The organism is Chelatococcus reniformis, from assembly GCF_014640075.1.
Taxonomy (GTDB): Bacteria; Pseudomonadota; Alphaproteobacteria; order Rhizobiales; family Beijerinckiaceae; genus Camelimonas; species Camelimonas reniformis.
This window is the reverse complement of the sequence record NZ_BMGG01000003.1, coordinates 67,866-180,434: the sequence shown is the minus strand read 5'-3', so window position 1 is coordinate 180,434 and position 112,569 is coordinate 67,866. Positions and strand designations below refer to the sequence as shown.

General features: G+C 68.4%; 101 protein-coding genes and 2 pseudogenes (1 of these 103 cut by a window edge). 40 read left to right on the top strand and 63 right to left on the bottom strand.

Annotation, left to right across the window (positions count from 1 at the left end; translation table 11 throughout):
• Window positions 1–1,141 carry the 3' portion of an ABC transporter substrate-binding protein gene (locus IEW34_RS08985; protein ID WP_188608836.1) on the top strand. 68 nt of this gene lie to the left of the window's left edge, so 1,141 of the gene's 1,209 nt are visible here — the last part of the coding sequence; the start codon falls outside the window, past its left edge; its stop codon occupies window positions 1,139–1,141.
• A 46-nt stretch (window positions 1,142–1,187) separates the two neighbouring features.
• Here IEW34_RS08985 and IEW34_RS08980 read toward each other — a convergent pair whose 3' ends face one another.
• The 4 genes from IEW34_RS08980 to IEW34_RS08965 form a co-directional block, all read right to left on the bottom strand.
• Complete coding sequence (locus IEW34_RS08980) at window positions 1,188–1,850, bottom strand: peroxiredoxin (protein WP_188608835.1); 663 nt, start codon at window positions 1,848–1,850, stop codon at window positions 1,188–1,190.
• Between the two features lie 138 nt (window positions 1,851–1,988).
• Complete coding sequence (locus IEW34_RS08975; RefSeq protein ID WP_188609226.1) at window positions 1,989–2,951, bottom strand: glycine reductase; 963 nt, start codon at window positions 2,949–2,951, stop codon at window positions 1,989–1,991.
• A gap of 48 nt (window positions 2,952–2,999) precedes the next feature.
• A complete protein-coding gene (locus tag IEW34_RS08970) occupies window positions 3,000–3,905 on the bottom strand; it encodes a S1C family serine protease (RefSeq protein ID WP_188608834.1) in 906 nt (301 codons plus the stop codon).
• Between the two features lie 261 nt (window positions 3,906–4,166).
• The gene (locus IEW34_RS08965; protein ID WP_188608833.1) at window positions 4,167–5,273 is read right to left on the bottom strand and encodes an NADH:flavin oxidoreductase/NADH oxidase; all 1,107 of its coding nucleotides are present in this window, start codon (window positions 5,271–5,273) and stop codon (window positions 4,167–4,169) included.
• 275 nt (window positions 5,274–5,548) lie between these two features.
• Here IEW34_RS08965 and yghU point away from each other — a divergent pair, with 275 nt between their 5' ends.
• Window positions 5,549–6,424 carry a glutathione-dependent disulfide-bond oxidoreductase gene (yghU, locus tag IEW34_RS08960; protein ID WP_188608832.1) on the top strand — a complete coding sequence of 292 codons (876 nt, stop codon included), beginning with the start codon at window positions 5,549–5,551 and terminating at the stop codon, window positions 6,422–6,424.
• Window positions 6,425–6,493: 69 nt separating this feature from the next.
• Here the strand turns inward: yghU and IEW34_RS08955 are convergent, their stop codons facing one another.
• The 3 genes from IEW34_RS08955 to IEW34_RS08945 form a co-directional block, all read right to left on the bottom strand.
• Complete coding sequence (locus tag IEW34_RS08955; RefSeq protein WP_188608831.1) at window positions 6,494–7,909, bottom strand: MFS transporter; 1,416 nt, start codon at window positions 7,907–7,909, stop codon at window positions 6,494–6,496.
• A gap of 109 nt (window positions 7,910–8,018) precedes the next feature.
• The gene (locus IEW34_RS08950) at window positions 8,019–8,732 is read right to left on the bottom strand and encodes an RES family NAD+ phosphorylase (RefSeq protein WP_188608830.1); all 714 of its coding nucleotides are present in this window, start codon (window positions 8,730–8,732) and stop codon (window positions 8,019–8,021) included.
• Entirely contained in the window at window positions 8,729–9,139 is a 411-nt protein-coding gene (locus IEW34_RS08945; RefSeq protein ID WP_188608829.1) for an MbcA/ParS/Xre antitoxin family protein, read from the bottom strand. The genes IEW34_RS08950 and IEW34_RS08945 overlap by 4 nt, the downstream gene beginning before the upstream one ends.
• Window positions 9,140–9,220: 81 nt before the next feature.
• On the opposite strand from IEW34_RS08945, the pseudogene IEW34_RS08940 reads away from it, so the two are divergent.
• A pseudogene (locus tag IEW34_RS08940) lies at window positions 9,221–9,970 on the top strand (FAD-dependent monooxygenase); the annotation flags it as partial.
• Between the two features lie 290 nt (window positions 9,971–10,260).
• Here the strand turns inward: IEW34_RS08940 and IEW34_RS08935 are convergent.
• The gene (locus IEW34_RS08935) at window positions 10,261–11,073 is read right to left on the bottom strand and encodes an SDR family NAD(P)-dependent oxidoreductase (RefSeq protein WP_188608827.1); all 813 of its coding nucleotides are present in this window, start codon (window positions 11,071–11,073) and stop codon (window positions 10,261–10,263) included.
• Between the two features lie 51 nt (window positions 11,074–11,124).
• Here IEW34_RS08935 and IEW34_RS08930 point away from each other — a divergent pair, with 51 nt between their 5' ends.
• Window positions 11,125–11,499: a winged helix-turn-helix transcriptional regulator gene (locus IEW34_RS08930; protein WP_188608826.1), complete on the top strand. Its 375-nt coding sequence runs from the start codon at window positions 11,125–11,127 to the stop codon at window positions 11,497–11,499.
• 325 nt (window positions 11,500–11,824) lie between these two features.
• Here IEW34_RS08930 and IEW34_RS08925 read toward each other — a convergent pair whose 3' ends face one another.
• Complete coding sequence (locus IEW34_RS08925) at window positions 11,825–13,429, bottom strand: AMP-binding protein (RefSeq protein WP_188608825.1); 1,605 nt, start codon at window positions 13,427–13,429, stop codon at window positions 11,825–11,827.
• 19 nt (window positions 13,430–13,448) lie between these two features.
• Window positions 13,449–14,654, bottom strand: a complete 1,206-nt coding sequence (locus IEW34_RS08920) for an ABC transporter substrate-binding protein (RefSeq protein ID WP_188608824.1) — start codon at window positions 14,652–14,654, stop codon at window positions 13,449–13,451.
• Window positions 14,655–14,877: 223 nt separating this feature from the next.
• On the opposite strand from IEW34_RS08920, the gene IEW34_RS08915 reads away from it, so the two are divergent.
• Window positions 14,878–15,312 (top strand): cytidine deaminase, encoded by a 435-nt coding sequence (locus IEW34_RS08915; protein ID WP_188608823.1) that lies wholly within the window; start codon window positions 14,878–14,880, stop codon window positions 15,310–15,312.
• Between the two features lie 192 nt (window positions 15,313–15,504).
• Here IEW34_RS08915 and IEW34_RS08910 read toward each other — a convergent pair whose 3' ends face one another.
• The 4 genes from IEW34_RS08910 to IEW34_RS08895 all read right to left on the bottom strand — a co-directional run bounded on the left by IEW34_RS08910 (window position 15,505) and on the right by IEW34_RS08895 (window position 20,844).
• Window positions 15,505–16,728 carry an ABC transporter substrate-binding protein gene (locus IEW34_RS08910; RefSeq protein ID WP_188608822.1) on the bottom strand — a complete coding sequence of 408 codons (1,224 nt, stop codon included), beginning with the start codon at window positions 16,726–16,728 and terminating at the stop codon, window positions 15,505–15,507.
• Window positions 16,729–17,083: 355 nt separating this feature from the next.
• Window positions 17,084–17,644 carry a GNAT family N-acetyltransferase gene (locus IEW34_RS08905; RefSeq protein ID WP_188608821.1) on the bottom strand — a complete coding sequence of 187 codons (561 nt, stop codon included), beginning with the start codon at window positions 17,642–17,644 and terminating at the stop codon, window positions 17,084–17,086.
• 32 nt (window positions 17,645–17,676) lie between these two features.
• Complete coding sequence (locus IEW34_RS08900) at window positions 17,677–20,034, bottom strand: Orn/Lys/Arg family decarboxylase (protein WP_188608820.1); 2,358 nt, start codon at window positions 20,032–20,034, stop codon at window positions 17,677–17,679.
• Window positions 20,035–20,163: 129 nt separating this feature from the next.
• Window positions 20,164–20,844, bottom strand: a complete 681-nt coding sequence (locus tag IEW34_RS08895) for a gamma-glutamylcyclotransferase (protein WP_244641885.1) — start codon at window positions 20,842–20,844, stop codon at window positions 20,164–20,166.
• Window positions 20,845–21,315: 471 nt separating this feature from the next.
• Here IEW34_RS08895 and IEW34_RS08890 point away from each other — a divergent pair, with 471 nt between their 5' ends.
• Window positions 21,316–22,626, top strand: coding sequence for a DUF2778 domain-containing protein (locus tag IEW34_RS08890; RefSeq protein WP_244641884.1), 1,311 nt, complete (start codon window positions 21,316–21,318; stop codon window positions 22,624–22,626).
• Window positions 22,627–22,967: 341 nt separating this feature from the next.
• Here the strand turns inward: IEW34_RS08890 and IEW34_RS08885 are convergent, their stop codons facing one another.
• The 10 genes from IEW34_RS08885 to IEW34_RS08840 all read right to left on the bottom strand — a co-directional run bounded on the left by IEW34_RS08885 (window position 22,968) and on the right by IEW34_RS08840 (window position 32,513).
• Window positions 22,968–24,116, bottom strand: a complete 1,149-nt coding sequence (locus IEW34_RS08885; protein ID WP_188609223.1) for an ABC transporter substrate-binding protein — start codon at window positions 24,114–24,116, stop codon at window positions 22,968–22,970.
• 238 nt (window positions 24,117–24,354) lie between these two features.
• Entirely contained in the window at window positions 24,355–25,203 is an 849-nt protein-coding gene (locus tag IEW34_RS08880; RefSeq protein ID WP_188608819.1) for an alpha/beta fold hydrolase, read from the bottom strand.
• Between the two features lie 9 nt (window positions 25,204–25,212).
• Complete coding sequence (locus IEW34_RS08875) at window positions 25,213–26,547, bottom strand: MmgE/PrpD family protein (RefSeq protein WP_188608818.1); 1,335 nt, start codon at window positions 26,545–26,547, stop codon at window positions 25,213–25,215.
• Window positions 26,548–26,619: 72 nt separating this feature from the next.
• Window positions 26,620–27,381 carry an SDR family NAD(P)-dependent oxidoreductase gene (locus IEW34_RS08870; protein ID WP_188608817.1) on the bottom strand — a complete coding sequence of 254 codons (762 nt, stop codon included), beginning with the start codon at window positions 27,379–27,381 and terminating at the stop codon, window positions 26,620–26,622.
• Window positions 27,382–27,401: 20 nt separating this feature from the next.
• A complete protein-coding gene (locus IEW34_RS30900) occupies window positions 27,402–28,598 on the bottom strand; it encodes an acyl-CoA dehydrogenase family protein (protein WP_188608816.1) in 1,197 nt (398 codons plus the stop codon).
• Window positions 28,595–29,371 (bottom strand): IclR family transcriptional regulator, encoded by a 777-nt coding sequence (locus IEW34_RS08860; protein WP_188608815.1) that lies wholly within the window; start codon window positions 29,369–29,371, stop codon window positions 28,595–28,597. Before IEW34_RS08860 ends, IEW34_RS30900 begins: the two co-directional genes overlap by 4 nt.
• 1 nt (window position 29,372) lies before the next feature.
• The gene (locus tag IEW34_RS08855; protein ID WP_188608814.1) at window positions 29,373–30,284 is read right to left on the bottom strand and encodes an HpcH/HpaI aldolase/citrate lyase family protein; all 912 of its coding nucleotides are present in this window, start codon (window positions 30,282–30,284) and stop codon (window positions 29,373–29,375) included.
• Window positions 30,285–30,301: 17 nt separating this feature from the next.
• The gene (locus IEW34_RS08850) at window positions 30,302–31,525 is read right to left on the bottom strand and encodes a CaiB/BaiF CoA transferase family protein (protein ID WP_188608813.1); all 1,224 of its coding nucleotides are present in this window, start codon (window positions 31,523–31,525) and stop codon (window positions 30,302–30,304) included.
• A gap of 5 nt (window positions 31,526–31,530) precedes the next feature.
• On the bottom strand, window positions 31,531–32,016 hold the full coding sequence (locus IEW34_RS08845; protein WP_188608812.1) for a MaoC family dehydratase: 486 nt from the start codon (window positions 32,014–32,016) through the stop codon (window positions 31,531–31,533).
• Window positions 32,013–32,513 carry a MaoC family dehydratase gene (locus IEW34_RS08840; protein WP_188608811.1) on the bottom strand — a complete coding sequence of 167 codons (501 nt, stop codon included), beginning with the start codon at window positions 32,511–32,513 and terminating at the stop codon, window positions 32,013–32,015. The genes IEW34_RS08845 and IEW34_RS08840 overlap by 4 nt, the downstream gene beginning before the upstream one ends.
• A gap of 240 nt (window positions 32,514–32,753) precedes the next feature.
• Between IEW34_RS08840 and IEW34_RS08835 the strand changes: the two genes are divergently transcribed.
• The 3 genes from IEW34_RS08835 (at window position 32,754) to map (ending at window position 34,801) form a co-directional block, all read left to right on the top strand.
• Window positions 32,754–33,584: an MBL fold metallo-hydrolase gene (locus tag IEW34_RS08835; protein WP_188608810.1), complete on the top strand. Its 831-nt coding sequence runs from the start codon at window positions 32,754–32,756 to the stop codon at window positions 33,582–33,584.
• Window positions 33,556–33,819 carry a hypothetical protein gene (locus IEW34_RS08830; RefSeq protein ID WP_188608809.1) on the top strand — a complete coding sequence of 88 codons (264 nt, stop codon included), beginning with the start codon at window positions 33,556–33,558 and terminating at the stop codon, window positions 33,817–33,819. Before IEW34_RS08835 ends, IEW34_RS08830 begins: the two co-directional genes overlap by 29 nt.
• Before the next feature lie 229 nt (window positions 33,820–34,048).
• Window positions 34,049–34,801: a type I methionyl aminopeptidase gene (map, locus tag IEW34_RS08825; protein ID WP_188608808.1), complete on the top strand. Its 753-nt coding sequence runs from the start codon at window positions 34,049–34,051 to the stop codon at window positions 34,799–34,801.
• 318 nt (window positions 34,802–35,119) lie between these two features.
• On the opposite strand, the gene IEW34_RS08820 is transcribed toward map, so the two are convergent.
• Both IEW34_RS08820 and IEW34_RS08815 read right to left on the bottom strand, forming a co-directional pair.
• Window positions 35,120–36,727 carry an ABC-F family ATP-binding cassette domain-containing protein gene (locus IEW34_RS08820; RefSeq protein WP_188608807.1) on the bottom strand — a complete coding sequence of 536 codons (1,608 nt, stop codon included), beginning with the start codon at window positions 36,725–36,727 and terminating at the stop codon, window positions 35,120–35,122.
• A gap of 117 nt (window positions 36,728–36,844) precedes the next feature.
• Entirely contained in the window at window positions 36,845–38,458 is a 1,614-nt protein-coding gene (locus tag IEW34_RS08815) for an FAD-dependent monooxygenase (protein WP_188608806.1), read from the bottom strand.
• Between the two features lie 173 nt (window positions 38,459–38,631).
• On the opposite strand from IEW34_RS08815, the gene IEW34_RS08810 reads away from it, so the two are divergent.
• The 4 genes from IEW34_RS08810 (at window position 38,632) to IEW34_RS08795 (ending at window position 42,972) form a co-directional block, all read left to right on the top strand.
• On the top strand, window positions 38,632–39,309 hold the full coding sequence (locus IEW34_RS08810; protein ID WP_188608805.1) for a response regulator transcription factor: 678 nt from the start codon (window positions 38,632–38,634) through the stop codon (window positions 39,307–39,309).
• The gene (locus IEW34_RS08805; protein WP_188608804.1) at window positions 39,306–40,673 is read left to right on the top strand and encodes a sensor histidine kinase; all 1,368 of its coding nucleotides are present in this window, start codon (window positions 39,306–39,308) and stop codon (window positions 40,671–40,673) included. The genes IEW34_RS08810 and IEW34_RS08805 overlap by 4 nt, the downstream gene beginning before the upstream one ends.
• A 132-nt stretch (window positions 40,674–40,805) precedes the next feature.
• Window positions 40,806–41,456: a class I SAM-dependent methyltransferase gene (locus IEW34_RS08800; RefSeq protein ID WP_244641883.1), complete on the top strand. Its 651-nt coding sequence runs from the start codon at window positions 40,806–40,808 to the stop codon at window positions 41,454–41,456.
• Between the two features lie 484 nt (window positions 41,457–41,940).
• A complete protein-coding gene (locus tag IEW34_RS08795) occupies window positions 41,941–42,972 on the top strand; it encodes a nucleotidyltransferase family protein (protein ID WP_244641882.1) in 1,032 nt (343 codons plus the stop codon).
• Between the two features lie 200 nt (window positions 42,973–43,172).
• Here IEW34_RS08795 and IEW34_RS08790 read toward each other — a convergent pair whose 3' ends face one another.
• From IEW34_RS08790 to IEW34_RS08760, 7 genes are all read right to left on the bottom strand, one after another.
• Window positions 43,173–43,940, bottom strand: a complete 768-nt coding sequence (locus IEW34_RS08790; RefSeq protein ID WP_188608803.1) for an SDR family oxidoreductase — start codon at window positions 43,938–43,940, stop codon at window positions 43,173–43,175.
• Between the two features lie 280 nt (window positions 43,941–44,220).
• Window positions 44,221–45,777, bottom strand: coding sequence for an acyl-CoA synthetase (locus IEW34_RS08785; RefSeq protein ID WP_188608802.1), 1,557 nt, complete (start codon window positions 45,775–45,777; stop codon window positions 44,221–44,223).
• Between the two features lie 192 nt (window positions 45,778–45,969).
• On the bottom strand, window positions 45,970–46,797 hold the full coding sequence (locus tag IEW34_RS08780) for an SDR family NAD(P)-dependent oxidoreductase (RefSeq protein ID WP_188608801.1): 828 nt from the start codon (window positions 46,795–46,797) through the stop codon (window positions 45,970–45,972).
• Between the two features lie 103 nt (window positions 46,798–46,900).
• Window positions 46,901–47,317 (bottom strand): MaoC family dehydratase, encoded by a 417-nt coding sequence (locus tag IEW34_RS08775; RefSeq protein ID WP_188608800.1) that lies wholly within the window; start codon window positions 47,315–47,317, stop codon window positions 46,901–46,903.
• A gap of 6 nt (window positions 47,318–47,323) precedes the next feature.
• A complete protein-coding gene (locus IEW34_RS08770; protein ID WP_188608799.1) occupies window positions 47,324–47,767 on the bottom strand; it encodes a MaoC family dehydratase N-terminal domain-containing protein in 444 nt (147 codons plus the stop codon).
• Between the two features lie 4 nt (window positions 47,768–47,771).
• A complete protein-coding gene (locus tag IEW34_RS08765; RefSeq protein ID WP_188608798.1) occupies window positions 47,772–48,956 on the bottom strand; it encodes a lipid-transfer protein in 1,185 nt (394 codons plus the stop codon).
• 38 nt (window positions 48,957–48,994) lie between these two features.
• Window positions 48,995–50,164, bottom strand: a complete 1,170-nt coding sequence (locus IEW34_RS08760) for an acyl-CoA dehydrogenase family protein (protein WP_373288194.1) — start codon at window positions 50,162–50,164, stop codon at window positions 48,995–48,997.
• Window positions 50,165–50,279: 115 nt separating this feature from the next.
• Between IEW34_RS08760 and IEW34_RS08755 the strand changes: the two genes are divergently transcribed.
• From IEW34_RS08755 to IEW34_RS08740, 4 genes are all read left to right on the top strand, one after another.
• Window positions 50,280–50,927 carry a TetR/AcrR family transcriptional regulator gene (locus tag IEW34_RS08755; RefSeq protein ID WP_188608797.1) on the top strand — a complete coding sequence of 216 codons (648 nt, stop codon included), beginning with the start codon at window positions 50,280–50,282 and terminating at the stop codon, window positions 50,925–50,927.
• On the top strand, window positions 50,924–51,673 hold the full coding sequence (locus IEW34_RS08750; protein WP_188608796.1) for a haloacid dehalogenase type II: 750 nt from the start codon (window positions 50,924–50,926) through the stop codon (window positions 51,671–51,673). The genes IEW34_RS08755 and IEW34_RS08750 overlap by 4 nt, the downstream gene beginning before the upstream one ends.
• Window positions 51,674–51,795: 122 nt before the next feature.
• Window positions 51,796–52,410, top strand: coding sequence for a TetR/AcrR family transcriptional regulator (locus tag IEW34_RS08745; RefSeq protein WP_188608795.1), 615 nt, complete (start codon window positions 51,796–51,798; stop codon window positions 52,408–52,410).
• Window positions 52,411–52,425: 15 nt separating this feature from the next.
• Window positions 52,426–53,310, top strand: a complete 885-nt coding sequence (locus IEW34_RS08740) for a haloalkane dehalogenase (protein ID WP_188608794.1) — start codon at window positions 52,426–52,428, stop codon at window positions 53,308–53,310.
• 23 nt (window positions 53,311–53,333) lie between these two features.
• Here IEW34_RS08740 and IEW34_RS08735 read toward each other — a convergent pair whose 3' ends face one another.
• Complete coding sequence (locus tag IEW34_RS08735; protein ID WP_188608793.1) at window positions 53,334–54,101, bottom strand: helix-turn-helix domain-containing protein; 768 nt, start codon at window positions 54,099–54,101, stop codon at window positions 53,334–53,336.
• Between the two features lie 173 nt (window positions 54,102–54,274).
• Between IEW34_RS08735 and IEW34_RS08730 the strand changes: the two genes are divergently transcribed.
• The 4 genes from IEW34_RS08730 to IEW34_RS08715 all read left to right on the top strand — a co-directional run bounded on the left by IEW34_RS08730 (window position 54,275) and on the right by IEW34_RS08715 (window position 59,737).
• Window positions 54,275–56,611 carry a marine proteobacterial sortase target protein gene (locus tag IEW34_RS08730; protein ID WP_188608792.1) on the top strand — a complete coding sequence of 779 codons (2,337 nt, stop codon included), beginning with the start codon at window positions 54,275–54,277 and terminating at the stop codon, window positions 56,609–56,611.
• Window positions 56,608–57,222 carry a class GN sortase gene (locus IEW34_RS08725; protein WP_188608791.1) on the top strand — a complete coding sequence of 205 codons (615 nt, stop codon included), beginning with the start codon at window positions 56,608–56,610 and terminating at the stop codon, window positions 57,220–57,222. Before IEW34_RS08730 ends, IEW34_RS08725 begins: the two co-directional genes overlap by 4 nt.
• Window positions 57,223–57,331: 109 nt before the next feature.
• Window positions 57,332–57,631, top strand: a complete 300-nt coding sequence (locus IEW34_RS08720) for a ribbon-helix-helix domain-containing protein (RefSeq protein ID WP_244641881.1) — start codon at window positions 57,332–57,334, stop codon at window positions 57,629–57,631.
• A 93-nt stretch (window positions 57,632–57,724) separates the two neighbouring features.
• Window positions 57,725–59,737 (top strand): DNA/RNA non-specific endonuclease, encoded by a 2,013-nt coding sequence (locus IEW34_RS08715; protein ID WP_188608789.1) that lies wholly within the window; start codon window positions 57,725–57,727, stop codon window positions 59,735–59,737.
• A 64-nt stretch (window positions 59,738–59,801) separates the two neighbouring features.
• Here IEW34_RS08715 and IEW34_RS08710 read toward each other — a convergent pair whose 3' ends face one another.
• Window positions 59,802–60,737: an aldo/keto reductase family protein gene (locus IEW34_RS08710; RefSeq protein ID WP_188608788.1), complete on the bottom strand. Its 936-nt coding sequence runs from the start codon at window positions 60,735–60,737 to the stop codon at window positions 59,802–59,804.
• Between the two features lie 12 nt (window positions 60,738–60,749).
• On the bottom strand, window positions 60,750–61,577 hold the full coding sequence (locus tag IEW34_RS08705; RefSeq protein ID WP_188608787.1) for an SDR family NAD(P)-dependent oxidoreductase: 828 nt from the start codon (window positions 61,575–61,577) through the stop codon (window positions 60,750–60,752).
• Between the two features lie 459 nt (window positions 61,578–62,036).
• Between IEW34_RS08705 and IEW34_RS08700 the strand changes: the two genes are divergently transcribed.
• Complete coding sequence (locus IEW34_RS08700) at window positions 62,037–63,050, top strand: NAD(P)H-dependent flavin oxidoreductase (RefSeq protein ID WP_188608786.1); 1,014 nt, start codon at window positions 62,037–62,039, stop codon at window positions 63,048–63,050.
• 79 nt (window positions 63,051–63,129) lie between these two features.
• Here the strand turns inward: IEW34_RS08700 and IEW34_RS08695 are convergent, their stop codons facing one another.
• The 9 genes from IEW34_RS08695 to IEW34_RS08655 form a co-directional block, all read right to left on the bottom strand.
• Window positions 63,130–64,482 (bottom strand): carotenoid oxygenase family protein, encoded by a 1,353-nt coding sequence (locus IEW34_RS08695; RefSeq protein ID WP_188608785.1) that lies wholly within the window; start codon window positions 64,480–64,482, stop codon window positions 63,130–63,132.
• Window positions 64,483–64,684: 202 nt separating this feature from the next.
• The gene (locus IEW34_RS08690) at window positions 64,685–65,314 is read right to left on the bottom strand and encodes a TetR/AcrR family transcriptional regulator (protein ID WP_188608784.1); all 630 of its coding nucleotides are present in this window, start codon (window positions 65,312–65,314) and stop codon (window positions 64,685–64,687) included.
• A gap of 82 nt (window positions 65,315–65,396) precedes the next feature.
• The gene (locus IEW34_RS08685; protein WP_188608783.1) at window positions 65,397–66,185 is read right to left on the bottom strand and encodes an SDR family NAD(P)-dependent oxidoreductase; all 789 of its coding nucleotides are present in this window, start codon (window positions 66,183–66,185) and stop codon (window positions 65,397–65,399) included.
• A gap of 86 nt (window positions 66,186–66,271) precedes the next feature.
• On the bottom strand, window positions 66,272–66,676 hold the full coding sequence (locus tag IEW34_RS08680; protein ID WP_188608782.1) for a VOC family protein: 405 nt from the start codon (window positions 66,674–66,676) through the stop codon (window positions 66,272–66,274).
• Window positions 66,677–66,781: 105 nt separating this feature from the next.
• Window positions 66,782–67,489, bottom strand: a complete 708-nt coding sequence (locus tag IEW34_RS08675; RefSeq protein ID WP_188608781.1) for an ABC transporter ATP-binding protein — start codon at window positions 67,487–67,489, stop codon at window positions 66,782–66,784.
• Window positions 67,476–68,264: an ABC transporter ATP-binding protein gene (locus IEW34_RS08670; protein WP_188608780.1), complete on the bottom strand. Its 789-nt coding sequence runs from the start codon at window positions 68,262–68,264 to the stop codon at window positions 67,476–67,478. Before IEW34_RS08670 ends, IEW34_RS08675 begins: the two co-directional genes overlap by 14 nt.
• Complete coding sequence (locus tag IEW34_RS08665) at window positions 68,261–69,187, bottom strand: branched-chain amino acid ABC transporter permease (protein WP_188608779.1); 927 nt, start codon at window positions 69,185–69,187, stop codon at window positions 68,261–68,263. The genes IEW34_RS08670 and IEW34_RS08665 overlap by 4 nt, the downstream gene beginning before the upstream one ends.
• Window position 69,188: 1 nt before the next feature.
• Entirely contained in the window at window positions 69,189–70,043 is an 855-nt protein-coding gene (locus tag IEW34_RS08660; RefSeq protein ID WP_188608778.1) for a branched-chain amino acid ABC transporter permease, read from the bottom strand.
• Between the two features lie 83 nt (window positions 70,044–70,126).
• A complete protein-coding gene (locus IEW34_RS08655) occupies window positions 70,127–71,353 on the bottom strand; it encodes an ABC transporter substrate-binding protein (RefSeq protein WP_244641880.1) in 1,227 nt (408 codons plus the stop codon).
• A gap of 498 nt (window positions 71,354–71,851) precedes the next feature.
• Here IEW34_RS08655 and IEW34_RS08650 point away from each other — a divergent pair, with 498 nt between their 5' ends.
• The 5 genes from IEW34_RS08650 (at window position 71,852) to IEW34_RS08630 (ending at window position 76,789) form a co-directional block, all read left to right on the top strand.
• Window positions 71,852–73,138 carry an ABC transporter substrate-binding protein gene (locus tag IEW34_RS08650; RefSeq protein ID WP_188608777.1) on the top strand — a complete coding sequence of 429 codons (1,287 nt, stop codon included), beginning with the start codon at window positions 71,852–71,854 and terminating at the stop codon, window positions 73,136–73,138.
• A 143-nt stretch (window positions 73,139–73,281) separates the two neighbouring features.
• Window positions 73,282–74,172, top strand: a complete 891-nt coding sequence (locus IEW34_RS08645; RefSeq protein WP_188608776.1) for an ABC transporter permease subunit — start codon at window positions 73,282–73,284, stop codon at window positions 74,170–74,172.
• Between the two features lie 3 nt (window positions 74,173–74,175).
• Window positions 74,176–75,312, top strand: coding sequence for a branched-chain amino acid ABC transporter permease (locus tag IEW34_RS08640; RefSeq protein ID WP_188608775.1), 1,137 nt, complete (start codon window positions 74,176–74,178; stop codon window positions 75,310–75,312).
• Window positions 75,309–76,079: an ABC transporter ATP-binding protein gene (locus IEW34_RS08635; protein ID WP_188608774.1), complete on the top strand. Its 771-nt coding sequence runs from the start codon at window positions 75,309–75,311 to the stop codon at window positions 76,077–76,079. The genes IEW34_RS08640 and IEW34_RS08635 overlap by 4 nt, the downstream gene beginning before the upstream one ends.
• A gap of 11 nt (window positions 76,080–76,090) precedes the next feature.
• Window positions 76,091–76,789: an ABC transporter ATP-binding protein gene (locus IEW34_RS08630; RefSeq protein ID WP_210324474.1), complete on the top strand. Its 699-nt coding sequence runs from the start codon at window positions 76,091–76,093 to the stop codon at window positions 76,787–76,789.
• 180 nt (window positions 76,790–76,969) lie between these two features.
• On the opposite strand, the gene IEW34_RS08625 is transcribed toward IEW34_RS08630, so the two are convergent.
• The 8 genes from IEW34_RS08625 to IEW34_RS08590 all read right to left on the bottom strand — a co-directional run bounded on the left by IEW34_RS08625 (window position 76,970) and on the right by IEW34_RS08590 (window position 83,367).
• Complete coding sequence (locus tag IEW34_RS08625) at window positions 76,970–77,725, bottom strand: helix-turn-helix transcriptional regulator (RefSeq protein ID WP_188608772.1); 756 nt, start codon at window positions 77,723–77,725, stop codon at window positions 76,970–76,972.
• Between the two features lie 221 nt (window positions 77,726–77,946).
• The gene (locus IEW34_RS08620) at window positions 77,947–78,804 is read right to left on the bottom strand and encodes an urease accessory protein UreD (protein WP_188608771.1); all 858 of its coding nucleotides are present in this window, start codon (window positions 78,802–78,804) and stop codon (window positions 77,947–77,949) included.
• A gap of 8 nt (window positions 78,805–78,812) precedes the next feature.
• The gene (ureG, locus tag IEW34_RS08615) at window positions 78,813–79,427 is read right to left on the bottom strand and encodes an urease accessory protein UreG (protein ID WP_188608770.1); all 615 of its coding nucleotides are present in this window, start codon (window positions 79,425–79,427) and stop codon (window positions 78,813–78,815) included.
• A gap of 45 nt (window positions 79,428–79,472) precedes the next feature.
• A complete protein-coding gene (locus IEW34_RS08610) occupies window positions 79,473–80,180 on the bottom strand; it encodes an urease accessory protein UreF (protein ID WP_188608769.1) in 708 nt (235 codons plus the stop codon).
• 12 nt (window positions 80,181–80,192) lie between these two features.
• The gene (locus IEW34_RS08605) at window positions 80,193–80,735 is read right to left on the bottom strand and encodes an urease accessory protein UreE (protein ID WP_188608768.1); all 543 of its coding nucleotides are present in this window, start codon (window positions 80,733–80,735) and stop codon (window positions 80,193–80,195) included.
• A 4-nt stretch (window positions 80,736–80,739) separates the two neighbouring features.
• A complete protein-coding gene (ureC, locus tag IEW34_RS08600; RefSeq protein ID WP_188608767.1) occupies window positions 80,740–82,452 on the bottom strand; it encodes an urease subunit alpha in 1,713 nt (570 codons plus the stop codon).
• 31 nt (window positions 82,453–82,483) lie between these two features.
• Window positions 82,484–83,002 carry an urease subunit beta gene (locus IEW34_RS08595; RefSeq protein WP_244641879.1) on the bottom strand — a complete coding sequence of 173 codons (519 nt, stop codon included), beginning with the start codon at window positions 83,000–83,002 and terminating at the stop codon, window positions 82,484–82,486.
• Window positions 83,003–83,055: 53 nt separating this feature from the next.
• Complete coding sequence (locus tag IEW34_RS08590; RefSeq protein ID WP_188608765.1) at window positions 83,056–83,367, bottom strand: urease subunit gamma; 312 nt, start codon at window positions 83,365–83,367, stop codon at window positions 83,056–83,058.
• Window positions 83,368–83,792: 425 nt separating this feature from the next.
• On the opposite strand from IEW34_RS08590, the gene IEW34_RS08585 reads away from it, so the two are divergent.
• Genes IEW34_RS08585 through IEW34_RS08575 form a run of 3 tightly spaced genes read left to right on the top strand, consistent with a single transcriptional unit; the run spans window position 83,793 to window position 87,191 of the window.
• Complete coding sequence (locus IEW34_RS08585; RefSeq protein WP_188608764.1) at window positions 83,793–85,586, top strand: Eco57I restriction-modification methylase domain-containing protein; 1,794 nt, start codon at window positions 83,793–83,795, stop codon at window positions 85,584–85,586.
• Window positions 85,567–86,652, top strand: coding sequence for a BsuBI/PstI family type II restriction endonuclease (locus IEW34_RS08580; RefSeq protein WP_188608763.1), 1,086 nt, complete (start codon window positions 85,567–85,569; stop codon window positions 86,650–86,652). Before IEW34_RS08585 ends, IEW34_RS08580 begins: the two co-directional genes overlap by 20 nt.
• A 23-nt stretch (window positions 86,653–86,675) precedes the next feature.
• The gene (locus tag IEW34_RS08575; RefSeq protein ID WP_188608762.1) at window positions 86,676–87,191 is read left to right on the top strand and encodes a DUF1697 domain-containing protein; all 516 of its coding nucleotides are present in this window, start codon (window positions 86,676–86,678) and stop codon (window positions 87,189–87,191) included.
• Between the two features lie 9 nt (window positions 87,192–87,200).
• On the opposite strand, the gene IEW34_RS08570 is transcribed toward IEW34_RS08575, so the two are convergent.
• Window positions 87,201–87,503 carry a DUF1330 domain-containing protein gene (locus tag IEW34_RS08570; protein ID WP_188608761.1) on the bottom strand — a complete coding sequence of 101 codons (303 nt, stop codon included), beginning with the start codon at window positions 87,501–87,503 and terminating at the stop codon, window positions 87,201–87,203.
• A gap of 137 nt (window positions 87,504–87,640) precedes the next feature.
• On the opposite strand from IEW34_RS08570, the gene IEW34_RS08565 reads away from it, so the two are divergent.
• The 3 genes from IEW34_RS08565 (at window position 87,641) to IEW34_RS08555 (ending at window position 90,670) form a co-directional block, all read left to right on the top strand.
• The gene (locus tag IEW34_RS08565) at window positions 87,641–88,693 is read left to right on the top strand and encodes a DUF3616 domain-containing protein (protein WP_188608760.1); all 1,053 of its coding nucleotides are present in this window, start codon (window positions 87,641–87,643) and stop codon (window positions 88,691–88,693) included.
• Window positions 88,694–88,788: 95 nt separating this feature from the next.
• On the top strand, window positions 88,789–89,601 hold the full coding sequence (locus IEW34_RS08560; RefSeq protein ID WP_188608759.1) for an SDR family NAD(P)-dependent oxidoreductase: 813 nt from the start codon (window positions 88,789–88,791) through the stop codon (window positions 89,599–89,601).
• A 10-nt stretch (window positions 89,602–89,611) separates the two neighbouring features.
• The gene (locus IEW34_RS08555) at window positions 89,612–90,670 is read left to right on the top strand and encodes a phosphotransferase family protein (protein ID WP_244641878.1); all 1,059 of its coding nucleotides are present in this window, start codon (window positions 89,612–89,614) and stop codon (window positions 90,668–90,670) included.
• 142 nt (window positions 90,671–90,812) lie between these two features.
• Here the strand turns inward: IEW34_RS08555 and IEW34_RS08550 are convergent, their stop codons facing one another.
• Window positions 90,813–91,724 (bottom strand): LysR family transcriptional regulator, encoded by a 912-nt coding sequence (locus IEW34_RS08550; RefSeq protein ID WP_188608758.1) that lies wholly within the window; start codon window positions 91,722–91,724, stop codon window positions 90,813–90,815.
• 155 nt (window positions 91,725–91,879) lie between these two features.
• Here IEW34_RS08550 and IEW34_RS08545 point away from each other — a divergent pair, with 155 nt between their 5' ends.
• The 3 genes from IEW34_RS08545 (at window position 91,880) to IEW34_RS08535 (ending at window position 97,330) form a co-directional block, all read left to right on the top strand.
• The gene (locus IEW34_RS08545) at window positions 91,880–92,716 is read left to right on the top strand and encodes an alpha/beta hydrolase fold domain-containing protein (RefSeq protein ID WP_188608757.1); all 837 of its coding nucleotides are present in this window, start codon (window positions 91,880–91,882) and stop codon (window positions 92,714–92,716) included.
• 19 nt (window positions 92,717–92,735) lie between these two features.
• Entirely contained in the window at window positions 92,736–93,971 is a 1,236-nt protein-coding gene (locus IEW34_RS08540) for an efflux RND transporter periplasmic adaptor subunit (protein WP_188608756.1), read from the top strand.
• Between the two features lie 149 nt (window positions 93,972–94,120).
• The gene (locus IEW34_RS08535; RefSeq protein ID WP_188608755.1) at window positions 94,121–97,330 is read left to right on the top strand and encodes an efflux RND transporter permease subunit; all 3,210 of its coding nucleotides are present in this window, start codon (window positions 94,121–94,123) and stop codon (window positions 97,328–97,330) included.
• A 182-nt stretch (window positions 97,331–97,512) separates the two neighbouring features.
• On the opposite strand, the gene IEW34_RS08530 is transcribed toward IEW34_RS08535, so the two are convergent.
• The 6 genes from IEW34_RS08530 to IEW34_RS08505 form a co-directional block, all read right to left on the bottom strand.
• A complete protein-coding gene (locus tag IEW34_RS08530) occupies window positions 97,513–99,501 on the bottom strand; it encodes a calcium-binding protein (protein ID WP_373288241.1) in 1,989 nt (662 codons plus the stop codon).
• Between the two features lie 718 nt (window positions 99,502–100,219).
• Window positions 100,220–101,155, bottom strand: coding sequence for a DUF8686 domain-containing protein (locus tag IEW34_RS08525; RefSeq protein ID WP_244641921.1), 936 nt, complete (start codon window positions 101,153–101,155; stop codon window positions 100,220–100,222).
• 175 nt (window positions 101,156–101,330) lie between these two features.
• Window positions 101,331–102,140, bottom strand: coding sequence for a TetR/AcrR family transcriptional regulator (locus tag IEW34_RS08520; protein ID WP_188608752.1), 810 nt, complete (start codon window positions 102,138–102,140; stop codon window positions 101,331–101,333).
• Between the two features lie 317 nt (window positions 102,141–102,457).
• Complete coding sequence (locus IEW34_RS08515) at window positions 102,458–103,564, bottom strand: acyl-CoA dehydrogenase family protein (protein WP_188608751.1); 1,107 nt, start codon at window positions 103,562–103,564, stop codon at window positions 102,458–102,460.
• 46 nt (window positions 103,565–103,610) lie between these two features.
• Window positions 103,611–104,828, bottom strand: coding sequence for an acyl-CoA dehydrogenase family protein (locus IEW34_RS08510; RefSeq protein ID WP_188608750.1), 1,218 nt, complete (start codon window positions 104,826–104,828; stop codon window positions 103,611–103,613).
• A gap of 17 nt (window positions 104,829–104,845) precedes the next feature.
• Complete coding sequence (locus IEW34_RS08505; RefSeq protein WP_188608749.1) at window positions 104,846–105,982, bottom strand: NAD(P)H-dependent flavin oxidoreductase; 1,137 nt, start codon at window positions 105,980–105,982, stop codon at window positions 104,846–104,848.
• Window positions 105,983–106,098: 116 nt separating this feature from the next.
• Between IEW34_RS08505 and IEW34_RS08500 the strand changes: the two genes are divergently transcribed.
• Window positions 106,099–106,737, top strand: a complete 639-nt coding sequence (locus IEW34_RS08500) for a TetR/AcrR family transcriptional regulator (protein WP_188608748.1) — start codon at window positions 106,099–106,101, stop codon at window positions 106,735–106,737.
• A gap of 6 nt (window positions 106,738–106,743) precedes the next feature.
• Here IEW34_RS08500 and IEW34_RS08495 read toward each other — a convergent pair whose 3' ends face one another.
• Together IEW34_RS08495 and IEW34_RS08490 are read right to left on the bottom strand one after the other, a co-directional pair.
• A complete protein-coding gene (locus IEW34_RS08495; RefSeq protein WP_188608747.1) occupies window positions 106,744–107,979 on the bottom strand; it encodes an ABC transporter substrate-binding protein in 1,236 nt (411 codons plus the stop codon).
• Window positions 107,980–108,150: 171 nt separating this feature from the next.
• Window positions 108,151–109,656: an AMP-binding protein gene (locus tag IEW34_RS08490; protein ID WP_188608746.1), complete on the bottom strand. Its 1,506-nt coding sequence runs from the start codon at window positions 109,654–109,656 to the stop codon at window positions 108,151–108,153.
• A gap of 402 nt (window positions 109,657–110,058) precedes the next feature.
• Here IEW34_RS08490 and IEW34_RS08485 point away from each other — a divergent pair, with 402 nt between their 5' ends.
• From IEW34_RS08485 to IEW34_RS08475, 3 genes and pseudogenes are all read left to right on the top strand, one after another.
• Complete coding sequence (locus IEW34_RS08485) at window positions 110,059–111,345, top strand: aromatic ring-hydroxylating oxygenase subunit alpha (protein WP_188608745.1); 1,287 nt, start codon at window positions 110,059–110,061, stop codon at window positions 111,343–111,345.
• A 10-nt stretch (window positions 111,346–111,355) separates the two neighbouring features.
• Entirely contained in the window at window positions 111,356–112,222 is an 867-nt protein-coding gene (locus IEW34_RS08480) for a VOC family protein (protein WP_188608744.1), read from the top strand.
• Window positions 112,223–112,245: 23 nt separating this feature from the next.
• Window positions 112,246–112,569, top strand: a pseudogene (locus IEW34_RS08475) (VOC family protein); the annotation flags it as partial.

Genomic DNA, 112,569 nt, shown 5'->3' with positions numbered 1-112,569 from the left:
GGCGCAGGCGACCTACGATCCGGGCGCCAGCGCCACCGAGATCAAGCTCGGCAACACCATGGCCTACAGCGGGCCTGCCTCGGCCTACGGCACGCTCGGCCGGGCGGACGCAGCCTATTTCGCCATGGTCAACGCCAAGGGCGGCGTCAACGGCCGCAAGATCAGCTTCATCTCGCTCGACGATGGCTTCAGCCCGCCCAAGACCGTGGAGCAGACACGCCGGCTGGTGGAGCAGGATGGCGTGCTGGTGATGTTCAACGCACTCGGCACCGCCACCAATACGGCAGTGCAGAAGTACTTGAACAATGCCAAGGTGCCGCAGCTCTTCATCGGGGCCGGTGGTCGCAAATTCACCGACCCGAAGAATTTTCCTTGGACGATGGCGTTCCAGCCCAACTTCAATATCGAAGCGCGGATCTACGCCAACTATATCCTCAAGAACTATCCGAATGCCAAGATCGCCATTCTTTTTCAGGCCGACGACCTCGGCAAGGATTATGTGGAGGGGCTGAAGGAGGGGCTCGGCGACAAGGCCAAGACGATGATCGTGGGGGAGGCGGCCTATCAGCTCTCCGACCCGACCATCGACTCGCAGATGGTGGCGCTGAAGGCCAGCGGTGCCGACGTGTTCTTCCACGCCTCGACGCCCAAGTTCGCTGCCCAGGCCGTCCGCAAGGCCGCCGACATGGGCTGGAAGCCGCTGCACATCCTCAATGTCGGCGTGAGCTCGGTCGGCGCCGTGCTGAAGCCGGCCGGCCTGGAGAACGCCGCCGGCGTCATCAGCGCCACCTACTACAAGGACCCCACCGACCCCAAATGGGCCGACGATCCGGGCTACCGCGCCTGGCTCGAGTGGATGCAGACCTATTACCCGGAGGGCGACAGGACCGACGTGCTCAACGCACTGTCCTACAACTTCTCCGAGACGATGGTGCAGGTGCTGAAGCAGGCGGGCGACGATCTCACCCGCGCCAACGTGATGAAGCAGGCCCTCAGCCTCGACTTTCAGCCGTCGATGGTGCTGCCGGGCATCCGCGTCAAGACCGGCCCTGGCCAGTACGCGCCGATCCGCGCCATGCAGATGCAGCGCTTCGACGGCAGGAGCTGGCAGCTCTTCGGCGACATCATCGAGGCGCAGTAGGGGCCGCTGCTGCGCCGTCGCCGGTTCGGCGTGCCGCGCGCCGCTGCTATCCGCGCGGTTGCGGCACGATCCGGATGTAGGGCCTGGGGGCCTGCCAGCCCTGCGGATACTGCTTCCGGGCGTCCTCGTCAGACACCGAGCCGGCGATGATGACGTCCTCGCCGTCCTTCCAGTTCACCGGCGTCGCCACCTTGTGCCGGGCGGTGAGCTGCAGCGAGTCGATGACGCGCAGCACCTCGTCGAAGTTGCGCCCCGTGGTCATCGGATACACCAGGATGAGCTTGATCTTCTTGTCGGGCCCGATGACGAAGACGTTGCGCACCGTCTGATTGTCGGCGGGGGTGCGCTTGGTGGGGTCGCCCGACACGGGCGCCGGCAGCATGCCGTAGAGCTTGGAGACGTTGTAGTCGGTGTCGGCGATCATCGGGTAGTTCGGGGCGTGGCCTTGCGTCTCCGCGATGTCGCTCACCCACCCCGCATGGCGGTCGAGCGGATCGACGGAGAGGCCGATGATCTTGACGCCGCGACGGTCGAACTCCGGCTTGATCTTGGCCATGTAGCCGAGCTCGGTGGTGCACACCGGCGTGAAGTCCTTGGGGTGGGAGAACAGCACCGCCCAGCTGTCGCCGATCCAGTCGTGGAAGCGGACCCTGCCTTCGGTGGTCTCCGCCTCGAAATCGGGGGCCGTATCGTTGAGCGCGAGAGCCATGCGAACCTCCGTTGCCTCTGGTCGTGGGGCCGCGTCTGGATGCGCCTGATGCCCCGGTGGTTGTGCCGGCAATCGCGCCGGCTGACAAGCAACGCCGTTAGGTGGTCCGGGCCGCAGCGTCGGGCGGCGGGGTGCCGGTCACGCCGCGGGCAGTCCCTGCGCAGCGCTCGGAAGGCCCACCCGCAGGTCTTTCGCCACCGCCTTCTGCCGGTCGAAGTCGGCGCGGCGGCGGGCGATCTCCGCCGCCGACAGACGGGCGGCATTCTGATAGTCGTCCTTCCAGCCCGCGTTCGCGGCCCACACTTGCGGCGATTGCACGGTGGTGCGCGCTGCCGGCGCCCGCTCCAGCACTGCGAACGCGAGCTCGAGCGTCGCCGCCTGCGAAGCGCCGTCGTTCGGCCGGCCGGCAGCGTTGCCCAGCGGGAAGTCCGAGAACAGAAGCCGCGGCACGCCGACGTATTCGACGATGTCCTTGGCGCAGCCCATCACCACGGTCGCGATGCCGGCAGCTTCCAGCTGGCGTGCGGCGAGGCCGACGCTCTGGTGGCAGACCGGGCAGTTGGGGACGAGGATCGCCGCATCGACCGCGTCTGCCGTGCAGCGCGCGACGATCTGCGGGCAGTCGATGTCGAGCGTGGTGGCGTGGCTGCGGTTGGTGGGCAGGCCGTGGAAGCGCGGGGCAAGCGCGCCGATCCGGCCCTGCGCGACCGCCCGGCGCAGGGCCGGCAGGGGAAAGTAGCTGCCGGGATCTTCCGCCGTGGTGTGATCGCGGTCGATCGCCACATGGGCGATGCGCAGGTCGTGATCGATGGCGGTATCGCGCGAGTAGACCCCGTAGAACTTCGCCGCCGCGTTGTATGGGGCGCCCGGCCCCTGGTCGCCCTTGTCGGGCTGGTAGGGGGCCGCGGTGGTGATCAGCACGACGCGAGCTGCCGCCAGCGGCATGGCGAGCGGCGTGAACGGCACCTGCGCATAGTGCGCCCATGCGTATGGCGCGCCGTAGCCGAGTGCCTGGTAGTAGTCGCGGGCCCGTTGCAGGTAAGGGATGGGCGCGTCGTGCGCCGCTGCGAACCCGAACCGTGCGTCACGATCGGCCATGATCCATGCACCTCTTGGGCGGCAGCGCCGCCGCCACGCCGGCCTGTCGGTTCACTGCAGATGCGGCTTCCTGAGGAAGGCGTCGCGGTCGCCCGACTTGACGCGCAGCCAGGTCTCGCGCCCGTCGCGCACCACCCGCATCGGCACCTCCGCGCCCGCCGGGCCGCTCGACCAAACCTTGCGGTAGAAGTCGGCCAGGCCCTCGACCTCCCGGTCCCGGATGTCCGAGATGATGTCGCCCTCGCGCAGGCCCGCCTCGGCGGCCGGGCCGCCGTCGGTCACGCTCATGACCACGATCTTGCCGTTGCTCTCGGCGGAGAAGGCGCCGAGCCAGGGCCGCGGCGGCCTGTTGACCCGGCCGCGGGTCAGCAGATCGTCGAGGATCGGCGGCAGGAGGTCGATGGGCACCGCCATGTTGATGTCGACCACGTCGTCCCCCTGGCTCATCTGGAGGCGCAGCGAGCCGACGCCCAGCAGCTTGCCGTTGGCGCTGACCAGGGCTGCCCCGCCCCACGAGGGATGGGCAGGGGCCGTGAAGATGGCGTCGTCGAGCAGATATTCCCAATAGCCGGCGAACTCCTGCCGCGCCACGATATGCGCCGGCACCGCCATCCCCAGCCCGTCGGCAAAGACCACCGGGTCGCCGGGCTTGGCATCGGTCGAGTCGCCGAACGGCAGGCTCGGCAGTCCGAGGGAGCCGAACGCCTGCACCAGGCCGAAGCCGGTCTCCTGATCGTAGGCGAGGGCATGGGCGGCGACCACCTTGCCGCTGCTCGTCGTCAGCCACACCTCTTCGGCTTCGACGATCAGATAGCCGATGGTGAGCACCAGCCCGTCGTCCCGGATGACCACGCCGCTACCCTCCCGGCGCGTGCCGAGCGTGTCGGCCGTGAAGGCATCGTCCGGGATCGAGGTGCGCACGGCCACGATCGACCGCAGGAAGGGATAGGTACTCATGTCGTCGTCCTGATAAGGCGCGGCATCCAGCGCACGCGGCCGGGGCGGCGTGGATAGGCCGCACAGTCACCATGTGACATATTTACGGGCCTCACCGGTCACAAGGCCTTCAGGGGGCAAGGGGGGACGACGCCTTCGATCGCCGGCCCGTTCAGCAAGCGGATGGCCCATACGGTGGCCCGACTCTCGTCGGGCGCGCGGGACCGGGATGCAGATCATGCCCGTGCCGCCGGCTCGGCGCCCGCGTTCGCTTGCGGCGCGCTATTCGCCTTCGAACAGCCCCTTGAGTGCCCGCGGCTCGGAGCGCTGGTATTGGTTCGGTGCGCGCACCCGGGCGCCGAGCGCGGCGGCCGCATGCCAGGGCCAGCGCGGGTCGTAGAGCACGGCTCGGGCCAGCGCGATCAGGTCGGCGTCGCCGGTGGCAATGATCGCGTCGGCCTGCTCGAAGCCGGTGATGAGCCCGACGGCGACGACGGGCATGCGCACGGCCTCCTTGACCGCCCGGGCCAGCGGGACCTGGTAACTCGGCGCCACCGGGATCCGCTGGGCGGGGTGCAGGCCGCCGCTCGAGATGTGGATGGCGTCGCAGCCGCGGGCCTCGAGCTGTCGGGCGAAGGCGACGGTCTGCTCGATATCCCAGCCCCCCTCGACCCAGTCCGTGCCAGAGACCCGCATGGTGACGGCGCGGTCCGACGGGAAGGCCGCGCGCACCGCATCGAACACCTCGAGCGGAAAGCGCATGCGATTCTCCAGCGAGCCGCCATAGGCGTCCTCGCGCCGATTGGCGAGCGGCGACAGGAACTGGTGCAACAGATAGCCGTGGGCAGCGTGGAGCTGCACCGCGTCGAGGCCGAGCCGGGCGGCGCGCGCGGCCGCCCCGGCGAACGCCTCGCGCACCCGCTTCAACCCCTCCCGGTCGAGCGCCGCCGGCGCGGTCTGCCCGTCCGCGAAAGCCACCGCCGATGGCGCTTCCGTCGGCCACCCGTGCGCATCGCCAGCCGGGATTTGGCCGCCGCCTCGCCACGGCACCTCGGTCGAGGCCTTGCGGCCGGCGTGGGAGAGCTGGATGGCGACCGGGATATCGGCCCAGCGCCGAATGGCCGCGAGGGTGCGGCCCATGGCGGCCTCGCTCGCATCGTCCCACAATCCCACGTCCGCCCAGCTGATGCGCCCCTCCGGCAGCACCGCCGTGGCCTCGATGGTCAGCAGCGCCGCGCCCGATATGGCGAGCTGGCCGAGATGGATCAAATGCCAGTCGTTCATGCACCCGTCCTCGGCCGAGTATTGGCACATGGGCGCGATGACGATGCGGTTGGCCAGCTCGAGGTTGCGGACGCGGAAGGGGGTGAACAGTGCGGGTAGAGCCACGGGAGCCTCCTCATGCATGGGCCGGCGGCGAGGTCCGACCGGCGGCCAGGCAGATCATGCCGACCGCCGCGATGGAACCATCCATTTGGGTAGGCAAGCTCGGGCTTGCCAGCGGCTGCTTCGTCTCGCCGGCGAAGCATGACGCGCGCCGGTTCCTCATGCAGACGGCGCCCCCGGCGCTAGCGTCAGGCGCGGGGCGCCCGGGCTGGCCAAGCCGGAACACCGCGCCTACTTGAGCGGGGGCACCCGTGCCCGAGATGACTGGAGCTCACGGAATGACCGACTCGTCCGCCTACACGCCCCCCAAGGTCTGGCAATGGAACAAGGAGAACGGTGGCCGCTTCGCCAACATCAACCGGCCGATCGCGGGGCCGACGCACGAGAAGGAACTGCCGGTCGGGCGCCATCCCTTGCAGCTCTATTCGCTGGCCACGCCGAACGGCGTGAAGGTGACGGTGCTGCTCGAGGAACTGCTGGCGCTCGGCCGCGAAGGCGCCGAGTACGACGCCTGGCTGATCAATATCGGCGAGGGCGACCAGTTTGGCAGCGGCTTCGTGGCGATCAACCCCAACTCCAAGATCCCGGCCCTGCTCGACCGCAGCGAGCCGACGCCGGTTCGGGTCTTCGAATCCGGGTCCATCCTGGTCTATCTGGCGGAGAAGTTCGGCGCCTTCCTGCCGACGGATCGGGCCAGGCGGGCCGAGTGCCTGTCATGGCTGTTCTGGCAGATGGGCAGCGCGCCTTATCTGGGCGGCGGCTTCGGCCATTTCTATGCCTATGCGCCGACCAAGATCGAATACGCCATCGACCGTTTCGCCATGGAGGTGAAGCGCCAGCTCGACGTGCTCGACCGGCGCCTGGCCGAAAGCACCTACATCGGCGGCGACGACTACACCATCGCCGACATGGCGATCTGGCCCTGGTACGGGGGCCTCGCCAAGGGGATTCTCTACGAGTCCGGCGAGTTCCTGGCCGTGCAGGACTATAAGCACGTGCAGCGCTGGGCCGATCTCCTCGCCGCCCGCCCGGCCGTGCAGCGCGGGCGCATGGTCAACCGCGCCATGGGTGATCCGGCGAGCCAGCTGCGCGAGCGCCACGAGGCCAGCGACTTCGAGACCAAGACCCAGGACAAGCTCGCCGCATCGAGCTGACCGCCGCGGTGGCGGACGGCTTGTCGCGCCGTCCGCCTGGGCCGTCGTGAGCGAGGGGGCCCGCCAGCCTCAGGCCGTGGCGGCCTGGCGCATCCAGCGCAGGAAGGCGGCGCTGGCGGCGATCGCCAGCGCCACCCCGCCGACGGCCGCGTAGATGGCGGCGTGGTCCGCGCCCTGTGCGTGGAAGGCGAAGTAGACGGCCCCGATCACCGCCACGCCCGCGGCGTTGGCAATCTGCGTGGTCGTGCCGTAGAGGCCGGAGCCCGAGCCGGCGCTCGCCTTGGGCACCGTCGACAACACCACTCCCGACATGGGCGCCATGACCAGGCCCTGGCCGTAGCCGAAGACGGCGAGCGGCAGCATGATCAGCCACGGGCTGGGCAGTGCTACGAGGGCAACGGTCAGCGCGACTGCGGCGAGGCCGACGAGCTGGAGCCCGCACCCCTCGATCAGCACCAGCGTGCCGCGGTGGCGGGCGCGAGCCGCCGCATGGCGGGAGGCGACGACGAAGGCGACAGCGAGCGGCAGCACCGCTGCGCCCGATTGCAGCGGCGTAAAGCCGAGGGCCTGCTGCATGAACAGGGTCATCACGAAGTAGAACGACAGGTTGGCGCAGAAGAAGCAGAACACGGCCCCGAGCCCGCGCACGAAGGCCTTGTCCTCGAGCAGCGCGAGGTCGACCAGCGGAAGGCCGCCGCGCGCCGCGACACGGCGCTCGAAGCTGAGGAAACCGCGCAGGATGGCAAGCCCTGCCGCCATGGTGAGCCACACCCAGGCGCTCCAGCCGAGGTCACGTCCGAACAACAGCGGGCCGATCAAGCAGAGCAGCGCCACGAACAGGATGGCGGCGCCGGGGAGATCGAGCCGCGTTCCCTCTTTGCGGGCAAGAGACGGCACGAGGGCGGCTGCGGCGACGATGATGGCGATGCCGAAGGGCACGTTGACGAAGAACACTGCCCGCCAGCCGAGGCCGCCGAGATCGAGCGTCACCAGCAGGCCGCCGAGCAGGAAGCCGGCCGCGCCGGCGAGCCCCAGCACGATGCCGTAGACGGCGAAGGCACGCCCGCGCGCTTCGTCGGAGAACAGCACGTGCAGCGTCGCCAGCACCTGCGGCACCATCAGCGCTGCGGTGGCGCCCTGGGCGAGCCGCGCGACGATGAGCTCGGGTCCCGACTGCGCCAGGCCGCACCACAGGGAGGTGAGGGTGAAGCCCGCCACGCCGGTGATGAACGTGGCGCGGGTGCCGAAGATGTCGCCGAGCCGGCCGCCGGTCACCACCAGCGTCGCATAGCCGATCAGATAGATGGCGACGACGGCCTCGATCTGCGCGGTGCTGGCTTGAAGCTCGGTGGCGATGGTCGGCAGCGCCACGTTGACGATGAAGGCGTCGACCCCGAACATGAACTGGGCGGAGACGACGGTGGCCAGCACCCACCAGCGCCGGTCATGGGCGGCGGCGGTCTGCGAGAGGGCGATCTGCTGCATGGGGGCCTCGTGGCATGGGCATATCGCATGTTGTCCCCGCCGGGCAGGCCCGCGTCGATTACCTCGCAGGTCATGGTCCGCGCGCGACGGCACGCGATCGCGCTTCGCCTCAGCCGATCCGGTAGACGTCGCCGCTGCCCGCGTCGCGGTAGAGATCCACCCGCGCGCCGTCCCAATGGTAGTCGAGATGACGGCCCTGCACGACGTTCGCCGCGCGGTCGGGATAGAACAGCCCGGCGCATTGCCCGTCAGGGTCGCGGCGGCTCGGATACACCAGGCCTTCCGAGGCGGCCGCCCGCAGAGCCGCCGCGAGGTCCTGTGCGCCGGTATGGTCGTCCGGATCCAGGGCCTCGTGGAAGGCGGGGGCGCCGCCGCGCAGATCGTGCAGCAAAGCGTCGATATCGAGGGCGAGCTCGCGGAAATGCGATGTCCAACCCGGCCTCTCCCGGGTTCGGGCCATGAAGCGCGCGTGGTGGTGAATGGTCTCCAGGAGCGCGGTCTGGAAATGCCGGGCGGCATAGAGCACGCCGTAGGCTCCCCGGGTCAGACGGCTGGGCCGGTCCGGGCTGACGTGGGTGAACGGCGCCATCAGGAACGTCGCCCCGGGGCCGGAGACACGGCGCGTCGCCGGGACCAGGTCGAGGGCGCCCAGCGCCTCCATCAGTCGCGGATTGGTCTTCTGCTCGGCGGCGATCAGGAGCGGCCAATCGGCCGGATCCGCAATGTCCTCGAACAGATCGATGGGCGGATAGACGCTGCGGATGATGCGGCGTGCGCCGACCCACCGGACACGGCTGGCCGGCACCCCGGCCGGATCGATCACCAGCCGCGCTCCGCGTCCAGGTAGCGGCGCACCCGCATCAGGTCGGTCAATTCGCCGCCGAGCATCACATCGAGCGCCGAACGGCCGCCGAACGCGTCGTTGGGGGCCTTGATCCAGGCGTAGCCCCGCGCGGCCTCGCTGAAGACGATCCTCAGTGCTTTGTGAACGCCCATGAGGTTGGACAGCCGCGCCTTGCCGTCGCGCCCGATCCGGCCGATGTCGCCACCCTTCCAGCGCGCATAGGTCCGCCGCGGCAGGTCGAGCATGGTCGCCGCCTGATCGTCGGTCACGCCCCACAGGCGGAACAGGTTGAGGGAGGCGCGGAACATCGCCTCCGCCTCCTCGTCGGTGACGGGCTCGGGCGAGAACGGCCGCGCCTCGCTGGTGATCCGTGTGAGCGTGGTCATGGGCGTCTTCTAGTCATCTGGCTCAATTTAATAAGTCTGATGCCATTTGGCAATATCCAGGCCGAGGCGGCAGCCGTGCGGAACGGCACGGACGTCGCCTTGACCGACCTAAGGCTCGCCGCGACCTGGACGGACCGGGCCTATCAGGCCCCTGCCTACCGAAGAGGACGAGTTCTGCTCGCCGGCGATGCCGCGCACATCCATTCCCCCTTGGGCGGCCAGGGGCTCAATCTTGGGCTCGGCGACGCGATGAACCTCGGTTGGAAGCTGGCCGCCACGCTCCGTGGGGACGCGCCGGCCGGTCTGCTCGATAGCTATCTGGACGAACGCCATCCGGTGGGAGCACGGGTTCTCGACTGGTCGCGCGCCCAGGTCGCGCTCATGCGGCCCACGCGGAGCACGCGCGCGCTCGCGGCCATCATGCGCGATCTCATCGGCACGCGCGACGGGGCGACCTACTTCGCCGAGCGCGTATCGGGTGTTGCTCTGCGCTACGACCTTGGCGGCACCGATCCGCTGGTGGGCTGCAGCGTTCCCGATTTCGAGCTGATCGACGGGCCAAGGATCGGCGAGCTCCTGCACGAGGGGAGAGGCCTGTTTCTGGACTTTGACGATCGTTCATCGCTTCGGGCACTCGTAAGCCGCTGGCGCGGGCGCATCACGTATGTCGCATGCGACGCCAAAGAGCGGCCGGGCGTGAGCGCCGTGCTGGTTCGTCCCGATGGCTTTGTCGCCTGGTCTGGTCAGACCGCCCACCCTGACGACGCGCACGTTGCGACGGCTGCATCGCGATGGTTTGGCGAACCGGAGCAGGCGCATGAGTCCGCGTGACCCTCCAACTGCGCTAAAGAGGCCCGCCTCGCGCCGGGCTTCGGCATCCGGGTGACGGCGCTCGCGCCCGGCCAATTCCGCACCGATTGGGCCGGACGACCCATGGATCGCACGCCCCGCAGCATCGTCGACTATGATGCGGTGATGCACCCAATCCGTGCCGCAGGCCAGGCGAAGAGCGGCAATCAACCGGGCGATCCGGCCAAGGCTGCGCAAGCGTCGCTCGGGCATTCGTCGAGGCCCCGCATCCATCAAGATTCAGGTCGGCACGGCCTGGAGATCGAAGCTGCCTAGAGGAGGGGAGAGAGGCCGCCGTCGACCCGCAGATTGACGCCAGTGATGTATCCCGCGAGTGGGCTGGCAAGGAAGGCGACGGCATCCGCGAGCTCATTCAGCTCTCCGACCCGGCCGACTGGAACCTGGGCGAACAACGGCAGGACGTCGCGCTGGATATCCGCCCAAGGCGCGTCTTTCGCCGCGATGCCACGCTCTGCCGCGACGGTGCGAAAGCCATCTTCGAGCTTCGCGCTTCTGATCGTTCCGGGGGAAATAGCGTTCACCGTCACGCCCTCGGCCGCCACCGCTTTCGCCATAGAGGCGGTCATGGCGTTCATCGCTGCCTTCGCCGCAGAATAGTCAGGGCCCGTCGATGGCGGCATCGTTGCCGCCGCGCTCGAAATGTTGATCACACGCCCCCAATGGGCTCGCCGCATCCCGGGCAGAAGGCGCGTTGTGACGCGAACCGCGGCAAGGACATTGCGATCATATGTGGATGTCCACCCGGTCGGCTCCGTCGTCCGCCAGTCATTCTTCGGGCCCGAGCCCCCGGCGTTGTTGATCAGAATGTCGATCGCGCCGACGCGGCCTTCCGCCTCCGCGACCAGCCGTTCGACCCCTTCGTCCTGCGTCAGGTCGCCCAGCACGGCATAGGCGCGGCCGCCTTGTGCGGTGATGGCGTCGGCCACGCGCTCGGCCTGCGAGCGATCGCGGCCATGAACGACGACGCTTGCCCCCTCGCGCGCCAGGGTCCTGGCGATGGCCTCGCCGATGCCTTTGCTGCTGCCCGTTACCAACGCCGTCTTGTCGTTCAGTTGCAGATCCATCGCCCGAAACCCATTCTACGCGGCTGATGGCAAGGTAGGTCGATCAAGACGATGGGTGAGACAAGTACGCACTTTAAAGTGCCTGCTGCGGCCGAGGAGCGGGGCGTCTGTCTCGGGCCTGATGGCGCCGTCGCGCATGTGACCCGCGTGGTGCGCATGGTTCAGGGACGTTGGAAACTCCCGATCCTGTTTCGTCTTTATGCGGACTCCACCATGCGGTCGTCCCGGCTGATGCGGGATATGCCCGGCATTTCGCAGAAAATGCTCACACAGCATCTGCGCGAGCTGGAAAAGGATCGTCTCATCGAAAGGATCGACTTCGCCGAGAAGCCGCTTCGTGTCGAATATCAGTTGTCCGCGAGGGGGCGGCAATTGATGCCTGTATTGATCGAGGCGAGACGCTTTTCAGCAAGCCATCCGGCGTAGTCGTCAACTGCCGCCCTCAGCTGAGGGGCGAGATCGAGAAGCGACCGGCAGCGACGAAGCATATTCGGCCACGACGCTCGGCCGCTACGGCGATCCCCTCGAATCCATGCGGGCGGCTCTGCTCGGTGAATTCCTGGAGCTGGACAAGCGATATGGCGCCGTGCCGAACACGTAGATCGGGCTGTTGTTACAAAGCGATTTCTCAGCCGGCGCGCCGTCCCGCCCCTGGGCGTCCGAGCTGACCGCATGGATGGCCGCGCGTTCGCCCATCCCTTCGCGTTCGATGGTTGTCCGATCCAGTGAGCTCGAGGTGTGGCTCCTGCCCTCAAGCGCCCGTCTCCGCACGCAAGCGCTCCATTGCCATCTCGCGCAATTTGGCCTTCTGGATCTTGGTGCCGTTGGCGCTCGGCGTCGTCGGGAATTCGTCGATAAACCAGACGCGGGCCGGCACTTTGAACGCCGCCATGGCGGCCTTGGCTGCGGCGATGACCTCGGCTTCGGCCGGCTCCCGCGCGGGTGACGCGATGGCGAAGGCGACGGCGCGCATCTGGCCAGCGATCTCGACGGCGACGACCTGCACGTCGGCGACCCCGGGCACCTGCTTCAGCACGTCCTCGATCTCGGTCGGGCTCACCAGGAAGCCGCCGAGGCGGATGGCATCGCCGCGCCGCGCCTCGTAGACGAAGGTGCCGTCGGACCGCAGGCGTCCCAGGTCGCCCGTGCGGAAGAAGCCGTCGGGCCGAACGGCCTCGGCCGTCGCCTCCGGGTTGTTCAGATAGCCGCTGAAGTTCGTCGGCGCGCGGATCTCGATCTCGCCGCTCTCGCCCGGCGCCAGCAGTTCGCCGCTGTCGATGTCGCGCACGCGCACCTCGGCGTCGGGCGAGGCCGGCCGGCCGCCGCCCTCGACACGCTCGGCGATCGGTAGATGGAGCGGCTGCATGGAGAAGAGCGCGAGCACCTCGCTGGAGCCGTAGAGCCCCAGCATCGGAATGCGGCGGGCCCATGCCGCCGTGGCGAGGTCCGCTGCGCCGGGGCCGAAGGCAGCGAACCCGAAGACACGCGCGGAAGGGAAGGGGTCGTGGCCGGGCACGATCTCGCCGATGCGGCGGAACATCTCGTCGCTGCCGAAGGTGTGCGTGACGGCGTGCCGGCGGATCAGATCGGCCGTCGCTTCGGCGTCGACCGCATCCAGCAGGACGGAAGGGATACCGCCGGCGAACGCCGCCATCAGCGCGGCCATGCCGAAGACGCCGCAGAACGGCATGGCGGCCAACAGCTTGGCGTCCGGCGCGCCGAGCCCGAACGCCGCGGCGCAGCGCTGGCCATGCAGCGTCAGGGTGCGCTGCGGGTGCACGACGAGCTTCGGCCCCCGCGTGGTGCCCGAGGTGGTGAACAGGATCAGCGGCGCGTCGGCGGCAGAGGCGTCCGCCGGCGGCACGGCCTCCGTGGCGAAAGCGTCGAACGCCACCGCCGGCTTGCCGAGAATCGTCTGCAAGCCAGCGCCGGCCGCATCGACGACGGCGATGCGTTCCAGGGCCGGCAGCTTGGCGCTGTCGACGCCGGCGAGCACGGCCGGAAAGTCGATGCTGCGGAAGTTGAGCTGCAGCACGAGCAGGCGCGCGCCGCTGAGGCCCAGGATGTGCTCGAGTTCCGCCGAACGGTAGCGGGTGTTGACGGCGACCAGCGTCGCGCCCAGCCGGCCGAGCGCGAAGAACAGGGCGAGCCACTCGACCCGGTTCACCAGCCAGACTCCGACACGGTCACCGGGCCCGATGCCCTGACGCGCGAGCCACGCCGCAGTGCGGCCAACGTGCTGGCCGAAGGCGGCGAAACTGGTGACACACTCGCCCTCGATGAAGGCCGGGGAGTCGGGGTGCTCGGCGATGTGCCGCGCGAGCAGGGCAGTCGGAGTGAGATCCTGGGGCGTCATGGCGTGTGATCGTTCGCCTTCAATGCTTGACGAGCGGACATTTGGATTGGTCGAGCGGCAGGAATGCCTGGTCCGCGGGAATCGTCGCCAGCTGCTTATAGTAGTCCCACGCGCCCTTGGACTCGGCGGGTTTCTTCACCTCGAAGAGATACATGTCGTGCACCATGCGGCCGTCGTCGCGGATGCGCCCGTTCTTGGCGAAGACGTCGTTGACCGGTGCCGCCTTCATGGCCTTCATCACGGCCGCCGCATCCGTCGTCCCGGCCTGCGCGACCGCCTTGAGATAATGCAGCGTGGAGGAGTAGACGCCCGCATGGGCCATGCCGGGCATCTGGCCGACGCGCTTGGAGAAGCGCTGAGCGAAGGCCCGCGTCTCGTCGTTCATGTCCCAATAGAAGGCGTCGGTCAGCAGCATGCCCTGGGCTACCTTGAGGCCGAGGCTGTGGACATCGGAGACGAAGACGAGCAGGCCTGCGAGCCGCTGACCCGACTCCGGAATGCCGAACTCCGCCGCCTGCTTGATGGTGTTGATCATGTCGGCGCCGGCGTTCGCCAGGCCGACCACTTTGGCCTTCGAGGCCTGTGCCTGGAGCAGGTAGGAGGAGAAGTCCGCCGTGTTCATGGGGTGGCGGACCTGGCCGACCACCTTGCCGCCCTCGGCCTTGACGACGGTCGCGGTGTCCTTCTCCAGATCGTGGCCGAAGGCATAGTCGGCCGTCAGGAAGAACCAGGTGTCGTAGCCCTGCTTTACGGTGGCGAGGCCGGTGCCATGGGCCAGTGCGTAGGTGTCGTAGGCCCAATGCACGGAGTAGGGGCCGCAGGCCTCGTTGGTCAGCCGCAGGGCGCCCGGTCCGCTGAAGATGATGATCTTGCCGCGCGCCTTGGCGATCTCATTGGCGGCGAGGGCGGTGGCGGAGGCGGCGACGTCCATGATCGCTTCCACCCCCTGGCTGTCGAACCATTCGCGCGCGGTGGCGCCGGCGATGTCGGCCTTGTTCTGATGGTCGGCCCCAATCACCTCGATCTGTCGGCCCAGCGCCTTGCCGCCGAAATCCTCGGCTGCCATCTGAGCGGCCGCCACGCTGCCCTTGCCGGTGATGTCGGCATAAGGCCCCGACATGTCGACAATGAGCCCGAGCTTGAGCGGCGGAGCACCGGTCTGCGCCGCTGCGGGCGCGACGGCTGCCGCAAGGCAGAGGGCAGCAATAGCAATGAAGTGCCGCATGGATGTTCCTCCCGTCGTGTTCTCGGTCCGCCGTCGCTGCGCCGGCGCATTGGCGCGATGGTATTGGCCGCCAAACGACGGTGCAATCGGCGGTGGCGGCCGCATCGCCTCGTGGCGCGCATGCCTTGGAGCTTTGCCGCGCCATGGCCGGCCGCGGTGTGGAGATGCGCGCGCCGTCGCCCCATGCCATATCTGCGGCGAACGGACGAAGGGTGAAACAGACATGGCGTCGGTGACAGCGCCCGATCCGGCTTCCCGCGCGAGCGGACTGACCGCTGCGGCTCAGGCCGCCGCATTGAATGCGCATGCGCCCTATTCCCGCTTTCGCGTCGGCGCCGCCGTGCGTGCCGGCGGCCAGGTCTACACCGGCTGCAACGTCGAGAATGCCTCGTACGGCTTGGCCATCTGCGCCGAGCGCGTCGCGATCTTCAAGGCGGTCGCAGCCGGTGCGCGTCGGCTCGAGGCGGTGGCGGTGGCCTGCATCGATGCTTCGCCCGGCGGGCCGGCGTCCACCCTGATGCCGTGCGGCGCCTGCCGCCAGGTGATGGCCGAGTTCGCGGATTCAAGCCTGCCGGTTGAGGTCGTCGGGGTCGGCACGTTCACACTCGCGGACCTGCTGCCGCAGCCGTTCACGCTGGGCGATACGGGCCGGAGCTGACGACCAGCGCATGACCCAAAAAGTGGACACCGTTTTTCGGGTAAGAACATGCTCAAAACAAAGACTTAAGGCGGGATGATAATTCAAAGAAGAATCAGCCCGCCCCAAAGCGCTTCTCTCGCGATCGGGTGAAACACCCAATCGCAGGAGCAGCGCCGCAGGTTCTCCCGCGCCGAGGCGCCCTCAGGGGATCTAGCTGCCCTTCTTCTCGCCGCTGATCACCGGACCGAACATCTCCCAGCGGTCGCCCTTGAAGCGCATCATCTGCTCCTGCTCGAGGGGATAGAAGTCGCTGGGGCCGGTGTTGACCGTGATCCCTGGCAGCATCAGGCCCGGGTCGAAGTTCTTGAGGTTCGCCGCCTGCCGCATGATGTTCTCGCGCGTCAGGTCGTCGCCCGCCTGCTTCAGCACCTGCACCAGGGTGCGCGCCACGCCATAGGCATAGACATAGTTGGCGTTGGTCTTGTCGACGCCGGGCATGTACTTGTCGAGGAAGGCCTCCCACTCCTTCACGTCCGGCGCGTCCTTCCACTGCGGATCGGTGGGATCCTTGCCGAAGGTGGCGCTGAGGATACCCTGGCCATTCTCGAAGCCCGCCGGCTTGAACACCGCGCCGACCGAAGACGAGACGTTGGCGAGGATGTGCATCGGCTTCCAGCCGACCTCGGAGATCTTGCGGATGCCCTGGGCGGCGAATTTCGGCGTGCTGATATTGAACAGCACGTCGGCGCCGCTCGCCTTGAGCTTGAGGATTTCGTTGTCGATGGTGGGGGAGGCGATTTCGTAGGGCACCTCCGCGATGATCATGCTCGCGGCCTTGTCGCCCAGGCCCTCCTTCATGCCTTGCAGGTAATCCTTACCGAAATCGTCGTTCTGGTAGAGGATGCCGATCTTCGCGTCCGGCTTGTTGGCGAGGATATAGGCCGCGTAGATGCGGGCTTCGCCCTGGTAGGTCGGCTGGTAGCCCATGGTCCAGGGGTTGTTCTTGGGGTCGCCCCACTTGGTGGCGCCGGTGGCGACGAACAGCTGCGGGACGGCCTTGCTGTTCAGATACTTCTGGATGGCCGTGTTCGACGGCGTGCCGAGCGGATTGAAAACGAGCAGAACGTTGTCGTTCTCGACCAGCTTGCGCACCTGCTCGACGGCTTTGGGCGGACTGTAGCCGTCATCGTAGCTGATGAACTCGATCTTGCGGCCGTTGATGCCGCCTTCGTCATTGATCTTCCTGAAGTAGGCTGCCTCGGTTGTGCCAATGGTGCCATAGGCTGAGGCCGGCCCGCTGTAAGGCATGATGTTGCCGATCTTGATCGTCGTGTCGCTGGCGCCGGGATCGTATTTCTTCTGCGCAACGGCCGTCGCGGAGGCCAGACATGGAAGCGCGGCGGCCAGGGCCGCGGTGAGCCATCGGCTGAGCATTTCGATCTCCCTAGCATGCTTTTTTGCGGAGACCGGCGGGCGCCTGGCCTCCCGCCCCGATCCTCACGCCTCGCTCCCCTGGGCGCAAGGTCGATTACGGATGTAACTAACATAGGGGGCGCACGCTTTTTGACTGTAAAGCAATCGTCGTTCGGCCGAGCTCAAGACCGGCCGAGGCCCCGCTTGCGACGATATGGGACGGGTGAGCCGAGGATCACGAACCGTTCGCGGAGCGGCAAGCTGAACGGCCACGATAGAGCATTTCGGCGCTTCTTCGAAACGCCGAAATGCTCTATCTATTTGATTTATTGCGTTTCCTTCACGCGAACCGGCGTCCACTTCGCTCGAAAGCGCTTTAGCGCACGCCAAGCCCCTCCGCCGGGGGCGGGGTGGTGGTGCCGGCGGCGAGCGAGCGCTGCACCATGACGCTGTCGGCCCAACGGCCGTATTTGTAGCCGACGCCCCTGAGCAGGCCGACGCGATCGAAGCCGAACTTGTCGTGCAGGGCGAGCGAGGCGGTGTTGTCGGCGTCGATGTAGCCGATCATCTGGCGGAAGCCCGTTGCTGCGCAGGCGTCGATCAACGCCTGCATCAGGTGACGGCCGACGCCGCGGCCAATCTCCTCGTGGTGGACGTAGATCGAGTGCTTGACGGTGAAGCGATAGGCCGGCCGCTTGCGGAACAGCACGACGTAGGCATAGCCGACGACCCGGTCGCCGCGTGTCGCCACCAGGTGGGGGAACCGCCGGTTGCGCAGGTTCTTGCGCCGGTTGCGCAGATCGTCGGGCTCGGGCGTGCCGCTGTCGTCCACCCCATCCTCGACGCCCCGGCGGATATGGCGCCGGTAGATCGCCAGCATCGCCTCCACATCGCCGTCACGCGACGGCCGGACCACCACCGGCTGCTCCTCGTCCATGTCGCTCCCTGACCCCCGGGCGTGCCGCCGGCCTATTCGGCGACCACGTAAGTATGTAGCCGAACGCGTCCCGACGCATCCACCTCCCGGTAGATGCCCTGGACTTCCACCTCGAAGCCGGGGAAGGCATTGAAGCTCGCCTCGAACATCTTCAGGTAGTCGATCATCGGCTGCGCCCGTTCGGTCAGGCGCTCGCCCGGCACGATCGTCGCGATCCCCGGCGGATAGACCACGAAGGGCGTCGTGGCGATACGCCCGGCGATGGCGTCGATGGGCAGGTAGTCGACATCGTTGCGCACCAGCGCGCGCGCGGCGTCGCGCGGCGTGAGGGCCATGTCGGGCAGGTGCTCGGGGGCGAACTGCCGCGCCTGCAGCCCGCTGACGTCCGAAGCCCGGAAGAAGCCGTGCATGTCGGCGCAGAGGTCGCGCAGGTGCACGCCCGCGTAGCGGCCGGGGCGGCGGCGCGCGAACTCGGGGATCGCCTCCTCCAGCGGCACGTTGTCGTCGTGCAGCCGCTTGAAGGCGGTCAACGCGCTGATCAGGGTGCCGGCCTTGCTCGCCTCCACCCCCGGCGTCAGCAGGAAGAGCAGGGAGTTCAAGTCGTTCTTCTCGGGCACCACCCGGTTCTCGCGCAGATACTGGGCGACGACCGGCGCGGGGATGCCATGGGCGGCATAGCCGCCGGTGGTGCGGTCAAAGCCCGGCGTCAACAGCGTGAGCTTGTTGGGATCGGTCATGGCGAAGCCGGCCTCGAGGTCGGCGAAGCCGTGCCAGGCCGCTCCCGGCTTCAGCTCCCAGAAGGACGGATCGGCGGCCAGCTGATCGGTGCCGACGGCCTCCCAGGCGACGTCGTGCACGGCCCCCGGCCGGGCGGCGTCGGGGATCTGGACGCGATCGGGCACGAACGGCTCGAAGAACCAGCGCCGCTCGGGCCGTGTCTCCTTCTCCTCGAACTCGCGGGCGACGGCGCGGATCTTCTTGCGCAGCTCGATGCCGAGCCGGATCGTGTCGTCCCACAATACCTCGCCCGAGCGGCCCTTCATCATCTGCGCGCCCACATCCAGGGACGCGAACAGCGGATAGAAGGGCGACGTGGAGGCGTGCTGCATGAAGCTTTCGTTGAAGCGCCGATGCTCCACGCGCCGTTTCTGGCCACGGATGTGGCTGTCCTTGATGTGAATCTGCGAGGCCTGCGAGAAACTCGCCAGCTGCTTGTGGGTGGATTGGGTGGCGATGAGACCGGGAGCATCGGGTCCGAGGCCGGTGAGCCCCATGGCGAAGCGCCCGGCATAGAGCGGGTGGAACTTCATGAAGCCGGCCCAGGCCTCGTCGAAGACGATATAGTCGCAGAGGTGGCCGATCTTCGACAGGATCATCTCGGCGCTGTGGATGGTGCCGTCGTAGGTGCACTGCTCCACCACGGCGACGCGGAACGGCCGATCCCGGCGCCAGGCCTCCGGATCGTTCACCAGCGGGTGCGTACGGATGCGCTGGCGCAGCGCCCCCTCGTCGAAGGCGTTCCACCGCATCGGGCCGATCAGCCCCCAGGCGTTACGCACCGTCGGCAGGTAGACCGGGACACCGCCGCCGAGCAGCAACGCCCCGTGGTGCGCGGCCTTGTGGTTGTTGCGGTCGAACAGCACGAGGTCGCCGTCGGTCACCAGCGCGCCGAGCGCCACCTTGTTGGAGGTGGAGGTGCCGTTGAGGACGAAATAGGTCTTCTCCGCCCCGAAGATCTTGGCGGCCTCCTTCTGCGCCGCGAGCGCCGGCCCCTCATGGGTCAGGAGGTCGCCGAGATCGAGCACGGAATTGTCGAGGTCGTCGCGGAACACGGCCTCGCCCAGGTGCTCCATGAAGACGCGGCCGATCGGGCTGCGGCTGTAGAACATGCCGCCGTTGTGGCCCGGGCAGGTCCACAGCTGGTTGCCCTCCTCGGCATAGTCGACGAGGGCGCCGAAGAACGGCGTCTTCAGCGTCTCGGCATACTGCTTGAGCCGGCTGATGAGGTTCTTGGCGATGAACGCCGGCGTCTCCTCGGAGAGGAAGATATAGCCGTCGATGAAGTCGAGGACCTCGACCGGCACCTCCTCGAAGCGCTTGCGGCGGATCAGCAGGATGATGGGGAAGTCGAGGCCGCGTCGGCGCATCAGGTTGATGAGCGCCGCCGTCTTGCCCTCCAGCCCTTTCTTGCCCCAGTCGACCACCATGCAGCCGATGGCCGCGTCGGTCTGCACCGCGATTTCGGCGTCCTCGAGCTTGCGCGCCTGCACCGTCTCGAAACCTGAGCGCTCGATTTCGGCGATGATCTGGTTGAAGCGCACGCCCTCAAGGTCGTCCGGGTCGAACGAGGGGGTCGAGAACAGGAAGGTGAACCGCCTGAAGTAGTCCATGGAATCCCCGCCTTCATGATTGTCGCAAGGCGTCAACCGGTTCGATGACGCTAGCGTGACAGGACGGGCGATGGGGCGCCTTGCCGCGGGCGTGGCCGGCCTCGCCGCGCAGGCGGCTGGACCACCCCGTCAGCCGCCCGCAATCTGCATAGCGCGCACGCGGGCGGCCAGGCCTTCGAGGGCGGGGTCCGATACGCCGTGGGCACGCAGGCCCTCGCACGTCCTGAAGAGGTAGTCGGCGGCGCTGCCGAGTGCGCCCGACGCCGTCGCGAGCCGGTGAATGACGATGTCGAGCGCCAGGCCGCCAGCGTAGTGGTGCCCTGCCGGGTCGATGGTGAAGGCGATGGCGCTGCCGAAGCGCACACCGTCCGGGTCGTGCACGTCGAGCCAACGGGGGACATAGGCGCCGGCGAGCATCTCCCGCCTCCACAGCAGGGCGAGCTCGTCCTGCAAGTCGTCATCGGCGAGGCGGAAGGCGATGCCGGTGCAGTCGCCGCCCTCGTCCAGGCCGAGGACCAGGCCGGGATTGGCGGGCGAGCCCCGGCCGACCGTGGTGGACAGGCAAAAGGCACGGTGCCAGCCGGCAATGCGTGCCGTCCGGCGCTCGACGGTGCGGATCATCGGGTTCCAGATCAGCGAGCCGTAGCCGAACAGCCAAGCGTCGCCTGGCGGGCGGGCGTCGAGTATGCGGCGAAGCGAAGCCGCCCGTTCCTCGGGGCTGAGCAGCCGCAGGGCCGGGGCGTCACGGGCGACGATCTCCTCGATGAGGCCGCTCTCGAACAGTTCCCGGGTGAGAGCAGGCTTGTCCACGATGATGCGCCCCGATGGCCCCGCATCATTGCATAGGAGGTTTTTCTTGCTACGTCAGTCCATTCCGAGAGGATATTCAACTCCCTCTCCGAGGTGACGATGTGTCCCGCCAAGCGCAGCCACAAGGGCGCGGAGGAGCGCATTCGGCGGGGTTCGCTCCCGCCGCCGCGGCGCCGGCCGCGAGAGGCTTCTCCGCTATGGGTTGACGCCCTCCTCAAGCCCGGCTTTGATCGCCGCGGCAAGGCGTGACCTGGGCGCGGGGCGACCAGCGACAAAATTCGCCATGATTCATGGGCAATTAACCTACTTCAGCCCTAATGAAAGCTCGAGCGAGGCTCCTGCCACAGGCAACTGGCATGCGAGACGCTCCGGCTTCGGGCCATGGCCAAAGGGCTAAGTGCGCGGGGGTCGAGCAGCGGGGAGCGTGGGGCAGGAAGCGGACAATATGTTGCTATTCCGAAAGCGCAACCAATGACTTACGCTGTCGGTGCAGATTACGACTACGAGTTTATCCAGCTCCGCAGCCGGCGCCGGCAGCGGAGTCTCGTCCTTCCGTGTTTCCTCGGCGGCGTCGCCCTCGGCTGCGCCGGCCTCGCCGGCGCCTGGCAGTTCGGGCTCCTTCCCGATCTGACACCCAAGGCCATCATCGCATCGGCGATGACCATGCCGCTACGAATCGGGACGCCGTCTCAAGCTCCGGTACCGCCGCCTGCAAAGGCCGCCGCGACCACCTCGCCCATCGACGCGGCACCCGTCCCGAGCAACGAAACGCCGCCGGCCGCCAAAGGTTCCAATCCCGCGGCAGCAGCACCTGCCCAGGATCAGCGCGCGCGCGCATCGCTTGCGCCGCCCAGTGAGGGTGCGGCCCCCGACCGCGTCGCCATGGCCTACGCGGCGGCGGCGCGCGTGATGACGAAGGGTGACCCCAACAGTCCGTTGTTCGACACGGGCTTTTCGCTGGGCATTGCACCGGCCGCACTCGGCCAGAGCACGCCGCTGGCCTCGACCTTCAGGCCGGTCGCGCCGTTTGCCGTTGCCACCGCCCCGGCCGACGCTGGTCCCGAGGTGGCGGAGTCGCGGCCCGGGCTCGCCGACAGCGCTCCGCTGCCGGTTCCGCGCCCGCGCGGCCTTGGCGGGCCGGAGGTCGCCGCGACGCCGGTGCTGCCGACGGAACAGCGAACGGTCCATCGGCGCCTGCCGCGGCGCTCACAGGTCGCCATCGCGCCCGCCGCCCCGGCGCCCGAGAGCCGCAATCTCTTCCAGCGCCTGTTCGGCTTTGGCCAGCAGCAAGAGCAGCAGGCCCGCGGGCCACAACTCGCCTACGCGGCGCCAAACGACGGCGGGATCGGCGCTTCCAGCCCGATGAGCAAGCTCATCCCGGACACGCCGCGCTCGGCCGGCGGTGGCACCGCCATCTACGACATTGCGGCGAAGACAGTGTACATGCCCAATGGCGAGCGGCTCGAGGCGCACTCAGGCCTGGGCGAGAAGATGGACGATCCTCGCCACGTCCACGTCCGCATGAAGGGGGCAACCCCGCCCCATACCTACGATTTGACTCTGCGCGAGTCGCTGTTCCACGGCGTGCAGGCGATCCGGCTCACGCCCGTCGGCGGCGCCGGCGCCATCTACGGCCGCGCCGGCCTGCTGGCGCACAGCTACATGCTGGGCCCGAACGGCCAGTCCAACGGCTGCGTGTCGTTCCGCGACTACAACAAGTTCCTGCAGGCTTACCACCGCGGCGAGGTCCGGCGCCTGGTGGTGGTGGCTCGTTCGAACTAGTGGCGCAGCGCGGAGAGCGTGGCCATTTGGGCCCTGGCGACGGGTTTGGGTCTTCAAAGTCGATGGATGGTCGGGTCAAGCCCGACCATGTCGTTGAGAATAAATGGCTTCCGTCGCCGCCCCGTCATGGTCGGGCTTGGCCCGACCATCCATCCGTTCAACGCGTCTGGGTCGGGCCGCTCGTGCGCTTCTTGATCGGGTGGAACCACCCGATCAAGGAGAAGCGCTCCAGATTCAAAGACTTGGAGCATTTCTAACCGATCAGATGACTCCATCTGATCGGGAAATGCCCTGGTGGGGCGGCGGCTTCAGCCGCGGCCAGCACGGAGGCTGGGCCCGCCTCAGTCCGAGATCACCGGGCCGAAGAGCTGCCAGCGCTCGCCGTCGAAGCGGATGAGCTGCAGCTGCCGCAGCGGCGAATAGTTCGTCGGCGAGGTGTTGACGGTGATGCCGGGTAGGATGAGGGCCGGCGCGTAACGGGTGAGCGTCGTCGCCTGGCGCAGCACGTTCTCGCGCGACAGGTCGTCGCCGCAGCGCCGCAGCGCCTCCGTCATGACCTGAGCCGCGACATAGCCATAGGCGGTGCTGCCGTTGTTGGCATCGCCGTCGGGATAGTAACGGGCCATGAAGGCGCGGAAGGCGGCGACGTCGGCATCATCCTTCCAGGCGGGGTCGGTGACGTCCTTGATGGAGGTCGAGGAGATGACGCCCTTGGCGTTATCGAGGCCGGCCGGGACCAGCACGGAGGCGACGCTCGCCTGTGGATTGCCGACGAAGAACAGCGGCTTCCAGCCGATCTCGGCCACCTTGCGGATCGTTTGCGAGCCGGCGCGCGGCGTGCCCAGCGACACCAGCACGTCCGCCCCGGAGGCCTTCAGCGTCAGGATCTGGGAGTCGATCACCGGATCGGTCGGCTCATAGGAGGCCTTGGCGACGATCATGGCGGCGGCCTTCGCCCCGAGGCCATGCTCCAGGCCCTTGATCTGATCGCGGCCTGAATCGTCGTTCTGGTAGATGATGGCGACCTTGGCCTCGGGCCGCGCCTCCAGGATGTATTTGCCGTAGACCTCGGTCTCCGTCTCGTAGGTGGGGTTGAAGCCGACCGTCCACGGAAAATGCTTGGGGTCGCTGAAGCGGGAGGCGCCGCTGCCGACGAAGAGCTGCGGCACCTTCTTCACGTTCATGTATTTCTGAATGGCGGCGTTGGACGGCGTACCGAGCGGCTGGAAGATGGCCAGCACGTCGTCGCTCTCCACCAGCCGGCGCGCCTGTTCGATGGCCTTGGGCGGGCTGTAGCCGTCGTCGTAGGAGATGAAGTTGACCTTGCGGCCGTTGATGCCGCCCCGGTCGTTGACCATGGCGAAATAAGCCGCCTCGGTCTTGCCGATGATGCTGTAGCTGGAGGCAGGCCCGCTGTAGGGCATCAGATTGCCGAGGCGAATCTCGCCCGCCGCGATGCCCGCATTGTCGGCGGCTGCGGCTGGCAGCATGGACGCGCCGATCAGGCCAAGCACCAGCCACAGGCGTCGTAGGATCGTCGTCACATTCGCTCTCCCATCGCGGCACTAAAGATGCGCGATGAGGAAACGATCGGAGGCGGCAAGATCAAGTCGTTGCGGCAGATATCATATACTTGATCTGGATCAATATTAGCATAGCGACTGGGCACGCGACGGCTCCCGCCGGGCATGCTCAACCTCGTCGCCGTTGTCGAAGTGTGTTGAAGGCCTAACCTGGAAGGCTGCTCATGAACGCTTTGACCGCCGCGTTGAACGCGTCCGGCTCTTCCGCGTTGATGGAATGGCCACCCTCGATGTCGACGACCTTCAGCCCGGGCAGAGCGGTCGCCGCCTGCCGGCGCAGCGGCTGGAAGCCTTTCTCCCAGGTGCCGTTGACGAGCAGCGTCGGCACGCACGTCTCGCCGAGCCGTGGCATGACGGACAACTCGCCGGACGTGATGCGCACCGAGCGCTCGATGCCGGCGGGCGAGATACGGGCCGCATCGGCGACCAGTTCATCGCGTACGGCCGGCGCGAACCGCTTGGCGCGGCGGGGGTGAGCTTTCATCGCTTCGATGGCGGCCATGCCGTCCCGGCGGATCGCCTCGGCGCGGAGGCGGCGATCCTCGGCACGGCCAAGGGCGTCCGGGGCCGACAACGCCGACATGGAGTTGGTGAAAATCTGGCCGGCGAGACGTTGGGAATGGGCGAGCGCATACTGGAGCGTGAGGCCAGCCCCGAAGGACTGGCCGCAGACCAGCCACCGCTCGGCGCCCAGCGTCGTGCGCACGGTCTCGAAGATCTCGATGTAACCGCCGATCGAATAGATGTCGCCTTCGTCTGGGACGGGGGAGCGGCCGTGCCCCCAGAGCTCGAGCAGGACGGGGCGGCAGACCTCCTGGAGCCCGGCGAGGTTGGAACGCCATTGGGCGCGGCTGGAGAGGAAGCCGTGCACCAGGAGCAGGTAAGGGCCTTGCCCCTCGTGCACCTCCACGTGGGGCATGACGCGGTCCGGCCAGCGGAGCGGACGTTCCGCCTGCGTCGGTGCTTCGGTCCTGCTGCTCGCCGCTGCGTCCATGCGTCCTCCTCAGGCGAGCGTCACCAGCTCGCCGATTGTCTCCGTGGCCCCGAGCGCCGCGATGCGGGCGCGCAGCCGCTCGCTGCGGCCCTCGCCGACCGCCGCGCCGGCGAGGCTGCGGAACTTCGCCGTCAGCCGTTCACCTTGCCGTCCGAGGTCGGTGTCGGCAACACTCACGTCGACCTGGCCGACATGCACCGTCCCGCTGCGCATGGCGATGCGGGCCTCGGCGACGGCGCGTGGCGGCAGGTCGCCGTGCACGGTGATGCGCTCGCGCAGCGCCACCAGCGCCGGGTCGCGGGCGCATCGGTCGCTATAGGTGCCAATCGCCGCGGTGTCGTCGCCACGCGCCGCCAGCGCCGCTGTGTGGCGCAGGCTGAACTTCACCTCCAGTCCGGTCATGGGGGAGGGGATGTTGCAGACGCCGAGGTGGGCCGCGGGCACGTGCAGGTCGATGGCGGCGATGTCCTCGGCCGCGAAGCTGTGTGCGCGGCGGATGTCGTTCACGGCCTCGATGGTCGAATGGGTGAGGAAGCAGGCGGCGTGGAACTTGAACAAGGTGCCGACGACGCGCTCGCCCGGTGGCGCGATCTCGATCCCCTCGCCGGGTCCGTCGCTCTGGGTCGCGACGAAGCCCTGGGCGACGTCGAGTAGCGCGGGGTGAGCCGTGAAGCCGCGGGCCGCGAGACGGGCGGCCAGGACCCCGTTGGAGGCGGCCTTGCCCGCATGCAGGGGCTTGGCCATGGTGCCGAACATGCTCTTCAGACCGGCCGCCTGGGTGCCGGCGAGGCCGAGCGCGGTTGCCATCTGCGCCTCGTCGAGACCGAGCAGCAGACCGGCCGCCGCCGCCGCGCCGAAGCTGCCGACGGTGCCGGTGGAATGGAAGCCGCGGTCGTAGTGGGATGGCATCACCAGGGTGCCCACGGCCGCGGCGGCCTCGTAGCCGGCGACGAAGGCGCGCAGCAATTCGGCCCCGCTCCGGCCCTGCGCTTCGGCGACCGCGAGCGCCGCCGGCAGCACCGCGACGGTGGGGTGGCCGACCAGCGGATGCACGTCGTCGTAGTCGAGCGCGTGGGAGGTCGCGCCGTTGACTAGTGCGGCGTCCGCCGGCGCGCAGCGGATGGAGGTGCCGACGATGGTAGCCGCGCCCGCCGAGCCCGGCGTCACCTCGTCCCGCAGCAGACGGGCGACCGGCTCCTCCAAGCCGGCGAGCGTCACGGCGAACCAGTCGAGGATGCATTGGCGCGCGACCGTCAGCGCGGCGGCCGGCAATTCGGCATCGCGATAGGACAGGACGTGGCGGGCGAGCCGCCGGGTATATTGGCTCGACGGATGTGCCGACATGGTCCCGGGTTCTCCCTTGTGGATGGATGGCCGGGCTTGACCAGGCCATCCATTACTTGTGAATACATAGATCTAGAACATGAATTCACCGCCGTTCACGTGGATGACCTGACCGGTGACGTATTTGCCGCTGTCGCCCGCCAGGTAGAGGCAGGCCTCGGCGATGTCGTCGACGTCGCCGGCGTGCTTGATCGCCAGCCGGGCCATGACGTGCTCGAGGTTCACGTGGGCGTACTGGCTGCGGTCGCGCACCGTGTCGATGGCGCCGGGCGCCACCGTGTTGCTGGTGACGCCGTGGATGCCGTATTCGCGGGCGATGGCCTTGGTGAGGCCGTGCATGCCGGCCTTGGCGGTGACGTTGTGGGCGCGCTGGTCCATGTGGCCGGTGAAGCCGTCGTAGCCCGAGATGTTGATGATGCGGCCGAAGCCGCGCTCGCGCATCCTCGGCAGCACGTAATGCGCCATGTAGAAGACCGAACTCAGATTGTGATTGATGGTATCGCGCCAGTCGTCGATGGTGATGTCCTCGAAGCTCTGGCGCAGGCGGCGCCCGACGTTGCTGACGGCGATGTCGACCGTGCCGAACGCGGCCTCCGTCTCGGCCACCAAGCGCTTCACCTGGTCCGGATCGGACACGTCGGTCATGACGCCGATGGCGCGGCCGCCGGCCGCGGTGATCTCGCCCACGACGGCGTCGACCTTGCCCTTGTCGGAGTGACCGTTGACGACGACAGAGGCCCCCTCGCGCGCGAACAGACGAGCGATGGCGCGGCCGATGTTCTGGCCTGAACCGGTGACGATGGCGGTGCGGCCCGCGAGCCGTCCTTCGGACATGATGCGTTCCTCGTGATCGCTCAGCTGCGGGCGGGGCGGACCGGCTTGCCGAGCAGCCGGTCGGAGATGATGCGTTGCTGGATCTCGGAGGTGCCCTCGAAGATCTTGGTGAGGCGCGCATCGCGCCAGAAGCGCTCGACCGGATGCAGCGTGGTGTAGCCGGCGCCGCCGAGGATCTGGAGTGCCTCGCTGGTGACGCGTTCGGCCATCTCGGAAGCGAAATACTTCACCATCGAGGTCTGCACCGTCGCCGGCCGGCCCGCGTCGATCTCGTGGCAGGTGTGATACATGAGCTGGCGCGCCGCCTCGATCTCGGTCGCCATGGTGGCGATCTTGAAGCGGATGGCCTGGAAGTTGGCGATCGGCTCGCCGAACTGCACGCGCTCCTGCGCATAGCCGATGGCGTGGTCGAGGGCGGCCTGGGCCAGGCCGATCGAGCGGGCGGCGGTGTGGGCGCGGGCCACCTCGAGGCCGGCGGCGGTGGCCTGGAAGGCGCGCCCGTCGCTCTCGCGCGGATCGACGGCCGCGCGCACGCCGTCGAAGTGGAGCTCCCAGGTCTTCCAGCCGAAGTAGCCGATCTTGGGGATGGGTGAGCCGGTGACGCCCTCGGGCAACTCGCCCCTGGGCTTCTCGACCACGACGCTGACCGTGCGGGCGCGGCCCGAGGCGGGCAGGGGCTCGTCGATGCGGCACAGCACGCGGATGAAGTCGGCGCCGTCGGCGAAGGTGCACCAGTATTTGTTGCCGGTGATCACCCATTCGTCGCCGTCGCGGCGCGCACGGCAGGCGACGCTGGAGAGATCCGAGCCGGTCTGCGGCTCCGACAAGGCGGCGGCGCCGAGATAACGCCCCTTCGCCATGGCCGCGATCTTGGCGCGGCGCTCCTCCGGCGGTCCGCCGACCGCGTGATAGAAGCTGTTGCCGCGGGCGATGATGCTCGCCACGCTCATCCAGCCGCGGGCCAGCTCCTCCGCCACCAGGCAATATTCGAACGCGCCGAGCCCCAGCCCGCCGAGTTCCTCCGGGATGAGGATGCCGAAGAAGCCGAGGTCGCCCATGCGCTCCACCAGCTCGCGCGGGATGTCACCCTTTTCGGGGTCGAGCCGGTTGGCGACGGGCAGCACCTCCTCGCGCGTGAAGGTGCGGGCGAGGTCACGCATCATCACCCGTTCGTCGGTGAGGTAGCCGGGATTGGAGCTGGGCGTCTGGTCGGTCATGAGGGCTTGTCCTTGGCGCACGGCCGCCGCAGATGGCGGCCCAGGGCGGTGATGATGGTGTCGCGCGCGTGGGCGATGCGCTCGGAGGGGCCGCCGACGCCGATGGCCATGGCGGGCCCCTCGCCCTCGGTGGGCGCCAGCATGGCGATGACGTTGGCGCCGGCCGTCATGCGGCCCAGGCTCTCGGCATAGCCGCGGGCGCGGACGAGGCGGATCTCGGCCATGAACTCGCTCTCGCGCACCCGCTGGCTTTCGGCCACGTCCGCATTGTTGCGGCGCACGATGGCGCGGATCTCGGCGTCCGGCTTGGCGCTCAGCAGCACTTGGCCGATGGCCGCGAGCGTCATCGGCCGCACGGTGCCGACGGCGACGGCGAGCTGCACCGCGTAGCTCGCTCCCAGGATGTGAACGTAGCGCATGGAGGCGCCGTGCTGCATGCCGAGCATCACGGTCTCGCCGGTGTCGCGGTGGATCGCCTCCATGAGATCGGTGAGGGCGGCGTGCGCGTCGTCCACCACCTTGATCCAGCTGCCGAGCAGCGTCACCCGGTAGGTTGGCACGAAGCGGCGCGTCGCCGGCCGATAATCGAGGTAGTTCAGCGAGACCAGGCTCTTGAGCAGCATCGACGCGCTCGATTGCGGCAGCCCCAGCGCCGCCGCAATCTCGCCCACGGTGGCGGGCTGCTGACGGGCGCTGAAGAACTCGAGCACCTCGAGCGTGCGGGCCGCCGACTTGATCGCCGGGCCGGCCAAAGGCTCATTCGCCCTGGGCATGCTACATCCCGATCAGATCGGCGCGCCGGATGGTGTTGTTGAGGATGCGGATGGAGGCGGCGTCTACCATATTGCCGCCGACGTTCACGGAGCCCACGCCTTCCGCGGTGGCCTTGGCGTAGGCCTCCGCCATCTCGCGGGCGCGGGCGACATCCGGGGCCTTGGGCGAGAAGGTCTCGATGGCGGGCTCGATCTGGGCCGGGTGGATCGCCCATTTGCCGACGAAGCCCAGCGCCAGCGCGCGCTTTGCTTCGCGCCGGTAGCCCGCATCGTCCTTGAAGTTGCCGAACGGCCCGTCGACCGGATCGACCCGAGCTGCCCGCGCCGCCATGCAGATGCGGAAGCGCGGGTAGTGCCAGATGTCGCCGGGGTAGCCGGCGTCGCCGCCGATCTCGCGCATGTCGATCTGCTGGGAGGCGGAATAGTCGCCCATGCCGAAGATGATGCATTCGACCCGGGGCGAGGCCTTGGCGATCTCCTCCACGCAGGCCAGCGCCTCCACCTCCTCGATCAGGATCTCGATGCCGATGCGCTTGGTGAGCTTCAGCTTGGTCTCCAGCTGGTTGAGCAGGAGGTCGACGAAGTGCACGTCCGACGGCCGCAGGGGCTTGGGGAGCATGATGGTGTCGAGGTTCTCACGGGCGCCCTCGACCACGGTGATGATGTCCTCGTGGCACCACTCTGAGCCGACGTCGTTGATGCGCACGCAGCGCGTCTTGCGCCCCCAGTCGAGCCCGTTCAGCGCCTCGACGATGGTGTGGCGGGCGCCGGGCTTGGCGGACGGCGCCACCGCATCTTCCAGGTCGCAGAAGACGTGGTCGGCGGCCGATTGCGCCGCCTTGGCCAGCATCTTCTCGCTGCTGCCGGGGACGGCGAGCTGGGAACGGCGCAGGCGCATGGGCTGAGAGGTCATGGGTCGATCCTGAGGGGTTACTTGATGATGCCGGCCTGCCGCCACGCGGCGAGGTCGCTTGCCGCGAAGCCCGCCTGGCGCAGCACCGTGTCCGTGTGCTCGCCCTGGCCTGGGCCGCGGTGGACGACGCGGCCCGGCGTCGCCGTCAGCTTGATGGGGATGCCGGCGATCTGCATCGTCTCCGGGATGCCGGGGCAGTCGATGTCCGCCAGCATGGCGCGTGCGGCGAAGTGCGGGTCGTGCCCGATCTCGTCCATGTCGTAGACGGGACCGAAGGGCACGCGCCCGCCCAGCCGCGCGGTGAGCTCGGCCTTGGTGAAGCGCGCCGTGCGGGCGCCGACCGCCTCGACGACGCGGCGTCGGTTGTCGCGGCGGCCGGCGAGGGTGGCGAGGCCGGCATCGTCGAGCAGGTCGGCGGCGTCCAGCTGCCGGCACAGCTCATGGAAGAAGTGGTCGCTCGGGCAGGCGATGGCGACATGCCCGTCCGAGGCCGGGAAGATGCCAAACGGGGCGATGAAGGGATGATGGTTGCCCTCCGGCTCGGCCACGACCTTGCTGAACGAGCGCTGGTGCACGATGCGCTCGCTGACGCCCAGGATGGCGTCGAGCATGGCGACGTCGACGAACTGGCCCTCGCCGGTGGCGCGCGCCCGCAGCACCGCCGCGAGGATGCCGACGGCGAGATAGAGCGCCGGCACCGTGTCGCCGACGCCGGGACCGACCTTGACCGGATGATCCGCATCGGCGCCGGTCACCCCCATCATGCCGCCCATGGCCTGCGCCACCACGTCGTAGGCGGGCCAGTCGGCGTAGGGGCTGGCGCCGGTGCGGCGGTCGCCGAAGCCGCGAATGACGGCATAGACCAGGCGCGGGTTGCGCTCGCGCAGCCGCTCGTAGGAGAGGCCGAGCTTGTCCATGACGCCGGCCCGGAAGTTCTCGACCACCACCTCGAAGCGCGGCACCAGGTCGAGGACGATCTGGCGCCCGGCTTCCTGCTTGAGGTCGATGACGATGCTCTTCTTGTTGCGGTTGATGCTGTGGAAATAGCCGGACTGGCGGTGCGCCGTGTCGGCGGCGTGGAACGGCCCCGAGAGCCGCGCCATGTCGCCGCTTTCGGGCGGCTCCAGCTTGATGACCTCGGCGCCGTGGTCGGCGAGGATCTGGGTGCAGAACGGCCCGGCGAGGGCCTGGGTGAGGTCGAGCACCCTCAGCCCCTGCAGGGCGCCGAAGGGCTCGTCCATCCCGCTCACCGGTCGCCCCAATGGCTGCGCCGCTTCAGCAGCACGCGCCGGTCGCCCTGGAAGATCTGCTCGTCGCGCTGATTGACGCCGTAGTGGCGGAAGGTTACCTCGCCGGCATCCTCGCGATCCGCGTCCTTCACCTCCAGCACCTCGGAATAGGCGTAGAGCGTGTCGCCGTGAAACACCGGCTGCATGAGACGGATGTTGTCGAGGCCGAGCTCGGCCAGCGCATTCTCGCAGGTGTCCTGGCTGGCGAGGCCCATGATCAGCGAGAAGTTGACCCCGCCGTAGGAAATGCGCTGCTTGAAGGCCGATGCCTTCATGGCGTCCTCGTTGAAGTGGCCTTGCGCGGTGTTCATCACCAGGTTGGTGATCAGCACGTTCTCCAGCGGCTCCATGGTCTTGCCGCGGGCGTGGCGGATCACCAGGCCGACGCTGAAATCCTCGAAATAATTGTTGCGGCCGGTGAGGGCGGAAAGCTTCGTCGTCATGCGGATCGACCCTCCGGGTGCCGGCGCCGCACCAGGTTGGAGCGCTCGAAATCGATGACGCGGCGGCCGTCCTGGTTGAGGCCTTCGGTGTGCCAGGTGACGATGCCGCTCGACGGATTGCTCTGGGACAGGCGGCACGCCACGGTGGTGCTGCGCGATGTGATCGTGTCGCCGGGATAGACCGGCTCGTGGTAGGTGAGCTTGCCGACGCCGACGAAGGGACCGCCAATCTCGCTGCAATCCTCCACGCTCAAGCCCAGCACGGTATTGAAGACGAAGAGCGGATTGACAACGATGTCGGGATGACCGTGCGCCTTGGCGAACGCGCGGTTAGAGTAAATCGGGTTGAAGCTAAGCGTCAGAGTGGTGAAGAGAACGGTATCGCTCTCCAATATCGTCCGACCCCAATGGTGATTCATCACCTGTCCGACGCTGAAATCCTCATAGAGATGACCCTTTGGCCAAAGAACTGCTTTTGATCTGAAGTCGTCTGCCATGCCGTGCTCGCGCGTTTCCTGGGCGCCAAGTTCGATCCGCGCGACCGCCAGCGCAAGCCCGGGGCAGGCCGTGCGAGCTACAAATCACACATGTGATAACCCGGCGGACGCCCGCCGGGGAAAGGCTCCGCCGAATTGCCGCCGTGCCGTGCCATGACGGGTGTGGCGGCGCGCCGGCGAGGGGCGATGGAGCAAAGGGCCCGGTCAACGGGTTCTCGACTCGAGCCTGGGAGGACAACCGTGCCGACATTTCTGTGCAGGGCTTGCGGCGTCCAGTATGCCGAAAGCGATACGCCGCCCGTCCGTTGCATGATCTGCGACGACGAACGGCAGTTCGTGCCGATGGGCGGCCAGGCGTGGGTGACGCCGGAGCACCTGGCGGTCGACCACTTCAACGCCTTCCGCAAGGTCGCGCCGGGGCTCTACGGCGTCTGGACCATGCCGCAGGTCGGCATCGGCCAGCGGGCGTTCCTGGTCACCACGCCGGCGGGCAACATGCTGTGGGACTGCATCAGCTTCCTCGACGCGGCGACCTGCGACGTCGTCCATGCGCTCGGCGGCCTCAAGGCCGTGGCGATCTCCCATCCCCACTTCTACGGCGCCATGGCCACGTGGGGACGCGCGTTCGACTGCCCTGTGCTGCTGCACGAGGCCGACCGGCGGTGGGTCGTCGACGCCGATCCGCACCTTGACTTCTGGAGCGGGGACACGCGCGCGGTGCTGCCCGGCCTGACGCTGCACCGGATCGGCGGTCACTTCCCCGGCAACACCGTGCTGCACTGGGGCGAGCGGCGGATGCTGCTGACCGGCGACACGGTGCTCGTGACCTGGGACCGCCGGCATGTCGCCTTCATGTGGTCCTATCCCAACTACGTGCCGCTGCCGGCGGCCGAGGCGGAGCGCATCGGCGCGCGCCTCGGAGCGCTCGACTTCGACGCCCTCTATTCCGCCTTCTGGGACCGCGGCGCCATCGCGAGCGGAGCCCGCGCGGTCATCGAACGCTCGGTGCGCCGTCACGTCGACGGGCCGGGCGCGGCGATGGATGTCACTCCGGCCGACGACGGGGTATGACGGCGCCGCACGCAGTGTCGCGGCCAACAGCGGCTACCAGGTGGAGTCCCTCGTGCCGGAGCTGGTGCTCATCGGCTCGAACGGGGGGCCGACGGCCTACGGCATCGATCGCCATCGGGGCGGGCTCGCCTTCGTGTCGATCCCCTTCCACCCGATGCAGCGCGGGGAGGTCAGGGTTCTGGGCCGCAGCTTCGCTGCATTTCTCGCCTCCCTGGGCGTCGGCGAAGGCTGGTGAGGCGGAGCCCTCGCCCTTCAAAGTCTTCAGCACGCGGGGAGATCCAGGGGAAGCGGACGTTTCGGTTGGCCCGATCGGGTCGGCTTGACGTATACCCAAACCATACCAAGCGGATCGCGCGCCATCGCTCAAGCAGCCGGCCGCGCCGCGCCGACGGCATCGCCGGGGTCCTCGACGATGGCAGGGATGCCCGGTGAGAGCCTCCCGAGGCTTTGCGAAAGGACAAGACATGACGCTGTCGAGCGACGAAGACTTGACGGATCTGAAGCAGATCGGGCGCATCGTCGCCAACACGCTGGAGGTGATGGGCAAGGCGATCGAGCCCGGCATGACCACGCTCGAACTCGATCAGATCGGGCGGGAATTCATGGAAGCCGCGGGGGCTCGTTCGGCGCCGGAGATGGTCTACGCCTTTCCCGGCGCGACCTGCATCAGCGTCAACGAAGAGATCGCGCACGGCATCCCGGGTGACCGCAGGATCAGGCCGGGTGACCTGGTCAATATCGACGTCTCCGCGGAGAGGGAGGGCTACTTCGCCGACACCGGGGCCTCGTTCGCCGTGCCGCCCGTGACCCGCGCGGTCGAGCAGCTTTGCAGGGACGGGCGCCGGGCGATGTGGACAGGATTGCGTCAGGTCGGTGCCGGCCGGCCGATATCGGGCATTGGCCGGGCCGTGGGCGCATTCGCGCGAAAGAATGGCTACACGCTGGTGCGCAATCTCGCCAGCCATGGAGTGGGCTTGTCGCTGCACGAGGAACCGACTGAGATCGCGACGTGGCCCGATGCCTCCGAGCGCCGGATCATGGGAGACGGGCTGGTGTTTACCGTCGAGCCCTTCCTGTCCCTCGGCGCCGAGTTCGCCGAGGATGGCGACGACCCCTGGACCCTTTACAGCCAGCCGAGAGCCCTCACGGTCCAATACGAGCACACCGTCGTTGCCACGCGCAACGGACCGCTGATCGTCACCATGCCGGGACAATAGGAACGCAAGCGGCCGGGGCCTGCCGAGGCAGACAACGCCCGAGAGGGGGCGCCTGGGTCCGCGCTGCGCCCTGGAGCGCCGCCCGCGAGCCGTTAGAGCATTTCCGCGTTTCTTCGAAACGCCGAAGTGCTCTATCTGTTTGATTCATCGCGTTTTCTTCACGCGAACCGGCGTCCACTTCGCTCGAAAGCGCTCTAGGCCCGATCCGTTCGTCGGAAACGCGCCAGGGACGCACGACTTCCAGACCACGCGCGCTCCGCTGGCGGCGCACTGCATTTGAGATGCAATCCGCAAGCAACGCGCCGGCTTCGAGCCCGGTCATCCGCCGCGCCCGTCACGCCAACACGCGGCGTCGATCCGGCGCGTCACACCGACGGCGTCCAAGAAATCTACGTCGTGGCTGGTGAGCAGCAGCGCGCCGTCGTAGCCGGCGAGCGCTGCCTCCACGGCTTCGATCGCGCTGAGGTCGAGGTGGTTGGTGGGCTCGTCGAGGATGACGAGCTGGGGCGGGGCCGGGCCCATCAGGACGCAGGCGAGCGCCGCGCGTAGGCGCTCGCCGCCCGAGAGGGCGCCGGCGTGCTTGAGCGCGGCGGTGTTGCGGAAGAGGAAGCGCGCCAGCGCCGCGTGTGCCGCGTTGTCGTCCGCCGCCGGGTTGAGGCGGCGGAAGTTGTCGAGGAGGGTCAGCTCGTCGGCGAGGATGGCCGCGTGCTGGTCGAGCAGGACGGTGCGCACGCCGCGCCGGATGCAGCCGGCCGTGGGCGCCAGCTCGCCCGCCGCCAGTCGGATCAGCGTGCTCTTGCCGGCGCCGTTGGGGCCGGTCAGCGCCACGCGCTCGGGCCCGACCAGCGACAGGTCGCACGCGCGGAGCAGGGCCGGGCTGTCCGGCCAGGCGAAGCCCACCTCTTCGAACGTCAGCACCTGCCGGCCGGCGGCAAGGCCGGATGGCGGCAGTGCGAAGGCCAGGCGGCGCACACGCTCCACCCGGGCGCGTGCGTCCTCCAGATCGCGTTGCGCGGCCTCGCGCTGGCGCTCGGCCAGCCGGTCCTGCCGGGCGCCGGTCGTCTGGGCCTTGTCGGCCTTCGCGTCGAGCAGGATCTTGGGTGCGCCGCCCTTGGCCCGGGCTCGCCGCCCAGCGGCGTCGCTCCGATCCTGACGCTGGCGGGCGGCCTGAACGTTGCGCTCAACCTCGGCGGCCCGGCGCTCGGCCGCTGTCAGCCCGCGCGCGGCCGCTGCCTGCTCCTCGGCCCGGCGCTCCGCATAGACGTCCCAGTTGCCGCCATAGAGCCGGGCGCCGAGGTCGGACAGCTCGACGATCCGGTCCATCCGCCGCAGCAAAGCCCGGTCATGGCTGACGACGAGCGCGCCGGCCTCCCACTCCTCGAGCAGATCGACCACGGCGGCCCGCGCCGCGCGATCGAGATTGTTGGTGGGCTCGTCCAGCAGGATCAGATCGGGCTCGGCCACGATGAGGGCGGCGAGCGAGGCGCGCGTGATCTGGCCGCCGCTCAAGGCCGCGGCCGGCCGATGGAGCGCCAGGCCCGGTAGGCCGACGCGGTCCAGCGCCATGTCGATCCGTTGCGGCAGCGACCAGTCGGCGGCGTCGAGATCGTCCGCATGCGCGCAGCCGTTCGTGATGCGCGCGAGCCGCTCCAGGTCGTCCTCGGCGCCGATCAGCCGCGCGATGGTCGCGCCCGGCGGCGGCCGCATGGACTGGCGGAGGATGGCGACGCGGCCGGCGACGTGCACCGAGCCCGCGGCGGGCGCGGTCTCACCCAGGATGACGTCGAGCAGCGTCGACTTGCCGACGCCGTTGCGGCCGACGAGCCCGACCCGCTCGTGGCCGAGCGCCAGGGACAGGTTTTCGACGAGGAGGTGACCGTCAGGGGTGCGGAGCGCGACGGAGTCCAAGGTGAGGAGAGCTGACATGAGGCGCCGGAACGGGGAGGGCGAACGGGGCGAGAGGCAGGTCGTTCGCGCGGCGCTTCATGGGATCCTCCCGAAATCGGAGGGGCGCTTATAAGCGCCGGAGCGGCGTCGGTCGAGTCACGGAGCCGAGCGGTCCGGCGCGCGCAGCACCTTATCGAGATAAGCCCCCAGGCCCGCATCCCGCCATGAGCGGCCGCGCCAGCCGATATGGCCGTCCGGCCGGACGAGGAACGCGCCGGCCTCGCCATAGAACGCCAGGAAGGCGCCGTCGGGGTCATGCAGGACGACGAGGCCCGGCCGCTGCGCCGGTCCGAGCGGCCCGATGGCGACGACCCGCACTGCCGGGACGGAGCGGGCGCGAAGCGTCGCCGTGAAGGCGGCGAGCTCCGCCACGGCCGCGTCCGCATCATCTGCGGCGAGTTGCACGAGCAGCACGTGTCCGGTGCCTCGGAGGATATCGAACAGGCGGAGCGGGAAGCCCAGCCCGTCGCGCGTCAGGCCCGTCACGTCGGGCGCGCGATCGCCGGCGTTCGGCCCCACTGCTCCGGCCGCATCGTCCTGCACGAAAGGCGTGCCCCGGTAGGAGACGAGGACCTGCGCATCGACGAGGCGGCTGTCGGGGGCGCCGCCGCCCTGCTCGCGGCCGTAGCTCACGCTGGCCGCCTCGGTGCGCGCCACCACCTCGGCGCCGACCGGCAGGCGCTCGGCCTCGTAGCTGTCGAGAAGCGCCTCGGGCGCTGCGTCGGTGGCGGCGAGCGCCAGTTTCCAGGCCAGGTTGTAGGCATCCTGGATGCCGGTGTTCATGCCCTGGCCGCCGGTGGGCGGGTGGATGTGGGCGGCGTCACCGGCGATGAAGACGCGGCCTTGGCGGTAATGGGCCGCAAGCCGCATGCTGATGCGGAAGATCGAGGACCAGCGCAGATCCGACAGACGGGGACGCTCGGGCAGCAGCGCGTCGGCCACCACCTGGAGGGCGGCGAGGTCGGGCCCCTCGAGCTCGGCCTGGATGCCGTGGTCGGTGCCGCCAGCCGAAGCCAATGCGGGCGGTGCCATCATGGAGACGCGGTAGCGGCCGGCCTCGGGCAGGGGGATGGCGATGAACATGTCGGGCGGCGCGCCCTCGTTGAGGCGCAGCGCCCGCAGCGCCATGCCGTAGGGCAGGCCCCAGTCGATGTGGACGTCGCCAAGCATGAACGGCCAGGGGAAGGCGTCGCCCTCGAAGGCGATGCCGAGGGCCTTGCGCACGGCGCTGTGGGCACCGTCGCAGCCCACCACGTAGCGGAAGCGGGCTTCCTCGATGCTGCCGTCGGCACGGGCCAACGAGACCGTTGCCGCCGCTCCATCCTGCCTCAGGGACGCCAGCTCGACGCCGCGCTCGACGGTGAGACCAAAGCCGGCCAGATGCTGGGTCAGCACCCGTTCGGTCGTGTATTGCGGCAGGCCGAGCTGCGCGTAGGGCAGGCCGAGGGGCGGGGCGGCGGCATCGTGCGGCGGCTGGCCCGCGATGACGGAGCGCTGGCCGGTGAGCCACAGGCCCGCGTCGATCATGGTGCGGGCGATACCCATGTCGTCCCACACTTCCAGCGTGCGGGGCGTTACCCCGATGGCACGGCAATAGGGCAGAGGCTCCGGCGCGCGGTCGATGATGCGGCAGCGCGCGCCGTGCCGCGCGAGCTCGCAGGCCATGGTGAGGCCGACCGGGCCCGCCCCGACCACCAGGATGTCAGTCATGGACCCCGTCCTTCACGTATTCCCCGCACCGCGACGATCTTGGCCGCGCTCGGAATGCAGCTCCGGTGCCTGAGTTGCCGCAGCGCTCTTGTGCCAGGAAAGCGGCGGACGGCGCAATGTAGCCGCAATGGTGGTGCGTTAGCGGTCGTCCGCACAGCAAAGGATTTGTCCGCTTGCGCGTCCTTCTGGTCGAAGACGAGCCCGAGATGGCTGCCGCGCTCCGCGCCGCGTTGCATCGGCACGACATCGTGCTCGACCATGTCGCGACGCTGGCCGAGGCCGAAGAAGCGCTGGCCGGCCCGCTGCACGATGCCGTTCTGCTCGACAGGCAACTGCCCGACGGTGATGGCTTGGCCCTGCTGGCCCGGCTGCGCGGACAGGAGGGCGCTGCGCGCACGCCGGTGATCGTGCTGACCGCCCGTGGCGACACGCCGGATCGGGTCGCGGGGCTCGACGCGGGTGCCGACGACTACGTCGCCAAGCCGTTCGCGGTGGAGGAGCTGCTGGCCCGGCTGCGGGCGGTGCTGCGCCGACCGGGCGCCGTGGCGGCGCGCGTCCTCCGGGTCGGGCGGCTATCGTTTGATCAGGATAATCGCGAGGCGAGTGTCGATGGCCGGCGCCTGGACCTGCCGCGGCGCGAACTCCTGGTGCTGGAGACGCTGGCGCGGCGCGCCGGCCGCACCGTCATGCGTTCGGCGCTGGAGGATGCTGTCTACGGCTTTGCCGACGAGGTGCAATCGAACGCGCTCGACGCGCATGTCTCGCGGCTGCGGCGCAAGCTGGCGGACGCGGAGGCCGCCGTCGAGATCCACGGCATCCGCGGCGTCGGCTACCTGATGCGCGCTGCATGAGGGACGACGCGGCCTGCTCCCTTAAGTGGCACCTGGTCTCACGGCTAATCATGCTGCAGGCCGCGATCCTCGTCGCCTTCATGGCGACGGTCCTCGCCGCCCTATGGGCCTGCGGCTATCTCGTCCATCTGGAGTCGGAAGATGCGGTCATCGCCGCGGTCGGTCGGGCCGCGGCTCGGGACGAGGAGGGAAGGCTCGTGCTCCGGCCTACGCCGGAGCTGACCGCACTGCGAGGCGATGTGCCGGGCCTGTGGTTCGTGGTTCGCGACCGCGCGGGGCGGTCGGTCAGCGAGGGTGCCGTGCCCTCGGCCTTCACCCACATCGGCGCGGCGCTCGACGACGTGAGCCAGGCGCGGCTGGGCTCGAACCTCGGTGAAGTGCCGCGGCCGAGCGGGCGGCTGAAGTGGATCAGCACCGCCGGCGCGGGCGAGGTCCAGGTGTTGACCGGGCCGGGCGGCGCCGTCCGGCTCGGGCAGATCGGCTGGGCAGCGCTCGTGATCTTCGTCACCGTCATCCTGCCCACGCTGGCGCTGATGACGGCGGCGACCGTGATCGCCACACCCATGGTGGTGCGGCGGGCATTCGGCGGCCTGGACAAGGTGGCGGCCGGCGCGGCACGCATCGATGCCGACGAGCGTGGGGCGCGCCTGCCGCTGGAGGATGTGCCGGCCGAGGTGATCACGCTGGTGAACGCGGTCAACGACGCGCTGGGCCGCCTCGACGAGGGCTACGAGCGCCGTCAGCGCTTCCTCGTCGATGCAGCGCACGAGTTGCGCACGCCCATCGCCATCCTCAGCACCCGCCTCGAGGCCCTGCCGGAAGGCCCTGAACGGACGCGACTGCTGACCGATGTCGCCCGGCTGTCGACCTTGGCCGACCAGTTGCTCGACCTCCAGCGGGTGGCGCCACACCCAACCCATTTCGCTGCCGTCGATCTGGTCGAGCTCGGCCGGCAGGTCGCCGCCGACCTCGCGCCGCTCGCCATCGCCGCGGGCTTCGACATCTCGTTCGAGGCTGAAGCAGCGCCGACCCGCGTGCGCGGCGACCGGCTTGCGCTCGAGCGGGTGCTGACCAATCTGGTGCAGAACGCTATCGAGCATGCCGGCCGTCGCGGCATGATCACGGTGCGTGTGGCGGGCAACGGCGTCATGGAGGTCGCGGATGAGGGGACCGGGATCCCCGAGCCGGACCGGGCCCGCATCTTCGAGCCGTTCCAGCGGCTCAAGGCGCGCCATCGCGGTGCCGGGCTCGGACTGCATCTCGTCCGGGAGATCGTGCGGCTGCATCGGGGTTCGATCGACGTCCTCGACGGCGTGAACGGCGGGGCTCGCTTCAGGATCACACTGCCGGTGAACGCCGCATAACCCTCCGGCGGCCGGACGCAATGCTCGTGCAATCCGGCCGATGCAGATATGGAAGCACGCCGTGACCCACTGCGCGCCGTCCGCTGCCGACGGTGGCCGCGGTCGCCGCAATGCAAGGAACCTCGCCTCGATATGGCTCACAGCATCACGCCCGACTCGTTCAATTTCCTTCGCGCCTGGACCAGCAATCCGCTCCGCATCGGAGCCATCGCGCCGTCCGGCTCCGCCCTCGCCGATCTGATGACGCGTGGCGTCGGCCCCCAGACGGGACCGGTGCTGGAGCTCGGCGCCGGCACCGGCGTCTTTACGCGGGCGCTGCTCGGCCGAGGCGTGCGCGAGGATGAGCTGACGCTGATCGAGTACGGCTCGGATTTCGCCAGGCTGTTGCAGCAGCGTTTCCCGGCCGCCCGGGTGCTATGGATGGACGCCAGCCGCCTCGCCCAGCATCGGCTCTACGACGGCGCGCCCGTCGGCGCCGTGGTCAGCGGCCTGCCGCTGCTCAACATGAGCCTGCGCCACATCGTCGGCATCATGAGCACGGCCTTCGGCTACATCAGGCCGCGCGGCGCCTTCTATCAGTTCACCTACGGCCCCCGCTGCCCTGTGCCGCGCCCGGTGCTCGACCGCCTCGGCCTCAAGGCCACGTTCGTCGGCCGCGCCATGCTGAACATCCCGCCGGCAGCCGTCTACCGCATCACCGCCCGCGGTCCGCTCGGCGGCTCGCCGTTGACGCCCCTTGCCCAGAACGCCGAGGGGCGAGGCGAGGAATCCGGCAAGCGATGAAACGGGCGTGATGAGCGCCGCACCGGATCAAGCTGGCCGGCCGGTGGCGACACGGGCAATGCCCGACCTCAACCGCCGAGGATCGCGGAGGGATGGTATCCGCTCGGGCATGGTGCTTGAGGCTGGCCGCGATATCGTTGAGCCGCGGCGCCTGGGTGGAGACACACATCCGTGACGGGGGGAGGGCCAAGCCGCTGCGCTGTGCCTGCGTCTTGGAACGTAGCGCCACGATCACCTCCTTAGCGACTATTTGCGCGGCCCGAGCCGAAAAGCCGAGGCCGGCGAACTCGGATGGCCCGATCTTGATGGCGCGCGTCAGCCCGCCGCCAGCAGAACCCGCTCCATGATGCCGCTCGCGATCTCCCAACGGCTGGAGATCGGCGACTCCGTTCAAGCGCCGCACGCGAGGCGCGGTCGGGCATTTGATGCTCAACGAATTTCAATTTCGTAGAACATCGCTTATGCTCAACGAAAATGGGACTCGTTGAGCACGTCATTGGTCACGCATCATTCGCCCATCGCACATGCCGCTTATCACGATCTCCTGGCGTCCCTGCGCGATGAGGTCGCAGCGGAAATCCGCGGGACGCCGACGCGGATCGAGCGCCGTGGGCGCGTCTATTGGTACGACACCTATCGCGTCGGATCCGACGTCAAGAAAACCTATATCGGCGACGACGGCGAGGCCCTGCGGGCGCGGATGCGGCGGATCGAAACACTTCGCGAAGGCCGTGACAGCAGGCGGCGAAACCGGTCTCGCCTGATCCGGTTGTTGCGCGCTGAAGGGTTTCTCGGCATTGATGCTGCCACCGCCGGCCTCCTCAATGCCATGGCCTCGGCAGGCGTGTTCCGACTCGGAGGAACTGTCGTCGGGACGCATGCTTTCCGGCTCTACGAAGGAGAGCTAGGCGTTCGCTTCGCCTTCGATCAGACGGCCCAGACCGGCGACATCGACATCGCAAGCTTCGAACGCCTCTCGATTGCGCTCGATGAGACTGTTTCCAGACCCCTCGCGGCGGTTCTCGAGGATTTTTCCTTCGAACCAGCTCCGTCCTTCGATCGCAACAAGACTTGGCGATGGAAGCAGGCCCGCAATGAAACGTTCGTCGAGTTCCTGACGCCCTCCTTCACCGCGGCTGAGGAGCTTCGACCTCTCCCTGCGCTGGGCGTGTATGCTCAATCGCTCCACTATCTGAACTACCTCCTCGCCGAGCCGATCTATGCCGCTGTAACCTATCGCGATGGTGTCCTTGTGCAGATCCCTCGACCCGAACGGTTCGCCATCCACAAGCTCATCGTGGCCGATCGGCGCCTGGAAGGACGCGATCGCCTCAAAGCGGTGAAGGACCGGCTGCAAGCCGAATTCCTGGTCAATGTCCTATGGACCGATCGGCCTGACGATCTTCGCGACGCGTTGGAGGACGCGCTATCCAGAGGGAAACGCTGGCGCGAACGGATCACCGCTTCGATCGAGAGGCTGCCCGGACTTCAGGCAACGATCGGTACGCATCTGTAAAGCACGATGGAGGCATCGACGTCACCGTGTCTGAGGGCGGGCAGCTCGCCCGGTGGCTCGCACGCCCTCACCAACGACGTCGGACTGCGCGGGACGGGCGGGCGCGACGCGCCATGAGGGTCCCCGATCCTTCGGCGCGATGCACCTTGGTGGCAGCGAGCACGGGCGGCGAGGCGTGGCACGTCATCCGGATCGGCCGCTTACAAGACGGCCATTCCGCCGTCGACGATAAGCTCCGCGCCAGTGATGTAGGCCGCTTCGGGCGAGGCGAGGAAGCAGATGGCTGCGGCGACCTCCTCGGGTCTGCCCACCCGCCCGAGCGGCGCGCGAGCGCCCATGTCGACCTCCGCACCGCTGTCCGATTGCGCCGCGAGTGCCTTCATGGTCGCGTGCAGCGCGCGCGTGTCGATCGCTCCGGGCGTCACCGTATTGACGCGGATGCCCCGCGGCGCTCCACGGATGGCGGCCGCCCGGCCCATGCTGATCACCGCCGCCTTGGCGCTGGCGTAGCCGATGTTCTCACCGGTCGGCCGATGGGCCGCAAGGCTGGCCACGTTGACGACGGCGCCGCCCTGGCCGAGCAGGCGAAAGGCTCGGCTCATCCCAAGGAAGACGCCGGTGCTCGTGGCCCGGAAGGAGGCCTCCCAGCCCTCGTCCGTCATGGTGTCGACAGCCCCGGCCGCCCCGGAATAGAAGCTGGTCACGAGCACGTCGAGCCGGCCATGCGCCGCCGCCGCATGCGCGATGGCGGCGTCCCAATCGCGGGGATCCGCTGCGTCGAGGCGCAGGAACTCGATCGCCCCGCCCTGCGCGGCGACGGCGTCGACGACCATGGCGCCCCGCCGCTCGCTGAGATCGGCGCAGATCACGGTCGCGCCCTCGCCGCCCAACTGACGGCAGACGGCGCCGCCGATCCCGCCCGCGCCGCCGGCCACCAACGCGACCTTGCCGTCGAACCTGCGCCCCATTGCAATTCTCCTTCGATCCAAGTTCAGCCTGGCGATTACTTGGAAAAATAGCGCCAACAGCTTCTCCGGCTCTCCGGCGCCGGCGGTCAATCGGTTGTTCGGATGTCATGTTGGGCGCGCGACCTCACCGTCAGGCGATCCAGCCCCGGCAGACGCCGCGGCGGGCCGCCGTTCATGTTCGTGCATGTCCGCCGGCGCCGGCGTTCCTCCATCGTGGCGGCAAGGCAGCCCCGTGCCGTCAGGCGGGGGGCGGCTCAAACGCCTGATGCCGCGCAAGAGCTCAGTTGATGCGCCGCTCCTGCCCCTCCCAATAAGGCTTGCGCAGCTCGTTCTTCTGGATCTTGCCGGCGCCGGAGAGCGGCAGGGGCTCGGCGCGTATCTCGACCGAACGCGGGCACTTGTAGCCGGCGATGAGCTCGCGGCAATGCGCCATGAGGTCTTCCTCGCCTGCCTCGACGCCGTCCTTGAGCACGACGATGGCATGGACGCGCTCGCCCCACTTGGGATCGGGAACGCCGATCACAGCGCACTGGGAGATGGCAGCGTGGGCGGCGAGGGCATTCTCAACCTCGGCCGAGAAGACGTTCTCGCCGCCCGACACGATCATGTCCTTGAGCCGGTCGACGAGGTAAACGAAGCCCTCGTCGTCCATGTAGCCGGCGTCGCCGGTGCGCAACCAGCCGTCCACGATGGTCTGGCGGGTGAGCTCGGGCTGGTTCCAGTAGCCGAGCATGACGCCGGAACCGCGGGCGGCGATCTCGCCGACCTCACCGAGCGGCAATTCCGCCATGTCGGGGCCGACGATGCGGACGTCCACGCCGAGGACGGCGCGGCCGGCGGAGCGCAGATAGGACTTGCCGTTCTCGCCCGGCCGGTGAAACCGCGGCTCCAGCAAGGTGGCGGCCGGCGACAGCTCGGTCTGGCCGTAGCCCTGGTAGAAATTGGCGTTGGGGAACATGGCCATGGCCTCGCCGAGCAGCGTCTCCGAGATCGGCGAAGCGCCGTAGACGACACGCCGCACCGAGGACAGATCGGCCGGTCGCTGCGCCATATGATCGCGGAGCATGCTGATCATGGTCGGCACCAGGACGACGGCGGTGACGCCGTGCGCCTCGATGGCCTGCACCACGTTCTCGGGGGTGAAGAAGGGTACCACAACGTGGGTGCCCCCCGCGATGGTGACGGAGATGATGCAGGCCGCATCCGCCAGGTGGAACATGGGCGGCGAATGCAGGAACACCGGGTCGTCGGGGTAGGGGGCCATCGCGGCGGTGCTGATGGAATTGGAGACGAGGTTGCGATGCGACAGCATCACGCCCTTGGGATGGCCGGTGGTCCCACCCGTGTAGAACAGGCCGGCGAGCTCGTCGTCCGTTCCGCAGGCATCCGCCATCGGCGCAGACCGGGCGATGAGCGCATCGACGGCAGTGAGACCGTCCGGTGCCGGATCATCGTCGAGGAAGACGGTCGCCGCGATCGGACAGGCCGCGGCAAGGGGGGCGGCGAGCTCGGCAAAGGTCCGATCGACCAGCAGAAGCCGCGCGCCGCTGTCTTTGAGGGAATAGATGTGCTCCTGCAAAGCCCAGCGGGTGTTGCCCGGGACGACGACGCCGCCGGCCCAAGCCACGGCATAGTAGGCTTCGACGTAATAGTCGCTGTTCAGCGCAATGACGGCCACCCGGTCGCCGCGCTGAAGACCCAGCGAGACGAGGCCGGCCGCGAGGCGCGAGACGCGGTCCTTGAGCTCGGCCCAGCTGCGCCGCCGCTCACCGAAGATGGTGGCGATCCCGTGCCGATTGACCTGCACCGACCGGTGCAGTCCTTGTGTCAGATACATGGAACCGGTCCTCCCAGAGCAAGGTTTTGTTTTGTATTATTTATAGAAGTACTGAAGTCCTGCCCCCGTTTCTGATGGATAGTCGGGTTACGCCGACCATGACGGGGTAGAGACGAGATGCCTTTATTCTCGGCATCATGGCCGGGCATGACCCGACCATCCATCGCCTTCGATCGCCTATGCCCGTCGCCGCTAAACGCTGATGCCGCCGCCGACGAGCAAGACTTCGCCGCTGACGTAGTTGCTCTCGGGGATGCAGAACAGATAGACGGCGCCCGCTGCCTCGTCGGGCGTTCCGGCGCGGCCGAGCGGCACCAGGCGCGGCAGGGCCTGGCGGGTTGCCTCCGGCACGCCGACCTGGAAGACCCGTCCGTCGATCGCCACCTTGGTATCGGCCTGCTCCATCGCCTGGGTCAGCCTCGTGTCGATGAAGCCGTAGGCGACGCAGTTGACGTTGACCTTGTAACGGCCCCACTCCTTGGCCAGCGTCTTGGTGAGGCCGACCAGCGCCGCTTTCGCCGATGAATAGTTGGTCTGGCCGGCGTTGCCGTTGGTGCCTGCCATGGAGGAGATGTTCACCACCTTGCGGAACACCTCCTTGCCCTCCAGGGCCTCCTTCTTGGTCAGCACGCGGATCGGTTCGGCCGCGGCGCGCAGGATGCGGAAGGGCGCGACGAGATGCACGTCCAGCATCGTCTGGAACTGCTCGTCGCTCATCTTCTGGATGACGCTGTCCCAGGTGTAGCCGGCGTTGTTGACGATGATGTCGAGGCCGCCGAACTTGTCCATCGCGGTGCCGACGAAGGTGTCGGCGAAACCCGGCGCGACGACGCTGCCGACGCAGGCGACCGCTTCGCCGCCCGCGCGCTTGATGGTGTCGACGACTTCCGCTGCCGGCTCGGCGTCGAGATCGTTGACGACGACGCTGGCACCCTCCGAGGCGAGCTTCAGCGCCAGGGCCCGCCCGATGCCGCGGCCGGAGCCTGAGATGAGCGCAACCTTGCCCTTGAGCTTGGACATGTAATCCCCTTGTTCTTTTCCAGAATTTGCTTGGCGGCTGCCGTCTTCGTCATGGCCGGGGTCGAGCCCCGGCCACGACGTGACCCACCGGGCACGACCGCCGTTACGGCAGCGCTACGATGGCGTCGCCGGCCAACGTCTGCTGGCCTTTGTCCGTCGCCGCCGTGATCTCGAGCCGGACGCGCCTCTCGCCGTCGGCCTCGAATTTCTCGATCACCTTGCCCGTGCACTGCACCTTGACCTGGACAGGCGTGATCGAGGTGAAGCGGACGCCCCAGTGCCGGATCTGCTCCTGCGGCACCCATTTGGTCAGCAGCTGCGCCAGGAAGGCCATGGACAACATGCCGTGAGCGAAGACGTCGGGCATGCCGGACGACCTGGCGAAGTCACTGTCCACATGGATCGGATTGTGGTCGCCCGAGGCGCCGCAATAGAGCGCGAGCGTGTGACGGCTGATCGGGGCGCTCGTGTGCGGCGGCAATGCGTCGCCCACGCTCACGCTGTCATAGGTGATGGTCATGGCGCTTCACCCGTTCCTGACGACGATGACGCCGCGCATGCTGCCGACGCTTTCACCGTTCTGGTTGGTGGCGTCGGTATCCTGGACGATGAAGTCGAGCGCGCCGCCTTTCTTCTCGTACATGTCGGCGACACGCGTGGTCAGCGTGATGGTGTCGCCGGCATAGATCGCCTTCGCCGGCGTGAACCGCTGCTCCCCGTGCAGGATCCGGCCGATGCCGACGCCGAGCTTGCCCAGCACGTTCTCGGTGTCCGGCGCGAGGCTCGCCAGGCAGAACAGGAAGGTGGGCGGTGCCGGCAGCGTCGGATGCCCGGCCGCCTTGGCGGCCGTCTCGTCGAAGTAGATCGGGTTGGTCTCGCCGGTCGCGTTGGCGAAGAACCTGAGCTGGCCCTTCTCCACTTCGACCGCGCGCGGCTTCGTGACGGTGCCGATGAAGGACGGATCGAGCATGTCGTCACGCCCGCCCGTAGAGGGTCACGACGCAGGCACCGCCGAGGCCGAGGTTGTGCTGGAGCGCATGGGTGACGCCCTCGACCTGGCGTTTGTCCGCCTGTCCGCGCAACTGCCACACGAGCTCGGCGCACTGGGCAAGGCCCGTGGCCCCGAGCGGATGGCCCTTGGACAGGAGGCCGCCAGACGGATTGGTCACGAATTTGCCACCGTAGGTGTTGTCGCCGTCCCAGATGAACTTCTCGGCGGTGCCTTCCGGCGTCAAGCCGAGCGCCTCGTAGGTCAGGAGCTCGTTGGCGGTGAAGCAGTCGTGCAGTTCCACCACCTGTACGTCGTCCGGTCCGACGCCCGCCTTCTCGTAGACGCGGCGGGCCGCCTCCTTGGCCATGTCGTAGCCGATGAGCTTGATCATCGAGTGATCGTCGAAGGTGCTCGGGCCGTCGGTGGTCATCGCCTGCGCCTTGATGACGATCCCCGCCTCGATGCCGTGGCGCTTGGCGAATTCCGGGGTGCAGACGATCGCCGCCGCGGCGCCGCAGGTCGGCGGACAGCACTGGTAGCGCGTCAGCGGCCCGAAGATGTGCGGCGAGCCGAGCACCTCCTCGACCGAGAGCGGATCCTTGAAGATGGCGAAGGGATTGTGCTGCGCGTGGGCACGAGCTTTGGATGAGATCTTGGCAAAGGTCTCGCGGCGCGTGTCGTATTTCTTGGCATACTCCTGGCCTGCGCCGCCGAAGAACTGGGCGGCGCCAGGCGCCTGCTTGTCGAAGCCCTGCAGCTCCACCATCTCGTGGGAGAAACGCTCCATCGGGTTCGGTCGGTCGGTGAAGATCGAGCCGAGGGCGCCCGGCCGCATCTCCTCGAAGCCCAGGGCCAGCGCGCATTCCACGGCGCCGGTTTCGACCGCCTGGCGCGCCAGGAACAGCGCCGAGGAACCCGTCGAGCAGTTGTTGTTGACGTTGATGATCGGCACGCCCGACAGGCCAAGGCGGTAGACGGCGGACTGGCCGGCGGTCGAGTCGCCGTAGACGTAGCCGACATAGACCTGCTCGACCGCGTCGTAAGGCAGGCCGGCGTCCTTGAAGGCGGCTGCGGCAGCCTTCTCGCCCATGATGTTGTAGGCCTCGCTGGCCCCCGGTTTCGTGAAGGGGATCATCCCCACCCCTGCGATTCTGACTTCGTTCGACATACGACTCTCCCGTACGATTGAGATATATTTCCAGACGTTTAGAGTGTCCGCGCGATCAGAAGCTTCATGACTTCGTTCGTTCCCGCATAAATTTTCTGAACGCGAGCATCGGCATACATGCGGGCAATTGGATATTCGGTCATATAACCGTAGCCGCCGAAGAGCTGCACGCATTCGTCGACAACCCGGCACTGGGCGTCCGTCGTCCACCACTTGGCCATCGCCGCCGTCGTCGGATCGAGCGCGCCGGCGAGCAGGCGCACCATGAGCTCGTCGACGAAGGTGCGCGCGATGACGGCCTGCGTCTTCGCCTCGGCGAGCTTGAGCTGCGTGTTCTGATAGCTCATGAGCGGTTGACCGAAAGCCGTTCGCTCCTTCACGTAAGTGGACGTGAGCTCGACCGCCCGCTCCATGGCGACGGCGGCGCCGAAGGCGCAGGACAGGCGCTCCCAGGCGAGTTGTACCATGAGCTGCTTGAAGCCTTGGCCCTCGACCTCGCCGAGCAGGTTCTCGGCCGGCACGCGTACGTCGTCGAAGAACAGCTCCGAGGTGTCCTGGGCATGCATGCCGACCTTCTCGAGGTTGCGGCCGCGGCGAAAGCCCGGCGCGCTTGCCGCCTCGACGCCGACGATCGAGACGCCCTTGGCGCCGGCCGACGGATCGGTCTTGACGACGACGAGGATGAGGTCCGCCGTCTGCCCGTTGCTGATGAAGGTCTTCTGCCCGTTGACGATATAGGCGTCGCCGTCACGCCGGGCGGAGGTGCGCACGGCCTGGAGGTCGGAGCCGGTTCCCGGCTCGGTCATGGCGACGGCGCCGACGATCTCGCCGCTCCCCATGCCTGGCAGCCAGCGGTGTTTCTGCGCCTCGGTGCCGTAGGCCAGAATGTAATGCGCGACGATGTTGGAGTGGACGCCGTTGCCGGTGCCGAAGCCGCCCGCGAGCCCGGCCCGGCCGAATTCCTCCTGGATCACGACGTCGTGGGCGCGCGTGCCGCCCCCGCCACCGTAGGCCTCCGGAATGCTGGCGCAGAGCAGCCCGGCCGCCCCGGCCTGGCGCCAGGCGTCGCGATCGACGACGCCTTGCCGGTCCCACCGCTCCCGGTGCGGGACGAATTCGCGCTCGAGGAAGCGGCGCACCTGGTCGCGCAGGATGCGCAGGTCTTCCGTCATCCAGGGGGACTCGATGTCGGCCACGGGCGTTTCCATTTTCTACTTTCTGGTCAGTAGAAATTGAGCCGAGACCGTGCGAGAGTCAAGCCTCCCGGCGGCAGCTTTTCGCTGCCGCAGGCGGGGCGATGTCGAGGGGCGTGCAGGCGAGGCGATGGCAGGGCGGGGCAGGCTGAAGGCGGCGCCGGGGCCGCGCTACGAGCAGCGCAAGCTCGAGGTGCTTCGCGCCGCCGCCCGCACCTTCAATCGGCTCGGCTATCATGCCGCGACGCTCGATCACGTGGCCGAAGAGCTCGGCGTGACCAAACCGGCGCTGTATTACTATGCCAGGAGCAAGGACGAGCTGCTGTTCACCTGCGGGCAGATGGCGGCGGAGGCCCTGCGGGGCGTGCTCGAGGACGCCGACGACGCCGACCTGAGCGGCCTCGACCGGCTCGTTCGATTCTTTCGCATCTATGCCGAGGTGATCTGCCAGGACTTCGGCCGTTGCCTGGTGCTGACCGAGCCGCGCGACCTCGCTCCTCCGCTGCGTCAGGAGCACGTCGGCGGGCGCCGGGCGCTCAACCTCTCGGTGCGTGCGATGATCGGGGATGGCATCGGCGACGGCTCGATCCGGCGCTGCGACACGCGCGCCGTGGCGATCGCCCTGTTCGATGCCTTCAACGGGCTCGGGCGCTGGTACGACGCGGAGGGCGCCGCTCCCTTGCAGGTGATCGTCGACGAATACCTGGCGTTCGTCTTGCACGGCATCGCCGCCCGTGCTGACGATGGCGGCGCAGTTGGCAGCAGGATGGGGACATGATCAAGGCCTTCGTGTTCGACGCCTATGGCACGCTCTACGACGTGCAGTCGGTCGCCGGGGCGATCGACGCCGCGTTCCCCGGCCACGGCGACTACATCACCCAAGTCTGGCGGCTGAAACAGTTGGAATACAGCTGGCTACGCTCGATGATGGGCCGCTACGAGGACTTCTGGACGGTCACGCGCCATTCCCTGTCCTACACCCTCGGAACCCTCGGGCTGGCTGCCAACGAGGATCTGCTTGCCGTCGTCGCCGATGCCTACAACACCCTGAGTCCCTACGCCGACGCGGAAGCCGCGCTGGCGGCGCTCGCCGGCTATAGGCGCGCCATCCTGTCCAACGGCAGCCCGGCAATGCTGGCGGCCCTCGTGAGCCAGTCGCGCCTCCAGCCCCACCTCGATGCGGTGCTGAGCGTCGACGGCAAGCGGGCGTTCAAGCCGGATCCGCGCGCCTACGAGGTCGTTCAGGAGCAGCTTGGCGTTTTGCCGGACGAGGTCGTCTTCGTCTCGTCCAATGGATTTGACGTGTGTGGCGCCAAGAGCTTCGGCTTCCACGTGGCGCGCATCGAGCGGGTCACTCCAACGGCGCTGCGGCAGGCGCTGACAGGGAGCGGGACCGTCGGGCCTGCCGCGCTGTTCAAGGCCCTCCGCAGCCAGGCGGAAACCTGCGGGGAGGCGGCCGACGTGGTCATCGGCTCGTTGGCCGAACTGTCCGCCGTGCCGGGGCGCTGGGCCGACAGCCCCTAAGCCTTGCGCCGCGGTTGCAGCGACGGCTCTCGTGCCTGAATTCGTATGATAGATATCATACGAATTGACATGATGGGTATCATGTGGATCGGTAGCGGCCGACCGAGCTGGAGGCGGCCCACATGCGCCGACGAGATGCCAAAGCGAATGCCCACGCCCGCATTCTCGAAGTCGCAGGCGCGAGGCTGCGCGACGACGGTGTCGATGGGGCCTCGATCGCGGAGGTCATGACGGCCGCCGGGCTGACCCATGGCGCCTTCTATGCGCATTTCGCCAACAAACAGGACCTGCTCGTAGCCGCCTTCCAGGCCGCCCTGACGTCGGGTCGGCGGCTCTGGTTCAGGACGTCGCGCAAGGAGACGTGGTCCGAGCGGATCGAGCGCCTGGCGCGACGCTATCTCAACCCCGCCCACCGCGACGACCGCGCCACGAGCTGCGGGTTTTCGGCGCTCGCCAGCGAGATCCCGCGCAGCGAACGGCCGTTGCGGAGGGCTTACGAAGCCGAGTTGCTCCAGACACTCGCGCGGCTCGCGGAGCCGTGCGAGCCGCCCGTGCCGGATAGGGCAGCCCGCCAGGAGGATGCCATCGCCTTCCTGGCGCTCTGCATCGGCGGGCTGTCGATGGCGCGTGGCGTGACCGATCCGGCGCTCTCGGACGCCATTCTCAAGGCCTGCCGCAAAGCCGCGGCGCGGCTGGCGTCCGGCCCGGCGCCGGCGCCGAGCGGTGCATCACGATGAAGCGGGGAGGAGAGCATGCCCATTTCGGCTGAACGTTTCGGCGAGACCAAATACGCGACCGTCCTGGGCCGGCGCATGGCCTACGTCGACGAGGGCGAAGGCGATGCCATCGTGTTCCAGCACGGCAATCCCACCTCGTCCTACCTCTGGCGCAATGTCATGCCCCATTGCGCCGGCCTCGGACGCCTGGTGGCGTGCGATCTGATCGGCATGGGCCAATCCGACAAGCTGCCGGGTTCCGGGCCCGGGCGCTATACCTACCGCGAGCACCGTGAGCACCTCTTCGCGCTCTGGGATCAGCTTGGCCTCGGCGACAAGGTCGTGCTGGTGCTGCACGACTGGGGCTCGGCGCTGGGCTTCGACTGGGCCCGCCAGCACCCGGAGCGCGTGCGCGGCATCGTCTACATGGAGGCGATCGTGCAGCCGGTCACCTGGGCCGACTGGCCGGAGAATGCCCGCCGGGTGTTCCAGGGCTTCCGCGGCGAGGGCGGCGAGGAGATGGTGCTGAACAAGAACGTCTTCGTCGAGCGCGTGCTGCCCGGATCGGTGCTGCGGCCACTGAGCGAGGCGGAAATGGCGGTTTACCGCGCCCCGTTCGCGACGGCGGGCGAAGACCGCCGCCCCACGCTGACCTGGCCGCGGCAGATCCCGATCGAGGGTGAACCCAAGGACGTCGTCGAGGTGGTGGCGGACTACGGGCGCTTCCTCGCACAGAGCCCGATCCCCAAGCTGTTCATCAATGCCGAGCCCGGCTCGATCCTGACCGGCCGGCCACGGGAGGCCTGCCGCACCTGGCCCAACCAGACCGAGGTGACGGTGAAGGGAATCCACTTCATCCAGGAGGACAGCCCGGACGAGATCGGCCAGGCGACGGCTTCCTTCCTCCGCTCATTGGCCTGAGCCGGCCGAGGCCTCGGCACATCTCAGCGCTCCGGGAATACGGCGAACATGTCCTCGGTGACGCGCGCGACGTGGCGGCGATAGGCTTCGTGGCAGGGGGCGTCGGCCGCGACCCGGCCGAACGCCGGGCTGCCCGTCAGCCGGGCCAAGGGCACCAGCGCCAGCGGCACGGCCACCGGCGTCAGCTGCGAGCCGCGGCCGGCCTGCAGCGTCGTCAGGATGCCGTACATGGCGCCCTCGATGGTCGGCCGCCCCAGGATCGCCAGCCGGTGCTGGCCGTGCCGGTTGGTCACCAGGTAGATGTGGCCGGACTGGTGGGGGATGGAAACGAAGCCCACCTGGGTGAAGGCGGCATCGAGCCGCTCCGCCTCGCGGAAGGCGAGGCATGAGGACCGCTCGTCCCAGGTGATCTGGGTGAGGTAGGCGTAGACGGCGCCCTGCATGCCGAACGATGGCCGCAGCGTCAGATAGCTGCCCTCGATCCACGACACCGCGGCGCGCGCATAGGCTCCCAGTTCGTCCGCCGCCAGGCCGACGATGGCGGGTTTGTCCGGCTGGGTGCGGCCGAGGCCGTCGCGCAGCCGCACGCCCAGGGCTTCCTCCAGCCGAATCACCGTGGCGAGCGTGAACGGCCGGCGGCCGGACAGCACCTTCTCCAAGGTCGAGATGCTGATCTTGGCCTCGTCGGCCAGGGTCTGGCGGGAGATGCGGCGCCGTGCCAGCGCCTCGCGCACCGCGTCCGCCAGGGCGCGCCCCTCTGCCTCGGGATAGTCGCCGTCGGGAAAAGCCATTGCCCGCCTCGAACCGCACAAAACCTCACATAAGCGGACGCAACGTGCACCAGCAAGGACTGGCGCGGCGGTGCGCTGCCGAACAAGGCCGAACATGATCGTCGCGCCGATCGGGCTCCGGGCGGAGCATTCCCCGTGAGCAGGCTAAGGCCCGTTCATCCTGGAGAACGAACATGTCCATCGCCCCCAACAGCCCCGGAGCGCGCGCGTCCGCCGCCGGGCTCACCGCGTATCCGGCCCTGCGCCTGGCAAGCCTTGCCTCAGCCGCCGCGGCCGCCGGCATCGCGGTCGTCGCCTTCTTTGCCGCCAGCCCCGGCGCGCGTGCGACCAATCCGCCGCCGCCGGTCCCGTCGATCAGCCCCGACACGGCCCGCAGCGGCTCGCTGCTGGTCAAGACCAGCAAGGGCTACATCGAGGCGATCCGTGTCGATACCGACGTGGACATCGCCGTCAGCGGACCAACGGCGCGTGCCCGGGTCACGCAGGTCTTCCGCAACCCGACCGACGGCTGGATCGAGGGCGTCTACGTCTATCCCCTCTCGGACGGGAGCGCCGTCGACTCCATGAAGATGGTGGTCGGCAAGCGCGTCATCGTCGCCGACATCGCCGAGCGCAAGAAGGCGCGAGAGGTCTACGAGGCGGCCCGCGCGGACGGCCGCAAGGCCGCGCTGACCGAGCAGGAACGGCCCAACATCTTCACCAACTCGGTCGCCAATATCGGACCCGGCGAGAGCGTGGTGGTGCAGATCGAGTACCAGGAGCCGGTGCGGCAGGCCGACGGCCGCTTCTCGCTCAAGGTGCCGCTGGTGGTGGCCCCGCGCTACAACCCGGCTCCGGTCGCCCAGCAGGTTCGCTTCGACGACGGCGGCAGCGGCTGGGGCTCCGATCCGGTGCCGGATCGGGCCCGCATCGAGCCGCCGGTCACCGACCCGCGCACCGATCCGCCCGATAACCCAATCACCTTGCCCGTTACCTTGACGGTGCGCCTGGCGGCGGGCTTTCCGCTGGCGGAGGTCGCGAGCGCCACGCACCAGGTGACGGTCGAGCAGCCTGCGCCCGACACGCGGACGGTGGCGCTCGCCGGCCCCGTGCCGGCGGACCGCGACTTCGAGCTGACCTGGACGCCGACCGCCAGCAAGCTGCCGTCCGTCGGGCTGTTCCGCGAGCGTGTCGGCAAGGACGACTATCTCCTCGCCTTCGTCACGCCGCCGGCCGTCGATGCCGCAGCCGCTCCCAAGGCGCGCGACGTCACCTTCGTCATCGACAATTCCGGCTCCATGGGCGGGCCGTCGATGCAGCAGGCCAAGGCCAGCCTCATCTACGCACTCGACCGTCTGCGGCCGGCCGACCGCTTCAACGTCATCCGCTTCGACGACACCATGACCCGGCTGTTCGACGACACGGTGCCGGCCGATGCCGAGCATCTGGGGCAGGCCAAGGCCTTCGTCCTGCGCCTCGAGGCCAGCGGTGGCACCGAGATGCTGGCGCCGCTGAAGGCGGCCTTGAGCGATACGCGGCCGCACGAGACCAGCCACCTGCGCCAGGTGGTCTTTCTCACGGACGGCGCGATCGGTAACGAGCAGCAGATCTTCGAAGCCATCGCCCGGACGCGCGGCCGCTCGCGCCTGTTCATGGTCGGCATCGGCTCGGCCCCGAACGGCTATCTGATGCGGCGTGCGGCCGAGCTCGGCCGCGGCACCTTCACGGCGATCAGCACCGGCGGGCAGGTGCAGGAGCGCATGCAGGCGCTGGTGCAGAAGCTGGAGAACCCGGCGGTGACCGACATCGAGGCGCAACTCTCGACAGCGGACGCCGACCTGACGCCGGGTTCGGTGCCGGACCTCTACCGCGGCGAGCCGCTGGTGCTGGCGGCCAAGCTCGGCAAAGGGGGCGCCGCCGGCACCCTCGCGATCTCCGGCCGGATCGGCGACACGCCCTGGAGCCTCAGCCTGCCGATCGACAAAGCGGCGGCCGGCCGCGGCCTCTCCAAGGTCTGGGCGCGGCGCAAGATCGACGACGCGGAGGTGGCGCGCGCCATGAACCGCATGACCCAGGACGAGGCCGACAAAGCGGTGCTGGCGCTCGCCCTCGACCATCACCTGGTGACGCGCCTGACCAGCCTGGTGGCCGTCGACAAGACGCCGAGCCGCGCGCTCGACGTGCCGCTCACCCGCGCCGACGTGCCGCTCGAGCTGCCGGCCGGCTGGGACTTCGACAAGGTGTTCGGGCCGGCCGGCGAGCCCGGGCCGGAGCGCAGGGCGCCGGTGGAGCGTCGTGCGGAGCACGGCGATCCGGACGGCATCTTCGATGCGCGCCGGGTGGCTCGGCCCACCAGGCCGCTGCCGCCGCGCGGCGCCGTCGTGGCGGCCGTCGCCTCGCCGTCCCAGGGCGTGGTGCTGCCGACGACGGCCACCGACGCCGAGCTCCGGTTGATGGCGGGCCTCGTCCTGCTCGGTCTCGGGCTGGCAGTCCTGGCCTCCGGTGCCGGCCGGCGGCGGAGGCCGGCGTGACCGCCACCGCTGCCGTGGCGCCGCGCCGCCGCATCAACCCGAGGGTGGCGCTCGCCGCTACCCTCGTCCTGGCGGGGCTGTGGTTCGCCGGTCAGGGTCTGTGGATCCACGCCAAGGCGGCGCTGGCCCAGGTGCTGCTCGAGCGGGCCTTCACCGCCTCGCTCGCCAGCGGCCAGCCGGTCAAGCCCTGGCCCTGGATGGACAGCTGGCCGGTGGCTCGCATCGCGGTCCCGCGGCTCGGCCGAAGCAGCATCGCGCTGGAGAGCGTCAGCGGCCAGGCGCTGGCCTTCGGGCCGGGCCACGTCAGCGGCACACCGGCCGCGGGCGAGCCCGGCACGGCCGTCTACGCCGCCCACCGCGACACCCAGTTCGCCTTTCTGGGGCAGATGCGGCGCGGCGACGAGATCCGCGTGACGCGCCGCGACGGTGTCGTTGCGCGCTTCCGCGTCACCGGCACGCGCGTGGTGACGTGGGACGCCTCCGGCATCGATGCGGCGGCGCCGGGGCACCATCTCGTGCTGTCGACCTGCTGGCCGCTCGACGCCGTCACCCCGGGGCCGCTGCGCTACCTCGTGGAGGCGGAGCGGGCGGACGAGGCGGCGGGGGAATGAGCCGCGCGTTCGATCTCAGGCTTGCGCGGTCGACGATATCGGATCCCAGTTATGCTGCCTCATTTGCATGGAGGACCAATCGGGTCAGAGCCCGGACGAGATCAGTGCGATGATGACGCCGGAGCTGGGGCAGGCGCTGCGTGCCAGCGTCGCGAGCGGCGAGTTTGCCTCGACGAGCGAAGCCCTACGCGATGCCGTAAGGGTACGGCAGCGCGAGCGCGAAGAATATGCAGAGCGCATGGCGTCGATCCGCAACCAAATCTATCGTTCAGTCAATGATGGACGGCCCGTTGTGACCGGCGGCCAGATCCGGAAGCGGCTTTCAGCTCTTCATGCGAAGACTGTGACAGCGCATGAAGCACGGGCATCCCCGCAGCCTGCCTGCTCGACTTGTGCGCGCCACGATTGAAAACGCCGTGGCATGCCGGGCGCAGTTCTGCTCCAGTAGGGACGACCGCTCGACGGGCAGTCCGGCCCATTGGGGGGAGCGGCTGGAGGCGTCATGGCCCGCATCGATACGCAGCAGGATGTGGCGGTGCAGCGTGAGCTGGTGGAGGCGGCCAAGGATGCGGTCGCCCGCCAGAAGGTCGCCGACGCGGCGCGGCTGGCAGCTCAAGTGGCTCCGGCCACCGCCGCCAAGCTCTTCGGCACCGACAGGCCCGACCGCATCGCGGTTCGGCTCGGGCTGATCAGCCGCAAGGATCCGAACGCGCTCGAGCGGGTGATCGGCCGCCGCGACATCGTCAGCGTCAATTTCTTCGCCCGCGGTCTCGCCGCCGCCCACGCCGTGTGCCGCATCAAGACGCTGGGCCTGGCCGGCGGGCCGCCGGACTACGCCACGGGCTTCCTCGCGGCGCCGGGGCTGCTGGTGACCAACAATCACGTGCTGCCGGACGCGGAGACGGCGAGCCGCAGCCTGGCGGAGTTCGACTATGAGCTCGACAGCAATTTCGTCGAGCGGCGCGGCCGCATCTTTCCGCTCGTGCCGCTCAACGCCTTCTACACCAGCGCAAGTCTCGACTTCACCATCGTCGCCATCTCGCCCATGGCCCACGACGGCACGCCGGTCACCGATTTCGGCGTGCTGCCGCTGATCCCGATGAGCGGCAAGGGCATCGCCGGCGAGCACGTATCGATCATCCAGCACCCGGATGGCGGCACCAAGCAGGTGGTGGTGCGCGAGAACCGCATCATCACCCTCGACGGCGCAAAGTTTCCGCACCTTCCGTCGGCCTTCATCCACTATACCGCCGACACCGAGCGGGGCTCCTCGGGCTCGCCGGTGTTCAACGACCAGTGGGACCTGGTGGCGATCCACCATCTCGCGATCGTCGACCGCAACGACCGCGGCGAGCCGCTGGACCGGCGCGGCGGCATCTGGACGGAGGCGGCCGGCGAGGACGCCAAGTCCTGGGTCGCCAACGAGGGCGTGCGCATCAGCGCCATCTGGGCCGACCTCAAGGCGGCCGCGCCCTTCAATGCCGACGCGGCCAAGATCATGACGATGCTGTCGCTCGAGCCGCGCACCGCACTGCCGCCGCGCCGGGCCGCGGCGGGGGCGGCGGAGCCCAAGCCATGGCAGACGCTGCCGGGCGTGCCCGAGGCCGCCGCCTTCGAGACCACCCGCTTCACCGACCCGGCCTTCGCCGATTCGCTCGGCTTCGATCCGGGCTTCCTCGGCGCCGACCTTCCGGTGCCGCTGCCCAAGGCCGGCCGCGGGTTCCGCAGGCCGCTGGCCAAGAACAGCGACACCGGCAAGACCGTCTTCGACTACACCCACTTCAGCCTGGCCATGCATGCCGAGCGGCGGCTGGCGGTGTGGACGGCCGTCAACATCGCCGGCAACGAGCTCACATCGACGAGCACCAGCCCCGGCTGGCGCCGCGACAAGCGGCTGCCGGCGAGCCAGCAGACGCTGGCCGAGGTCTACGGCCAGGTGCCGGGCAAGGGCATCCAGATCGACCGCGGCCATCTGGTGCGCCGTCTCGACCCGGTCTGGGGGCCGCAGGCGGTGGCCGACCGGGCGGCGGCCGACACCTATCACTACACCAACGCCGCGCCCCAGGAGCATGTCTACAACAGCGAGACCTGGGGCAACCTGGAGGATTTCGTGCTGGCACGCGCCGACCAGCGCGAGCACAAGGTGTCGGTGATGACCGGGCCGATCCTGCGGCCGGACGACGATTTCTACGGCGAGGGCCTGCGCGGCGGCCCCTGGCTGATCCCGTGGTCGTTCTGGAAGATCGCGGTGTTCAAGCGCCCGGACGGCACGGCCTCGGTCACCGGCTTCGTCGTCGAGCAGTCGGCGACCATCGCGCCGCTGTTCGAGGCGGCCCGCTACAACCCCTACACGGTCGACGAAGCGCGGGTGTTCCAGCGCCCCATCGCGCTGATCGAGCAACTGACCGGCCTCGACTTCGGCCGGCTGCGCAGCATGGACCGCATGGGCAGCGTGGAGACCACCGCCGCGGCCTCCGCCCGGCCGATCCGGGGCCCGGACGACATCGTCTTCTGAGCCCGCCGGGGCTGCAAGGCGGGGCTCCCGGACGGATGATAGGGAGCCGTCACCGTCACTGAACTCACGACGCGACGATCGCCTCGGCGCGGCTGAAGAGCTCGGGCGGCACGACGATGTCGGAGGCGGCCGCGTTCTCGTCGAGCTGTTCGGGGCGGCTCGCTCCGACGATGGCGGAGGCGACATTGGGCTGGCGCAGCACCCAGGCGAGGGCAAACTGGCTCATCGTGCAGGCCGCCTCGGCCGCCAGCGGTCGCAAACGCTGCACCTTTTCCAGAATCTCGGGCTTCAGCCAGTTCTGCATCGCATTGCCCATGATCTCGTTCGCCGCACGCGTCGCCTCGGGCAGTCGGGCGCCTGGCAGATACTTCCCCGACAGCACCCCCTGCGCCAGCGGCGACCAAACGATCTGCGAGACGCCGTGACTCTCCGAGAGCGGGATCGTCTCGGCCTCGATGCGCCGGTACAACAGCGAATACTGCGGCTGGCTGGACACGAAGCGCTCGACGCCGGGGACCGCGAAGGCGGCCGCGATCTGTTCCGGCTTCCACTCGCTGAAGCCGATATAGCGCGCCTTGCCTTGGCGCACGACCTCGCTCAGCGCCGCCATGGTCTCCTCCAGCGGGACCTGCGGGTCGTAGCGGTGGCACTGATAGAGGTCGACATAGTCCAGCTTGAGGCGCGTCAGCGACGCGTCGATCTGCTTGAGGATCTGTGCGCGCGAGAGACCGCTGTCCGTCTCGCTCATGGGGAAGAAAACCTTGGTGGCGAGCACGTAGGAGTGGCGCGGCCGCCCGGCCAGGATCTCGCCCAGCACCGTCTCGGCCGCACCGCGGCCATAGACGTTGGCGGTATCGATGAAGTTGATGCCGAGATCGAAGGCGCGATCGACGCAAGCGCGCGCCAGATCCCTCTCGATGCCGACGCCGTACGTCAGCCACGAGCCGAGAGAGATCTCGGACACGTCAAGGCCGCTTGTACCAAGCTTGCGATATTTCATGGATCAAAATCCTCAGGAGTGGGAATCGATAAGCCCGATCAGCTCGAAACTGAGCTGGCGCAGGCGCTTGCGCGCGTCGGCGTCGTAGGCCTGGGGATCGGCCCTGGCCTCGGCGAGCACGTTGAAATAGAGGCCGCTGCGGCCATCGAGAGCCGGCCCCGCTGCGAGGTTGAGAATCGCCGCCGCTCCGTCCTCGACCTTGCTCCACGGCTCGACGCCGGCGAGGCGCACCATGGTGGTGTTCATGTAGCTCGACGGGTGCAGGGCGTTGACGGTCACGCCCGAGCCGGACAGCTCCTCGGCGAGATCGATGGTGGAGAGGATCTGGGCCAGCTTACTTTGGCAATAGGCGCGCACGCCGCTGTAGCCGCGCGCCAGCATCACGTCGTCGAAGTCGATGGCCTGCTGGCCGGCGGAGGCCACGTTGACGATGCGCGCCGGCGCGCTCGCCGCGATCAGCGGCAGCAGCAGGCGCGTCAGCAGGAAGCCGGCGAGGTAGTTGACGGCGAAGGTGAGTTCGTGGCCGTCGGCGCTCAACCGTCGCTCGGGCCGGCCGCCGGTGGCGATGCCGGCGTTGCTGACGAGGATGTCGAGCCGCCCGGTCGTCGCCGTGACCGCAGCGGCGAGGTCGCGCACGGCCGCCAGCGAGGCAAGGTCCGCGGCGAGGAAGTCGGCTCGGCCGCCCCCCTGGCGGATGGCGGCCACAACGGCTTCGCCGCGCGCGTGGTCGCGCCCGTGCACCAGCACCCGCAGGCCCTGGGCCGCGAGCCCTTCCGCCACCAGCCGGCCGACCCCGTCGGTGCTGCCGGTGACGAGCGCGGTGCGTGTCGTGTCCGCCATGGCGGCCTCCTTGGTACCTTGTCGGAGACAGTCTATCCGCCCCGCGCCTCCGTGGGAGGGGCCCGGACCGACCTCACAGCCGCGACGGGCGCCCTTCGCCGTATGGATCGGCAATGCGCCGGTAGCAGGAAGGGGCGGCGTTCGAGCCCGCAGCGATAGGCGGGCTCTGGCGATTCGAGGATGAAGCTTCCGGTTGCCGCCACAATTCACAGAAAATGTCCGGATTTAAAAGCCGGCAAATCATGCGCTGCCGAATTATCATAAGTATTTGAATAAACTATATGAAATTTGAGACCCCGGGTGGGACGGACGCTTGGGTCGGCTGCACTATAGGAGAATACAGCTTAGTGGCGGAGCAGGCGCCGATGACCTACGTCCTGCGCTCGCCCGCTGAGGTAGACGGCCGAGATAAAAGCGCGCAAGCTCCCCAAGGTAAGGCTTGACGAAGGGAGCCGGGGGATGGCGATTGCAACACGGGCAACGGAGCTGCTTGGCATCAAGCATCCGATATTGCTCGCCCCCATGGATTTGATCGCGGACGGTCAGCTGGCGGCGGCGGTGAGCCAGGCCGGTGGCTTCGGCATCATCGGCGGCGGCTACGGGGATCAGGCGTGGCTGGAGCGGGAGATGGACGCGGCGGGGAGTGCGCGCGTCGGCGTCGGCTTCATCACCTGGAGCCTGGCGAAGCAACCGCATCTGCTCGACGTCGCGTTGAAGCGCCGGCCGGCCGCCATCATGCTGTCCTTCGGGGACGTCGGCCCGCACGCCCCCAAGGTGAAGGAGGCCGGCGCTCTGCTGATCTGCCAGGTGCAGACGTTGGAGCAAGCGCTCCACGCCGCCGTGCACGGTGCCGACATCCTGGTGGCGCAGGGGGCCGAGGCCGGCGGCCACGGCATGTCGCGCAGCACCATGCCGTTCGTACCCGCCGTCGTCGACACCATCCCCGGCGTGCCGGTGGTCGCCGCGGGCGGCATCGCCGACGGGCGGGGCCTTGCCGCGGCGCTGATGTTGGGCGCCGACGGCGTGCTGCTCGGCACCCGCTTCTACGCCACCCAGGAGGCGGCGGCCTCCGGCGCCGCCAAGGGCTGCATCGTGGCGGCGAGCGGCGACGACACCACGCGTGGCATCCTGTTCGACATCGCCCGCGACCGGGTATGGCCGGCGCCCTACACGGGGCGCGTGCTGCGCAACGGCTTTTCGGAGGCATGGCGCGGGCGCGAGGGCGAGCTGATGCAGCGCCGCGAGGAGGTCGGCGCCCGGTACGACGAGGCGCGCGCGCACAACGACTTCAGCATCGCCGCGCTGATCGTCGGCGAGGCGGTGGACCTCGTCAACGACGTGCCGCCGGCCGCCGAGGTGGTGCGACGGGTGGTGGCCGAGGCGGAGGCGCGGCTGACCAACCGCGCCGAGCGTTTCCGCATCGTCCGCGAGCCGCGTCTGCCGCCCGTCCACACGCTGGCCGCGGCCGAGTGAGGCCAGTGCCCGGCGGCGCAGCCCGGATTTTCTTCAGTTTGATGGGTGGCCGGTCTGAGCCGGCCATCCAACCGCTCGCTCAAGCCGGCGCGTCCGCCATCCAGTTGCCGTGGAAGCCCTGGGGTACGCGGCCCGGCAGCCGCACGCGGGCGACCGGCTTGGCGGCAATATTCTGCGCATCGAGAATGACGAAGTCGCTGGCGGCGCGGGCGCGGTCGTAGACGAAGCCCATCAGCCAGCCGTCGTCCTCGGCCGCCCCGTCGCGCGCGCCGACGTGCACGAATTCGCTGGGCACGCTGCCGGTAAAGACGTGCTCCTGGTAGCCGCCGCTCACCGTGTCGTACTTGCGCAAGGTGTCGAACCCACCGGCGACGAGCCCGCCGTCGTCCGGGCGCCCCGCGTCGATCGCATAGACGAAACGGTGGGGGGCGCCGACAATCCGGTCATCGACGCGCGGAAACTCGACGGCGCGGTCGTCGAGGAACTGCTCGCTGGCCTTGCTCGCGCCCGGGGCGATCGTCCAGCGCTTCAGCCTGGCGGGCTCGAAGCTCACCTCAGACGGGCCGCCGCGCCACAACTCGTCGTACCAGGCGACGTCGACGACGATGCTGCCGTCAGCCGCCTCGAAGGCGTTGGCCACGTGGAAGACGTAGCACGGCTCGATCTCGACCCAGCGTAGCGCCTCGATGCCGGCGCCGCGCGGCAGGATGCCGAGCCGCGCGCCGTAGCTGTCGTTCCAGGCGAACGGCATGGTGCCGCGCACGGCCAAGGCCTGATCGAAGACGACCGGCAGGTCCATGAAGATCAGGTGGCCGCGGGTGAGGGCGAAATCATGCACCATGGTCGCGCCCTTGACTGGGATCTCGACGCTGCGGCGCAGAGCGCCGTCGGCATCGACCACGTGATAGGTCAGGAACGGCGGGCGCAGCGCATAGCCGAAGAAGTGCATCTCGCCGGTTGCCGGGCAGATCTTGGGGTGGGCGGTGAAGGAAGTGGCGAGCTTGCCACCATAGTCCTCGAAGCCGAGCGTCTCCAGTTCCCGGCCCATGAGCATGGGCAGCGCGTTCTCCACCAGCGCCAGGATGCGCCCGGCGTGGGAGACCACGCTGGTGTTGGCCAGGCTGTTGCGGATGTCGAACGGCGACTGCACGGGCTCTCCGGCGAAGCGCGGCGTGCGGACCCAGCGATTGCGGTACCACTCGGCCTTGCTGCCGCGCAGCGAGACGCCGTGCAGCATGCCGTCGCCCAGGAACCAGTGGCCCGAGTGGCCCTCGCGCGGGTTGGCGCCGTTGCGGGCGTAGAGCCCCGTCAACTCGTCGGGAATGGCGCCCTCGACCTCCAGGTCGAAGCTGGTGAGCTCCGCGGTGACGGGGGCGAGGGTGTCCTTGAGCCAATAGGGCGCCGGTGACGGCGCGGCGGTCGCGGTCTGCATCGTCGGTCCTCCCGTGGGCGGCGCGGGCGGAGCAGCGTTTGGACGTCGCTGGCGCCGCCCGTGGATAGGACGCTATGGTGGACAAATCTGTTCGTCAACAAGATTATTAATTTACTGAAATTGTTTATTTTTTTGACATTTTGGCCCATAGGTTTGGGCTGTGTGCAGATTTCGCGGTGCGATGTAGCCCGCTAGGCGGGGCTCAGCCCCCGTGATTGCCGAGGCCGTGCACCAACAGATCAAAGACGATCGCCACCACCTCGTCCAAACTGTCGGGGACCTGCTCGCCGGGGGGGATACGCGAACTGGTCAGGATGGCCGACAGGCCATGCACCAGCGACCACGCGGTGAGCGCGCCCAGGCGCACCGGCTGGCCCGTGTAGTCGGCGACCGCCCGCCGCAGCAGATCGTAGCAGTCCAGGCTGGCATTGGCGGAGGCCGGGTGGCGCTCGCCGTCGAGGAAGCGCGCCTCGAACATGAACTGGAACCTGAGCGGCCGGTGGCAGGCGAACCTCACGTAGGCGCCGAGCAGGGCGCGCAGGCACGCCTCCGCGCCCTCGGCCTGCCGCGCAGCTCCCTTGAGCTCCGCTTCGAGCTCGCGGAATGCGCCGGCGGCGATTGCCGCCAGCATGCTCTCCTTGTCCTTGAACGGGTGCTGCACGGCGCTGGCGGTGACGCCCGCCCGCTCGGCCACACGCTTGAGCGTCAGCGCGCCCGGGCCCTCGGCGTCGATCAACTCGGTGCCGATCGCGAGGAGGGCGCTCTCCAGGCTGCCGTGATGATAGGCGGCCTTCTTGAGCCGGGGGCGGGGCTTGCGGGGGGACACCGGCATGAAGCGAACGGACTCGCTAGAGAATGAGCAAGTCCGTTCTGCCCCGGCCGCGGCCGCGCTCCAACCGCTTTGTGGCGGATCCCTAGGCGGCGGCGCGGTAGCGGGCAGCCGCGCGGGGCTGGCCGAGGTTGGGCAGCATGGCCTTGCGGGCGGCGTCGAAGGCCTCGAACTGGCCGGCGTCCGGCAGCGGCGGGATGGTGACGGCCTCGCGCCGGTCGAAGCCGACGAGGGCCGCGTCGACGAGCTCGCCGACATCCATCAGGTTCTGCACCGTGTTGATGTCGCGGCCCGAGCGCTCCCAAATTTCAGTGCGCGTCGCGGCGGGCAGGACGGCTTGGACGTAGACGCCCTTGGATCCGAGCTCGAGCTGAAGGCCCTGGCTCAGGTAGAGGATGAAAGCTTTGGTGGCGCCGTAGACGGTCAGCCCGAGCTCCGGCGCGAGCCCCACGACCGAGCCGATGTTGATGATGGCGCCCGTGCCCGCCGCGGCAAAGCGCGGCGCGACGGCGGCGGCAAGCCGCGTCGGCGCCGTCACGTTGAGCGCGATGAGGTCGGCGACGGCGCCGGCGCCCTGGGTAGCGAAGGTGCCGGGAATGCTGGCGCCGGCATTGTTGAGGAGAATGCCGATGCGGGCATCGTCGGCGAGCCGTGCTTCCAGCCCCGCCAGATCCGCCGCCGCCGTGAGATCGGCCTTGACCACGTCGACCGCGACGCCCGCCTCATTGCGGAGCCGTTCGGCCAGGGCATCGAGGCGCCCCTTGTCGCGCGCCGCCAGCACGAGATCGTGCCCACGCTTGGCGAAGCGATTGGCATAGACGGCGCCAATGCCCGAGGAGGCACCGGTGATCAGCACGGCGGGACGGTCGCTCATGGGACGCTCCTTGCACCCGGCGGCCGCACCTATTCATGACCGCCATCATGTTTGCGGAGGATACATGATGGATGTCAGGATTGGTGTCAAGGCGGGGACGTGGCTTGCGCGGGCGGCAACCGATTGCTCACCTCCACCAGGTTTCCATCGGGATCGCGAAAATAGACCGACAGGATCGGGCCCGTGGCGCCGGCGCGCTCGCCGGGACCGTCGGTGATGGCGACGCCCTCCCGGCCGAGGTGTTCGATGACCGTCGCGATCGGTGTGTCGGTGATGAGGCAGAAGTTGCCGCTGCCGGGCACCGTGTCGCGCGCGATGGACGGGGCCGCCGCGGCGTCCTGCAGGCTGATCTTGTGGGCGCCGAAGTGCAGGGACCATTTGCCCGGCCGTTCCTGGCGCGGCTCCAAACCGAGGGCGCGTTCATAGAAGGCGCACGTCGCGGCGACGTCGGCGACGCAGAGCACGAGGTGGTCGAGGGTGTGGATGCGCATGGGCCCTCCGGCAAAGGCCACTCGCGCGAGCCTCCCACTCCGCGGACCTGGACGCAATGGGTGTGGCTCGCCCCCGCGGACGAGCCGCGGCCCATCCGTCGCCGCTCACACCCCCAGATAGATCTGCCTGATGTAATCGTCGTCCTTCAGCGCGCCGGCGGTTCCCTCGCGCACCACGCGGCCGTGCTCCAGCACGTAGACGCGGTCGACGATGCCGAGGGTGGACACGGCGTCCTGCTCCACCACGAGGACGGCGGTGCCATCGCGGCGGATCTGCTCGATGGCGCCGAAGATCATCATCTTGAGCTTGTGGGCGATGCCGACGGAGGGCTCGTCGAGCAGCAGGAGGGCGGGGCGGCCCATCAGGGCGCGGCCGATCGCCACCATCTGCTGCTCGCCGCCCGACAGCGTGCTGGCCTGCTGACTGCCGCGCTCCCTGAGGACCGGGAACAGGGTGTGGACGCGCTCCATGTCGGCGGCGATTTCGGCCCGGTCGCGGCGCAGGTATGCGCCCAGCTCCAGGTTCTTGCGCACGGTGAGCTCGGGGAACAGGCGCCGGCCCTCCGGGCAGTGGCAGATGCCGCGGCCGACCACCTCGTGCACCGGCAAGGCGGAGACGTCCTCGCCCTTGAAGGTGAGGCCGCCGCGGGCCGGCACGGCGCGCGAGATGGCCTTGAGCAGGGTGGTCTTGCCGGCGCCGTTGGGGCCGAGCACGCCGACGATCTCGCCGGCCTCGACGGTGAGCGACACCTGTTCGATGGCCAGTGCCTTGCCGTAGCGCACCTCCAGGTCGTGGACCTCAAGCAGCGGCACCATCGCCCTCCGTGCGGCCGATATAGGCTTCGATGACGCGGGGGTGGCGCACGATCTCGGCCGGCGTGCCCACGGCGATGATCTCGCCGAAATCCATGGCGATGACGCGGGACACCAACGCCATGAACTCCCGGAGCTTGTGCTCGATGATGAGGATGGTGAGGTTCTCCTCGCGGTGCAGGCGCTTGATCAGATTGGCGAGCGGCTCGATCTCGCTTGAGCCGAGGCCCGCGAAGGGCTCGTCGAGCAGCAGCAGGCGCGGGTCGGTCGCCAGCGCCCGGGCAATCTCGAGCCGGCGCAGGTCGCCGTAGGGCAGCACCTCGACGGGGGAGGCGGCCTTCTCGCGCAAGCCCACCTGATCGAGGATGCGCCGGGCGTGCTCCTCGCTGGCCATACGGTGGCGCACGCGCGGCGCCAGGCATGCCACCAGCACGTTCTCCAGTACGCTCATGCCCAGGAAGGGGCGGGTGAGCTGGAAGGTGCGGGCGAGGCCGCGATTGACGATGCGGTAGGGCGCAAGCCCCTTGAGCTCATGACCGTCCAGCTTTACCGAGCCGGCGTCCGGCGCGATGAAGCCGGTGAGCAGGTTGAACAGGGTGGTCTTGCCGGCGCCGTTGGGGCCGAGGATGCCGACGATCTCGCCGGCCGCGAGCGTGAAGCTCGCACCCTTCACCGCGGTGAGGCCGCCGAAGCGCTTGCGCACCCCGTCCACCGCGAGCAGGGGGACGCCGGCCGCGCCGCGCACTTGGGCGTCGACGGCTGCTGTCTCGCTCATGAGCGCGCTCCGGTCAGCCGCCGCCACAGCGGCGCGACCAGCCCGCCAGGCAGGAAGAACAGGATCAGCATCAGCACCAGCGTGTAGATCCAGAGCCGGTATTCGCCAAAGCCCCGCAGCATCTCGGTGAGCAAGGTCAGCAGGATGGCGCCGAGAACCGGCCCCCAGATCGAGCCCATGCCGCCCACATAGACCATGATGATGATGGTGATCGAGGTGATGACCGAGAACAGCGGCGGGCTCACCTGCAGCTGATAGTGGGCGTAGAGAGCGCCGCCGAGCCCGGCGAAGGCGGCGCTGATCATCAGCGAGGCGATCTTGTAGAAGGTGACGTTGATGCCGGCCGCCTGGCAGGTGGCCTCGTCGCCCTTGATGGCGCGCAGGATGAGGCCCCAATGGGAGCGGGCGAGCAGCATCAGCACGGCTGCGGTGACCACCATCACCGCCAGCACGAACCAGTAATAGTGCAGCGGCGAATTGATCAGCGGCTCCAGACCGTAGAGGCCCTCCTCGCCGCCGGTCTGCTCCCAGAAGATCAGCATCAGCCGCTGCATGATGGCGGCGGCGGAGAGCATGGCGAGGGCGAAATAGGGCCCGCGCAGGCGCAGGGTGGGGAAGCCGACGATCACGGCGAAGGCCATCGCCACCACGACCGACAGGGGCAGGCTCCACCACGGGTTGGCGAAATAGACGGTGGCGAGGAAGCCGGCGGTGTAGGCGCCGGCGCCGATGAACAGCGCGTGGCCGAAATTTTCGCGGCCGGTGAGGCCCGACATGAAGTCCCAACTCGCCGCCCAGATGGCATAGATGACGCAGAGCGTCAGCACGCCGGTGAGATAGCCGGAGTTGCCGAGCACCGGGGCGAGCGCGAGGAGGGCGACGGCGCCGATGGCGCCGCCGATATCGATGGCTCGGACCTTCACGTCAGAACGCCGCCCGGCGGCCGAACAGGCCCGCCGGCCTGATGATCAGCGTCACCACGATGGCGACCAGGGAGACGAGCTCCGTCCACGACGAGGAGATGAGATAGGCCACGATGGTCTCCGAATAGCCGAGCATGAGCGAGGCGACGATGCTGCCGGGGATGGAGCCCAGGCCCCCGACGATGACGATGGCGAAGGCCTTGACCATGGGCAGCAGGCCCATGCTGGGCTGGACGGTGAGGAAGGGGGCGACGAGCACGCCGGCCAACGCCGCGGTGCCGGCGGAGATCGCCATCACCGTGGAGAAGATGCGGTCGGTCGGGATGCCCATGTAGCGGGCCGCCTCGGGGTCCTGCGAGATGGCGAGGATGGCGGCGCCCAGGCGCGTGCGCTGGATGAACAGCCAGAGCCCCAGCAGCACCAGCACGCTGACGACGAGGGCGAGCAGCCGTTGGCCGGAGATGTCGACGCCGACGACGGTGACCTTGTCGGCGACGAAGGAGGGCACGTTGCGGTATTCGGAGCCGAAGGTGATGAGCAGCGCCTGCTCCACGGCGAGCGACACCGCGAGCGTGATCATCAGCACGGCGAGCTGCGATTTGCGCAGGGGCCGCACCAAGAACCGCTCCATGGCGACGCCGAAGCCGGCGACGAAGAGCACGGCGAGGACGGCCGAAGGCAGCAGCGGCAGCCCGGCGACGGAGGTAAGGAAATAAGCGGCATAGGCGCCCAGCGCATAGAAGGAGCCGTGCGCCAGGTTGAGGATCCGGGCGACGCCGAAGATCAGCGTGAAGCCGACCGACAGCATCGCGTAGATGGCGCTGATGACGGCGCCATAGACGAGGATTTGCAGCATGAGGACCGGCGTGGCTGGCGGGTGGGGCAGCCCGCCGGGGCGGGCGGGCTGCGGCGGTCAGCGGGCGGCGGGCGGCGGGCGGCCTACTGCACCTGCATCCAGGGGGGCGGGATCATCTTGCCGGTGGCGATCTGCTTGGGCCACACCACCTCGCGCTTGCCGTCGGCCTGCCACTGCGCGAACAGCAGGTTGACGAAGCCCGGCCCGGCCTTCACGTCGTGGGTCTCGTCGAAGACCATCTTGCCGGCAACGCCGGTGTAGTCGGTCTTCTCCAGTTCTTTGATGACGGCGTCGGGCTCCAGGCTCTTCGCCCGCTCAACCGCCTCGGCATAGATGTGCACGGCGTCGTAGCCGCCGACGCCGGTGTAGACCGGGGCGGTACCGGCGGCCTTCACGAAGGCGTCCCAGAACGGCAGGGTCTTGGCGGTGAGCGGTGCACGCACGGCGAAGTTGCCCACCGTCTCGCTGATCGCCTTGCCGCCAACGCGGCTGAAGAAGTCCTGGTCCTGGCCCTTCACGTCGATGCCGCCGATCGGGATCGGGAAGCGCGCGTCGTACCACTGCTTGACGAAGATGTCGGACGAGGCGTGGGAGAGGATGACGATCAGGTATTGCGCGCCGCTGTCCTTCACCTTGGCCAGCAGCGGCGAGAAATCGGAGGTCGAGGTGTCGAAGAACTCCGACAGCTTGACATTGGCGCCGGCCTCGGTGGCGCCCTTCTTCAAGATCGGCACCAGATCCTGTACCCATTTGGCGTTCTCGCCGACGATGGCGATGTTCTGGATCTTCATCTCGTCTTTCAGCATGCCGCTGATGAAGTCGACGAGGCCGCGCGCCTGGTGGGCGGCGTTGATGGGGAAGCTGCGGAAGATATACTTGTAATTGTCGTAGTCGGACTTGACACGCTGGGTGATGGCCGGGGAGGCGGCGCCGACCTCCATGTAGATAGTCTTGGAGCGGGCGATGTGGGGCAACTGCGCCAGCGTCACCCCGCTGGTATAGCCGCCGATCATCACGTCCACCTTCTCGTCGGCGGTCAGCTTCTTGATGGCCGCGATGCCCTGCTCCGGGTTCTCGGTCTCGTCGGCGACGACCATCTCCAGCTTGCGTCCGAGCACGCCGCCCTTGGCGTTGATCTCGTCGATGGCCATGCGCACGCCCGTCTGCGTGTCGCGGCCGATCTGCAATTGGATCGCCGTCGGCACGCCGATGCGGATCGGCCCCTTGTCCTGCGCCGATGCGGGCAGGGCGGTTCCCCAGGCCGCCAAAGCGACGGCAGGCATGATGAAGGGTTTGATGAATCTCATCATCAGCTTCTCTCCCATTGCTGCCAGCCACATCTGCCGTGTGGTTTGGTATTTGTTATATTTTCGCACGGGAGAGTGGGCTGCGCGCGGTTGCGCTGTCAAGCGCCTGCGCGTGCTACTGGCGTAAGCTTAAGCGGGCCGTCAGCGGCGAGGCTTCTGCGGCGATTCATTGGCGACAGCGGCGGCCGGCGGCGGCCGTGACCATGCTGTCTTGGTCGAAAGTCTTAGCTGCGGCGTGCAGCCCCTGCATCGGCAGCAATGCCATCGCGATGCGACCTGCCGCGGCTCAGGCGGTGGGTCTTCGGCGCCGGCTCCATCCGCTTCAGCACGGCCGGCCAACGGCCGCGCATGCCGTCGAACGCGGTGCGGCCCACGCACCGGCGTGGCCGCTGCGCCCCTCCCATTTCGGGTAGCTTTGCACCTCCGGCTCGCCTTCTAAGCTCAACGCCATGCACCCGCTCTGCGAGCGGGGCCGCAGGCTTTCGGCCAGAGGGAATGACCATGATCACCAGCCTGTACCGGTTGAAATGCGCAGGGGCAGCGCTCGCCTGCGCCCTGGGGTTCGTCGGCGCCCTCACGGCCACGCCGGCGGCGGCCGCCAAGTCGGACATCGTGCTGTGCACGATCGACGATCTGTCGGGCGACTTCTCGCTGATGTCGACGCCGAAGACCTACGGCTACAAGCTCGCCGTGAAGGAGATCAACGATGCCGGCGGCATCAAGGTCGACGGCGCGGTCAAGAAGATCAAGCTCGTCTCCTACGACGGCCAGTCCGACGTGAAGCGCTACCAGGAGCTCGCCCAGCGCTGTGTCTTCAACGACGAGGCGGACGTGGTGATGGCCGGCTATACCGGCGCCGAGCGCGAGGCCGCCCGCAAGGAGGTGGTGCGCAACAAGGTGATCTACTGGCACAACAACCAGGGCGAAGGCGGCATCGCCGACAAGTATTCGTTCTTCTCGGGGCCGACGCCGGAGCAGCAGGTCTTGCCGGCGCTCAAGGCCATGATCAAGGAAATGGGACCGCGCATGACCTTCATCGGCGCGGACTACAACTTCTGCCGCGCCATCGGCCAGTGGGTGCGCGTCGCCGCCGGGCTGTATGGTGGCAAGATCGAGATGGAGGAGTATTTCCCCTTCGGCGTGTCGCAGTGGCAATCGACCATCGACAAGATCAAGCGGGTCAAGCCCGACTTCCAGGTGCACTGCCTGGTCGGTGCCGAGCACGCGCAGTTCTACCCGCAGGCGCAGGCCGCGGGCCTCGTCACGCCGATGTGGTCGAACGTCACCATCTCCGACGGCTACGAGCATAAGCGCTTCGCGCCGCCCTCGCTCGCCAACATGTACGTGCCGCCCGGCTACATCGAGGACGTGCCGGGCGAGGCGAGCAAGGCCTTTGCCACCAAGATCCGCGCCATGTTCCCGGACGTCGTCTACGTCAACGAGCACGCCGCCTTCGGCTACGTGGCGGTGAAGGCCATGGCTGAGGCCTGGAAGAAGGCCGGCACCACCGCACCGGACGCGGTGATCAAGGCGCTGGAAAGCGACGTGTCGCTGCCCGATGCGCCGGGCGGTCCCTGGACCCTGCGCGGCTCGCAGCACCACGCCGCCATGCCGACTTACCTGTTCAAGGTCGATGACAAGCATCAGCTGCAGCTGATCACCGAGCTCGGCGTCAACGAGCCGACGTTCCTCACCGATGTCGGGGTCGACATGACCAAGAAGGCACCCGGCCGGCAGTTCCTGCCCTCCGACAATCCCAAGTGGCAGAGCTACTTCAAGGCGCCCTGAGGCCTGGACCGCTCCTTGCTCCCGCTGACGGGATGGCCGGGCCAGGCCCGGCCGTGACGCGGGCAGGGGGCGGTTCACGCTGCAATGTCGTGGCCGGGCTTGACCCGGCCATCCATCAGAGAAACGACTCATTGGAAACAGGCATGGAAACGGCAGGCCAGATCGTCAGCTGGATCTACCAATACTTCGACAACTTCGGCTTTCTGCTGCTTGCCGGCGTCGGCCTGATTCTCATCTACAGCATGATGGGCGTCATCAACATGGCGCACGGTGAGCTGATGATGATCGGTGCCTACGTCGCGGTCTCGGCCTTCCATGCGGGCGCGCCGGTGCTGGTGGCGATCGTGCTGGCCGGGCTCGGCGCCGGGCTCGCCGGCGTGATCATCGAGCAGCTCGTGATCCGCCACTTCTACAACCAGCTGCTGTCGTCCCTGGTCGTCACCTGGGGGATCAGCCTGATCATCTCCCAGGGCACGCTGCTGCTGCTCGGCCCGTCGGTGATGAATATGCCGACGCCGCTCGGCAGCTTCAGCGTCGGCCCCTTCGCCTTCGGCGTCTACCGCCTCGTCATGTTCGCCGCCGCGCTCGTCCTCATCGGCGGCGTCTGGGCGATCTTCCGCTGGACCCGGCTCGGCGAGCGGGCCCAGGCCACCATGGAGAACCCGGCCATGGCGCGGGCCCTGGGCATCGACACCCGCCGCGTCTACATGCTGACCTTCGGCCTGGGCGCCGCGCTCGGCGGCATCGCCGGCGCCATGTTCGCCATGACGGCGACGATCTCGCCCTTCTTCGGCCAGAACTACACGCCCATGGCCTTCATCACCGTGGTGGTCGGCGGCGGCGCCAGCCCGATCCTGGGGCTTGCCTATGCCGGGCTCTATCTCGCCGGCGTGCAGACCATCACGTCGAACGTGTTCAACGAATACGTCGGCTACGTCTCGGTGATGGCGGCCGCCTTCCTGGCGCTGCTGGTCATGCCCTCGGGCATCTCCGATTTTCTCGAGCGGCGCCGCACGCGCGCGACGCAGAGGTGAGCCATGCGTGAACCCGCCAAGCCGTTCGGGCGCTTGCTCGCCCCCTTCAACGGCCAGCAGACGCTCGGCAACAGCCGCTTCTTCTGGGCCTGCTGGCTCATCATCGTGGTGGCACTGGTGCTGCTGCCGTTCATCGGCACGCGCTACCAGGTGATCACGGCGAGCAATTTCATCATCTCCGCCATCCTGGCGCTCAGCCTGTGCCTCATCTGGGGCTTCTGCGGCATCCTGAGCCTGGGCCAGGCGGCCTTCTACTGCATCGGCGGTTACGCTTACGGCATCGTCGCGATGAACCTGATCGAGCGCCACGGCAACACCAACGTCGCCATCCTGGCCGGCATCGCGGCGCCGGCGCTGTTCGCCGCGGTCGTTGGCGCGCTGATGTTCTTCAGCCGCCTGAAGGGCGTCTATGTCGCCATCCTCATGCTCGTCACATCGCTGCTGCTCGGCCTGTTCATGCGTCAGACCGCCGATCCGAGCTACACCATGGGCGCCGCTTATCTCGGTGGCATGAACGGCCTGAGCCCGGCGACAGCCAATGATCCGCAGCTACCCAGCATCATCCTCGGCTTCGGCGAGGCGGTCGCCGAGTTCGACGGCCGGGGCGCCAGCTTCTACTGGCTGGTGCTCGGCATCGGCATCGCCGTCTACCTCGCGCTCCGATGGGTCGTGAACTCCAGCTTCGGCTACGTGCTGGTCGCCGTGCGCGAGGATCCGGAGCGCGCCGAGACCTTCGGCTACGACGTGCGTCTGGTGCAGCTCGGCGCATTCTGCCTGTCGGCGGCGATCGCGGGCCTCGCCGGCACGCTCTACACCGCCTGGGGCACCTACATCCATCCGGACGGCTTCAGCGTCGGTGCCAATATCCTGGTGGTGATCTGGGTTGCGGTCGGCGGCCGCAAGGACCTGACGGCCGTCATCGTCGCCACCATGGTGCTCAGCTGGCTCTCGATCGAGCTCGCGACCTGGGGCGAGATCTCGCTCCTGATGCTGGGCTTCATTCTGGTGGGCGCCATGCTGGCGGCGCCGGAGGGCGCCTTCATCGCGCTGGGCACCGGCATCGGTCGGCTCCGGGCGCGGCTGCGCGGCGTCGGACGCAAGGCGCCCGCGGTCTACGGCGTGCAGGAGTTGAAGCCATGAACGCGGTCCCGCGGGCACAGGGGCTGGCAGCGGCGCAGCCGGCTGGAACGGCCGCGCCGCCGATCCTCGACGTGCGCGACGTGCACAAGGTGTTCGGCGGCATCCGCGCCCTGAACGGCCTGTCGATCGCCATCGCCGACGGCGAGATCCATTGCGTGCTCGGGCCCAACGGAGCCGGCAAGAGCACGTTCTTCAAGACCCTCATGGGCACCGACCGTCCGACCTCGGGAACCATCCACTACCGGGGCAGCGACATCACGCGGCTGCCAGCGTTCCGGCGGGCGCGGCTCGGGCTGTCCGTCAAGTTCCAGAACATCCGCGCCTTCTCCGATCTCACCGTCTACCAGAACCTGTTCGTGCCCCTGCGGCGCCACCACGGCGTCGGCGAGATCCCGGGCCGGGTCGCCGCGCTGCTCGCCCGCATCGGCCTCAGCGGCACCGAGACGCGCCTGGTCAAGGAGCTGTCGCACGGCCAGCAGCAGTGGCTCGCCATCGCCATGGCCATGGCCTCCGATCCCACCGTGCTGCTGCTCGACGAGCCGACCGCCGGCATGTCGGTGGAGGAGACCGACAAGTCCGCCGCCATCATCCGCGATCTCAACGCCCACGGGGTGACCATCGTCGTCATCGAGCATGACATGACGTTCATCCGGGCGCTCGCCGCGCGCACCAGCGTGCTCCACTACGGCAAGCTGTTCGCCCAGGGCAGCTTCGACGAAATCGCCGCCGATGCGGACGTGCGCCGCATCTACCTCGGCAGCCTGTGAAGGGGAGCCCCGTGGAGCTCAAGATCGCGTCGCTCACCTCGGGCTACGGCCGCGTGCAGATCGTCAACAACGTCTCGCTCGCCGTCCGCCCGGCGGAGATCACGGCCGTCATCGGCCGCAATGGCGTGGGCAAGACCACGCTAATCAAGACCATCATCGGCGCCCTGCCGGCGGCGTCCGGCAGCATCAGCTTCGGCGCCGCCGACGTCACGCGCCTCGGCCCGGCCGAACGCGCCCGCCTCGGCATCGGCTATGTGCCGCAGGGGCGGGGCATCTTCACGCGCATGACGGTGGCCGCGAACCTGGCCCTGGGCGCCGGCGTCGGCCGGGCCGCCAGTCCCGACCTGGAGCGGGCGCTGGCCTTTTTCCCCATCCTCGGCAAGCGGTTGTCGCAGCTGGCGGGCTCCATGAGCGGCGGCGAGCAGCAGCAACTGGCGATCGGCCGCATCCTCGCCGGGCGCCCCGGCATCATGCTGCTCGACGAGCCGTCCGAGGGCATCCAGCCGAGCATCGTGCAGGAGATCGGCCTCATCGTCCGCCGTCTGCGCGACGAGGTGGGCCTGGCGATCATGATCGTCGAGCAGAACCTGGCGCTGATCCAGGCGGTGGCCGACACCTGCCTGGTCATGGACAAGGGTGCCATCATTGCGCGCATCGCGCCGGGCGAGCTCTCCGACCCGGACGTGGCCCAGCGGTACTTGGCCATCTGAACTAGGTGGCGCGGCTCATGAGCGTTTGCGCGTCGTGGCAGCCGATCGGGCTTTCGAGCGGATGGATGGTCGGGTCAAGCCCGACCATGACGTTGAAAATAAAGGCTCTTCGTCCTGCACTCCGTCATGGCTTGATCCGACCATCCATCGACTCAAGCTCAAAACCGCTGTGAAGTGCGACTAGATCAGGCCCAGATGCACGGCTTTGGCGATGGCCTGGCTGCGGTTGGTGGCGTCGAGCTTGGCGATGGCGTTCTTGATGTGCAGCCGCACCGTTTCCAGCGAGCGGTCGAGGATGATGGAGATGTCGCCGGAGGTCTTGCCGGCTGAGGCCCAGCGCAGGCATTCGATCTCGCGCGGCGTCAGCCGGGTGCAGCGCACGGTCTCGATCTGGTCCTCGAAGCGCATGTCGTGGATCACCTTGGTGAACACGTGCATGAGGCGGAACAGCGACTCGCGCGTCGTGTCGCGGATATCGTCCCAATTGGCGGTCGAGCGGTCGACGATGGCGCTCATCACGGCGAAACGGCCGAATGGCAGATGGACCGGCACCGTGGTGCCGCGCGACAGCCCGAAATCGCCGAGATAGCCGCAGGCCTCCCGTTGGGTGGAGCTGAGTTCTTGGCTCGCCTGCACCTCGGTCCAATCGATCGGCAGCGTTCCCTCGAAGCAGGCGCGATAATAGGGATCGACGGTCATGAACCGGCTCCATCCCTCGTCGAAGCCATCGGGAAAGTCGCGGACGTTGAGCTTCAGCGGCAGCCATTCGCCGTTCGGCAGCCGCGGCCGCATCGGCAGGTAGGCGTAGAGCACCTGGGTGAAGCCGAGATCGCCCGTCAGCTCCCTCAACGTATCCAGGGCGTCACTAAAACACGTCGACGCAGCGACGCGCTCCTTCAGATTATCGGGCAGGCGCGCTGCATTGATCCTGAGCATGACGGCAGACTCCGGCTCCCTGGAGGCCATTCATCGAGCAAGATCCATCGGCGCAGCGGTGACGGTGAGAAGCGGAAAATGTCAGAACTTGGCGCGCATGTGCCGTCTTCTATCCGCCCGTCGACATCTACCGGTTGCACGCGACAAGCCGCTCGCTATGGACAGCCGACAGAATGCAATTCGGGTGCCATTCCTCTGCCGACGCCTGCCGCGGCAGCAGCTCAGCACTTGCGGATCGGCCGGGCCGGCTTGCCGGCAAGATGCGGGCGCAGCGCCCTCCAGCAGCGGAAGACTGCCTCGTGGCAGGCCCAGGCCTCCGCACCCAGGATGCGGCAGACGACGACGTTGCCCATGCGGCTGGCACCGGAGGTGGCGACGGAGCAGGTCGCGAGCGCCTCATCCAGTGTCCGCTCGATGCGGTCGGGCAACTCCGCGCCGACAGCGACCACGGTTGCCAGGTGTGAGGCGCCGCCCCACAGGCGCTGCAGCGCGTCGACCTCCTCGCCGTCCTCGGCGATGAGGCGGTCCAGCACCACGGGCCGGCCGGCCAGGCGAACCTCGAACTCCGAGCGCAGCGCCCTGAATTGGAACGCCTCGCCGGCGCCGTAGTGGACGCGGCCGGCGGCGATCATATCGGTGGCGAACAGGCGCGAGCTCGGCTCCAGGTCGATCACGGTGCGCCGTTCGACGCGCGAGCCGGCAAACAGGATCGCCTCGTCCGGATGATATTCGAGCAGCGCCCGCTCGCCGACCTTGAGCCGTATGGTCTCGCGCGAGGTCGCCCCCTGGGGGCATTTGTAGAATTTGCTCGCCGCCGTCGTGGTGATCAGCGCGCGCGTGCCTGCTTCCATGGTGGCGTAGAGGTCGGCCGCATCCCCCTCCACAAAGCCGCCGCCGCTGTTGATGGTGAGCAAGAACGGCTGGTCGTCGTGATCCTGATAGTGGCAGCCTTGCCACTGATAGGGAATGCGCCAGCTCTTCGGATCGATTTCGGTGCGGCCGTTGCGTTGCACCACATGCAGATTGAGCAACGCATGCTTGCCGATGATCCAGGCGGGGTCTGGAAGGACGACGTCCATCGCTGGTCTCACGCCGCGTCCGACATGAGCACGCTGTGCTCGATCCAGGTGGTCACAGCCTCCAGCCCCGCACCGGTCTTCATGTTGGTGAAGATGTAGGGCTTGCCGGCGCGCATGCGCTTGGCGTCCCGGTCCATCACGGCGAGGTCCGCGCCGACGTGGGGGGCGATGTCCATCTTGTTGATCAGGAGCAGCGGCGAGCGGGTGATGCCCGGTCCTCCCTTGCGGGGGATCTTCTCGCCTTCGCCGACGTCGATGACGTAGATGTGGCTGTCGGCGAGTTCGGGGCTGAAGGTGGCCGCCAGGTTGTCACCGCCACTTTCGATCAGGATCAGCTCGAGGTCGGGGAAGCGGCGCGTCAGCTCGTTGACGGCGTAGATGTTCATCGACACGTCCTCACGGATCGCCGTATGCGGGCAGCCGCCGGTCTCCACCCCGATGACCCGCTCCGCATCGATGGCGCCGCTGCTCACGACGATGTCGGCATCCTCCTGGGTGAAGATGTCGTTGGTGATGACGGCGATCGAGCAGCGGCTGCCGAACTCGCGGCAGAGCTGAATGAGGAGCGTCGTCTTGCCGGAACCGACAGGGCCGGCAATGCCAAGGCGGACGGGTCTGCGCATGCTCTGCTCCTCTTTGGATCGTTCACCGGCGCCGTGTGGTCCCGGTCATGAGATGCACAACCGGGTCGGCAGGCGCTCATGCTGCATCGATGCGGCATCGAGCGCCGCATAGGCCGTGGCCATGGTGGCGAGATCACGCGTGCGGGCGATCTCGGCGCAGCGCTCGATCAGGGGCGCGGCATCGGCGATGATGCGCTGCGCGTCCGCCTGGCCCATGGGCAGCAGGCGCTGGATGACGCCGATCAGGCTCGACAATCCCGACCACAGATAGCTGACCACGCACTGGTCTTCCGTCAGCCGCAACTCGCTGGCGAGCACGCCGTAGACCATCGCGTGGTGGCCCTGACAGGCGCCCTCGCCGATCAGGCGCTCGACCTCGCTCATCCTCGGCAGCGCGAAGACGGCGCGCCCGGCCGCAGCGAGGGCCGCGCCGGTCATGGCCGAGGCCTGGCGCGCCTCGCGGCTGAGCTTCAGGGCGCCCAGTTGCGTATCGACGGCGATGAGCCCATCCCGGTCGTCCATCGCGGCGCAGCGGTGGGCGAGGGCGGCGCCGGCCGCATCGCAGGTCGCCAGGTTGAAACGCAGCCAATCGCGGCAGGAGGTCTGCGCCTGCGCAGCGCTGGCGAGGGCGCCGTCGCTGATCCAGGTCTCGAACCCCAGGCTGTGGGTGAAGGCGCCGGTCGGGAACGCCGCGTTGGTGATCTGCAGCAGCGCGAGGAGCCCGTCGCCGCCGTTGCTGGTGCGGAGCCCCATCACCGCCCGCCCTCAGCCATGCCGGTGTCCGGGGTGGTCGTGAGCGTGACCACCATGGGCATGATCGTGCGGCGTCGCGCCGTCATGGTGATGATCGTGGTGGAGATGGTGGTGGGCGCCGGCGGCTCCGAAGCGGCGGCCGACAAAGGGCACATGGACGCGCTCGGCCGCCAGGCCCAGAGCGCGCAGCATCTGCGCCGCCAGCGGATCGTCGGGGGTGAGGATGCCGTCGGCGAGGAAGCGTGCCGGCCGGTGAAAGTTGCCGAGCTGATAGCAGGCGGCCCACCACAGGATCGGGTCCGTTCCCGGCCGCACCAGCAGCAGGTGCTCCGGCTTGGCGCGAATTGCGATGGCGATGTCGCCATCGACGGCGAGCACGTCGCCATCCTGAAGCTCGACACCACGCTCGAGCGAGACGCGGATCGGCCGACCGGCCTCGGTCTCCGTCACGAAGTGAGCGCTGGCGCGCTCCTCGGAGGTGAGCTCGACCCAGTCGACGGTTTCGGTCCAGCCCATCTCGGGCAGGCGCCCGATGATCGATGTGATGATCACCATGGCCTCACCGGAAGTAGAAGAGCTGGGTCAGCGGCAAGGTCTTTGCCGGCTTCACAGTGATGCGCTCGCCGTCGATGTAGACGTTGTAGGTCTCCGGATCGATCTCGATGTTGGGCATCACGTTGTTGTGGATCATGTCTCGTTTGGAAATCGTGCGCGTGCGCTTCACCGGCATCAGCGTCTGGTGGGTGCGCAGCCGCCCGGCGAGGCCGGCGTCCAGCGCCGCCTGGGTGACGAAGGAATAGCTCGTGCGCGACGGGTTGGCGCCGAGCGAGCCGTATTGTGGCCGGTACTTCAGCGGCTGGCAGGTCATCAGCGAGCCCGCCGGGTCGCCCATGACCGCATGCGAGATGAAACCGCCCTTCACCGACGTCTCGGGCTTGGCGATGAAGAACTTCGGCCGCCACAATACGAGGTCGGCGAGCTTGCCCGGCGCGATCGAGCCGACGTAGCTGTCGACGCCGAAGGTGATGGCCGGGTTGATCGTCACCTTGGCGAGGTAGCGCTGGATGCGGAAGTTGTCGTTGCCGATGCCGTCCTGCGGCAACCGGCCGAAGCGCACCTTGTTGACGGCCGCGAGCTGGAAGGCCCGCTGCGCGCTCTCGGCGGCGCGGCCGACGCCCTGACTGTCGGAGCCGATCATGCTGATGGCGCCGAGATCGTGCAGCACGTCCTCGGCCCGCATAGTCTCCGCCCGCGCCCGGCCCTGGATGAAGGCCATGTCGGTCGGCACCTGCTTGTTGAGGTTGTGGCAGGTGATCAACATATCGATTTCTTCATCGTACGTGTTGATCGAGAAGGGGTTGGTCGGGTTGGTCGAGCTGGGCAGGCAGTTCGGCTCCATCACGCAGCGCATGATGTCGGGCGCGTTGCCGCCGCCGGCGCCTTCCGCGTGGTAAATGTGCATGACGCGGCCGTTGATGGCAGCCAGCGTATCCTCGTAATAGCCGGTTTCGTTCAGCGTATCGGCGTGGACCTGCACCTGGAAATCGAGCTCGTCGGCCAGATCCATGCAGGTCTCGATGGCCGCAGGCGACGACGACCAGTCTTCATGGATCTTGAGCCCGGTGGCGCCGCCGAGCACCACCTGCTCGACCAGCGAGCCCTTGGAGGCCGAGTTGCCCTTGCCGAAATTGCCGAAGTTCAGCGGGATCTCGGCCATCGCCTCCAGCATGCGGTGCAGGTTGAAGACGCCGGGGCATTCGATGCCGACGGTCTTCGGGCCGGAGCCGCCACCGATCACCGTGGTGAAGCCGGCCGACTGGTATTCGTAGAGCTGCTGGACGCTGTCGAAATGGGGATGGATGTCGACGAACCCCGGCGTCACGATCATCCCTTCCACCGACAGGATGTCGGTGTTGGGCGAGACGATCAGGCCCGGCGTGATGTTCATCGTGTCCGGGTTGCCGGCCTTGCCGATGCCGACGATCAGACCGTCACGAATGCCGATGTCCGCCTTGATGACGCCGAGGACGGGATCGATGATGACGGCGTTGGTGACGACCAGGTCGAGCGCGCCGTCGCTCGCCTTCCACTTGGAGGCCTGGCCCATGCCGTCGCGGATGGTCTTGCCGCCGCCGAACACCAGTTCGTCGCCGTATGTGGTGTAGTCGTGCTCGATCTCGGCGACGAGCCCGGTGTCGGCCAGATGGATCTTGTCGCCGGTGGTCGGCCCGTATTGCACGGCGTATTCGGGCCGCGACAGCTTCATGCTCATGGTATCGTCTCCGGGCCGTGCGCTGCGGGCCTTAGGATTTCGACGAGTCGGCCGGCTTCGGCGCGCCGTAGCGCGTGTCCGGCGGCGTCGCGACGGGGAAGCGTTCGCCTTCGAAGCAGTAGCCGGCCGCCTTCAGCCGCTGGACCGTCTGCTGCTTGATGATCTCCGAGCGCACGGTGCCGTTGGTCATGTTGTTCATGCCGTAGGCGACCTGGCGGCCGGTGTAGGTGGTCAGCTGCACCTTGCGGCTCTGGCCCGGCTCGAAGCGCACGGCGGTGCCGCTCGGGATGTCGAGGCGCATGCCGAAGGCGGCGGCGCGATCGAAGGCCATAGCGCGGTTGCACTCGGCGATGTGGTAGTGGGCGCCGATCTGGATCGGGCGGTCACCGGTGTTGACCATCACCAGTTCCAGCGTCGGGCGGCCGGCGTTGATCTCGATCTCGTCCGGACCGAAATCGATGACGCCGCACTTGCCGGGCTCGCCGACATCGAAAGCTTCCGCTGCGATCACCGATGTGGGCAGTGGCGGGCGGGTCCACTTGGCGGGCATGTCCGGGCTCCAGAGGTGCATAGACGGAGGCTGGATCGCGGGACGCGCGATGGTCAGCCGCGGATCGGGTTCATGACGGTGACGAGCTTGGTGCCGTCGGGAAACAGCGCCTCGACCTGGAGGATGGTCAGCATGTCGGCCACGCCCTCCATGACGTGCTCGCGCTTGAGCAGGGTCGCCCCGTATTCCATCATGTCGGTCAGCATGGGGATGCTGCCTTCCCGCGCCCGCTCCAGGATCTCGTCGCAGATCAGCGCCACGGTCTCCGGGTAATTGAGTCGGATGCCCCGCTCCACCCGACGGCGCGCCATTTCGGCGGCCGCCCAGATCTGGATCCGTTCTTCCTCGCGGTTGGTCAAATGCATGGTCTTTGATCCCTCGCGACGTCCGGGGAAGTCCTGCCGGTGACGTCGTCTGGCGGTGCTGTGTTGCGTCGCGTCGCATGATTAAGGGCCCGCCGGGCCCGACTGTGTACCTACCTGTCCGGGTAGGATGACCCTGGGGGCTCCGTCTGCTGTGCTCCTGTTAGGGGCCGGCGCCCGCTCGGATCCCCCGTCCGCGGCCGGTTGCCGATCCCGATTGCGGAGAGCCGCCCTTCGCACCCGAAGCATCCCGGCGCCGGTGCCCGTTCCGAGGCCGGCACTCCATCCGAAATGTGTGTCCATGGCCCCCGCTATGACGATCGATGTCCCGCGGAATCACGCTACAACGCACCTCCTGTGGACACCGCGCATGTTCTTGATATGTTCCGACGAGGCCGGCAGGCGGGTGATGGGAGTAGGGTGGCGGCATGGGGAAGCGAGCCAGCGCTGAGCGCGGGGCAGAGCGGCAGTCCGCCAGTGCCGTCATCAAGACGCTCGACCACGACATCGCCAGGGCGCTCTCACGCCAGATAGCCGAGAGCCACCGTCTCGCCTTCGCGCGCAGCTTTACCCTGGCGGTCGTGCAGGCCTGCCGCGATATCGCCGACCTGCCACAGGCGGCGGGCCGGCCACAGGACGTCGAGCTGTTGACGCTGGCACCGGACGCCCTGAGCGCGGCCATGGCCTACGGCCATTCACTCGCGAAGGCCGAGCCGCGGCAGGCAGGTTTTCTGGCCGGCACCATCTACACCACCGCCCTGCCGGCGGCCTACCGCGCCTCCCACGGCATCTTCTATACGCCCCCGCAACTGGTGGACCGGCTGCTGGCCATGGCAGACGACGCCTCGATCGATTGGCGTTCGGCGCGCATTCTCGACCCCGCTTGCGGCGGCGGTGCGTTCCTAGCGGCGGCTGCGCTGCGCATGGTGGCGGCGCTCGAAGGCTCCGATCCGGCATTCGTGCTCCAGCAGATCGGTGTGCGTCTACACGGCTTCGAGCTGGATCCGTTCGGTGCCTGGTTGGCGCAGGCGAGCGTGGAGCTGGTGCTCGCAGACGTGATCCGGGCGGCGGGACGGCCGGCGCCGAGAATCGTCGAGGTTAGGGACAGCCTCGGGATGGCACCGGGGGACATCGGCCGCTTCGATCTGGTGATCGGCAATCCGCCCTACGGACGCGTGACCCTGGCGCCGGAGCGGCGGGCGTGCTTCAGCCGCAGCGTCTACGGCCACGCCAACCTCTACGGCCTGTTTACCGATGCAGGGCTGCGCTGGACGAGGCCGGGCGGCGTGATCGCTTTCGTGACACCGACGTCCATGCTTTCCGGCCTCTACTACAAATCCCTCCGCGGGCTTCTGGCCGCCCAAGCGCCGCCGATCGCGGTGGCCTTCGTGCATGAGCGCGCAGGCGTGTTCGAGGACGTGCTTCAGGAGACCATCCTCGCCACCTATCGGCGAGGCGGAGCAGCGCGATCGGGCAAGGTCGGCTTCATTGCGCAGGGCGGCACGGCGCTCCATACGGCTGGAGGCTTCGCGTTGCCGGCCGAGCCGGAGGCGCCCTGGCTGCTGCCGCGCCGGCCCGACCAGGTCGCTCTGACGCGGCGGCTGCGCGCGATGCGGCATCGGCTGGCCGACTACGGCTATGGCGTGTCGACCGGGCCGCTGGTGTGGAACCGCTTCAAGGATCGGCTCCAGCACGCGCACAAGGGGGGCTGCTATCCCGTGGTCTGGGCCGAATCGGTGACGAGTAGCGGCCAGTTCGTGTGGCGGAGCGAGAAGCGCAATCACGCCCCTTGGTTCGAGGCCCGGCTGCCTCGAGACAAGTGGCTGATTGTGACCCGGCCCTGCGTCCTCGTGCAGCGCACGACCGCCAAGGAGCAGCCGCGGCGTCTGATCGCGGCGGAGATGTCGGAAGCGTTCATTGGCCAGCACGGGGGCGTCGTCGTCGAGAACCATCTGAACATGGTGCGCGCACTCGGGCCGGACCCCCGCGCGCCGGCAGCGGTCATCGCGGCGCTGCTCAACAACGCGGCGGTGGACGCCGCATTCCGCTGCATCAACGGCTCGGTCGCCGTCTCGGCCTTCGAGCTGGAGGAGTTGCCGCTGCCGGCGCCGACCGTGATGGCCAGACTGGCGAAGCTGGTCGCCGCCGGCGCGCCGGCAAAGGCGCTCGACAGCGTGATCGCGGCGGCCTACGCACGGGGCGATGCTGCCGTCCCTTCCTGATATCGGCGAGATCCATAGGCGCCTCCAGGCGATCTTCCCCGAGGGCACGCCCCAGCGCGGCTACTGCACGCGCGAGATGGCGGCGCGGACCGTGTTCGCGATGCTGTATGTCGGGGCGACCGAGGGCGCCGGTCGCTGGATCGGGCCGAAACACGTCTACCGCATGGGCGACGGGCAGGCGGCCCGCCAGGGGGACGCGGATCGGCTGGCCTACACGGTCGCCGTCGAGAAGCCGGGCTTCGTGGCGCCGGCCGATCGCTGGTTCCAGGACAATACGCGCGAGCCCATCCGCGACGAGACGCTGCGCGACGGCCTGGTGCGCATCGGCGCGGTGGTGACGCGGCCTGGCCTTGCCACCACCTCCTCCAAGGGCCGCTACGCCTTGCAGGCCGGCTTTGCCTCGCTCTTCGATCCGGGCCTGGCGGACGAGCCGCTGGCGGTGGCGATCGGCGCCTGGCAGGACCGCTCGCTCTCGGCCGGGGCGCTGGCGCGCGTGCGCCTTCAGCAGCGTTCGCTCGTCGCCGCCCAGTCGAGAGTGCTGGTCACGCTGCCCAACGGCGAGTCGCGGCAGATGGAGGCCGGTCCATCGTCCATCATCACCAAGGCGGTGGTCGAGGTCTTCGCCCCCCGCTTCCTGGGAGATCCGGCGGTGCTGTGGATCTCCGAGAGCGGCAACAAGGTCATCCAGCGCGACGACGAGTTGGCGCAATCCCTGCGCCTCGCCATCCGGACGGACAAGCTGCTGCCCGACACCATCCTCGTCGACCTCGCGCCCGCGGAGCCCCTGCTGACGTTCGTCGAGGCGGTGGCGACCGATGGGCCGATCACCGAGGCGAGGCGAAGCGCGCTCCTCGAGTTGGTGACGTCGGCCGGCTTCAAGCACAGCCAGGTTGCCTTCGTCACCGCCTTCCAGGACCGCAACGCCGGGGCGTTTAAAAAGGCCATGCCCAACCTGGCCTGGGGCTCGTTTGCATGGTGCGTGAGCGAGCCGGAGCATCTGATTGCGCTGGACGGCAAGCGCTCCGGTGGCGCGCGCCTGCTGAGCGAGTTCGGCGGAACCGGCTGAGGCAGCGCGGGGGGAGGGCAGAGATGGGTGCGTTCGTGGCGCTCCTGCGCGCCGTCAATCTCGGCGGCAGCACGACCCTTGCCATGGCCGACCTGAAGGCGATCTGCGAGTCGGCCGGTCTTGCGCACGTGCGCACCTATATCGCCAGCGGCAACGTGGTGTTCGTCAGTAGAGGCCCGGAGCGACAGGTGAGGGCGGCCCTCGAGGCGGGCCTGAAGGCGCACGCCGGGCGCGCGATCGGCGTCGCCGTGCGCAGCTCGGCCGAGATGGCGGCAATCGTCGCCGACAACCCGTTCCCCGATGCGCCGGGCAACCGCGTCGCCGTCATCTTCCTCGACGAGGCGTCGACCCCGGCGATGCTGGACGGCGTCAGCGGCCGCGCGGCCGACGAAGAGCTGTCGCTCGGCCGCCGCGAGATCTACGTGCGCTACGGCGCGGCCGGCATGGGCCGCTCCAAGCTGAAGATCCCGGCCGCCAAGGCTGGCACCGCCCGCAACATGAACACTGTGGCCAAGCTTGCAGCCATGGCGGCGGCGTAGGCAGCTGCCTTATGCGGGCGGCGGCGTGAAGCCCTCGACCAGGACGACGCGGTAGTCGGCGCCCCGCTTGCGGTGCTTCAGCGCCTCCTGGTAGGCGGGCGAGTTGTACCAGGCCTTGGCAGCCGCCATGTCGGGGAATTCGAGGAGCACGACCCCGTCCGCCGCGAGGCCCTCGAGCGTCTCGTGGGCGCCATAGAGGGCGAGCAGCTTGGGCGGATTGTCGCCGCGCGCCTTGCGGGCGAGCTCGGAGTAGGTGGTCATCTCATCCGGGTCGATCATGCGGTCGCGGATGAAGATGGCATAGGCGGACATGGCTTGCTTCCTCCCTCAGGCGAGGCGACCCTCGACGTTGATTGCCTCTTTCATCGCATTCACGCTCGGGAACTTCAAATCCAGCGCAGGCGCGTCCGAGGACCCATGACTCGGCGTTGTGGACGGGAGACGCGGACATGCATGCAAGGTGGATCCGGAGGGTTGGCATCGCAGCGATCGCTCTGGCCATGCCGCTGCTGGCCTGGTGCGGCGTGGCTGCCGGTGCCGACGGGCTGAGGCCGATTGCCGGGCCTCTCGATGCCGAGGGCAGCTTCGCGTTCGAGGGATCGCGGAAGGACGTGCGCGAGTCGCGGCGGGCGCTGAGCGGCATCGCCTGCCCGAGCGCGCGACCCGGTCCACTGGGCTGCATCGTTGTTTTCGACGAAGGCATCGAGGCGCGCGCCGTCACGCTGGGAGAGCGCAGCTACACGGCCGAGCTCACCCCCATCGTCCTGCTGTCGGGCGGCGAGGAACTCGACGCCGAGGCGGCGGCGAGCGATGGCCACTACGTCTACGTCACCGGCTCGCACGCGCGAAAGCGCGGGGGCTGCGAGGTCAACCCGGACAGTGGCCAGGTGCTGCGGTTCCGCGTCGACCCCGTGACCTTTCTGCCGCTGCGCAGCCCGGCGGAGGAGACGCCGACACGCCGGCTCGGCGAGATCATGGCCGCGCTGCCGGCGCTGGCGCCGCACGTCGGCCGCTGCCCGGGCGAGGGCGGTGTCGACATCGAAGGCATGGCTGCCAGGGATGGGCGACTGTTCTTTGGCTTTCGCGAGCCAACAGTGGGCGAGGCCGCCTACGTCTTGTCGGTCGACGCGACGCGGCTCTTCGAGGGGGGCGACGTGAACCCCCTCCTGGCGTCCGTCCGGGTCGGCCGGGGTCGCGGGATCCGCGACCTCGTCGCCGTGAAGGACGGCATCCTGATCCTGGCGGGACCCGATGACGAGAAGAATGCGCGCATCGCCTGGACCGTGTCGCTCTGGGAGGGCTCGGCCCCGGCCGGCGGGCCGGCGGTGCCGAAGTTGCTCGCCGCTCTTGATCTCGGCGATATCGAGCGCCGCAAATGCGACAAGCGGCCGAAGCCCGAGGCCATGGCAGTGCTCGCCGAGACGCCCGACCGCTACCGCGTGGCCGTCTTGTCGGACGGCCTTTGCGACGGCGGCCCGCTGATCTTCGACCTCCGCCGGTGAGGCGGTTCCCGCGCCCGCCGCTTTCCACCGCGGCATAACGTGTTCTAGAAACGAACCCGGCGAGCCGCGCGGAAGAGACGGCAGGCGGAGGATCCATGGACATCATCGAGGGCAAGGTTGCGGTCATCACCGGGGGTGCCAGCGGCATCGGCCTGGCGACCGCGCGGTCGCTGGCGCGTCAGGGCGCCAAGCTGGTGCTGGCCGACATCGAAGCGCCCGCGCTCGACAAGGCCGTGACCGAGCTCAAGGCGGCCGGTGCCGAGGTGATCGGCGTCCGCGCCGACGTCAGCAATCGCGACTCCGTCGCCGCGCTGGCTGATGCCGCCTGGAACCACTTCGGCGCCGTGCACATCGTCTTCAACAATGCCGGCGTCGCCGTCTTCGGTCCCATGCAGGACATGACCCATGCGGACTGGGATTGGACCATGCGCGTCAACGTCTGGGGGCCGATTCACGGCGTCGAGGTGTTCGTGCCGCGCCTGATCGCGCAGGGGCAGGGCGGCCACGTGCTGTTCACCGCCTCCTTCGCCGGCCTCATCAGCAACCGCGACCTCGGGCCCTATTCGGTATCGAAAGCCGCTGTGGTGGCCATGGCCGAATGTCTGGCCAAGGACGTCAAGCGCCACGGCATCGGCGTCTCGGTCCTGTGCCCGATGCGCGTGGAGACCCGCATCGACGAGAGCTTCCGCAACCGGCCGGCGGAGCTCGGCGGGAGCACGCCGATCGTCTATCCGGACAAGGAGAGCGGATCGCTCGAAGGCCGCACGCTTCCGGTCGCGGGCGTGGGCGATCTGGTGGTGGACTCCATCAAGCGGAACGACCTCTACATCATCACCCATAAGGAGACCGAGACGTTCCTGGAGCGCCGCTTCGATCGGCTGAAGGCGGCCATGGCTCACGCCTTGTAGGAGCCGGCGCGTGGACGCAAACGAGATCGCGGCACTCGTCGACGAGCGGGCGCTGGTGGCCTGGCTCGATGCCGAGGGCCTTGGCGAGGGCCCACTCACCGAAATGCGCCGCATTGCCGGTGGCACGCAGAACCTCCTGCTGTTCTTCAGGCGGGGCGGGCGTTCCTACGTGCTGCGCCGGCCGCCGCGCCATTCGGTGATGAACGGCAACGACATCTCGCGCCGCGAGGCGCGCGTGCTCGCGGCGCTGGCGGAGACCGACGTACCGCATCCGCGCCTCATCGCCGCCTGCGCCAGCGACGATGTGCTGGGCTGCGCTTTCTACGTCATGGAGCCCGTGGACGGCATCAACGCCGCCGGCACGCTGCCGGAGCCGCACGCATGCGATGCCGCCATGCGCCACCGCATGGGCCTGGAGCTCGCCGGCGGCATCGCCACGCTGGGCGAGGTCGACCTCTTCGCGGTGGGTCTCGGCGATTTCGGCAAGCTCGATGGCTTTCTCGAGCGGCAGGTCGGGCGCTGGCGCCGGCAGCTGGAGAGCTACAGCAGCTATGAGGGCTGGCCGGGCTACGGCGATATTCCGGGCGTCGACGACGTCGGCCGCTGGTTGGAGGAGCATCGGCCGTCGACGTTCGATCCCGGTATCATCCACGGCGACTATCACCTCTCCAACGTGATGTTCCGGCCCGACGGACCCGAGCTTGCCGCCATCGTCGACTGGGAGCTCGCCACCATCGGCGATCCGCTGACGGACCTGGGCTGGCTGCTGGCCACGTGGCCCGAGCCGTCCGGTCCGACGCCCGGCACGGTGGGAACGGAGCCGTGGGACGGCTTTCCCACCGCACGCGAGTTGGTCGCCCACTATGCGGCGCGGAGCCGCCGCGACACGTCGGGGGTCGCCTGGCACGCGGTGCTCGGCTGCTACAAGCTCGGCATCCTCCAGGAGGGCACCCACGCCCGCGCCTTCGCCGGCAAGGCCGGCATGGACGTCGGCCTGCGGCTGCACAATGCCACCATCGGCCTGTTCGAGCGGGCTCTGGGCTTCATCGACGGCGGCCTGCGGCTATAGCTATAGGCACGGAGGCAAGCCAGGCTGCGGCGGAGCCTGTTCGGCGGCCATTCGATCGACGGCCGAGCGGCCATGGCCCCGCCAAAGGCAACGGCGGCAGTTCAGCCCACGTATTGTCGAATACCGATGGGACGGTCGGATGTCAGCGCGACGAAGGCGCATCAACCGCAAACAGGTCAGCCGCCCAGTCGACGAAGACTCTGAGCTTGTTGGAGAGGTGGCGGTTGGGCGGATAGACCACATGGATCGGTACGCCGTCTGCACTCCAGTCGGACAGCACGGGCATCAACTCGCCGGTTTCGATCAGGCGCTCCGCCATGAACGCCGGCGCCTGGGCGATGCCATAGCCGTGCACGGCCGCGGCGACGAAGGCGTTGCCGTCGTTGGTGGCGACGCGATGGCGGCCGTAGATCTCGATGTGCTCGCCGTCGCGAACGAACTCCAGAGGCACGTTCCGTCCGGTGCGGGCGCTGAAATAGCTGACGGTGAAGTGGTCGCCTTCCAGCTCTCGCGGATGCCGCGGTTCGCCGTAGCGCGTGAGATAGCCCGGGGCGGCACAGGTGACGAAGGCCAACTGGCCGATGCGCCGAGCGATCAGCGACTGGTCGACGATGTCGCCCGCCCTGAGCACGCAGTCGACATTCTCTCCGACGAGATCGACGGCCCGGTCGGTGACGCCGAGGTCGACCTGGATGTCGGGGTAGCGGGCGTGGAAGTTCGGCAGCGCCGGGATGAGGATGTGGACGGCCACCAGCGCGCTGGTGTCGATCCGCAGACGCCCGCTCGGCTTTGCTTGCTGCGATGACATGGTGCTGTCGAGCTCGTCGAGTTCGGTCAGCAGCCGCACCACCCGCTCGTAATAGGCGGCGCCGTCGGGCGTGACCGTCACGCGCCGCGTGGTGCGCGCCAGGAGATGCGTGCGCACGTGCGCCTCGAGGCCTTGGACCAGCTTGGTCAGGGTCGCCTTGGGCATCGCCAGCGACGCCGCGGCCCGAGTGAAGTTGCCCGCTTCGACGACGCGCACGAAGGCGCGGAGTGCCGCCATCTGGTCCATTGATTTGATCCGCAAAGGCAAATGGATGGCTCATTATTCCCACATGGAAACAGTGTGGTCAAAATTGAGCACTTTATTCGCATCTAGACGCGAATTACCTCCGACCTCGTTATCCCGCACCGCACAATGGTCGCGGGTGGGACGAGAGCCGGGCCATGATGATCACGTCCACCGATGAAGAGCTGATCGTCGACGGCATCCCCGTCGGCGCGCGCCTGCATCAGCCCAGCGGCAGCGCCAAATCAACCGCTCCGGTCGTGCTGCACGTGCACGGCGGCTGCTTCGTCGGAGGCTCGGCCGCCGAGGCCGACGGCATCGCTCGGCTGATCGCCGAGGCGGGCGCCCACGTCCTGTCGGCCGACTACCCGCTGGCGCCGCGCCATCCGTTTCCCCAGGCCCTGGAGCATCTCTTCATGGTGTTGAAGATGCTCGATCGCCTGCGCGGGCGCATCGGCCGTCGTTCGTCGCGCCTCGTCGTCGCCGGCGAGGAGGCCGGCGGCAATCTTGCCGCAGCCCTCGCCCTCGTCACCCGCGACCGGCAGGGGCCCCAGCTTGCCGGCCAGATCCTCGTCGGGCCGATGCTCGACCCCTGCTTGGGCACGCGCTCCCTGCGCATGGCCGATGCCGGCCCCGTGGGCTGCTGTTGGGCCGACGGCTGGGACGCCTATCTCGGCGCCCCCGAGCGGGCCGCCCACCCATATGCCGCTCCCAGCAATGCCTCCCGTCTCGGGGGCGTGGCGCCGGCGCTCCTCGTCACCGCGGCCGACGATCCCATGCGGGACGAGTGCCAGGCCTATGCCGAACGCTTGCGCCAGGCCGGTGTCCCGGCCCGGCAGGAGGAGTTCGCCGCCCCTACCGGCTGGCCCTCCTCGCTGCGCGCGCCGTCGCTGACGGCGGCGCCGTTCGCCGATCGGCTGCGCGAAAGTTTCGTTGAGTTCTTCAAGAGCATTGTCCCCACGCCCCGCCGCTCCGCGGCGGCCGCTGGGGCCTGACCGAACGGAGCCCGATCCCATGACAACCAACTCCCGTTTCCGACGTAGCGCCGCACTCGCGGCCGTGCTGGCGGCGAGCTTCGGCGCAGCCCAATTTATCGCCTCGCCCGTCGCCGTCGCCACCGCCGAGGAGCCCGCCACCAAGGCCGAGCCGGCGACGCCGGTCTCGGTCGCCGTGGTCGAGCGGCGTGACGCCGTGACCTGGAGCGAATTCTCGGGCCGCCTGGAGGCGATAGACCGGGTCGAGGTCCGGCCGCGCGTCGCCGGCGCGGTGCAGGCGGTGCATTTCCGCGAGGGCGCCCTGGTCAAGCAGGGTGACCTCTTGTTCACCATCGATCCGGCCCCCTACGCCGCCGAGGTCGACAGGGCGGAGGCGCAACTCGTCGCGGCCAAGGCGCGCGTGACGCTGACGAAGAGCGACCTCGATCGCGGTCAGCAACTGCTCGGCGCCCGTATCGTCACGCCGCGCGAAATCGACCAGCGCGAGAATGCGGCACGTGAGGCGGCCGCCAATGTGCGCGGCGCGGAGGCTGCCCTGCAGACGACCCGGCTCAACCTGGGATACACCCAGGTGCGGGCGCCCGTCTCGGGGCGCGTCGGGCGCATCGAGGTGACGGTCGGCAATCTCGTCGATGCCGGCGCCGGGGCCCCCGTGTTGACCAGTCTGGTCTCGATCAACCCGATCTATGCCAGCTTCAGCGCCGATGAGGACGTGGTGGCGCGCGCCCTGCGGACGCTCGTCGGCCAGGCCGGCGCGCACCCGGCCGACCCCCACCTGGCCGTCGCCCGCATTCCGGTCGAGATGGGCACAGCCGCCACCGACGGCACGCCCTATCGCGGCAAGCTGCAGCTCATCGACAACCAGGTCGATGCGCGCAACGGCACCATCCGTGTCCGCGCCCTCTTCGACAATCCGGACGGGCAGCTGATCCCCGGCCAGTTCGCCCGCCTGCGTATGGGCCAGCCCAAAACCGAGCCCATGCTGCTGGTCGACGAGCGCGCCATCGGCACCGACCAGAACAAGCGCTTCGTGCTCGTCGTCGGCGACGATCATAAGGCCGTCTACCGCGAGGTGACCCTCGGCGCCCCCATCGACGGCCTGCGTGCCATCACCGCCGGACTCAAGCCGGGCGAGCGCATCGTCGTCAACGGCTTGCAACGCGTGCGCCCCGGCGCGCTGGTGAACCCGCAGATGGTGGCGATGGATGCCCGCTTCGCCGCGGCGGCCAAGCCGACCACCGTCGCCCAGCGCTAGCGTCGAACAACTAAGCGAGCGGACGACGGGCCCAGCGGCAAGTCGTCCGCCGAATTCTGCCTGCGTGAAGCAGCCATCGACGCAGCGCCGGTCAGCGCTGCGAACGGGGAAGCTCTGCTTACGCCACCTTCGCAGCTCGAGGCCGCGCCATGAACCTCTCGAAATTCTTCATCGACCGGCCGATTTTCGCCGGCGTTCTTTCGGTCCTTATCTTCCTCGGGGGCCTTCTGGCGCTCCGCGTGATGCCGATCTCGGAGTATCCGGAAGTGGTGCCGCCCCAGGTCGTGGTGCGCGCGCAGTACCCCGGCGCCAATCCGAAGGTCATTGTCGAGACGGTGGCGACGCCGATCGAAGAGCAGATCAACGGCGTCGAGGACATGCTCTACATGTCCAGTCAGGCGACGACCGACGGGCTGATGACGCTGACGGTGACCTTCAAGCTCGGCACCGATCCCGACAAGGCCCAGCAACTGGTGCAGAACCGCGTCAGCCAGGCGGAGCCGCGGCTGCCGGCCGTGGTGCGCCAGCTCGGCATCACCACGATCAAGAGTGCGCCCGATCTCACCATGGTCGTGCACCTGCTGTCGCCCAACGGGCGCTACGACATGACCTATTTGCGCAACTACGCGGTGCTGAACGTCAAGGATCGCCTGGCGCGGCTCGACGGCGTCGGCCAGGTGCAGCTGTTCGGCTCCGGCGACTATTCCATGCGCGTCTGGCTCGACGCGCAGCGCGTGGCCGAGCATGGACTGTCGGCCGGCGATATCGTCCGGGAGATCCAGGCCCAGAACGTGGAGGCGGCCGCCGGCGTCGTCGGCGCCTCGCCCAGCGTGCCGGGCCTCGACCTGCAGCTGTCCATCAACGCGCAAGGCCGCCTGGCGAGCGAGGAGGAGTTCGGCGACATCGTCGTCAAGACCGGCGCCGGCGGCGAGATCACCCGCCTGCGTGACGTCGCCCGCATCGAGCTGGGCGCCGCCGAGTACGCCCTGCGCTCACTGCTCGACAACAAGTCCGCGGTGGCGATCCCGATCTTCCAGGCGCCTGGCTCCAACGCCATCCAGATCTCCAACGAGGTCCGCCGCACCATGGCGGAACTCAAGAAGAACATGCCCGAGGGCGTCGACTATTCGATCGTCTACGACCCGACCCAGTTCGTACGGGCTTCCATCGAAGCGGTCATCCACACGCTGCTGGAAGCGGTGGCGCTGGTGGTGCTCGTCGTCATCCTGTTCCTGCAGACGTGGCGCGCCTCGATCATCCCGCTGCTCGCCGTGCCGGTGTCGATCATCGGCACCTTCGCGGTGATGCACGTCTTCGGCTTTTCCATCAACGCCCTCACCCTGTTCGGGCTGGTGCTTGCCATCGGCATCGTCGTCGACGATGCCATCGTCGTGGTGGAGAACGTGGAGCGCAACATCGAGGCGGGCCTGGCGCCGCGCGAGGCGACCTACCAGGCCATGCGGGAGGTCTCCGGCCCGATCATCGCCATCGCCCTGGTGCTGGTCGCCGTCTTCGTGCCGCTCGCCTTCATCAGCGGCTTGACCGGGCAGTTCTACAAGCAGTTCGCGCTCACCATCGCCATCTCGACGGTGATCTCGGCCATAAACTCGCTCACCCTGTCGCCGGCGCTGGCGGCCCTGCTGCTGAAGGGCCACGACGAGCCCAAGGACGGGCTCACCCGCCTGCTCGACAGACTGCTCGGCTGGTTCTTCCGCCGCTTCAACCGCGCCTTCGCGCGCGCCTCCGGGGTCTACGGAAAGGGCGTGCGCGGGGCGATCTCGCGCAAGACCGTGGTCATGGGCGTCTACATCGCGCTCGTCGGGGTTACCGTGGTGCTGTTCAAGCAGGTTCCCGGCGGCTTCGTGCCGGCGCAGGACAAGCAGTATCTGGTGGGCTTCGCCCAGCTGCCCGACGGCGCCACGCTCGACCGGACCGAGGAGGTGATCCGCCGCATGAGCGACATCGCGCTCGCCCAGCCGGGCGTCGAGAACGCCATCGCCTTCCCGGGCCTGTCGATCAACGGCTTCACCAACAGCTCCAACTCCGGCATCGTCTTTGCCGGACTGAAGCCGTTCGAGGAGCGCAAGACGCCGGAGCTCAGCGGGCCGGCGATCGCCCAGCAGCTCAACCAGAAGTTCGGGGCCGTCCAGGAGGCCTTCATCGCCATGTTCCCGCCGCCGCCGGTGCAGGGGCTCGGCACCATCGGCGGCTTCAAATTGCAGATCGAGGACCGGGCGGGCCTGGGCTATGAGGCGCTCGACCAGGCCACCAAGGCCTTCATGGCCAAGGCAAACCAGGCCCCCGAGCTCGCCGGCCTGTTCTCCAGCTTCCAGGTGAACGTGCCGCAGCTCACCGCCGACATCGACCGCACCAAGGCGCGCCAGCTCGGAATCCCTGTGACCGATGTCTTCGATACGTTGCAGATCTATCTCGGCTCTTACTACGTCAACGACTTCAACAAATTCGGGCGCACCTACTCGGTGCGGGTGCAGGGCGACGCCAAATTCCGGGCGCGGGCCGACGACATCGGCCAGCTCAAGGTGCGTGCCGCATCGGGCGAGATGGTGCCGCTGTCGGCACTGCTGAAGGTGCGCTCCAGCTCCGGCCCGGAGCGGGCCATGCGCTACAACGGCTTCCTGGCGTCGGATATCAACGCCAACGCCGCACCCGGCTTCTCGTCGGGCCAGGCGCAGGCCGCGGCTGCGCGCATTGCGGCCGAGACGCTGCCGAAGGGCTTCGACTTCGAATGGACCGAGCTGACCTATCAGGAGTTCATCGCCGGCAATTCCGCGATCTGGGTGTTCCCCCTGGCGCTGTTGCTGGTGTTCCTGGTGCTGGCGGCGCAGTACGAGAGCCTGACCCTGCCCATCGCCATCATCCTGATCGTGCCCATGGGGCTGCTCGCCGCCATGACCGGCGTCTGGTTGACGCGGGGCGACAACAACGTCTTCACCCAGATCGGCCTGATCGTGCTGGTGGGGCTCTCGGCCAAGAACGCCATCCTCATCGTCGAGTTCGCACGCGAACTCGAGTTCGCGGGGCGCTCGCCGGTCGCCGCGGCGATCGAGGCGAGCCGGCTCAGGCTGCGGCCGATCCTGATGACGTCGCTTGCCTTCGTGATGGGCGTGCTGCCCCTGGTGCTGTCCACCGGCGCGGGCGCCGAGATGCGCCAGGCCATGGGCGTAGCCGTGTTCTTCGGGATGATCGGCGTCACCGCCTTCGGCCTGATCCTGACGCCGGTGTTCTACGTGCTGCTCCGGCGCCTCACCGGCAACCGGCCGCTCACGCAGCATGGAGACGCGAGCCACGCGCCGGTGGTCGCACCCCATGCGCCGACGCGGGAGCTTGAGCACGCGTGAGGGCAGGACCGTGGACGGACCGGCGGATCGTCGCGGCCGCCGGGTGGCTGCCGGCCGGGCGAGCAGGGGCATCGTGGGGGCAGCGCACGCATCGGAAAGGTGGTGGCGCACGCGGGGGCCTAGCCGTGCCCTTCCGGGAACCGCCCCCGCGCCGCGCCGGCACCTCCGCGGCCGCCCTCGGCTCAGAGCAGCAGCACCTGATCCATGACTTGAGCCGCGGTGGCGCCGACGAAGACGACGCCGGTCATGTAGCCGGAGTCGGTGGTGGTCAGCACGGCGTTGCCGTCGACGTCGACGGCGGCCAGCGTGGCCGGGTTCCAGCCTTGCAGGTAGATCAGGTCCTCGCCGGCCTGGAAGTCGGTGACGACGTCGAAGATCCCCACCGCGTTGTCGGCGGCGGCGAGGTAGAAAATGTCGGCGCCGGCGCCGCCGATGAGGGTGTCGGCGCCGGCGCCCCCGGTCAGCACGTCGGCGCCCATGTCGCCCAGCAGCAGGTCGCTGCCGCCGCCGCCGCTCAGCAGGTCGTTGCCGGCAACGCCGGCCAGGGTGTCGGCGCCGTCGCCGCCGAGCAGCTGGTCGTTGCCGATGCTCCCGAGCAGCGCGTCGTCGAAGCTCGAACCGACCACCCCCTCGATTCCCCTCAGCGTGTCGCCGGTGGCATCGCCGCCGAGGCCGGCGCCGATGTCGAGGCGGATGGCGATGCCCGCCGCGGAGGTGTCGTAGAGCGCGAAGTCGAGCCCGGCGCCGCCGTCGAGCCAGTCGCCGTCGCTGCCACCGCGCACGAAATCGTCGCCGATGCCGCCGAGCAGCGTGTCGTTGCTGCCGTCGCCGGAGATGAAGTCCTGCCCGACGCCGCCGTCCATGGCGTCGCCGCCGTCGTTGCCGAGCAGGATGTCGTCGCCGTTGCCACCGGCCATGGCATCGGCGCCGCCAAGGCCCTGGAGCGTGTCGGCCCCATCGTTGCCGACCAGCGTGTTGGCGCCGTCGTTGCCGATCAGGGTATCGGCGAAGGCCGAGCCCACCAGCCCCTCGATGTTGACCAGCGTGTCACCCGCCGCATCGCCGCCCGCGCCCGTGCCGAGGTCGAGGCGGATCGAGACCGCGGCCATCGAGGTGTCGTAAACGGCGTAGTCGGTGCCTTCGCCGCCGTCCAATTCGTCGGCGCCGGCTCCGCCCAGGAGCGTGTCGCGGCCGTTGTCGCCGCTCAGCACGTCGCTGCCGTTTCCGCCCGAGAGCGTATCGTTGCCATCGTTGCCGAGCAGCTGGTTGTCGGCCGCGTCACCGATCAATTGATCGTCGAACTTCGAACCGATGAGACCTTCGATGTTCTCGATGTGGTGCAGGAACTGCCCCGTTCCCAAGGGGCCGATCTCACCGAATCCCCCCAGCTCAGCCGAGACCGCCGCGGAGGCAAAGTCGTAGGTGATGAAGTCGAAGCCGTTTCCACCGTCGAAGTAGCCGTTGGTGCCCCACAGGGTATCGTTGCCATCGTCACCATAGCGATAGCCATTGGCTCCTCCGATGAGGTCGTCGCCGGCTCCGCCATGGCGATAGCCATCGGCTCCTACGATGACATCGTCGCCGGCTCCGCCATAGCGCCAGCCATCGGCTCCTCCGATGACATCATCGCCGTCGCCGCCGTAGCGCCAGCCATCAGCTGCATCGACCAAATCGCCGCCGCCGCCGCCGTAGAGCCTGTCAATGCCGCCCCCGCCATAAAGGGCATCGTCGCCGTCCCCGCCCTCGAGGGTATCATCGCCAACGCCGCCATAGAGGACGTCATTGCCTCCCCCGCCGGTGACCGTGTCGCCCCAAGCGCTGCCATAGATCGTGTCGTCCCCATCGCCACCGACGAGTCTATCGTCGTCGCGGATCGTGACCGTTGCCTTCAATGTCGTGGCCCCGTCCGGGAACTGGGCGCCGCTCGCATCCGAAAGAATTATCTCAAATGTCTCATCTTCTTCCTTGAGTTCATCACTGATGATCGGAATGAATACATCAGCACCCATCGAACCCGCAGGAATAGTGAAGATACCCGATGTGGCCCCGTAGTCCACACCTGCCTTCGCAGTCCCGTCGACGGTCGTGTAGGCGATGGTCGTCGCCGTAGTCGCAGCCTTGTCCAGCCGTGCGACAAAAAGGGTATAGCCATACTGCTCGCTAACGACCACATCAGCGGCCGCGATCGCGCGAGTGGTGTGGACTTCTTCAACTGTTGCGGGCAAAATCTGGCTCCTGGCAGATTAGGCACTTACCGACGCGACGGTTGTCCAAAGCGGTGCCCATGAGTTTTTGGTAAACGTGATTTTTATCGACTTCAACATGACAAAAATTAATACTTTAGTATACTGTCTTATCCAGAATAATGGTAACGTATTAAATCTATCTCCGCCGGCATTTGAAATATTCCAGGATATTTACGTTCCGCGCTAATCGGCGTCGACGCGACCCTTCCGTGTTCCAGGAAGGATCGGGACCATATCGGGCCGCGAGTTGCCGTCAAGGCAGAGTTCGCGTAGCGATTGCCGTGAGCGATCCGTGCGGCAACTCAGTCACAGTCGGGCGAGCGGGGCCGCTTCCACCGGCTGCGGTGGATGATCTTCACGGTCTCAGCTGCCGCTCTCGCGGACGCGAATCGCAGCCGATCCAGACCGCGATGAACCGCGACAGGGCTAGTCAGCGGCTGAGCCTGTCCGGTCGGCTCCTTCGCCAAGCTAGCAGTCTGCCTTGTGCGCGTCGGAGACGGGCTCCTGCACGACCCCGGTCGAGCCGCGCGAAGCGCCGCGGATCGTCGTCGAGGAAGGAGCGGACGGCGAAGCTGCGGACGGTGCTGATCGTTGGCAGTCAGGACGTCGCTGGCCAGGTCGCGCGGGATGCCCTGCCTGCCGCCTACGGCCGCGAGCCGCGACGGACCCAGGCGGCAATGAACAGCGAGAGCGCCACGACGGCGCCGATCTCGGCCCAGAAGAACACCAGCACGTCGGCGCGGATGCCCAGGGGAGGGGCGCCGGGCAACGCGTTGCGCAGCGCCGGCAGCGCAAAGACCATGGCGCCCATGGCCCCGACCAACGTCGCTTCGATCTTGCGGAAGCCGATGAAGACGAGGCTTCCGATGGAAAGGGCACACAGGGTGAGAACGACCATGGCCGCGTAGATGGTGATGCTGAAGAACTTGACCGCGCCGGTCCGCCGGACGCTGAAGCTCAAGTTGAGATCCCGCGGATCGATGGGCGCCGCCTGTTCGCCGTGAACGGTGAAGCCGAGGATGCCCTCCCACATCTTGACGTGAAGGGGCAGTGCACGCTCGCTGCCGCCGGGCCCCTTCTCCACGACGCTCAGGTGCACCGAAGCGGAGAAGCGATCGACGGGATAGAAGCGGATGCTGCCATCATTGAGGTCGAAGTTGCGGGTCAACTCGGGAAGCGGCTGTTGCGCCCGGATCGGGATATGCTCGACGAAGGTGTCGCGGTGCAGCCTGAGCGTGAGGTCGCGCGTTGCGATGGCGGCACGCGGACCGCTTGGCGAGGGCGGCGGCGTCACGCTGATCCGGATCTGCATCGTCTCCTGGGTCGAGTCGATGGCAACGGGCAGCAAGGAGAGAACGAGACCGGCCTCATCGATCGGGGCTCCGAATTGCGCCTCGATCGGCACTTCCGAAATATCGAAGCGCTGGAGCACTAGACCGTAGCCGACGGCGCAGAGCACCAAGAGTGCGACGAGCAGAAGGCCGCGCCGCAGCCTGCGGCGAGCGGGCTTGTCCGCCGCGGCGGGCGGGGCTTCCTCCTCAGGCTCTTCGCTCGCGGCTTCGCGCGTCGCACTTTCCATCACGTCATGCCGTCCGTTGCGGATTGAGGCCGCCGGGCTCCGCTTATCATCTCGCGGCGAGCCTGGCATGCGCTAACCCCGAGGAGGCCGATGCCGTGTGCACGGCGCGATGTGTAGCCATGCTGGGCCCGTCGGCGCCTCGGTTCACGATCATCGCGTTGCCGCTTTGCGAGACCTATCGGCTCCGAGCGGAGCGCGCACGATGCGGCACGCCCGCCTGCATGTCGTCGCGCCGCCCGATCTCCGTGGCACCATGCCTCGCCAGATAGCTGCCGACGATCTCCCGCCAGACCCGATAGAGTTGGGAGAAGCGCTCCTGATCGTTGTCGAGGAAGGAGCGGACGGCGAAGCCGCGGACGATGCTGATCGTCAGGGTCAGCACATCACCGGCGATGTCGGGCTGAATGCCGTGGGCGACGAGCGCGTCCAGCCACGCCGCCTCGACCGCGAACCGGCTGGTGCGGGACGCTTCGTACGCCTCGCGGCGCACGTCGCGAATGTCGGCGTCGCCCATCGCCACCGCCAGCTCAACGAAGAAGAAATCGCTGAAGAAGAAGTGGTGCGCGTCGTCGATGATGCTCGCGATCGGGTCCCGCGATGCCTCCGCCTGTTTGGCCAGTTGCCGGCTGTGAGCGGCAAAATTCTGGTTGAGATGGTTCAGGGCGGCAACGAACAGGTCCCGCTTGGTCGGGAAGTGATGCAATTGCGCGCCCTCGGAGACGCCTGCGAGTTCCGCCACCTTGCTGGTGCGCAGCCCGCCGAAGCCACTCTGGCGCAGCAGCCGCACCGCCGCATCCAGCAGCTTCTTCTGTGTCGCCTCGCTGCGCTCCGCCTGGGTCCGGCGGCGCTTGCGGGTACGCGCCGCCGGCGCCCCGGGGGGCGTTCCCCCGGATTTGGAACCGTTCTCGATACGTCTGGCGGGGTCGACCGACCGGGAGGGGGGAACAGGCTTCTCCGACACGGTCCCAGACTTCGGCATCGACATTCCCGGCGGCCGCCGCGGGTCAGCGGCGGCCAAGCATCATACACCCGCCGCGGCGGTTCGCCCCCTGATGCCAAATCAGGAGGTCGCCTGCAAATGTCATCTGAGCGGCGGCTCGCCCGCACGCCAGCCGGCGCGAGCCGCTCGCTCATCCCGGACAAGTGAAATATCAGGCCTTCACATTGCCTTAGCTTGGATGATGTTGGCCCGCCAATAGTCCACCCGTTCAGCTCTTCGCCCTGTCCGCGGCTGTCGGGAAAGCGCAAGAGCAGTCGCCAAACCGATTTGGACGCCGGCGGCCGTTCGCGCGGGGGCCTATCTCAAGCCGCTTGACGCTCGAGCAGCTGGATGACCTCCTCCCGTTGCTGCGCCGGCGGCCCGAGCAGCTCGGCGTTGCAGCGCGCCCGCTTGTAATAGAGGTGGTTCTTCATCTCCCAGGTGAAGCCGATGGCGCCGAATACCTGGACGTTCCGGTAGGTCGCGTCGCGATAGGCGTCGCTGGCGTAGCTTTGGGCCATGGCCGCTGCCAGGGGAGCTCGTGCATCGTCCTCAGTGAGTGCCCAGGCGGCGTAGTGCACCGCCGCAGTCGCGCACTCCGCCTGGCCGGCGAGCTCGGCGAGCTGGTGCTTGATTGCCTGGAAGGCGCCGAGCGGGCGGCCGAAGGCCATGCGCTCCTTGGCGTAGGTCACAGCGTCGTCCAGCACCACGCGAGTCCCGGCAGCGCTTTCGGCGGCGAGGGTGAGATAGAGGCGATCGCGCACCCAGGGCCAGGTCTGGTCGTCGCTGCCCGTCAGCAGCTCGCCGAGCGCGCCCGTGAGCGTGACGGTGCCGACCTGGCGCGTGATGTCGCGCCAATCGAGCAGGGCGATCGCGACGCCCGCGGCCTTGGCCTCGACCACGAAGAATTTCAGCCGTCCGTCGAGGCGGGCGGCCACGACGATCTGATCGGCGGCGGCCGCATCCACGACGTACCAGGCCGTTCCCGTCAGCCGGTGATTGCTGCCGTCGGCCGTGGCCGCGACGCTCTCGCCTATGGCGCCGTCCATGCTCGTCAAGGCCAAAGCGAGCTTGGCCTCGCCGCCGGCGACGCGGCCGAGCAGCCGCGCGCGCTGGTCCTCCGAACCGGCCCGGAGTATCGCCCAGGTGCCGGCGAGCGTGCCGAAGAAGGGGCAGGGCGCCAATGTGCGGCCCATCTCGCCCACGACCATGGCAAGGTCGATGTAGCTCATGCCGAGGCCGCCGTAGGTCTCAGGCACGATGAGCGACGGCCAGCCGAGCTCGGCGATCTTGCGCCAGAGCGTGTCATAGCCGGCGTCGGTGGCGGTGGCGCCGGGGACGAGCAGGGGCCTCAGGTCGACTTCCTTGTCGAGGAAGGTTTGCGCTGCATCCCGCAGCTCCAGGTGGTCGTCACTGAGCGTAAAGTTCACGGAGCGTCTCCCTCGGAACGTGGTGGCTGTGGCGCTCGCCGGACCGCTACCGCTCGGCGGCCAGGCGCGCGGGCGCCACCTGCGGCCTGTTGATCTGGTTGAAGGGGGTAGCCGCCGTCGGATCCAGATCCCGCGGCAAGCCGAGGATGCGTTCGGCGACGGTGTTCTTGAGAATCTCCTGCGTGCCGACGCCGAGGGTCGCCGCAGGGCTGAACCAGTAGGCGTAGTCCCAGTTGTCGAACAGGCCGTAGTGCTTGTCGGGCAGCGGCAGCACGTCCCTGTTCTTGACCATGCCGGCAGCGCCCTGGCTGCGCTTGGCAAGGTCACTGAGGCGCTGGCCGTGCGGGGAGGCGATCATCTTGCCAAGGTTGCCTTCGACGCCCGCGGGCTTGCCGTTGATCTTGTTGCTCAGGTGCCGGTAGGTGAGCAGGCGCAGCAGCTCGCCCTCGATGAACAGCTTGGCCGCGTCGTCGCGGATCAGCGGGTTCTTGATGCGGCCGGTCCTGATCAGCCCGTCGAGGAGTTCGCGCGCCGTGGGGCCGGAGCCCCAGACGGCGCCTGGCATCGTCATGCCCTGGCGTTCCGTCTGCAGCTGCTCGACCACGATGCGCCAGCCGTCGCCCTCCTGGCCGAGCCGGTGGGCAGCCGGTACCCGCACGTCCTCGAGAAACACCTCGTTGTATTCGTTCACCTCGCCGCTCATGTCGACGATCGGTCGCACGGTCACGCCGGGGGTCTTCATGTCGAGGATGAAGACGGACAGACCCTTGTGCTTGGGTACCGCGCTGTCGGTGCGCACGATGATGACGCCGATCTGCGAGATGTCGGCATGGGAATTCCAGATCTTCTGGCCGTTGATGACGTAGTCGTCGCCGACCCGGCGCGCGGTGGTGCGCAGGTTGCCGAGGTCCGAGCCACCGGACGGCTCGCTGAACAGCATGCACCATCGCTCCTCGCAGGCGAGTGCTGGCGGCAGGAAGCGCTGCCGCTGCTCCTCCGTGCCCCATGTCAGCAGCGACTGGCCGCATTGATTGAGAGCGATCGCGTTGAGCTGATGAGGGTGGCGGATGCCGGCCCGCTCGAGCTCCTCGTCCAGCATGACGACCAGCTCCGGCCCTGCCGACAGGCCCCACGGCGCCGGCCAGTTGGGCGCCGTCCAGCCCCGCTCGGCCAGTTGGCGGTAGGTGGGACTAGGGTTGGCCTCGAGCCAGGCGCGAATCTCGCGGCGACGGGGGTCGTCTTCGCCGGGAAGGTTGAAGTCCATGGTGGCCTCTCGTCGGTTTAGGCGGACAGGGTCTGCACGCGCTCGAGTGCTGCGGCGTAATCTTCCATGAATTCCTGGACGACGGTGCGGGCCGACTTGATGTCGTCCAGTAGTCCGACCCCCTGGCCCACGTAATAGTTGACGAGCTGACGGGCGCTCTCGCTGCCGGCTTCGGCCGCTTTGGTGGCCCGCTGCATAACGGCGGCCGTCAGCATCGGCTGGAACGGCATCTGCAAATAGCCGGGGCTGTCGGGCTGCTCCCAGGCTTCGGTCCAGGCCGAGCGGAGCTGCCGCGCGAGCTTGCCGGAACTCGCACGCGAACGGACCGTGTCGCGCGAGCGCGCCGCGAGGAATTTCTCGCGCATGACCTGGGAGATTTCGGATTCGACGGTCGGCAGCCAGACCGAACCCGTCCAGGCCCCGTCCGCCCCCATGGTCATGGCCGCCGCCATCTGGCGGCCGGATACGATCCCGCCTGCGGCGAGCACGGGCGTGTGCTTGGCGCCGACCCCGGCGACGGCCCGGATGACCTCGGGCACCAGCACCATGGTCGACACCTCGCCGCAATGGCCGCCCGCCTCGGTGCCTTGGGCGACGATGACGTCGACGCCCATCTCCACCTGGCGGATCGCATGCTCGGCCGATCCGACCAGCGCGCCGACCGGGACGCCGGCGGCGCGCCCGCGATCGATCATCGACTGCGGCGGCAGGCCGAGCGCCTGGACGATGAAACGGATCGGGTGCCGGAACGCCACGTCCATGCACCTCTCGGCCGTGTCATGCATGAGGCCGACCGCCCGATCCTCGTCCGAGGGGGCGGCGGAATACGGGTCGATGCCGTGCCGGCGCAGCAGGGCGTCGACGAAGGCGTGATGCTGCGGCGGGATGCGCTGCTTGAGGCTGCTGCTGGTGAGGCCCTGCTCGTATTTGACGGACATGTTCTCGGGAATGGCGAGATCGATGCCGTAGGGCCGGCCGCCGACCCTGTCATCGATCCAGCGCAGCTCCGCTTCCAGCTCGTCGGGGCTGTAGCCGACGGCGCCAAGCACGCCGAAGCCGCCGGCCTTGCTGACCGCGACGACCACGTCCCGGCAATGGCTGAAGGCGAACAGCGGGAAGTCGACGCCAAGCAGATCGCAGACGGGGGTCCTCATGCGTCTCTCCCTTGGCTCGTCGCCGCCGCGAGCCTTGCCCGAATGCTATAAACTTAGTTTCTAGAAAGCAAGTAGATGGAGCTGTCGCGGGGCGCGGCAAATGCTAGGATTTGCCAATGACACAGGTCGATACCCAGCCGCTCAGGCGCCGAACCCAGGCCGCGCGCCGTGAACAATCCGACCGGCGCATGTTGCGGGCGGCAGCTTATCTGATCGGCCGCCGCGGCCTGCATGCGACGACGCTGGCCGAGATCGGGGTGAGGGCTGGATACAGCAGCGGTCTTCCCGTCGTCCGCTACGGCAGCAAGTTCGGCCTGGTCGACACCTTGCTCGCCGCGATGGACCGGTGGTGCGAGACGACGGTGGCGTCGATGACCGGCGGGCGGCGGGGCCTCGATGCACTCAAGGCGCGGGCCGAAGCCTACATCATCGGCGCCCGGACCATCCCCGACGGCGCGGCCGCGCTGCAGACCATCATCGTCGAAGCCCGCTACGCCTTCCCGGAGCTGCAGCCGCGGATCGATGCCTTCCTGGAGCGTTGGCGGCTGGGCTTTCGCGACGACCTTCTCGATGCGCGGCGCTTGGGCGAGGTGCGGAGCGACCTCGATTGCGACGCCTACGCCAACCTGATCCTCGGCGCCATCCGCGGCATGACGATCGGCCGCTTCGGGGAGGACCTGCGCGAGGTGCAGCGCGAGTTGCCGCCGCTGCTCTGCGAGATGGTGCGCCAAGCCCTGGCCCTCCCGTCGGCCTGACACCGGTTACGATTTACCGCTGCCGATGGCGATCGGCGGCCCGAGCGGGCTCCACCCCGTTCCGTTGAACCGGGCGAGCTGCAGCGCGTGATAGGCGAGGTAGTCGGTCGGCGAGTTGTAGACGGGGATGCCGTCGATCACCATGGGCGGCGTCTCGCGCTGAAGATGAGTGGCCTGCTTCAGCAGATTTTCACGGGTGAGATCGTCGCCGCACCGCCTGAGTACCTGCGTGATCATATGGGCGTTGATGTAGCCGGGAACGGTCGTGTTGTCCTCGACGTTGTGCCTGGGCATGTAGCGATCGAGGAAGGCCCTGTAATCCTTCACGTCCCGGTCCGCGGCCGTGATCGGATCGGTCGGGATTTTTTCCCAGCGACAGGTGATGACACCCTTGGAATTGTCGAGGCCTGCCGGAACGAGCGTTGCGCCGATGGACGAGGCGACGCTCGCCAGCACGTACATCGGCTTCCAGCCGATTTCGCCGGCCTTGCGTATGCCTTGGGCGGCAAACTTCGCCGTGGTGAACTGGCAGAACACGTCGGCGCCGGTGGCGCGCAACTCGACGATCTGGTGCTCGATCGTCGGCTCCGTCAGTTCGTGGCTGATCTCCTTGATGATCATCGTGGAGGCCGCCGCACCGAGCCCCTTCTTGAGGCCGCGGACGAAATCGCGCCCCAGGTCGTCATTGATGAACTGGACCGCGATTTTCGCATTCGGCCGGCTCTGCAGGATGTACTTGGCGTAGATCTCGCTCTGATCGACATAGGTCGGATAGAACGGGACGATCCACGGGAAGTTCGCCGGATCGTTGAAACGTTCCGCGCCGGAGGTGAGGAACAGGCTCGGCACCGCCTTGGCATTGAGATATTTCTGCACCGAGGTGTTCGGCGCGGTGCCGAGAAAGCCGGCGATGGCAAAGACGTTGTCGGACTCGACCAGCCGCCGCGTCTGCTCCAGCGCCTTTGGCGGATTGTAGGCGTTGTCGAGCGAGATCAGGTTGATCTTCCGCCCGTTGATGCCGCCGCCGGCGTTGACCATCTCGAAATAGGCGCTTTGGGCCAGTCCGTAGACGCCGAAGCCCGATGCCGGCCCGCTGTAGGGGGAGGTGGTGCCGAGCTTGATCTCCGTATCGGTTACCCCGGGGCCGTAGCTCTTCGCCATCGCCGTGCGCTGTCCCAGGCCGTAGAGCGCAGCTGTGCCGGCACCGAGCAGCAGACCGCGTCTGTCAAGTTTGACCGGCATTTACGTCTCCTCCCTTCAGCGGAACTTGCGTCCGCGTTACGTCGAGCTGGTTGACCGTATCGACCGGGCCGGGCGCGCTCTTGCGGCCGGGACGGCATCTGCCCCGTTGCAGACCGGCCCGCCCCGATCGCGCGAGGCCGGCCGCACCGCCACACCGGGGCAGTGCCGCGCCTATGCAGCTGCGGCTGAGAGCCGATCGAGATAGGCCTGCCGGACCTTGCGTTTGAGCAGCTTGCCGCTGGCCTCGCGCGGCAGGGACGGGTGGAACTCGAATACTTTTGGAATCTTGTAGCGCGCCAGACGCTCGCCCAGGTGAGCAACCATCCTGTCGACCGTCGGCGGGGCACCGGGCTCCGCCTCGACCGCTGCGACGAGCGCCTCGCCGAACTCAGCGTCTGGCACGCCGAAGACAGCGCAGTCCCGTACGCCGGGACAGGTGACGAGCACATTCTCGATCTCGGCGGGGTAGATGTTGACGCCGCCGGAGATGACCATGTCGCGCTTGCGATCGCAGATGTAGAGAAATCCATCCGCGTCCAGGTAGCCGACGTCGCCGCAGGTGATCAGCCCGTCACGCTCGACCTGCGCCCGCTCGTGCGGCAAGCCGTGATAGGCAAAGTCGGCGTAGGCTTGGGTGCGCAGGTAGATCTCGCCGACCTCGCCGGTTCCGAGGGCGCGCGCGCCCTCGCCGTAGATGCGGAGCGTCGTGCCGGCCATGGGTTGGCCGACGCTGCCGCGGTGGGCGAGCCACTCGGCCGAGGTGCAGCCGACGGCGGGCCCCGTCTCGGTGGCGCCATAGGTCTCGTGAATGACCGGGCCCCACCAGTCGATCATCGCCTGCTTCACCTCGGGCGGGCAGGGGGCGCCGGTGTGCGTCGCCCAGCGCAGTGAGGACATGTCGTAGCCGCAGCGCACGCTCTCGGGCAGGCGCAACAGCCGCACGAACATGGTCGGCACCATGGTGAGATGGCTGATGCGGTGGGTCTCGATGGTGCGCAGCAGGTCCTCGGCGTCGAACGTCGTCTGCAAGACGGTGAGCGCGGCGTGCTGGAACGCCTGGCGCGCGAAAGCGCCGGGTGAGGCGTGGTAGAGAGGCCCGCACACGAGGGCGCGCATCCCGGGCTCGGTGCCGTAGATCGATTGCAGGAGGCGGGCGTTGGCCTGTATCTGCGCCGGCGTCATCGGCCCGCGGCACACGCCCTTCGGACGACCCGTCGTGCCCGAGGTGTAGATCATCGTGCCGCGCGCCGCACGCGCCGCTCCCGACCAGGGGGCATGGCGATCGCGAAAAGCGCTCCACGGCTGCGCCGGCGCGGCAGGCTCGGCGTTTCCCTCGCCGGTCGCGAAGGCGGGGACGCGGCCCTCGATCGCGGCGCGTGCCCGTGCGATCAGATCGCTCTCGCCGATCAGCACGCGCGGCGCTGCATCCGACAAGATATAGTCGAGCTCATCGACGGTATTGTGCCAGTTCAAGGGCACGACGTAGGCGCCGAGGGCGTTGGCGGCCTGGAAGATCTCGAAGTAGACGGGATCATTGCGGACGAGCAGCGCGACGCTGTCGTCCTCCCGCACGCCGATGCGATCGAGGGCCGTCGCCGCGCGCCGGCCCCGGTCGAGCAAGGTCTGGCGCGCCACCGACGTGTCACCTGCAACGACGATCTGAGCACTTGCATTCATCGGCCTATCCCGCGATCGCGCGCCGGGGACGCCGGCATTGCTGTCGCCGTCGACCGAAGGCGATGGGGAGGGGCCGCTCCGCCGGCGGCAAGGCACGTCCGCCGGGGCGCGCAGGGGCCATCGGGCCCTGCCATGGGGCACGTCGCAAGGGCAATCCTCCCAAAGGCCGATTCAGGTCGGCTTGAGCAGCTGTCCACGTGGGTACATCGACGACCCGGATACCGCTTTACAAACAAGATGCATTGTTTTTAAGTTTGGTGTCAAGGCGAGTGCGAGCCTGCCGTGGCGGGCTTGCTCCAGTGTTGTGCGGGCGGTGCGCTCGGTCCGGTCGAGGCAGTCGTCGCGCTCCCCGCCGTCCGGGGCGTGCGGCCCCAGGGTGGCCGAAGGAGGAGGGAGGACATCATGGAGCGCGGTGAACAGCCGGCCATCTGGGTCGACGAGGGGCAGCAATTCTTCAAGGTCGCGCGGCGCAACTTCGTCGATCCGGACATCTGGACGGCGGAAAAGGCGCGCATCTTCGAGCGCTGCTGGCTCTACCTCGGCCACGATTCGGAGCTGCCCAAGCCGGGCGATTTCCTGACCCGCTCCGTGGCCGGCCGCAACATCCTGTTCACCCGCGACAGCAAGGGAGAACTGCGCGCCTTGCTCAACACCTGCCCGCACCGCGGCGCCCAGGTCTGCCGCGAGCGCAAAGGCAACGCCAAGTCCTTCCAGTGCTTCTATCACGGCTGGGTGTTCGGCGCCGACGGCCGGCTGCGCAGCCAGCCGGGCGAGGCCTCCTATGCCGAAGGGTTCAAGGCCCGCGAGACATCGAACATGACGCCGGTGCCGCGCTTCGAGTGCTACCGCGGCTTCGCCTTCGTCTGCTTCGACCGGCACGTCGTTCCGCTCGATGAATACCTTTCCGGCGCCAAGGAGTACCTCGATATCGTCTGCGACCATTCCGATGCAGGCATGACGATCGTCGGCGGCACCCAGGAATATTCGATCCGGGCCAATTGGAAGCTGCTGACCGAGAACAGCATCGACGGCTATCACGCGACCACCACCCACGCCACCTACTTCGACTACTTGATGAATACGACCGGCGGCACGACGCAGGTACCCGTGGTGGGTTACGGGCGCGATCTCGGCAACGGTCACGCCGTCGTCGAGGGCACCGCCCCGTGGGGCCGGCCGGTGGCCCAGTGGATTCCTGCCTGGGGCGAGGAGGGGCGCCGGGAGATCGACACCATTTACGGCCGTCTGGTGGAGCTGCACGGCGCGGCGCGCGCCGACCGCATCGCCAAGATGAACCGCAATCTCTTCATTTTCCCGAATCTGGTCATCAACGACATCATGGCCATCACCGTGCGGACCTATTACCCGGTCGCGGCCGATTACATGGTCATCAATGCGTGGGCACTGGCGCCGATCGGAGAGAGTGCTCGGGCACGCAAGGACCGGCTGCTCAACTTCCTCGAATTCCTCGGCCCCGGCGGCTTTGCGACGCCCGACGATGTGGAGGCGCTGGAGCACTGCCAGCGCGGCTTCGCCAACAACAAGGAAGCTGAGTGGAACGATATCTCGAAGGGGATGGGGAAGGAGCGGCCGGCCGCCGACGACGAGCTGCAGATGCGCGCCTTCTGGTCCCAGTGGAACGAACGGATGTTCCCGCCGCCGACCGTGAGCAAGCAGGCAGCGGCTTGAGGTGATGGCGATGCCGAACCCGATCCGGATCGTGCAGCTGTGCTACGTTCGCCTGGGCACCGACGACCTCGAGGCGAGCGCCCGCTTCGCGACTGAGATCGTGGGCTTGCAGCGGGGGGAGGGGCGGGGCGGCGACGTGGTGTTCCGCTCCGACGCGCGGGCCCACACGCTGGCGCTGTCCACCGAGCGGGGCGCGAGCCTCGGCGTCGAACTGGAGGACGAGGCCGCGCTGGAGGCGGCGGCCGGCGCCCTGGAGCAAACCGGCTACGGCTGCCGCGAAGCCTCGGCGGCCGAGTGCGAGCGCCGCTTCGTGCGCCGCGCCCTGATCTGCGCCATCGGCGAGGGGCTCGCCGTCGACCTCGTGCTGCGCCCTGCCGTCAGCGGCCGGCGCTACTTCGGCAGCCGCGATGCCGCCATCACCGGCCTCGCCTGCGTCGGCCTGCGCAGCACCGACCTTGCCCGCGACACGGCGCTGTGGACCGCGCTGCTGGGCGCCGCGGTGAGCGACCGGGCCGGCGAGGTCACCTACCTCGGGTTCGACGACGCCCATCACCGTATCGTGCTCTATCCCGCCGCCCGGCCCGGCATCGTCTACGTCACCTACGCCGTCGAGAGCTTCGATGCGGTGATGCAGAGCCATTACTTTCTCCAGGAGCATCAGGTGCGCGTCCTGCACGGGCCCGGGCGCGAGGCCGCCTCCGGCCAGGTGTTCGTGCGCTTCCAGGGGCCGGGGGGGCAGATCTTCGCCTACGGCTACGGCATGGCCACCATCGACGGGGGCCGGCACCGGGCGCGCCAGTTCGCGGCCGAGCCGGGCTCGCTGTGCGCCTGGGGCAGCACGAGCGAGGTGCCCGAGCTCGCCGGCGCGGCCGGATGAGCGCACAGCAAGGAGACCCTGCCATGATCGAGCTCAAGGACGTCAGCTATGCGCGGCTGGGCGCGCCGGACCTAGAGCAGGCGGAGGCGTTCGCCACCCGCTGCCTCGGTTTGCAGGTGGCGGAGCGCAGCGCCAAGGCGCTCTACCTGCGCTCCGACGACCGGGCCCATACGCTCTGCTATGTGGAAGGCGATCCGCAGGACCAGACGGTGGCCTTCGAGATCGAGGACGAGGGCCAGCTCGACGCCGCGGCGGGCACGCTGGAGGGGCTCGGCCACGGTGTGCATGCGGGCACGGCCGGCGAGTGCGCGGCGCGCAAGGTGAAGGCCTTCATCGCCTTCAAGGAT

Coding starts and splice junctions, on each gene's coding strand:
- IEW34_RS08730 (WP_188608792.1), top strand. CDS start 54,275: ATGTCCATCGCCCCCAACAGCCCCGGAGCGCGCGCGTCCGCCGCCGGG.
- IEW34_RS08495 (WP_188608747.1), bottom strand. CDS start 107,979: ATGCCGGTCAAACTTGACAGACGCGGTCTGCTGCTCGGTGCCGGCACA.
- IEW34_RS08955 (WP_188608831.1), bottom strand. CDS start 7,909: ATGCAGCAGATCGCCCTCTCGCAGACCGCCGCCGCCCATGACCGGCGC.
- IEW34_RS08860 (WP_188608815.1), bottom strand. CDS start 29,371: ATGCCCAGGGCGAATGAGCCTTTGGCCGGCCCGGCGATCAAGTCGGCG.
- IEW34_RS08505 (WP_188608749.1), bottom strand. CDS start 105,982: ATGAGGACCCCCGTCTGCGATCTGCTTGGCGTCGACTTCCCGCTGTTC.
- IEW34_RS08735 (WP_188608793.1), bottom strand. CDS start 54,101: ATGGCTTTTCCCGACGGCGACTATCCCGAGGCAGAGGGGCGCGCCCTG.
- IEW34_RS08565 (WP_188608760.1), top strand. CDS start 87,641: ATGCATGCAAGGTGGATCCGGAGGGTTGGCATCGCAGCGATCGCTCTG.
- IEW34_RS08765 (WP_188608798.1), bottom strand. CDS start 48,956: ATGTCGAACGAAGTCAGAATCGCAGGGGTGGGGATGATCCCCTTCACG.
- IEW34_RS08800 (WP_244641883.1), top strand. CDS start 40,806: ATGGCTCACAGCATCACGCCCGACTCGTTCAATTTCCTTCGCGCCTGG.
- IEW34_RS08980 (WP_188608835.1), bottom strand. CDS start 1,850: ATGGCTCTCGCGCTCAACGATACGGCCCCCGATTTCGAGGCGGAGACC.
- IEW34_RS08560 (WP_188608759.1), top strand. CDS start 88,789: ATGGACATCATCGAGGGCAAGGTTGCGGTCATCACCGGGGGTGCCAGC.
- IEW34_RS08805 (WP_188608804.1), top strand. CDS start 39,306: ATGAGGGACGACGCGGCCTGCTCCCTTAAGTGGCACCTGGTCTCACGG.
- IEW34_RS08875 (WP_188608818.1), bottom strand. CDS start 26,547: ATGTCGGCACATCCGTCGAGCCAATATACCCGGCGGCTCGCCCGCCAC.
- IEW34_RS08710 (WP_188608788.1), bottom strand. CDS start 60,737: ATGAAATATCGCAAGCTTGGTACAAGCGGCCTTGACGTGTCCGAGATC.
- IEW34_RS08890 (WP_244641884.1), top strand. CDS start 21,316: ATGACTTACGCTGTCGGTGCAGATTACGACTACGAGTTTATCCAGCTC.
- IEW34_RS08660 (WP_188608778.1), bottom strand. CDS start 70,043: ATGCTGCAAATCCTCGTCTATGGCGCCGTCATCAGCGCCATCTACGCG.
- IEW34_RS30900 (WP_188608816.1), bottom strand. CDS start 28,598: ATGACCGACCAGACGCCCAGCTCCAATCCCGGCTACCTCACCGACGAA.
- IEW34_RS08885 (WP_188609223.1), bottom strand. CDS start 24,116: ATGCTGCCAGCCGCAGCCGCCGACAATGCGGGCATCGCGGCGGGCGAG.
- IEW34_RS08545 (WP_188608757.1), top strand. CDS start 91,880: ATGATGATCACGTCCACCGATGAAGAGCTGATCGTCGACGGCATCCCC.
- IEW34_RS08920 (WP_188608824.1), bottom strand. CDS start 14,654: ATGCGGCACTTCATTGCTATTGCTGCCCTCTGCCTTGCGGCAGCCGTC.
- IEW34_RS08750 (WP_188608796.1), top strand. CDS start 50,924: ATGATCAAGGCCTTCGTGTTCGACGCCTATGGCACGCTCTACGACGTG.
- IEW34_RS08635 (WP_188608774.1), top strand. CDS start 75,309: ATGAACGCGGTCCCGCGGGCACAGGGGCTGGCAGCGGCGCAGCCGGCT.
- IEW34_RS08480 (WP_188608744.1), top strand. CDS start 111,356: ATGCCGAACCCGATCCGGATCGTGCAGCTGTGCTACGTTCGCCTGGGC.
- IEW34_RS08575 (WP_188608762.1), top strand. CDS start 86,676: ATGGGTGCGTTCGTGGCGCTCCTGCGCGCCGTCAATCTCGGCGGCAGC.
- IEW34_RS08815 (WP_188608806.1), bottom strand. CDS start 38,458: ATGACTGACATCCTGGTGGTCGGGGCGGGCCCGGTCGGCCTCACCATG.
- IEW34_RS08945 (WP_188608829.1), bottom strand. CDS start 9,139: ATGACCACGCTCACACGGATCACCAGCGAGGCGCGGCCGTTCTCGCCC.
- IEW34_RS08935 (WP_188608827.1), bottom strand. CDS start 11,073: ATGGATCTGCAACTGAACGACAAGACGGCGTTGGTAACGGGCAGCAGC.
- yghU (WP_188608832.1), top strand. CDS start 5,549: ATGACCGACTCGTCCGCCTACACGCCCCCCAAGGTCTGGCAATGGAAC.
- IEW34_RS08785 (WP_188608802.1), bottom strand. CDS start 45,777: ATGTATCTGACACAAGGACTGCACCGGTCGGTGCAGGTCAATCGGCAC.
- IEW34_RS08690 (WP_188608784.1), bottom strand. CDS start 65,314: ATGCCGGTGTCCCCCCGCAAGCCCCGCCCCCGGCTCAAGAAGGCCGCC.
- IEW34_RS08595 (WP_244641879.1), bottom strand. CDS start 83,002: ATGCCCGCCAAGTGGACCCGCCCGCCACTGCCCACATCGGTGATCGCA.
- IEW34_RS08485 (WP_188608745.1), top strand. CDS start 110,059: ATGGAGCGCGGTGAACAGCCGGCCATCTGGGTCGACGAGGGGCAGCAA.
- IEW34_RS08910 (WP_188608822.1), bottom strand. CDS start 16,728: ATGCTCAGCCGATGGCTCACCGCGGCCCTGGCCGCCGCGCTTCCATGT.
- ureG (WP_188608770.1), bottom strand. CDS start 79,427: ATGCGCAGACCCGTCCGCCTTGGCATTGCCGGCCCTGTCGGTTCCGGC.
- ureC (WP_188608767.1), bottom strand. CDS start 82,452: ATGAGCATGAAGCTGTCGCGGCCCGAATACGCCGTGCAATACGGGCCG.
- IEW34_RS08720 (WP_244641881.1), top strand. CDS start 57,332: ATGATGACGCCGGAGCTGGGGCAGGCGCTGCGTGCCAGCGTCGCGAGC.
- IEW34_RS08930 (WP_188608826.1), top strand. CDS start 11,125: ATGGGTGAGACAAGTACGCACTTTAAAGTGCCTGCTGCGGCCGAGGAG.
- IEW34_RS08970 (WP_188608834.1), bottom strand. CDS start 3,905: ATGAGTACCTATCCCTTCCTGCGGTCGATCGTGGCCGTGCGCACCTCG.
- IEW34_RS08845 (WP_188608812.1), bottom strand. CDS start 32,016: ATGACGACGAAGCTTTCCGCCCTCACCGGCCGCAACAATTATTTCGAG.
- IEW34_RS08490 (WP_188608746.1), bottom strand. CDS start 109,656: ATGAATGCAAGTGCTCAGATCGTCGTTGCAGGTGACACGTCGGTGGCG.
- map (WP_188608808.1), top strand. CDS start 34,049: ATGACGCTGTCGAGCGACGAAGACTTGACGGATCTGAAGCAGATCGGG.
- IEW34_RS08570 (WP_188608761.1), bottom strand. CDS start 87,503: ATGTCCGCCTATGCCATCTTCATCCGCGACCGCATGATCGACCCGGAT.
- IEW34_RS08650 (WP_188608777.1), top strand. CDS start 71,852: ATGATCACCAGCCTGTACCGGTTGAAATGCGCAGGGGCAGCGCTCGCC.
- IEW34_RS08880 (WP_188608819.1), bottom strand. CDS start 25,203: ATGGACGCAGCGGCGAGCAGCAGGACCGAAGCACCGACGCAGGCGGAA.
- IEW34_RS08775 (WP_188608800.1), bottom strand. CDS start 47,317: ATGACCATCACCTATGACAGCGTGAGCGTGGGCGACGCATTGCCGCCG.
- IEW34_RS08500 (WP_188608748.1), top strand. CDS start 106,099: ATGACACAGGTCGATACCCAGCCGCTCAGGCGCCGAACCCAGGCCGCG.
- IEW34_RS08535 (WP_188608755.1), top strand. CDS start 94,121: ATGAACCTCTCGAAATTCTTCATCGACCGGCCGATTTTCGCCGGCGTT.
- IEW34_RS08905 (WP_188608821.1), bottom strand. CDS start 17,644: ATGGACGAGGAGCAGCCGGTGGTGGTCCGGCCGTCGCGTGACGGCGAT.
- IEW34_RS08590 (WP_188608765.1), bottom strand. CDS start 83,367: ATGCATTTGACCAACCGCGAGGAAGAACGGATCCAGATCTGGGCGGCC.
- IEW34_RS08645 (WP_188608776.1), top strand. CDS start 73,282: ATGGAAACGGCAGGCCAGATCGTCAGCTGGATCTACCAATACTTCGAC.
- IEW34_RS08685 (WP_188608783.1), bottom strand. CDS start 66,185: ATGAGCGACCGTCCCGCCGTGCTGATCACCGGTGCCTCCTCGGGCATT.
- IEW34_RS08605 (WP_188608768.1), bottom strand. CDS start 80,735: ATGGTGATCATCACATCGATCATCGGGCGCCTGCCCGAGATGGGCTGG.
- IEW34_RS08695 (WP_188608785.1), bottom strand. CDS start 64,482: ATGCAGACCGCGACCGCCGCGCCGTCACCGGCGCCCTATTGGCTCAAG.
- IEW34_RS08840 (WP_188608811.1), bottom strand. CDS start 32,513: ATGGCAGACGACTTCAGATCAAAAGCAGTTCTTTGGCCAAAGGGTCAT.
- IEW34_RS08670 (WP_188608780.1), bottom strand. CDS start 68,264: ATGAGCGAGACAGCAGCCGTCGACGCCCAAGTGCGCGGCGCGGCCGGC.
- IEW34_RS08870 (WP_188608817.1), bottom strand. CDS start 27,381: ATGTCCGAAGGACGGCTCGCGGGCCGCACCGCCATCGTCACCGGTTCA.
- IEW34_RS08755 (WP_188608797.1), top strand. CDS start 50,280: ATGGCAGGGCGGGGCAGGCTGAAGGCGGCGCCGGGGCCGCGCTACGAG.
- IEW34_RS08540 (WP_188608756.1), top strand. CDS start 92,736: ATGACAACCAACTCCCGTTTCCGACGTAGCGCCGCACTCGCGGCCGTG.
- IEW34_RS08925 (WP_188608825.1), bottom strand. CDS start 13,429: ATGACGCCCCAGGATCTCACTCCGACTGCCCTGCTCGCGCGGCACATC.
- IEW34_RS08520 (WP_188608752.1), bottom strand. CDS start 102,140: ATGTCGATGCCGAAGTCTGGGACCGTGTCGGAGAAGCCTGTTCCCCCC.
- IEW34_RS08620 (WP_188608771.1), bottom strand. CDS start 78,804: ATGGACGTCGTCCTTCCAGACCCCGCCTGGATCATCGGCAAGCATGCG.
- IEW34_RS08780 (WP_188608801.1), bottom strand. CDS start 46,797: ATGTCCAAGCTCAAGGGCAAGGTTGCGCTCATCTCAGGCTCCGGCCGC.
- IEW34_RS08740 (WP_188608794.1), top strand. CDS start 52,426: ATGCCCATTTCGGCTGAACGTTTCGGCGAGACCAAATACGCGACCGTC.
- IEW34_RS08550 (WP_188608758.1), bottom strand. CDS start 91,724: ATGGACCAGATGGCGGCACTCCGCGCCTTCGTGCGCGTCGTCGAAGCG.
- IEW34_RS08580 (WP_188608763.1), top strand. CDS start 85,567: ATGCTGCCGTCCCTTCCTGATATCGGCGAGATCCATAGGCGCCTCCAG.
- IEW34_RS08850 (WP_188608813.1), bottom strand. CDS start 31,525: ATGGACGAGCCCTTCGGCGCCCTGCAGGGGCTGAGGGTGCTCGACCTC.
- IEW34_RS08790 (WP_188608803.1), bottom strand. CDS start 43,940: ATGGGGCGCAGGTTCGACGGCAAGGTCGCGTTGGTGGCCGGCGGCGCG.
- IEW34_RS08655 (WP_244641880.1), bottom strand. CDS start 71,353: ATGATGAGATTCATCAAACCCTTCATCATGCCTGCCGTCGCTTTGGCG.
- IEW34_RS08640 (WP_188608775.1), top strand. CDS start 74,176: ATGCGTGAACCCGCCAAGCCGTTCGGGCGCTTGCTCGCCCCCTTCAAC.
- IEW34_RS08745 (WP_188608795.1), top strand. CDS start 51,796: ATGCGCCGACGAGATGCCAAAGCGAATGCCCACGCCCGCATTCTCGAA.
- IEW34_RS08770 (WP_188608799.1), bottom strand. CDS start 47,767: ATGCTCGATCCGTCCTTCATCGGCACCGTCACGAAGCCGCGCGCGGTC.
- IEW34_RS08820 (WP_188608807.1), bottom strand. CDS start 36,727: ATGTCAGCTCTCCTCACCTTGGACTCCGTCGCGCTCCGCACCCCTGAC.
- IEW34_RS08610 (WP_188608769.1), bottom strand. CDS start 80,180: ATGGGGCTCCGCACCAGCAACGGCGGCGACGGGCTCCTCGCGCTGCTG.
- IEW34_RS08900 (WP_188608820.1), bottom strand. CDS start 20,034: ATGGACTACTTCAGGCGGTTCACCTTCCTGTTCTCGACCCCCTCGTTC.
- IEW34_RS08510 (WP_188608750.1), bottom strand. CDS start 104,828: ATGGACTTCAACCTTCCCGGCGAAGACGACCCCCGTCGCCGCGAGATT.
- IEW34_RS08705 (WP_188608787.1), bottom strand. CDS start 61,577: ATGGCGGACACGACACGCACCGCGCTCGTCACCGGCAGCACCGACGGG.
- IEW34_RS08625 (WP_188608772.1), bottom strand. CDS start 77,725: ATGCTCAGGATCAATGCAGCGCGCCTGCCCGATAATCTGAAGGAGCGC.
- IEW34_RS08760 (WP_373288194.1), bottom strand. CDS start 50,164: ATGGAAACGCCCGTGGCCGACATCGAGTCCCCCTGGATGACGGAAGAC.
- IEW34_RS08680 (WP_188608782.1), bottom strand. CDS start 66,676: ATGCGCATCCACACCCTCGACCACCTCGTGCTCTGCGTCGCCGACGTC.
- IEW34_RS08700 (WP_188608786.1), top strand. CDS start 62,037: ATGGCGATTGCAACACGGGCAACGGAGCTGCTTGGCATCAAGCATCCG.
- IEW34_RS08585 (WP_188608764.1), top strand. CDS start 83,793: ATGGGGAAGCGAGCCAGCGCTGAGCGCGGGGCAGAGCGGCAGTCCGCC.
- IEW34_RS08855 (WP_188608814.1), bottom strand. CDS start 30,284: ATGACCTCTCAGCCCATGCGCCTGCGCCGTTCCCAGCTCGCCGTCCCC.
- IEW34_RS08525 (WP_244641921.1), bottom strand. CDS start 101,155: ATGGAAAGTGCGACGCGCGAAGCCGCGAGCGAAGAGCCTGAGGAGGAA.
- IEW34_RS08830 (WP_188608809.1), top strand. CDS start 33,556: ATGTCACTCCGGCCGACGACGGGGTATGACGGCGCCGCACGCAGTGTC.
- IEW34_RS08915 (WP_188608823.1), top strand. CDS start 14,878: ATGGCGTCGGTGACAGCGCCCGATCCGGCTTCCCGCGCGAGCGGACTG.
- IEW34_RS08715 (WP_188608789.1), top strand. CDS start 57,725: ATGGCCCGCATCGATACGCAGCAGGATGTGGCGGTGCAGCGTGAGCTG.